The sequence below is a fragment of the Enterobacter asburiae genome, from assembly GCF_024599655.1.
GTDB classification, from domain to species: domain Bacteria; phylum Pseudomonadota; class Gammaproteobacteria; order Enterobacterales; family Enterobacteriaceae; genus Enterobacter; species Enterobacter asburiae_D.
Map to the genome: position 1 here is coordinate 3,659,010 of NZ_CP102247.1, position 115,343 is coordinate 3,774,352.

Here is a 115,343-nt window from a genome sequence, read left to right on the forward strand (position 1 = left end):
GGGCGTGGGCGTCGAACGCTCGCGCCTGATGCTGATGCTGGTCGCCGTACTGCTGACCGCCGCCTCTACCGCTATCGCCGGGCCGATCTCGTTTATCGCCCTCGTGGCACCGCACATCGCCCGCCGCATTAGCGGGACGGCGCGCTGGGGCTTAACCCAGGCGGCGCTGTGCGGCGCGCTGCTGCTACTGGCCGCCGATCTCTGCGCCCAGCGGCTGTTTATGCCTTATCAACTGCCGGTGGGCGTGGTGACCGTCAGCCTCGGCGGGATTTACCTCATCGTCTTGCTCGTTCAGGAGTCACGCAGGAAATGACAGACACAACCACCCGCTTGCGCGGCGAAAACCTCACCCTCGGCTACGGCAAAAAAATCATTGCTCGTGACCTGTCCGTCGCCATTCCGGACGGCCACTTCACCGCAATTATTGGGCCAAACGGCTGCGGCAAATCGACCCTGCTGCGCACCCTGAGCCGCCTGATGACGCCGTCTGAAGGCAGCGTGTTCCTCGACGGGGAGCAGATCCAGCGCTTTGCCAGCAAAGAGGTAGCGCGGCGCATCGGGCTGCTGGCGCAGAACGCCACCACGCCGGGGGACATCACGGTGCAGGAGCTGGTCTCGCGCGGGCGCTATCCGCACCAGCCGCTGTTCACCCGCTGGCGCAAAGAGGACGACGAAGCGGTCAGCCGCGCGATGGTAGCAACGGGGATTACCGATCTGGCCCAGCAGAGCGTGGACACTCTTTCCGGCGGACAGCGTCAGCGCGCCTGGATCGCGATGGTGCTAGCGCAGGAGACCTCCATCATGCTGCTGGACGAGCCGACGACCTGGCTCGACATCAGCCATCAGATTGATCTGCTGGAGCTGCTGAGCGAGCTCAACCGCACGCAGGGGTATACCCTGGCGGCGGTGCTGCACGATTTAAACCAGGCGTGCCGCTACGCTACACACCTGATTGCCTTGCGAGACGGTGAGATTGTGGCGCAGGGCGCGCCGAAAGAGATTGTAACGCCGGAGCTGATCGAGCGGATCTACGGCATGCGCTGCATGATTATTGACGATCCGGTGGCGGGCACGCCGCTGGTTGTGCCGTTAGGTCGGCGGTAATTGCCGGGTGGCGGCTGCGCCTTACCCGGCCTACATTCTATTCTGCTCCCGTAGGCCGGGTAAGGCGCAGCCGCCACCCGGCGCTTTTGACGTTATCCCAATATCTCCCTCAACACCGGCCCGATCTTCTCAAACGCCTGCGGTGAAATGATATCCACGTGGGCGCAGTCCTGGCTGTACACCTCAAGCTCCGCCACCCACGGCGCCCACACAACCTGCGGATCCATCGTTCGCGTGCGCTCGGCGACGAACAGCGTCGCTTTGCCGTCAAACCGCGCGCTGTGCGCCGTGGTGAGCAGTCGTACCGCGTCGGCGTAGTTGCCTTCGATAGCGTTAAACAGCTCGCTGGAGCCCTGCCCCTGCTGGGCCGCGATAAACGCCTGACGCTCGCGCTCGATTTCCGCCAGCACTTCCGGGTCGAGGCCGTTGGCCTCTTTCTCCGCCCAGTTCTGGGTTTCCGGCGGCCAGGTATCCAGCAGGCCGAGGAAGGCCACCTCCTCACCCTGCTCGCGCAGACGGGCGGCAATGCCCTGCGCCAGCGTTCCGCCGAGGGAATAGCCGCACAGATAATACGGCCCCTGCGGCTGCTGCTTACGCAGCGTAGCCAGATGATACTCAATGACTCCATCCAGATCCGCACGCTGCTGCATCGGCCCGTCCGGGCGCGGCGACTGAATGCCGACGATAGACCAGCGCGGGCTGAGATAGCGCGCCAGCACGCTAAACTGCCAGGCAAAGCCGGACGCCGGATGGAAGCAGAACAGCGTCGGGCCGTCGCCTTCCCTCAGCGGGAGAAGGGTTTCATACCCCAGCCGCTGCGCCTGCTCGTCGCTCATCTGCGAGTCCAGCAGCGCGCTGAGCTTGCTCACCGTGGAGGCGACCATAATCTGCCCCGGCGTCACCCTGCGCTCGAACGCGCGGCTTAGCTGCGCCGCCAGGCGCATCGCCAGCAGCGAGTGGCCACCGAGGGCAAAGAAGTCGGCCTCAATGTCGTTGACCTCGCAGCCCAGTAGGACAGAAAACGCCTGCGCGACGGCGGCTTCGGTTTCCGTCTCCGGCGCGCGGCCGGAGATTTTACTCATCAGCTCCGGCAGCGGCAGCGCCTTGCGGTCGAGCTTGCCGTTCGCGCTGAGCGGCAGCGCGCTGATTTGCAGCAGCACCACCGGCACCATGTGCGGCGGCAGCTGCGCTTTGAGCAACTCCAGCAGCGCGTCGCGATCCAGCGGTAAGCCGGATTCAGAGACCACGTAGCCCACCAGCTGACGGGCATCGCCGCCGGTTGCCGCCGCCTGGTTGAACACGCAGGCGTGCGCCACGGCCTGGGCCACGTCCGGCAGCGACAGCATCGCCCGATCGATTTCACCCAGCTCGATGCGCTGGCCGCGAATTTTCAGCTGATCGTCGCTGCGGCCGAGATATTCCACCGCGCCGTTGCCCAGCCAGCGGGCAACGTCGCCGGTGCGGTACATCCGCTCGCCGGGGGCAAACGGGTCGGCAATAAAGCGGCTGGCGGTGAGATCCGGACGGCCCAGATACCCCTGCGCCAGCTGAATGCCGGTGAGATACAGATCCCCCGCCACGCCGAACGGCACCGGGCGCATCATCGCGTCCAGAATGCGCAGCCCCGTGTTCCACACCGGGAAGCCAATCGGCACGCTGTTGCCTTCCACCGCCGCCAGCTCGGGACCAAACGCCGGATACCAGCTCACGTCCACCGCCGCTTCGGTTGGGCCATAAAGGTTGTGCAGCGGCGCACGGGTGAGCTGCTCCCACTCGCGGCACAGCTCGGTCGGCAGCGCTTCGCCGCTGCAGAACACCTGCTTTAGGGTTTTGCAGCACGCCGCGTTTTCCGGCGTCAGCGAGGCGACAAAGGCCGCCAGCATCGACGGCACGAAGTGGGTGGTGGTCACGCCGTACTGGGCGAAGAAGCTCAGCATCGCCTGCGGATCGCGGTGCGCGTCCGGCTCGGCCATCACCAGCTTCGCCCCGGCGATAAACGGCCACCAGAACTCCCACACCGACACGTCAAAGCTGCACGGCGTTTTCTGCGCCACCACGTCCGTCGCGTCCAGCGGGTAATGGTCCTGCATCCACTTCAGGCGGTTAACGATGGCGGTATGGCCGACCATGACCCCTTTCGGGCGGCCCGTCGAACCGGAGGTAAAGATGATGTACGCCGTCTGCTCCGGCGTCGCCAGGCGCAGCGGTTCCGCATCCGTGGTCGGTAACAGTGTGTTGTAACTAAACGAACTAATCGGCAGATTGCTAAAGCGCGAACGCTGTTCGTCGGTGGTAATGAGCAACGAAGGTTTGGCATCTTCCAGCATCATCCGCAGACGGTCATCCGGGTAGCCGGTGTCGAGCGGCAGCCACGCGGCACCGGCCTCAACGATGCCGTGCAGCGCCAGCGTCAGGAACACCGAGCGCGGCAGTGCCACCGCCACGCTGTCGCCCGGCTTCACGCCGCGCGCGCGCAGCAGGTTTGCCAGCGCGACCACCTGCTCGCGCATCTGACGATAGCTGAGCTCGACGTTTGCATCCGCCAGCGCGAGGGCGTCCGGCGTTTTGCTCGCCTGCTCCGCCACCAGCTCCGCCAGCGTGGTGGACGGCAGCGCCAGCCCGGTATCGTTGATGCGCGCCAGCTGCTGGTATTCCTGCTCTGAAACGGTTTCCACTTCGCCGCAGCGCAGGTCAGGGTTGGCCGCAAACTGCATCAGCATCGCGTTCAGACGCGCGACGTGACGGGTGAGCGTCCCTTCATCGTAACGCTGTTTATTGGCGAGGATCTCAATGCTCAAGCCGCCCTGCTCGTCCGGGAACAGCGCCAGCTCCAGATCGTTCACCGGGCCGGTTGCCAGCGTGTGGGTGATGGCCTCCACGCCGTCGATATCCAGCTGATAGTCGAACACCTTGACGTTCAGCACCGGGCCAAACAGCGCTTCGTCGCCTGCGGCACGCCCGCCGTCGCGCACGATCTGCTCGGCGTCGTAGCGCTGGTGGCGGCGCATTTTTTTCAGCTGGTTCGCCAGGCGCAGCGCCAGCGCCGGCAGGCTCTCCTGCGGGTTAATATTCACCGCCAGCGGCAGGACGTTGAGCACCGGCCCGGTCGCGGTCAGCGCGGCGGAGCCCATGCGGCGCATAAAGATAAACCCGGCGGCGTAGTCGAGCCGCCCGGTCAGGCGGCCCAGCCACAGCGCTACCAGCGCAAGGGCCAAATCGGTGCGCTGCGCCTGCCCTGCCGCCTGTGCAAGCTGGCTGAAGGCGCGACCGTCGGCGGCAATTTTCAGGCGCAGGATATCGGTTGTCGCCGCGCGGCCCGGTAAAGGAGCAGCAGAAAGCGACACCGGAGAAGGAAGCTGCCTGCGCTGCTCCGCCCAGAAGACACCGTCGCGTGCGTACGCCTCGCTGTCGCGATAGCGCTGATACTCGTCCACCACCTCGGCAAACGACGTAAACGGGGATGCGGGCGTCGGTTCACCCTTTTTCCACGCGGCGTAAATAGCGGCGATCTGGCGGGTAATGGCCGGGAAGCTGAAGCCATCCACCACCAGATGGTGATAGCGCTGATACCAGTACCAGTGGCTTTCTCCCACCTGAATCAGCTGGTGAAACGCCAGCGGCTGACCGCTGTCGACGCGCAGGTTCTGGTTAAGATCGGCCTCCATTAGCGCCACGGCGGCGTCGTGAGAGGTAACGCGAACGATGGACGGTTCCGGCAGAATGAAGGTGTCATCCACCCACTGCCACACCTCGCCGTTCTCCTCGGCAAAACGCATCCGCAGGGTATCGGCCTGCATCATGCCTTCAGCGATGGCTTTTGCCAGCAACGGCGCGTCGATATCGCCTTTCAGCTCGGTGTAGTGCGCCACGCTCCAGGCGTTTGGCAGGGAGGACAGCTGTTCCGCCATCCAGATACCCGGCTGGGCGGCGACGAGAGGAAGACGGTTCATGCGCTTCCCTCCGCAAAATGGGAAGGGACAAGCGTGTGCCAGTGCCCGGCCAGCCACTGCTGGCACGCCTCCTGAGACTGCGCTTCGCACACCACGCGCCACCCCGCAGGCAGTTCGCACTGCTGCGGCCACAGGCTGTACTGCCCCTGGTCGTTTTGCAAAATGGCGAACTGTCCCTGCGGATTATCGAAAGGATTGCTGAATTCCATACAGACTCCGTTAGTGAATGAGCGGCTGCCAGAGGGTCATCAGCCCCTGCGTCAGCCCACCGCGCCAGCAAAGCGCATCATGCCCGCCGTCAACCTGACGCCAGAAAATCGGCTGCTGCGTATGTAGTTCGGCGAAAATCGCCTGATTCGCGCGGAAGATAAGCGGCTCGTTGCGCCCGGCCTCAAGGACGATACGCAGCCCGCTCGCGGTTAGCTCACCCGCTCTGAGCTGTTCGATGAGGCACCCTTCCAGCTGCCCGCCGCGGTGCGGCCACCAGTACGAGCCGGACTGGCTCAGCACGCAGCCAAAACGCTGCGGCCAGTTGAGGCCAGCATAAAGCGAAGAGAGTCCGCCAAAGCTCTGGCCCGCCACCACGGTACGGTCGGCGCGGTCGCTAAATGGCGCGAGATTGTTGACTTGAGGGAGAAGTTCTTCCTGCACCGCCAGCCAGAAATCGCGGTAACAGGGCAGTTCCCGGCTGCGATGTTCTGTATCGATCGCATCAATTAAGACGTAGACCGCAGGCGGCAGTTTGCGCTCGGTGGTGAGCGACGCCAGCGCGGGCCAGACGGGCATGCTTTCGGCCCAGAACTGCCCGTCAAGCAGCACCGCCAGCGGGCGTTGGGGGTTCTCGTCACCGGTGGTATAAATCCACACGCGGCGGCGGTTGTTCAAACGCGCGCTGTTCCACTCAATGCAGACCGGCGGCTGATACGGCGTATCGGGACGACTCCAGCCGGGCTGAACGGGGGCGTCTGGCATCTCCAGCGCCGAGACGGCGTGGCCGCGCCCGCCGCGCCAGCTCTGCGGATTCAGCGGGTCGGAAACCGCGTGCGGCAGCAGCCTGCGCCAGCCTTCGCGCAGCGCCATGCGGTCCGGCTGCGCGCCTTCAAACACTGCGCTGGCAAAATCATTTTCATTCACAGAAGGGATAAAACAGTAGCTCCCGCGCCACTCGGGGCTGAACTCGCCCTGCCACTGCCAGACGTCGGTATCCGGGATGCGTTCGAGGGACTGCGGGCGGGCATGTTGATGGTGATCGGTCACGCCGGTGATGTAGAGCCAGACGCGTTTAACTGCTGACGTTTTCTGCGTTCCTGCCGGGTCTCGCCACCAGAAGGTGACGCGATAGCTCGCCCTCAGACGTTCCCATTCTGGCCCGTTTTTCGACTGCCACCAGGCTTCACTTCCCGTTGTTAACGCCGTCACCCTTATAACCTCATGTTTAACAGACTTTTTTGTTTCAGGACAAATTTTATTGATAATATTATTGATAACTATTTGCATTTGCAATAGCGTAATGCCCGCGCTGTGGGAAGCGCGCTCATTAAATAACCATAAAAGCGGGACGTACAATGAATAAGAAGATTCACTCTCTGGCCTTGCTGGTCAATTTAGGGATTTATGGTGTCGCGCTGCCCGCCATGGCAGACGACAACACCGCCACCGCGCAGCACGAAGATACGATGGTGATCACCGCCGCCGAACAGAATTTACAGGCGCCGGGGGTGTCAACCATCACCGCCGATGAGATCCGTAAAAACCCGCCCGCGCGGGACGTGGCTGAAATCATCCGCACCATGCCGGGCGTTAACCTGACCGGAAACTCCACCAGCGGCCAGCGCGGGAATAACCGTCAGATTGATATCCGCGGCATGGGGCCTGAAAACACGCTGATCCTGATCGACGGCAAGCCGGTGACCAGCCGCAACTCCATCCGTCTGGGCTGGCGCGGCGAGCGCGACACCCGCGGGGACACCGGCTGGGTGCCGCCAGAGATGATCGAACGCATCGAAGTGATCCGCGGCCCGGCCGCCGCGCGCTACGGCAACGGTGCGGCAGGCGGCGTGGTAAACATCATCACCAAAAAATTCGACGACCAGTGGCACGGCTCCTGGAACACCTACCTGAACGCGCCAGAACACAAGGACGAAGGTTCCACCAAACGCACCAACTTCAGCCTGAGCGGGCCGCTGGGCGGCGACTTCAGCTTCCGCATGTTCGGTAACCTGGACAAAACCCAGGCCGACGCGTGGGACATTAACCAGGGTCACCAGTCTGACCGTACCGGTGCCTACGCCGACACGCTGCCGGCGGGCCGTGAGGGTGTGGAAAATAAAGACATCAACGGCGTGGTGCGCTGGGACTTTGCGCCAATGCAGTCCCTGGAGTTTGAGGCGGGCTACAGCCGCCAGAACAACCTCTACGCGGGCGATACCCAGAACACCAACAACGACAACAGCTCCAGCGGGCTGGTGAAGAAAAACTACGGTAAAGAAACTAACCGTATTTATCGTCAGAACTTCGCGGTCACCTGGAACGGCGGCTGGGACAACGGCATCACCACCAGCAGCTGGGCGCAGTACGAACACACCCGCAACTCCCGCCTGGGCGAAGGGCTGGCGGGCGGGCTGGAAGGGCTGTTCAACAGCAATAAATTCACCGACACCGACCTGGCCGACATGATGCTGCACAGCGAAATCAACCTGCCGATCGATTTCCTCGTCAACCAGAACCTGACCCTGGGCACCGAGTGGAACCAGCAGCGCATGAAGGACTCGACCTCCTTTACGCAAACCCAGCAGGGCGGCACCATCCCGGGCATGAGCGACGACCGCAGCCCGTACACCTCAGCGGAGATCTTCTCCCTGTTCGCGGAAAACAACATGGAGCTGACCGACAGCACCATGCTGACCCCTGCCCTGCGCTTCGATCACCACACCATCGTCGGCAACAACTGGAGCCCGTCGCTGAACCTGTCGCAGGGTCTTGGCGATGACTTCACGCTGAAGATGGGGATCGCGCGCGCCTACAAAGCGCCTAGCCTGTACCAGACCAACCCGAACTACCTGCTCTACAGCAAGGGCCAGGGCTGCTACGCGAGCTCCGACGGCGTGGGCTGCTACATGATGGGTAACGACGACCTGAAAGCGGAAACCAGCATCAACAAAGAGATTGGCCTGGAGTGGAAACGCGACGGCTGGCTGGCGGGCGTGACCTGGTTCCGCAACGACTATCGCAACAAGATCGAAGCGGGCTACGCGCCGATTGGTCACACCTCTTCCGGTAAAGTGCAGACGGATATCTACCAGTGGGAAAACGTACCGAAAGCGGTGGTCGAAGGGCTGGAAGGCTCCCTGAACGTGCCGGTCAGCGACACGATCAACTGGACCAACAACATCACCTACATGCTGCAGAGCAAAAACAAGGAGACCGGCGACCGTCTGTCGATCATTCCGGAGTACACGCTGAACTCAACCCTGAGCTGGCAGGTGCATCAGGACGTGTCGCTCCAGTCGACCTTCACCTGGTACGGCAAGCAGCAGCCGAAGAAGTACAACTACAAAGGCCAGCCTGTGACCGGGTCTGAGAAAGACGAAGTCAGCCCGTACAGCATCGTTGGCCTGAGCGCGACGTGGGACATGACCAAAAACGTCAGCCTGACCGGCGGCGTGGACAACGTCTTCGACAAACGCCAGTGGCGCGCGGGTAATGCCCAGACAACCGGAAACACCACCACCGGTGCGTATATGTACGGTGCGGGTGCGTACACGTATAATGAACCGGGCCGCACCTGGTACATGAGCGTGAATACGCGATTCTAGATAAAAGCAAAACGGCAACCCCGTTGCCGTTTTTAGTGTTTGCTCCCTCTCCCTGTGGGAGAGGGCCGGGGTGAGGGCGAGGTAAAAGCAAAACGGCAACCTCGTTGCCGTTTTTAGTGTTTGCTCCCTCTCCCTGTGGGAGAGGGCCGGGGTGAGGGCATCAGGCCGCACAATTCAAAAGGAAAAACATGCACACCACCCATACCACGTTCATTCTCGCCGGCCACACCGTCCACCACGTCACCTTCGACCCAACCACCTTCACCGACACCGATCTCCTCTGGCTCCCCCACCACGCTGAGCTTTCAAACGCCGGGCGCAAACGCAAAGCCGAGCATCTTGCCGGACGCATCGCCGCCGCGCATGCCTTACCCGATCGCACCGTTCCCGGCATCGGCCCCAGCGGAGAACCGCTCTGGCCGGAAGGGGTTTCGGGAAGCATCACCCACAGCGGCACGCAGGCGATGGCGGTTGTCGTCCGTCATCCAGATGCGCTGGTGGGTATTGATTGCGAAGCCATTCTTCCAGACCGGGAAGCCCGCGAAATCAAGGACGGCATCGTTGATGCGCAGGAGGCGATATGCCTGACGCACTCGGGCTACCCTTTTGCGCTGGCATTGACGCTCGCTTTTAGCGCCAAAGAGAGTTTGTTTAAAGCCCTCTTCCCGCAGATGAAGATTTACATGGGTTTTGAGTGGGCGAGAGTCACAGAGATAACGGAAAAAACAATCACACTGGCGCTTTCGCGCCCGGCTGGAGAATATCCTGAGGGTAAACGCTTCACCCTCGTCTGGCAGAATAATGATGGGAACGTGTGGACGCTGCTAAAAGCCTGATGGCGCTGCGCTTATCAGGCCTACGGTAAAGCGGTTTTGTAGGCCGGGTAAGCGCAGCGCCACCCGGCGCTCACTGCCCCGCAAGCGCTCTGTAAAACGCGGGATTATCTCTAATCACATTCAGCACTTTCGCCGCTAATCCCGTTGGGTTTCGCCGTTTCGACTCCCAGCTTTTAATCGTGTCAATGCTTGTACCCAGAGCCTTCGCCATTTCGCTTTGAGTGACATTTAACTGCTCTCTTATCGCCCGAACGTCCGCAACCTCATAGCGAGTTACTCGTGATGGCGTTTTCTTACCACGTTGGATTTCGGCTGCCTCTTCAAGCGAAGCCTTCAGTTCATCGAAGATACTCATTGTCTGCCTCTTTTGCCTGACGGAGTACATAGTACACCTTTAGTTAACGGAACTGGAAGCGGTATTTGTGAGAACAGACGTGAGTTTTTTGAGTTCGGCTTTCTCTAGATCGGTCAGGCTGTCCTTAATGCTTTTTGGGTAGGCCATGATGAAATAAATCACCTCCTCCGTGGCCAAAAAGTAGATCACTCTGGCACCGCCTCTCTTTCCCTTTGAGCCTGCGGCCATCCTGATTTTCCGTAGCCCACCCGTGTGTTGGATCAGGTCGCCTTTATCAGGCCAGGCAATGAGTTCCTTTTGCAGATCCTTTAATTCATCATCCGTAGCAATGCTTTTAATCTGCCGGGTAAAGAGTGATGTTTCGATAAACTCTATCGCGTGACTCATCCATAGTTCCTTCCCTGGGCGCAGCAAAAGCCTGAATGCTTCAGCACCAGGCTTTTGCTGCATGGTTACTCTTCCTTGAGTAATATTGCGCCATAAAACTGTATTTATATACAGGTCAGAGGTATTTTAAGAATCCGTTTAGACATCCGGGAACATCACGCTATTCCCCGGCGCTTCCCTGTGCAGATGGATAAAGTTCAGGTGCCGTTCATACTGGTCCAGAATGTCCGTAATCACCTGCTCCTTACTGTAGTCCATCAAATCATTCCCCTGGCTGCCTTCCAGCAGGAAGGTCTCAAGCCGGTAGTAGGTCGATTTCCCGCTGCGCGCCCGGTAGGTAAAACCGGGAACCGAATACTGCTGCGGCCAGATCTGATAGACAAAGTTCTGCTCGTCGCCCATGTGCACCAGCAGGTCCAGGTGCCCCAGGGTCTCGCCCTCCTCCGGCGGCAGGTTTTTCAGCTCCACGTACGCGCCGCGCAGCTTCAGCTCCTGCGCCACCTCTTCCATCGCCGGGAAGCAGACCGTCTCCATCATCTGTTTGGTGTAGCGCGTGCCCGGGTAGTTCATCAGGCGCGAGAGGCGTTTCTTCCAGCTCAGCCTGTCCTGCGCACCCATCGGCCGCGGCGCGGTGTCGCGGCTGGCGCTGACGCGGCGGTAGTCTTCCACCTTGAGCGATTTATACAGCCCGGCCATCACGAAGAAGATGACGAAGCTGAACGGCAGTCCCATGATTACCGTGGTGTTCTGCAGCGCAGAGATACCGTTAGTCATCAGCATGCCGAGCGTCAGCAGGCCGATGGCGACGGACCAGAAGATGCGCAGCCAGTTCGGCGCGTCGCTGTTGATGTCCTTCAGCTTCGAGGTGAAGTTGCCCAGCACCAGCGCGCCGGAGTCCGCCGATGTGACGTAAAACAGCAGGCCTGTGATGGTCGCCACGGAGGCGCTAAAGGTGAACGCCGGGTACTGCGCCAGCAGGCTGTAGAAGCCGCGCTCCGGGTGCGCCATCGCTTCCTGCGCGAAGGTTGCATTGCCGTGGATGATCTCGTGCAGCGCGCTGTTGCCGAACACCGACAGCCACAGCAGGGTAAAGGTGAACGGGATAATCAGCGTGCCCATCACAAACTGGCGGATGGTGCGGCCACGTGAAATACGCGCCAGGAACAGGCCGACAAACGGCGACCACGCCACCCACCACGCCCAGAAGAACAGCGTCCAGTTGTTCATCCACTCTACCGGGCGGTCAAAGGCGAAGCTGTTCAGCGTCATGCCCATAAAGCGGTTGACGTAGTCGCCCACGTTGAGCACCAAGGCATTGAGCAGGAACGAGGTATCGCCCATAAACAGCACGAACAGGATCAGCCCCAGCGCCAGCGCCACGTTCAGCTCGGACAGCACGCGGATGCCTTTATCCACGCCCGACGTCACCGAGATGGTGGCGATAATGACGGAGAGCGCAATCAGCGCCGCTTTGGCCGCCATCGAATCCGGGATATCAAACAGCACGCTCAGCCCGTAGTTGAGCTGCACCACGCCAATCCCGAGCGTCGTCGCGATACCAAAGATGGTGCCAATGACCGCCGCAATGTCGACGCTGTGTCCAATCGGGCCGTTAATTTTTTTACCAAAAATCGGATACAGTGCGGAGCGGATGGTGAGAGGCAAATTATAACGATAGCTAAAGTATCCGAGCGCCATGCCCATCAGGGCGTACATCGACCAGCCCGTCAGGCCGTAGTGGAACAGCGTCCAGACCATCGCCTGGCGCGCGGCCTCCATCGTCTGACCTGCCCCTTCCGGCGGCTGCATATACTGCGTGACCGGTTCCGCCACGGAGAAGAACATCAGGTCGATGCCGATGCCCGCGGCAAACAGCATCGCGGCCCAGCTCAGCAGGCTGAACTCGGGCTTGGACTGCTCTGGCCCGAGCTTCACCGACCCGAAGCGCGAGCAGGCGATGCAGACCACGAAGACGATATAGAGCGTCGCTGCCAGCAGATAGTACCAGCCGAAGGTCTTCGACACCCAGTTCAGGGTGCGCCCAATCCACTCGGCAGAAAAATCACGAAAGAAGATGGTCGTCAGGGAAAACAACAAAATCAGCCCGGCGGAAGTATAAAAAACGACCGGGTTGATTTTGTCTTTTTCTCTGTCTTGTGAAAGGTCTGTCATCCAGTATCCCCACTGTTTTTGTAACTATTGAAATCCAAATCCGCAACAATTAAGACACATTTTATATTGAACGTCCAATCAAAAACCGCTTTAATGTATTACCAACGCTGATGAATGGAGTGGCAAAAATGCCCAAAGTGGGGATGCAGCCGATCCGGCGCAGGCAGCTTATCGACGCCACGCTGGAAGCAATAAATGAAGTGGGAATGCATGACGCGACGATCGCGCAGATCGCCCGTCGGGCGGGCGTTTCCACGGGGATCATCAGTCACTACTTCAAAGACAAAAACGGTCTGCTGGAAGCGACCATGCGCGACATCACCGGCCAGCTGCGCGACGCGGTATTAAGCCGCTTACGCGCCCTGCCTAACGGCAGCGCGGAGCAGCGCCTGCAGGCAATTGTCGGCGGCAATTTTGATGAAACCCAGACCAGCGGAGCGGCCATGAAGGCCTGGCTGGCCTTCTGGGCGAGCAGCATGCACCAGCCGATGCTCTACCGTCTGCAGCAGGTGAGCAGCCGTCGCTTGTTGTCAAACCTGGTGTACGAGTTCCGCCGTGAGCTGCCGCGCGACCAGGCCGAAGAGGCGGGCTACGGCCTGGCGGCGCTGATCGACGGGCTGTGGCTACGCGCCGCGCTGAGCGGCAAGCCGCTTGATAAAACCCTGGCGCAATCGCTCACCAGCCACTTTATCAGCCAGCATTTACCGACCGAATAACCGAGGAGAATTTATGTCCCGAATGGCAGAACAGCAGCTTTATATCAATGGTGGTTATACATCCGCCACCAGCGGTCGCACCTTCGAGACCATCAACCCGGCCAACGGTGAAGTTCTGGCGACCGTACAGGCCGCCGGGAGAGAAGACGTCGATCGCGCCGTGGAAAGCGCACAACGCGGGCAAAAAATCTGGGCGGCGATGACCGCCATGGAGCGCTCGCGCATCTTGCGTCGCGCCGTCGATATCCTGCGCGAGCGCAACGACGAACTGGCGAAGCTTGAAACCCTCGACACCGGTAAAGCATATTCCGAAACCTCAACCGTCGACATCGTCACCGGCGCGGACGTGCTGGAGTACTACGCGGGGCTGATCCCGGCGCTGGAAGGCAGCCAGATCCCGCTGCGCGACACCTCGTTCGTGTACACCCGCCGCGAGCCGCTGGGCGTGGTGGCGGGCATCGGCGCGTGGAACTACCCGATCCAGATCGCCCTGTGGAAATCGGCCCCGGCGCTGGCGGCGGGCAACGCGATGATCTTCAAGCCGAGCGAGGTCACCCCGCTCACCGCCCTCAAGCTTGCCGAGATCTACACCGAAGCGGGCGTACCGGACGGCGTGTTTAACGTCCTGCCTGGCGTGGGTGCAGAGACCGGCCAGTACCTGACCGAGCATCCGGGCATCGCGAAAGTCTCCTTCACCGGCGGCGTCGCCAGCGGCAAAAAGGTGATGGCCAACTCGGCGGCCTCCTCCCTGAAAGAGGTGACGATGGAGCTGGGCGGCAAATCCCCGCTGATCATTTTTGACGACGCGGATCTGGATCTCGCGGCAGACATCGCCATGATGGCGAACTTCTTCAGCTCCGGCCAGGTGTGCACCAACGGCACCCGCGTGTTCGTGCCCGCGAAATTGAAAGCCGCGTTTGAGCAGAAAATCGTCGAGCGCGTGGGCCGCATCCGCGCGGGCGATCTGTTCGATGAACGCACCAACTTTGGCCCGATGGTCAGCTTCCCGCACCGCGACAGCGTGCTGCGCTACATCGCCAAAGGCAAAGAGGAAGGCGCGCGCGTGCTGTGCGGCGGCGACGCGCTGAGGGGCGAAGGCTTTGACAACGGCGCGTGGGTCGCCCCGACCGTGTTCACCGACTGCACCGACGAGATGACCATCGTTCGCGAAGAGATATTCGGCCCGGTGATGTCCATCCTCACCTATGAATCCGATGAAGAAGCCATTCGCCGCGCCAACGACACCGACTACGGCCTGGCGGCGGGCATCGTGACTGCCGACCTGAACCGCGCGCACGGCGCCATTCATCAGCTCGAAGCGGGCATCTGCTGGATCAACACCTGGGGTGAATCCGCCGCAGAGATGCCGGTCGGCGGCTACAAACACTCCGGCATTGGCCGCGAGAACGGCGTGATGACGCTGCAGAGCTACACCCAGGTGAAGTCCATCCAGGTTGAGATGGGTAAATTCCAGTCCATATTTTAACCGGGAGGTTTATTTGCAATTTGACTACATCATTATCGGGGCCGGCTCTGCCGGCAACGTGCTGGCAACGCGACTGACTGAAGATCCGAACACCACCGTCCTACTGCTGGAGGCGGGCGGGCCGGACTACCGCTTTGACTTCCGCACCCAGATGCCCGCCGCGCTGGCTTTCCCGCTGCAGGGCAAGCGCTACAACTGGGCGTATGAAACCGAGCCAGAGCCGTACATGAACAACCGCCGCATGGAGTGCGGACGCGGAAAAGGGCTGGGCGGCTCGTCGCTGATCAACGGCATGTGCTACATCCGCGGTAACGCAATGGATCTTGACCACTGGGCCAAAGAGCCGGGTCTGGAGCACTGGAGCTACCTCAACTGCCTGCCCTACTACCGCAAGGCAGAGACGCGCGACGTGGGGCCGAACGACTATCACGGCGGCGACGGTCCGGTGAGCGTCACAACCTCCAAACCGGGCGTGAACCCGCTGTTTGAAGCGATGGTAGAAGCGGGCGTGCAGGCGGGCTATCCGCGCACCGAGGATCTCAACGGCTACCAGCAGGAAGGCTTCGGCCCGATGGACCGCACGGTCACGCCGCAGGGCCGACGCGCCAGCACCGCGCGCGGCTATCTTGACCAGGCGAAGCCGCGCCCGAACCTGACCATCCGCACCCACGCCACGACCGATCGCATTATCTTTGACGGCAAGCGCGCGGCGGGCGTCGAGTGGCTGGAAGGGGAAAGCACTATCCCGTCCAGAGCGACGGCGAACAAAGAGGTGCTGCTGTGTGCGGGCGCGATTGCCTCCCCGCAGATCCTCCAGCGCTCCGGCGTGGGCAGCGCGGACCTGCTCGCCGAGTTCGATATTCCGCTGGTGCACGACCTGCCAGGCGTGGGCGAAAACCTGCAGGATCACCTGGAGATGTACCTCCAGTACGAGTGCAAAGAGCCAGTCTCCCTCTACCCTGCCCTGCAGTGGTGGAACCAGCCGAAGATTGGCGCCGAGTGGCTGTTTGGCGGCACCGGCGTAGGCGCGAGTAACCACTTCGAAGCGGGCGGGTTTATCCGCAGCCGCGAGGAGTTCGAGTGGCCGAACATTCAGTACCACTTCCTGCCGGTAGCGATTAACTACAACGGTTCGAACGCGGTAAAAGAGCACGGCTTCCAGTGCCACGTCGGCTCCATGCGCTCGCCGAGCCGCGGCCACGTGCGGATTAAGTCGCGCGATCCGCACCAGCATCCGGCGATCCTGTTCAACTATATGTCCCACGAGCAGGACTGGCAGGAGTTCCGGGACGCGATTCGCATCACCCGCGAGATCATGCACCAGCCCGCGCTGGACAAATATCGCGGTCGCGAAATCAGCCCGGGCGTCGAGTGCCAGACCGACGAACAGCTGGACGAGTTCGTGCGTAACCACGCTGAAACCGCCTTCCACCCATGCGGCACCTGCAAGATGGGTTACGACGAGATGGCGGTGGTCGATGGCGAAGGCCGCGTTCACGGACTGGAAGGGCTGCGCGTGGTGGATGCGTCGATCATGCCGCAGATCATCACTGGTAACCTGAACGCCACCACTATTATGATTGGCGAGAAGATTGCCGACGCCATTCGCGGGCGCGAGCCGCTGGCGAAGAGCACGGCGGCGTATTATGTGGCGAACGGTGCACCGGTAAGACGCTGAGTGCGTTTATCCCCTCATCCTAACCCTCACCCCAAAGGGGAGAGGGAACGATTACACCCTCTCCCCTTTGGGGTGAGGGGTAAGTCTTTTACTTCCGAAATTCCTCTAACCGCCTAATCTGCCGCCCTTCCCCGTCAAAATTCTCTGCCGCCAGCCAGGCGCGCAGTTCGGCGTCTCTTTGCGGCCATTCGCCGTCAATAATAGAAAGCATATCGCTGTCGCGGTTGCGCCCTTTGCGCACCAGCTTCTGGCGCAGGCGTCCTTCCCAGACAAACCCCAGCCGCTCCGCCGCGCTGCGTGACGCAATGTTCATGGAATCGCACTTCCACTCGAGGCGCCGGTAGCCGTGCTCAAACGCATTTTTCAGCAGCAGCCACACCGTTTCGGTGCCTATCCGGGTCCCTTTCATCCTGCGCGACCAGGTCACGTGACCAATTTCCACCGACCCCAGCAGCCGCTCGTTAGCCATATAGCTCACCAGCCCCACCGCCCGCTCGGTGCGTAAATCAATGACGGCAAACGGCACCAGCTCATCGTCTATGACCTTAGCCATGATCCAGTGCGCGGTGGCTTCCACGCTCGCTGGCTGCGTGCTGGCAAGCCACGTCCAGTCGCTGTCGTCGCCCAGCGCGTAGGCCTCATAGAGATCGGCCGCGTGACGATCGGCATCCAGCGGCTCCAGGCGGCAATACTGGCCGAACAGCGGCGTGCGGGTTAATACGCGCGCGCCTTTCCAGTCGGGAACGATATCGTTAACGGTTTGACCATGTTGATTGATTTCGGGCACGGCGGTGACTCCCTGAAAGGTAAGGAGTTTGTTATAGCAGGTTAAAAAGCGGGCGAAAAGCAGCGTATTCTAATAGCCCGAGCGCATGCGATATTCCCGGAAGATATAAGCAAAGCTGAATTTCGACTTTGCGGAATTTAAGAGTCGACCTAACGTAGCGGAGCATAAAACAATCACAATATATTCTTCTCAGGGATCGCTATGACGAAAAAACTGTTGCCGTTACTGGTGCTGGCTGCGCTCTCAAGCGCTGCCCACGCCGCTACTCCGCCCAACACGCTGGTAGTTGCCCAGGGGCTTGATGACATCGTAAGCCTCGACCCGGCCGAAGCCAACGAGCTCTCCAGCATCCAGACCGTGCCGAGCCTATATCAGCGCCTGGTACAGCCGGACCGCGATAACCCGGAAAAAATCACCCCGATTCTGGCAGAAAGCTGGGAAGCGGACGCGGCAGCAAAAACGCTGACGATCAAACTTAAGCCCGATGCCAAATTCGCCTCCGGCAACCCGCTGCGCCCGGAAGACGTGATTTTCTCGTACACCCGCGCCGTAACGCTGAACAAATCTCCGGCATTCATCCTGAACGTGCTGGGCTGGGACGCGAGCAACATCGCCAGCCAGCTGAAAAAGGTGGACGACCATACCCTCCAGCTTCACTGGACGGCGGACGTTAGCCCGTCGGTGGCGCTGAATATTCTCTCCACGCCGATTGCCTCCATCGTCGATGAAAAGCAGGTTGCGGCAAACGTGAAGGATAATGACTTCGGTAACGCCTGGCTGAAAATGCACTCGGCGGGCAGCGGCGCGTTCAAAATGCGTGTCTACCAGCCGCATCAGGCCATCGTGCTGGAAGCCAACGAGTCAGCGCCCGGCGGCGCGCCGAAGCTCAAAAGCATCATCATTAAAAACGTCCCGGACCCGGCTTCGCGCCGCCTGCTGATCCAGCAGGGTGATGCGGACGTGGCGCGCGATCTGGGTGCAGACCAGATAAGCGCCCTGGACGGCAAGCCGGGCGTGAAGGTGCTGAGCATTCCGTCCGCGGAGCAGAATTACCTGGTGTTCAACACCGGCAACAGCGCCAACCCGCTGCTGAACAACCCGGCGTTCTGGGAAGCCTCGCGCTGGCTGGTGGATTATGAAGGCATCACTAAAAATCTGCTGAAAGGCCAGTACTTTGTTCACCAAAGCTTCCTGCCGGTCGGTCTGCCGGGCGCGCTGGAAGACAATCCATTTACGTTTGACCCGGCAAAAGCGAAAGCCATCCTCGCCAAGGCGGGCATTAAAGACGCGCACTTCACGCTGGACGTGGAGAACAAGCCGCCGTTTATCACCATCGCCCAGTCGATGCAGGCGAGCTTTGCCCAGGGCGGCGTGAAGGTCGATCTGCTGCCTGCCGCCGGGAGCCAGGTCTATGCCCGCGTGCGCGCAAAGCAGCATCAGGCGGCGATTCGTCTGTGGATCCCGGACTATTTTGACGCGCACTCTAACGCCAGCGCCTTTGCGTGGAACGACGGCAAATCCAGCACCGTGGCCGGGCTGAACGGCTGGAAAATTCCAGAGCTGAACAAAGCTACGCTGGCGGCGGTAGCCGAGCCGGATCCGGCGAAGCGTCTGGATCTGTATAAGAAGATGCAGAAACAGCTGCAGCAGAATTCGCCGTACGTATTTGTCGATCAGGGCAAAACCCAGATCGTGGTGCGCGATAACGTGAAGGGGTATCAGCAGGGGCTGAACGCGGATATGGTCTGGTACGATCGCGTCACGAAGTAGCCCTTGTTGCCGGGTGGCGCTGCGCTTACCCGGCCTACGTTCTCGGTTTTTGTAGGCCGGGTAAGGCGAAGCCGCCACCCGGCATGAAGAGATTTCCCATGCCACATCTTTCCACCCGCGTGCTCCAGGGTCTGCTGACCCTGCTGCTCACGCTCTTCGGGCTGCTGCTCGTCACGTTTGCGCTCTCGGCGTTTTCACCGGTCGATCGCGTGCTGCAGATCGTGGGCGATCACCCAGCCAGTCAACCTACGATCAGGTTCGCCACCAGCTTGGGCTGGATCGTCCCCTGCCCGTGCAGTTCTGGCACTACCTGCAAAATCTTGCCCACGGTGATTTAGGCACGGCCAGCGCCACCGGGCAGCCGGTGCTGCAGGACCTGCTGCACGCCTTCCCCGCCACGCTGGAGCTGGCGACGCTGGCGTTAATCATCGGCGCCGTACTCGGCGTGATTGCCGGAGTGCTGTGCGCCCGGTACGCCGGTTCACCGCTCGATCTCGCCATCAGAACCCTCACCCTGCTCGGCAACTCGGTGCCCATTTTCTGGCTCGGCCTGCTGATGCTGGCCCTGTTCTACGCGAAGCTGCAGTGGAGCGCGGGCCCCGGCAGGCTGGACGATATCTGGCAGTTCACCGTCGAGCCGCGCACCGGCTTTGCGCTGGTGGATACCTGGCTTTCCGGCGACCGCGAGGCGTTTCGCAACGCCCTCAGCCACCTGGTGCTGCCGGTGCTGCTGCTGGCCTATTACTCGCTGGCAAGCATCACCCGCCTGACGCGCTCCGCCTGCCTGAGCGAGATGAACAAAGAGTACATTCTGCTTGCCCGCGCCAAGGGTGCCGGGGAGATGACTATTCTGCTGCGCCACGTGCTGCCGAACATGCGCGGCACCCTGCTGACGGTGATTGCGCTGGCCTACACCAGCATGCTGGAAGGCGCGGTACTGACCGAAACCGTCTTCTCCTGGCCGGGGATCGGGCGCTACCTCACCACCGCCCTGTTCGCCGGAGACACCACCGCCGTCATGGGCGGCACGCTGCTGATTGGCGTCTGCTTTGTGCTGATCAATAACCTTACCGACCTGCTCGTGCGGGCGACCGATCCCAGGGTGCGCTGATGCCGTTTTATCTTTTCTTACGCCGCCTGCGCCGCTCCCCCGCCGCGTTTTGCGTGCTGATTGCCATCGCGCTGCTGGTGCTTATCGCCCTGTTCGCGCCGTGGCTTGCGCCGCTTGACCCGAACTGGCAGGATGCCGCCGCGCGCCTGCAGGCACCGAATACTCAGCACTGGCTGGGCACCGACAGCTACGGGCGGGACCTGCTTTCGCGCCTGATTTACGGCACCCGTCCGGCGCTCGGGCTGGTGGCGCTGGTCACCGTCATCACCCTGCCCGCCGGGCTGCTGGTGGGGATTTTGTCCGGCTACTACGGCGGCTGGATGGAGCGCATCCTGATGCGCTTTACCGACGTGGTGATGTCGATGCCGCGCCTGATCCTCGCCTTCGCGTTTGTGGCGATGCTTGGCCCGGGACTGGTCAACGGCGCGCTGGCGCTGGCCCTAACCACCTGGCCGGCCTACGCGCGGCAGGCGCGGAGCGAGATCCAGCGTCTGCGCCACAGCGACTATCTCGCCGCCGCCGAGATGATGGGCATTCGCGGGCTGCGCCTGCTGGTCGGCCATATTCTGCCCCTGTGCCTGCCGTCCGCGATTGTGCGGCTGGCGCTGGATCTGGCGGGGATTATTCTGGCGGCTGCCGGTCTGGGCTTCCTCGGCCTTGGCGCACGCCCTCCAATGGCCGAATGGGGCGCGATGATTGCCGACGGCATGCAGGTGATTTTCGATCAGTGGTGGATTGCCGCCATTCCGGGCGGCGCGATTCTGTTTGCCAGCCTGGCCTTTAACCTACTGGGCGACGGCCTGCGCGACGTACTGGAGCCACAGCATGACTGAACAACGCGTCATCGTCGATGCGCTGAATATCGACTACCCCGCCGCGCGCGTGGTCAACAGCCTGAGCTTCACGCTGGGCAACGAGCGGCTGGCGCTGGTGGGGGAATCCGGCTCGGGCAAATCGATGTCCGCCCGCGCCCTGATGGGGCTGGTGCGCAAGCCCGGCATCGTGAGCGCGGACCGGCTTAACGTGCTCGGCAACGACCTGCTGACCCTGAGCACCCGCCGCTGGCAGGCGCTGCGCGGCAACGGGATTGCAATGGTCCTGCAGGACCCGCGCTACGCGCTGAATCCGGCGAAAAACGTCGCTGCTCAGCTTGATGAGGCGCTGACCCTGCATCAGCGCCTGCCCCGCGCCGAGCGCCGGGCGCGTATTCACGACATCATCCGCGCCGTCGGACTCAACGAACATGTCCTCACGCGCTACCCCGGCGAACTCTCCGGCGGCATGGGCCAGCGGGTGATGATTGCCATTGCGCTGATCAACAACCCGCAGGTGCTGATTGCCGACGAACCCACCTCCGCGCTGGACGCCCGCCTGCGCAACCAGATCCTCGAGCTGCTGGTGCAGCAGTGTGAAGAACGCCAGATGGCGATGCTGTTAATTAGCCACGATCTGCCGCTGGTGGCGGAACACTGCGACCGCGTGCTGGTGATGTATCAGGGCGAGAAGGTCGATGAGATGGCGGCGAACCGGCTTGCGCAAGCGACGCACCCGTATACGCGCACCCTGTGGACCTGCCGTCCAAACGCCAACACCTTCGGCCAGATACTGCCAACGCTGGACCGTTCGCAACCGTGGAGGGAGACCGATAATGATGCTCGTTGACGTTAAGGACCTCCAGGTGAGCTTCGGGGAGAAAACGGCGGTGTTCGCCGCTAGCTTTACCATCGAGAAAGGCGAAACCTTCAGCCTGATTGGCGAATCCGGCTGCGGGAAATCGACTATTCTGCGCGTGCTGGCGGGATTGCAGCGCGAGTGGAACGGCCGCATTTCGATACTGGGAGACGCGCTACGGCCAGGACGGCGTTTTGAAGGCGAGCTTCGCCGCAACGTGCAGATGGTGTTTCAGGATCCGTGGGCGTCGCTGCACCCAAACCACACCGTTGCACGCACCCTGTCGGAGCCGTTAAACATCCACGGCGAAACGCAGGTTGCTGAAAAGGTGGCGGATGCGCTGCAGCAGGTGGGGCTTTCCGCCGACGCGGGCAAGCGTTATCCGCATCAGCTTTCCGGCGGCCAGCGCCAGCGCGTGGCGATTGCCCGGGCGCTGCTGCTGCGCCCGCAGCTACTGCTGCTGGACGAGCCGACTTCGGCACTGGATATGTCGGTGCAGGCAGAAATTCTCAATCTTTTGAACCGCCTGAAGGCCGAGCACGGCATGACCTACTTGCTGGTGAGCCACGATGCGGACGTGATTGCGCATATGTCCGACCGGGCAGCGTTTATGGCGCACGGGGAGATCCAGAAGGTGTTTGACCGGGAGGCAATGTTAAGGGGCGAGCACAGGATGGGGTAAGTGCGCGCGGCGGTGCCCGGTGGCGCTGCGCTTACCGGGCCTACGTTTCGTGCCGCGTTGATGGTTTTTCGTAGGCCGGGTAAGGCGTAGCCGCCACCCGGCAAAAAAATCACTTCAGCAGCTTCACCGTGGCATCAATGTCGATCTCGTCTTCGGTGAAGATCAGCGTCGTATTCTGGAAGGTGGTGATCGCCAGCTTCTTCACCGTGCGCATCTCGCCCGGCTTTTTCTCGGATTTCGGCTTGATGCTGTTCATCAGCAGCCCAACCGACAGTACCGCGTTATCTTTGTCGATTTTGGTATCAACCGGCTCCTCTTCGTTAAACACCACGAAGGATTTGATGGAGGTGAGCTTCACGCGCTCGCCGGCAATAAAGAGATGTTTGCTTTCGGGGATCACCTTCACCGCATAGGCGGAAAGGCCTTTGTTGTTGGTGGTTGGCTCAAAGGTCACCGCGGCATCTTTCTTAATCAGATCGGGGTTCGCGACCTTAATCACATGAAAATAGCGGTTGTCGCCGTTTTCATCTTTGATAAATCCAAAGCCTTTATCTTTAAACCACGTTGTGATTGTACCGTTCATCGCTGTTACCGCCTGTCAGATCGTAATGACTAAAGTTTTGCAGCGCGCAGTGTAATGCACAATGACGGAGGAGACAAAAAAAAGCCCCTGCACGGGTGCAGGGGAAAACTCATGTCAGAGCTTATTAGAATTTAATTAAACACCATTCCACCATCAATTAAGAGCGACTGGCCGGTCATGTAGTCGGAATCCGGGCCTGCCAGGTATGAGACGCAGGCGGCGACATCTTCCGGCTCGGACAGGCGGCCAAGCGTAATGCGTTTGGCAAAGGTTTCGGTCCCGTAGCCGAGCGGTTTACCCGCCGCCTCGGAGACCTGACGGTCGATTTCCGCCCACATCGGCGTTTTGACGATGCCCGGGCAGTAAGCGTTAACGGTGATCCCCAGCGGTGCGAGATCCCGTGCCGCGGTCTGGGTTAAGCCACGAACCGCGAACTTGCTGGAGCTGTAGACCGCCAGTTCAGGATTGCCGGTGTGGCCCGCCTGGGAGCAGGCGTTGATGATCTTGCCGCCATGCCCCTCTTTGCGGAAGGCGTCAATCGCGGCCTGGATCCCCCAGATCACCCCTTTCACGTTGATGTTGTAGACCTTGTCGACAATGTCCGGCGTGATGGATTCGATGGGGGTAGACGGCGCAATCCCGGCGTTATTCACGATAACGTTAAAGCCGCCCAGCGCGGTGCGCGCTTTCTCCACCGCCGCAAATACCTGCTCGCGGTCAGAGACATCGACCTTCACGGCAACGGCGTTGCCGCCGTTACGGATGATTTCATCGGCGACGGCTCTTGCCGTCTCAACGTTATAGTCGGCGATGGCGACGGCAAAGCCGTCTTTCACCAGGCGAAGCGCGATCGCTTTACCAATCCCCTGGCCTGAGCCTGTTACGAGAGCAACTTTTTGCATTTCTCTGTCCTTATCGTGAGTCACAAAATCTGGCTGAGATGGAGCTGGCCCATCAGCAGCGGGTTATCGCTGTAGTCGACGGGAATGGCCACCACGGCAGGGCCATCCACATCCATCGCCGCGCGCAGCGTGGGTTCCAGCGCCTCGGCGCTCTCCACGGCAAAGCCTTTTGCACCGAAGGCGTCGGCATAGACTTTGAAATCAACCGGGCCGAACTCGACGCCGGAAAGCCGCTGGTATTTTTTCTCTTCCTGAATGGCCACCATGTTGTAGGCGTTATCCACCCAGATGATGTGCAGCACGTTGGCGTTGAGGCGCACCGCGGTTTCCAGCTCCATGCTGGACTGCAGGAAGCCACCGTCACCGGAGACCGATACCACCTTGCGGCCCGGATTCACCAGCCACGCGCCAATCGCCCACGGCAGGGCAACGCCCATGGTCTGCTGACCGTTGGAGATCATCACCTGACGCGCGCGGAAGCTGTAGAGATAGCGGGCGATCCAGATGTGGAAGCTGCCCATGTCGACGGTGAGCGTCACGTCGTTATTTACAATGTCCTGCATGGCGCGCACGATGCGCAGCGGGTGCAGAGCAAACTGGTTAAGCGAGGCGCCGCGGCGATCGAGCAGATCCCGCTGATGCTGGCGATCGACCAGAATTTCGGAGGCCCGCTGGCTCAGCTCGAGCTTATGGTCGATGCGGTTAGCAAGCAGGTTCAGCGTTTCGGCGATATCCCCCACCAGCTCCAGATCCGGCACGTAGTTACGTTCTTCATAGGCAGGCAGCACGTCAATGTGCACCAGCGTCGCGTCGCCGCTGTTCCACATGGACGGCTCGTACTCCACCGGGCTGTAGCCAACGCAGATAATCAGATCCGCCAGATGCAGCAGCCGGTCGCCCGCCTGGTTGTTAAAGAGGCCGACGCGTCCGGCGAAGCGGGTGAAGTGCTCCTGATTTACCGCCCCGGCGGCCTGATAGGTGCTGGTCACCGGAATACGGCTTTTCTCCAGCAGCTTGCGCAGCGCGGCGCTGTTCGCGGGCTGGCTGGCCATCAGGCCGAGTAAGATGACCGGGTTTTTGGCGTTTTCGATAAGCTTCGCCACGTCGTTAATCGCCGACTCCGGTGCCGGGCCCATCAGCGCCGGGCCGCTGGCGGGTAAAATCGCGCCCGTCGCGGGCTGGTCGACAATATCCTGCGGCAGGCTGACGAACGCGCCCCCCGGTCTGCCGTGCTCGGCAGCGCGAAACGCGTTCGATACCACCTCGGCAATCGCGTCCGGTGAGCTGACCTCCACGGCGTATTTAGTGACAGGGCTGAACATGGCAACGGTGTCCATGCTCTGGTGCACCAGCTTGGCTTTATCCGCCCGCTTCACCGCCCCGCCCAGCGCGACTACCGGGTCGCCTTCGCTGTTGGCGGTAGCAATACCGGTGATCAGGTTAGAGCAGCCCGGCCCGGAGGTGACCAGCGCCACTCCGGCCTTGCCGGTTAGACGCCCTACCGCCGCCGCCATAAACGCGGCGTTGGCCTCGTGGCGCACCGGGATAATCTCGATGGAGGAGTCCAGCAGGGAGTCGAAAACCTTGTCAATTTTTGCGCCCGGGATCCCGAACACCTGCTTCACGCCCTGCGCTTCCAGCTGGCCGACAACCATATCGGCGCCGTGCGCCCACTGACGTGACTGTTTCTCACTGTTCACGGTAGTTCTCCTGTTAGTTTTCGACGGAACGGATCGCTGCATCAAGATTGCTGGGGTGAAGGTTGGCCTGTAAGAACGCGCTGTCGGCGGGCAGGTCAATCATCAGCTTGTGAATTTCACCGAAGGTGAGCACGCCGCTCTCCAGCTGGTAGTCGAGCAGATGGCCCCCGCCCTGGCGGTCGTCGGTGATGAAATGCTCGTGATAGCCCGCCACGTTGATGCCCTGCATGTGCTGCGGCGTGCGGAACCCGACCAGCACCCCTTCGCGCTGGTTAAAGCGGAACACCGGCTGGTCGTCCAGCACGTCGGTCATCGCGCGGTACGGTGGCTTCTGACGCGGTACGGTGCGGGTGTGGGCGTGGCGGAAGTTGCCGTCAATGCGCAGCGCGCAGAACAGGTTGTCTGAGGGGATCTGCTGGTCGATTGCGTCGTGGATCTGCTGGCGGCTGACCGGCGCATCGAAGGTGATACGGTACTGCGGCTGGAACCAGGTCATCACCGCGAACGGCGTTTTCTGCTCTGGCTTCGCGGCCCTGGCGCTGCCGTCGGCGCGCAGCTGGTACACCTGACTGCTGAAGGCAATCATTTCACCGTCCAGCTCGTTGAAGGTCCCCAAACCAAAATCACCGTGTGCCAGCAGATCGGCGATGGTGGTCTCTCCTTCGTACACGCCGCTTAACAGGGCGCTCATTAGCGATGTCTGATAGATCACGCTGTCAGGATGCTGGGCGGAGAACCCGCGCAGGGTCTCGCACAGGCTGGCCTCACAGTCGCAGGCAGATGAATGCATCATCGTGCTCGTCCTCTTCAACTTTATTTAGAAAGGTTAAATAAATGTTGACCCGATTCAGCAGAGAGTTCCAATATAGAAACTATGCTGGTTTGAGACGTTTTAGATATGGAACTTCGTTATCTGCGGTATTTTGTCGCGGTTGCACGCGAGCGACACTTCACCAGGGCGGCCGAAGCGCTGGGTATTTCACAGCCACCTCTGAGTCAGCAGATCAAACGGCTCGAAGAGGAAGTGGGCACGCCGCTGTTCAGACGCCTGACGCGGGGCGTGGAGCTGACCGAGGCGGGAGAAGCCTTCTATGAGGACGCCTGCAAGATCCTTGCGCTGAGCGATGCCGCGCTGGAAAAGGCCCGCGGTATCGCACGCGGGCTGAACGGCAACCTGTCGATTGGCATCACCAGCTCCGACGCTTTTCATCCCAAAATTTTCGCGCTGATTCGCCAGTTTCAGGTGCAGAACATGGCGGTGCAGGTTCACCAGGTGGAAGCCAATATGTCGTCGCTGACGACGATGCTGGCGGAGGGTGAGCTGGATATTGCCTTCGTGCGCCTGCCGTGCGAGAGCAGCAAGGCGTTCGAGTTAAAAGTCCTCGACCGGGAGCCGATGGTGGTAGCGTTGCATCGCGACCATCCGCTGGCGGCGTGCGATTCGCTGGCGCTTGAGCAGCTTCGGGATACGCCGGTGGTGCTGTTCCCGCAGGAGGTCGCGCCGGGGTTGTACGATCGGGTTCACGGCTGCTGCGAGCGGGCCGGTATTAACGTGCAGCGCGCGCTGCAGTCGTCGCAGCTTTCGTCGTCCCTGAGCATGGTTTCCGCGGGCGGCGGGTTCGCGCTGGTGCCAAAATCCATGGCGGCTATTTCACCGCCGAATGTGACCTATCATACGCTGAGCTCACCGGAGCTTTATACCGATATCGCGCTGTGCTGGCGGCGTTTTGAACGCTCGCGGACGGTGAAGCGGTTTTTGACGATGATGAGTGAAGGGTGACGGTGCAGCACTGCTGGTTTGTAGGTCGGGTAAGGCGTAGCCGCCACCCGGCAAGTCAGCCTTTGTTGTCAAATCACGGGCTCCTGGAACGGTAAAGGTCTTACTGATGCACGCTTCGGTACTACGTTTTCCTGGTAATTGTCTGCCGCAAACCATCTGATACTCTGGCAGGACTCAAAGGATGACAAGGAAGAGGAATGCTGAACCCCGGATTCGTTACCCGCAAAGCGCTTGCTCAGTGGCAGGATGTTCCCGCTTTTCTCCCCCAGTTCCAGTTCCATGAAAAACACCGAGCGGTCATTCATACCGCGCATCCTGAAAATATTCTGCCGTTGATTGCAAACTTTGACGTCCGGCAAGATGCCGTGATTCGTCGACTGATGGCTTTACGGCAATTACCGCAAAAATTACTACCTAATCAGCAGGCTGACTCAATCAGCAACTTTGGCCTGCACAGTTTTACCCTGTTGAAAAACTCTGCATCTGAGCTCTGCTATGGCTTAAAAGGACAATTCTGGCGGACTAATTTCGGTCTGGAAAACGCACCGGACACCATGGCTTTTCAGTCGCCAGCCGCGCCGGGTAGCGCGACGTTGCTGCTGCGCTACCAGGTAACGGAACTGGCCCCAGGTCAACATGAACTCTGTACGGAAACCTTCGTCTATTGTCCGGACAAACGTACTCAACTCAAAATGGCAGCCTACTGGCTGGCAATACGGGCCGGGAGCGGCTGGATCCGTAAAAGGACGCTGAAAGCGGTTAAGTCGAATATTGAAGGGCTGGAATGAGCGAGGAGCGAAGCTATGCTGCATAGAAAACCCTATCAGGTTTCAGAGAAATATGAATGCTATAAGAATAACTATCTGGTGAGTACAGACAGAGAAAAGCTTGATGTACAGGCTATTCATCAATATCTGACGAGGTCAACCTGGGCAAAAGGCATTCACCTGGACATTGTTTCTGCCTCAATAGAAAACAGTCTTAACTTTGGCCTTTATCATAATGAACACCAGATTGGTTTCGCGCGTCTGATAACAGATTATGCGACCTTCGCCTACCTTTGCGATGTCTATATCCTTGAAGAACATCAGGGAAAAGGGCTTGGAAGATGGGTTATGGAATGCATACATCATCACCCTGTGTTTGAGCAGCTTCGCAGGATCATGTTATTTACCACGACTGCACCCTGGCTCTATGAAAAATTTGGCTACGAGCCCGTAAACAGAAAAAACTATGCATGGACGATTACGCGGCCTGATATCTATTTGAATGAAAAATAGCCTGGCTGATAATCCCTGTTCAGCTCCCCGTTGACTTATTGACTCTGTGTTTTCATCATCCGTTTCCGGGACAACGCGAACCCGTTCGGTCTGTGAAGATCGAACGTACGCTAACGACAGCAGCGCTAACCTTAAAGAGCGGGACTATTTGCTATGAATCCAAGGGAAAATATTGTCAGTACATTCAGCGAGTTGTCTGCAGAATTACAGCGTGCTGCCGAGTTCTCGCTACAGAATACCAATCAACTGGTTGTGCTATCAATGCGTGCCTTCGCCAGTGAAGCCGGTGTAAAACCCGCCACGTTGCTGCGGTTGGCGCAGCGATTGGGCTACAACGGCTGGGGTGAACTCAAGGACGCTTTCATTGATGAACTCGGGCTGCGCAATGATACATATGTCTCCAAAGCTGAGAAGCTTATCGCCAAAGGCACTCAGCCGCAGCTGTATGAAGAGGTATTTCAGGCACATCAGAGAAATTTGGCTTTTACACAGCATGAAAACCATCAGGCCATGGAGCAGGCTGTATCGCTGTTGGACGCGGCCGAGAATGTCTATATTTGCGGCTTCCGGGCCAGTTTCCCTATCGCCTGGTCGCTGTTTTATGTCTATCGACTGTTCAATCGGCAAGTCTCGCTCATTGATGGGCTGGCGAGCAATATCGAGGTGTTCACCCGCGAATTAACTGCACACGATTGTCTGTTACTCACCAGCTTTGCGCCCTATTCACGTGAGTCGCTCGATGTCCTGCGCGCGGCTCAGCAGGCGGGCGTGACAATCGTCGCCATCACGGATTCTCCCGTCTCGCCATTAGCACAGGCCGCCGACTGCACGCTACTTTTCTCTATCGACAGCCCGTCGTTTTTCCCTTCCGTGGTGTCTGGCATGGGGCTCGCCGAGTGTTTACTGGCGATGCTGGTCGCGCGCCATGGTCGGGACGCAGTGAATAAAATCGAAAATGCTGAACGCTATCTTAATGACTCTGGCGCCTATGTGGTGCCCGGAAAATCCTGAAAAATGATTCATATGCATCAGGCATAAGAAAAAAGAATGCATTTGCATCAAAGATGAAATTGACGTGATACAAATGGATCCTGCAAGATGCGCTTCATTAGCACAGCGTATTCAGGAGCAGGACCAGCATGAGCCATATTATTCACCGCAGTCTACGCAACACGCCCGCCGTGGCGGTACGCGCCCAGGGGGCGTACATTTTCGATGCACAGGGAAAACAGTATCTGGATGCCTGCGGTGGCGCCGCCGTGTCCTGTTTAGGTCACGCACATCCTGACGTGCTGGCTGCGATGCATCGCCAGATCGATCAACTGGCCTATGCCCATACCAGTTTTTTTACCAGTGACACCGTTGAACAGCTTGCTGAACAGTTGACGCGTACGGCGCCAGGCAATCTTAACTATGCTTATTTCGTTTCGGGCGGTTCGGAAGCGGTCGAAACCGCGCTCAAGCTGGCGCGTCAGTATTTTGTTGAGATCGGCCAGCCGTCGCGCACCAAATTTATCGCCCGTAAACAGAGCTATCATGGCAATACCCTTGGGGCGCTCGCGGTGGGAGGCAACGAATGGCGCCGCCGCCAGTTTGCTCCCTTGTTGATCGACGTGATCCGCGTTTCGGCCTGCAATGAGTATCGCGACCGCCGCGCAGACGAAACCCAGCAGCAATACACCACGCGTCTGCTCAACGAGTTGGAGCAGGCCATTATTGAGGCCGGTCCCGACACCATTATTGGTTTCTGTGCAGAAACCGTGGTGGGGGCCACCACTGGCGCCACCCCGCCTACCCCGGGCTATCTTAAAGGTGTACGTAACCTGTGTGATAAATACGGCATCCTCTATATCGCGGATGAAGTCATGTGTGGCATGGGACGCACCGGCACATTGCATGCGTTTGAACAGGATGATGTGGTGCCGGATTTGGTGACCATCGCGAAGGGGCTGGGAGGCGGCTATCAGCCGATTGGCGCAGTATTAGCGAGCGAAAAGATTGTCTCAGCCCTGCAGGCCGGTAGCGGTCTGTTCCAGCACGGGCACACCTACATTTGTCACGCGACCGCCGCTTCCGCAGCCCTGGCAGTGCAGCAGGTGATTGCGCGCGATAATTTGCTGCAGGCGGTTAAGCAACAGGGGGCTTACCTGCACAACGCATTGCGTGAGGTACTGGGGGAATTACCGCACGTCGGTGATACGCGTGGACGCGGCTTGTTTGCCGGCGTTGAGCTGGTACGCGATAAAGCCAGCAAAACCCCCTTCGATCCTGCCCTGAAGCTGCATGCAGCAATCAAAGCAAACTGTATGTCACGTGGGCTGATGGTCTATCCAATGGGTGGAACAATTGACGGGCAATATGGCGACCATATCCTGATCGCGCCACCGTTTATTGTCACGCCTGACCAGCTCGACTTTGTGGTGGATACGCTGAACACCGTGATTCGCGAAGAGACGAGCAGATTATGATCAATCGTTTACCGCCGCTGGCGGAGCATGAGTGGGACGACCAACAGCGTACTTTGGCCGAAGAGATAATCAACGGGCCCCGCGGTGCGTTGCTGCCCCCTTTCGAGCCGCTGCTGCGCAGCCCAGAGCTGATGGCCCATGCACAACGCATGGGAGAATACCTGCGTTATCGCAGCGCGCTGGGACAGCGCCTGTCGGAACTGGCGATTTTGATGACCGCGCGGCACTGGTCGCAGCCTGTAGAGTGGGCGATTCATGCACCGATAGCGCGCGAAAAGGGTATTTCTGCTGCGGCGGTGCAGGCGATTAATGAAAAACGTCTTCCAGAGGATCTGCAGCCGGATGAATGGGTGGTTTATCACTTTTGTAAGGAGTTACATGAACAGCAGAAGGTCAGCGATACCACCTGGCAGCATGCTATCGCGCTGTGGGGCGAGAAAGGCGTGGTGGATCTGATCGGAATCAATGGTTATTACAGTTTTCTCTCAATGATTATGAACGGCGCACAGACGCCGGTACCCGACACCTGGGATGAGATTATTCCCGCATAAGTTTTCGCTTTAAATTTGGCGCATGAAAGTGCGCCCTGCATATCAACGTTTTATTTTCCCACCCCGCCGATGCATTTCGCCGGGTGACATTCATGCACGCTACTTCACTGACGCCGAGGGTTATTATGTCCGGATTATTGACTAAATTAAAAGTTACGTTAGCGCTGGTCGCTTGCTCCGCCAGTTTTGTGGCACAAGCGCAGGATAAATTAACGGTTGGCGTAGATACCGCATTTGTCCCCTTTGAATTTAAACAAGGCGATAAATACGTCGGCTTTGATATTGATTTGTGGGATGCCATCGCTAAAAAAATGAATGTCAGCTACGAATTACGCCCGATGGACTTCGGCGGGCTAATTCCGGGGTTGCAATCACGGAATCTGGATGTCGCCATGGCGGGCATTACGATAACCGACGCGCGTAAACAGGTCGTCGATTTCAGCGACGGTTATTATGATGCTGATTTATTAATGGCGGTTAAAAGCAGCGACAATACCATTACTAAATTCAGCGATTTAGCAGGAAAGAAAGTGGGATTAAAGCAGGGAACGGCGGCGGCCAGCTTTATGAAAAGCAAATATAAAGCGAATTATGTCGAATTCCCGAATATTGATAACGCCTATCTTGATTTGCAGGCAGGTAACCTTGACGCCGTGGTGCATGATTCCCCCAACGTGCTCTATTACGTAAAAACGGCAGGTGATGGAAAAGTGAAATCAACCGGTGAAACTGACAGCATTCTGCCGCAGCACTACGGCTTTGCGATGCAGAAAAACAGCAGTCTGACGCCGAAGATCAACGCAGCGCTGCAGGCGTTACGTACAGACGGAACTTACAGCAAGATTTACGTGAAGTGGTTTGCTAAACAGCCAAAATAATCCCGCAGGTCGGAGCGATCCGACCTCGTTGCATCTTAACGGGTAACATGATGAATTTCGACAGTAAATATATTTGGGAGTCCCTGCCGCTGTTGTTGCAAGGACTACAGCTGACGCTGGTTATTTCACTATCAGGTTTATTGGGTGGTTTTGTTATTGGCCTGCTGGCGGGAACCTGCCGGGCGCTTGGAGGGAAAATATCAAAGACAGTCTCGTTAGTCTTTGTCGAGTTAATCCGCGGAACGCCTATTATGGTGCAAGTGATGTTTATTTACTTCGCACTCCCCATGGTGCTACCGATTCATATCGACCCGGTAACCGCGGCCATTACGACCATTGTGATTAACTCGGGTGCCTATATTGCAGAAATCACCCGAGGGGCGATCCTCTCAATTAATAAAGGATTTAGAGAGGCCAGCCTGGCAATGGGATTATCCCAACGCAGCACGCTATGGCATGTCATTATGCCGCTGGCATTGCGCCGTATGATCCCGGCGTTAGGTAATCAGTGGATTATCAGTATTAAAGACACCTCGCTGTTTATTGTGATTGGTGTAGCGGAATTGACTCGTCAGGGGCAAGAAATTATTGCCGGTAATTTTCGCGCGCTGGAAGTCTGGACCGCCGTGGCAATGATCTACCTGCTGGTGACGCTGTGCCTGAGTTTCCTGCTGAAGCAACTGGAGAAAAGGATCCATATTTTATGAGCATGGTTGAGTTTAGCGCAGTGTCGAAAAATTTCGGCGCCACTCAGGTGCTGCACGACATCAATTTAAAAATTGACGCCGGCGAAGTGGTGGTGATCATCGGTCCTTCCGGATCGGGTAAGTCGACGCTGCTGCGCTGCATTAATAAGCTGGAGGAAATTTCCTCCGGCACGCTGCTGGTAGCGGGAATGCATCTTACCGATCCTCACGCTAACGAGTGTGATATCCGCCGTGAAGCCGGGATGGTGTTTCAGCAGTTCCATCTGTTTCCCCATCTGACGGCGCTGGAGAATGTGATGTTTGGTCCGGTTCGCGTACGCAAACAGAGCAAAGCCGCCGCGCGGGAACAGGCACTCGCGTTACTGGACCGCGTTGGCTTACGCGAACGCGCCAGCCACTACCCATCAGAGCTCTCTGGCGGTCAGCAGCAACGCGTGGCCATTGCCAGAGCCCTGGCGGTGAAACCGAAAATGATGCTGTTCGATGAGCCGACCTCAGCGCTGGACCCCGAATTACGGCATGAGGTACTGAAAGTCATGCGCTCGCTGGCCGAAGAAGGCATGACCATGGTGATTGTGACCCATGAAATCGGCTTCGCCCGCGATGTGGCATCGCGGCTAATCTTTATTGATGGCGGCACCATTGCCGAAGATGGTCCACCTGATATGCTGCTGAATAGCAGTCGCAATCCACGGCTGAAAGAATTTTTGCAACACGTATCCTGAACAGAAGTGAATGATAACACTATGAAAAAAATCGACATTCGTGGTTCCGCTTTTGCAGTAGGTCAGGCGCTTGGCGCGTTCGGCCGCGAAGCCTGGCATGCAAAACTGACGCAAACGGCGTTGTGGCAAACCGTTACCGCCATGAAAGACGCAGAACAGACCCGGAGCATGCGCTCGCTGGTTCAGTCTCAGTATCCCCTTATCTGGCAGGAACTGGAGGGATTAGCCGAGGGTCTGGAAGCACCGTTTGATGAGGTGTTTGCCTGGAACTGCCGCGGCGATCTGGTGCGCTCGACCTCTGACGGCTGTACCACGGTAGCGGGAAGCACCGCTGAGGGAGAGCTGATTATTGCGCATAATGAAGACGGTTTCCCACAGCTTCGGCATGACTGCGCCATCGTCAGCATTACCCCGGATGACGGCCTGGCGTTTACCAGTTTTGCCTACCCGGGGTCGATTTGCGGACATACCTTCGCCGTAAACGAAAAGGGCGTGGTGAACACGGTGAATAACATACGCGCTTTGCACCGTCCACGCGGCGTACCGCGTCAGGTATTAGCCCGCGCCGCGCTGAATGCCGCCACGCTGGATGAAGCCATCTCCATACTGACTACCGAGCCACGCGCCGGTGCATTTCACCATACGGTGGGACAAATGGGAGACAGCCGACTGTTTAGCGTGGAGGCTACGGGAACAGGCTGTTCCGTTATGCCGCTGCGGGAGGTTTTCGCCCATGCTAATCACCTTATCCACCCTCAGCTTGATGCGGTTGAGCAGGTGATCACTGACAGCTCCCGGTCACGCCAGCAGCGGCTAAACGCCTGGCTGGAGACGCAATCTCACCTCGATGGTGCGGCAGCACTGGGTATTCTTTCAGACCAGCATGATCCCGCGCTCCCGATTTATCGTCTCTCGCCACAGGACCCGGATGAAGAGAACACGCTGGCCACTGCCGTCTTTACACTGAGCACGTCGGACATAAAATGGCAGATATTCACTCACGATCGGCAAAAACCCGCTTTAGAGTCTTACTGAGTCGATTCCGCACCTAATGCGGCCTGCACCGCTGGACGGGCACTGATTTTTTCCCTGTACGCCAGCAACGCAGGCCAGGGGCTCAGCTCAATGGCGAAGAACCTGGCCCACCCCAGCACGGTGAAAAGATAGGCATCTGCCACGCTGAATGCCGATCCCGTCAGATAAGCGCTTGTGGAGAGCGTTTCCTGAAGAAAATCGAACCACCTGAACAGCTTCTCGCGAAAAATAGATTTGGCCTCTTCGGGCAGCTCGCGGTTAAAAAGAGGCGCCGATCCCGCGTGTATTTCGCTGGTGATAAAGTTTAGCCATTCCTGAAGCCGCACTCGCTCCCAGCCGTCTGCACGCGGTGCCAGCCCACTTTCTGGCTTGAGGTCTGCCAGGTACTGCAAAATGGCTGGCCCCTCGGTCAGGATTTTCCCGTCATCCAGCTCAAGCGCTGCGACATAACCTTTAGGGTTAATGGTCAGGAAGTCGCGCCCGTCAGCGGTAAGCTTGCTCCTGTTGTCCACTTTAACCAGTTCAAACTCAATCGCCAGTTCGCGAAGCACGATATGGGGTGAGAGTGAGCAGGTGTCCGGGGCGTAATAGAGTTTCATAATCTCTCCGTTAAAGCTGTTGAGTGGTGACGATTCAGTTTGAATACACTGTGCTTAAAACCAATCACCCTGTAAAATTAATGACTCATAAATTAGCTATTAGCTGAGCTACTGATACCCATGATGAATCTTTTACACTGGCGCTTGCTGGTTGCAGTAGCCGATGCCAGTAATATTTCGCGTGCCGCTGAAGAGGTAGGCATGACGCAGTCTGGTGCCAGCCAGGCGATCGCTCAGTTAGAGGCTTCATTAGGATTTGCTGTATTCACGCGAGAGCGGCGCCACATCGGCGTAACAGCCCTGGGCGAGCAGGTGGTCAAAGAGGCAAGGAGCATGCTGGCGCGACTGGACGCCATCCGCGTACTGGCGGATGAGAGCCGGGGGTTAAGTGGGGGGCGCATTCGTCTTGCCAGTTTCCCTTCAGTGACATCCACGTTTTTGCCCGGACTGCTGCGCGACTTTAAGCGCCTGCATCCTGAAATCGAGGTTATCGTACTCGAAGGGACGGACCAGGAGGTCGAAGAGTGGCTGGCGGCAGATACGGTTGATCTGGGCGTGGTCATGAACCCTGTTCCTGAGCGTGCTGAAGCGGTCTTAGGGCAGGATGCATGGGTCGCGGTGTTGCCAGCCAGCCACCGTCAGGCTCGTTATACACGTACGCGCGGCATCCCCCTTGAGGAACTGGCAGACCAGCCCTTCGTGCTCGCAACGGGCGGTTGTGCCGTCAATGGAAAAAGCCTGATGGAACAGGCTGGCTTGCAGCTGTCTGACGTGCGGGTGACCGTCCGCGACTGGATCAGCGCCTGCCTGCTGGTGCGCGAAGGCATGGGCGTCGCGCTGATACCTGAATCCGCCCTGCCGGATGAATTACGCGGCTTGTGCGTCGTGCCCGTAGCACCTTCGCTGTGCCGGGCGTTTGGACTGGTTTGTTCGCAGGCGGGCAAATCCTCCCGCGCGACGCAGGCGTTATTAGAAGGATTGCTCAAAATGAAAAGGTCTGCGTGAAGGAGTAACCGCGGTGCAAACTGTGCCCGGCGGCGCTGCGCTTGCGCGGGCCTACGATTCGTGTCGCGGATAGGTTGGTTGGCTGTTTTGTAGGCCGGGTAAGGCGTAGCCGCCACCCGGCAATGCCCTTCTGGAAGCCGCCTCGCAAACCTGCAAGCAACCTTATGTAATTCAGGGGGATCCCTTTCCTTCCCTTTTTCGCCGCCGTAAAGTGCCTGCGTTGCGGCACATCCGTAACCGGGCGTAGGAACCCGTTAGCATAACATGACGTTTTTTTAGACAAAGAGGATGCTAAATGGCGACTACTCCTGGATTTTCTTACGCGCTCTCTGAGGAAAGCGCAGTTCATCACCTCATCAACACTTCAATTTCCGATTCTGCGGATCTCTTCGAACTGGCCGATGCCTGTACTGCGTATGTCAGCGTGCTGGTGGAAACTGACGACGCAGTGACGTTTGCTACGCTCTGTAAGCGATTGCTGGCTGCGCTTAAGCGACTGCGGGAGTGCTGTGATGCCGAACTTCCTTCGTACCTGGTTGAACAGTTGATTGCGGGGGAAAAGATTACCTCCTGCGTACCGGACTGCTGGCAGGAGACGACGCTGCAGGTAGACTATGCCGTGGCGTTAACGCTGGCAGTGATGGGTGGGACATTGCCTGTGAGCGTGGCGAAAGATCTCACCGGGCTGCTGCATGATATGGTTTGGTTATTGGCGGAGTTTGTGAAGGAGCCGTATATCACGGCGCACTGAGGCGGGTGATGGGAGCCGGAATCTAGCTGGGTAGAAGCATGGTTCCGGCCTTACGCTAACGTTGAATGTCTGCTAAGAGCGAAAAGCGGACATCTTAAGTCGGTTGTTTTTATTTATACTATTACCTCTATGTAGCCATGTTATATGGCTACATTTATACAGCAGTAAGGATTAGTCTTTTCCTGGACCATAATTGAATTTTGTACCTTTACCAATGGCGTAAAACTGTCCGCCAGCTACGTAATGGACAGTACGTAATTCATCAGGCGCATCATCAAAAATCCAGTGCCCATTTCTGAAAACGCGGTCATCACTCCATGCTCCGACAATTTCCCCCATGAACAAGTTGTGCTGTTTTTGATTTTCTACATTAGGTATGACCTTACAGACTAGCCAGCCAGCGCAACCTTCAACTAAAGGAAGATCAAACTCTTTCTGATAAAATAGTGGAATTTTACTGTTTTTATCGGGTGTGTCAGAATAACTGTGGCCTCCAGCATATAAAACCATTTCCATCTGTTTTACTACTGGAATCTGGACAACGTAATATCCACTTTTTTCTACAAGTCCGCGAGTAAATGCTTGTGGACCTATAAAAGCCATCACTTTGTTATTACCTACTAACCCCACCCAGGCAGCTGCCATGACATTTTCAATGCCATCATTTTTAGCCGATATCATCGTCGTTGGCCCGACCTGCAATAAACGATAGGCTTTGTTTAACTCTACTGGTTGAATTGACATAATTTTCTCTTTTGAGTTCTGATAAAAAAGTAATACAGATTACTTATTTGATTGTTCGATTATATGACTGGAATAGTTGCAGATTAATTGCTATTATCAAAATACATTATTGCAATTTCCACAACAATCATGAACAAACTTGATGCTCTAAAGTTTTTTATCATCGCCTCTGAAACCCTGAACTTCCGCGAAGCAGCCATAAAGCTGTCGGTTTCACCATCAGTAGTAACCCGAACAGTCGCTGAGTTGGAGAAACAGCTTGGTGAACCTCTTTTCAAACGCAATACTCGGTCGATCTTTCTCACCAGTTTCGGTGAGTTATTTTTACCCCAAGCGAAGCGACTGCTGGAAGATTCTGAAAAGTTATTTCTGATGGCGAAAGATGATAATGAAATGAAAGGTATTGTTCGTATCACATTACTTCGATTTCCAAATCATGAGCAAATCTTGTATGAACTGTTGACTGCACTGCGTCCATATCCTGAGTTATTTATCGACTGGCGTTTAGATATGATGAAACTTGATACTATCGAGCATCGTATCGATATAGGCATACGCGTAGGGCGAGAGCCTAATCCAAACTTCATCATTAAAAATATCGGGCAAGTTGAACATATTTTGGTTGCATCCCCTGAACTCATTGCGCGCCTGGGAGCACCAACTGATTTAGAAGATCTTCGACAGCGTTATCCATTTAGTGGTTTAATTAATCCTGAAACGGGGAAGTCATTTGAGTTTATGAGTGACGCTGTGAATACTTTTGTCCCTCGTCATATTGAGTTTTATACTACAGACCCATACGCCGAAATTCAGGCTGCATTGGCCGGAAAAACGGTTGTACAATCCAGCGATTTTATCTGTAGGGAGTACTTAGCAAGCGGCCAACTTGTTCCCCCACTGCCAGAACTGCGACAGGAGAAATGGCAATTTTATTTATATCGACCTTATCAGCTGATTACTCCCAAAAGGGTCACGGTCGTTTTCTCGCTATTAGAAAAAATATTACGCAAATATTTCACATCTAAATAATACTTTCCTCAACGTCTGCTTCTGGCACAACACAGACATTCATACTCACATCTATCACCTTCCCTCCCTATCCCCCCACCGCCACGCTCGCCGACAGCCCCGCCACCAGCTCAACCCCCTCCGGCAACCTGTCGATATGAATGCGCACCGGTACGCGCTGCGCCAGCCGAACCCAGCTAAACGTCGGCTCGACGTCGGGCAGGCCCAGCCCGCCCGTCTCATCGTTGCTGTCCCCGATCCCATGTCCGATGCTCTCCACGTGCCCCGTGATGACAGGCTCGTATCCCATCAGCACCACCTGCGCGGCATCCCCGACGCGAATATGGCGCAGCTTGGTCTCCTCAAAGTACCCCACCACCCAGAAGCTGTGGGCATCGACGATGGCGACCTTTGTCTCCCCCGCCGTCGCGTAGTCTCCGGGCCGCAGCCGCAGGTGCGTGACGTACCCCGAGACCGGCGCACGGACGGTGGCGTGCGCCAGATTAAGCTCTGCCAGATCCAGCGCGGCCAGCGCGCCGTGATAATTGGCCGCCGCGACGTTCGCCGCGCTGCCGGTTTGCTGCAAATCCTCGCTCGAAATGGCGTTTTTAATCAGCGTGCGGCGATGGGCCGCATCCTGGCGCATCAGCATCTCATGGCGTTTCGACTCGACGTCCGCCTGCGCGCTGACCACCGCCAGCTTAAGCCAGCGCGGATCGATAGCGTAAAGCACATCGCCCCGGTTCACCCACTGATTGTCCCGCACGGCCACGCTGATGACCGGCCCGGAGACGTCCGGCGCAATCTGCACCACGTCCGCCCGCACGCGGCCGTCGCGGGTCCACGGCGTTTGTGCGTAGTGTTTCCACATCATAAATGCCAGAAGCGTAGCCCCCGCGACGACGCTCAGCGTCAGCGCATAGCGAGCCAGTAAAGAGAGAAGTGATTTCATGACAATAACCCCAACGCGGTCAGACCCTGCATCAGCAGGAAAAAGGTGACAATCCAGGTTGAAACATCCATCAGCGGGCGAAACGGCAAGCGCCGGTAGAGCCTGCTGAGAGAGAAAAGCGCGACGAGGCTCAGCGTGCATACCAGCGCCGCGAGGTCGACCGTCAGCAGCCCCGGAATAAAAACGCCGCCGATATTGAGATCGTTAACCATGGTCTGGCCCCCGTAATGCGCAGTGCAGATCCACCAGCCTGAAGACCAACTGGCGCGTATGTTCATCTGCCGCAGGCAGATGGCGTTCGATAAGGGTAACGATGCGTTCGCGTAAGGCGTGGCGGTCTGCGGCGTTTATCCGATGAAAAAGCGCGTCAACCTCCCTGCCGGGCGGTGCGTCACTGCGGCGTAAATGCATGACCGAAAGCCCCAGACGCAGCGCGTGTAGCAGCCGATCGAGCGCCTGCTCTGGTGCGCTCTCGCTGCGCTGCAGGCGCGGCAGCAACAGGGCGGTTCGGTCCATCATCAGGTTGATCCAGTACGTTTCATCAACCCGCAGCGTGCCCTTCACGCTGCGGCGAATGTCGCGCTGACACAGGTTCAGCAGACGCGTGATGGCACCATCCGCCTGCACGGTTTGCAGCAGGCTCATGCTGACGACGGCAAAGCCGGTGGCGGCAAAGAGCGCGATGGCGGTGTTGGCCGCAACGGCGAAATCTCCGCTGTAGTGCGCCCCCAGCTCGCAAAGAATGGGCAGCGTCAGGGTAATCCCCATCGCCATAAACGTGGTGGGCGGACGCGCCTGAAGCGACCCGGCCAGCAGATACGCCGGGGCAAGCACCGCCACCAGCACCGGAAAATCGCTCACCAGCGGCAGCAGCGCAAAGCTGTAGAACAGGCTAATGAGCACGCCCCAGAACGAGCCAATGATGTATTTCACGATGTGCGGTGCCGGGGTATCGAAGCTGCCAAACAGCGTGCAGCAGACCCCCAGGATAGACACCGCCGTGCCGCCATCCGGCCACGCTGAGAAGATCCAGACCAGACAGCCGCTCAGGATGATGGCGAAAGCCCCCAGCGCCGTGCGGGCCGCGGTAAGAGGATCGCGGTGGAAAACGTAGCCTTTCGCCGCGCGGGTTTGCATCTCCCCAAAGACGGGTTTGGCATGGAGGATGGCCCCGGAAAGACGTTCGCACTGCTGCAACAGCGCGATAGCCTCCGAGAGGTAGCGAATAAAACTGACCTGCAGCGCGTCGTCAAACGTCTGCGCCTGCGCGGCATACCGATCGATAAAAAGCGCACAGCGGAGCAGCAGCGCCTCTGCCGTGCTGCTGGCCCCCGCGCCTTCAGCGGCAAGCCAGGCCTGAACGTCCTCCAGCAATGCCTGCACGTCGGCGGGCAGGGCTCCGATCGCTGGCAGGCGATCGTGTAGTTCACAGTTGACGATAACCAGCCGCGCCAGCCGGTCGTGGATCGCTTTTCTGGCCTGCCGCACCGGGGCTGAAAGGGCAAAATCGTACGGAATATGGTGGCTTATTCCCTGCAGGAACTGCAGCGCGAGGGCCAGATGCAGCGGGCCGGAAGCCGCATCGGGTTTACCGGCTATGGTATCCGCCACCCGCCCGCGCGCGGCCTGTAGCGTCTGGGATAATTTCGCGTTGAACAGCCCTGATACGCGCGCGGGCAGCACGTAACGGTGAATCAGCGCCGCGCAGAAAATCCCAATCGAAATCTCCTGCACGCGGACGATGGCGACGTTAAAGATGCCGCCGGGATCGGACACTGCGGGAAAACCAATCAGGCTCGCGGTGTAGCCCGCCAGCACGAAGGCATAGGCTCGGGGCGTGCGTTCCAGCAGGGAGAGCCACAGGCAGAACGTTATCCAGCCTGTCAGCACCGCGCTGCACAGGACTGGCGTATTCGCGAAGGTGGGCACAATCAGAACGGTCGCGTTGGCCCCGACAACGGTACCTGCCAGCCGGTAGAGGCTTCGGCTCAGCGATGCCCCGACCGACGTCTGCGACACGATGTATACCGTAATAATGGCCCACGAGGGACGCTCAAGGCCTATCGACAGCGCGAGGTAATAAGCCAGCATCGCCGCGGCAAAACTCTTCGCAGAGTAGATCAGCGCGCCCGCATCGTTTCGCAGCGCGGCGGGGATGTGCACGGGATGAGAGAAAATGTTTTTCATGCCGGGATTATTACCGGCTTGCAGACCCGCTTAAATACTCTATTCTGTCAAAAAATACCTAAATGTTGCCAGAATCGTGAAGCCTCAACCCGCTACTACGCTGTATGACCCTGACTCTACCGCCTCTCCTGCCGTGGCGCGTCATCTGGACTTCGTGGATTACGCCGCGGAAGTGCCGGTACATACCCACCGCAAGGGGCAGCTGATCATTGCCCGATACGGTGCGGTCAGCTGTTACGCGGAGAATGACATCTGGATCGTGCCGCCGGACTGCGCCGTCTGGATCCCCGGCGGGATCCCGCACAGCGCCAAAGCGACCTGGAACGCGCATCTCAACTATCTGTTTATTGAGCCCGGCGCGGCGGCGCTGCCGGAGAGATGCTGCACGCTGGCGATCTCGCCGCTGATTAAGGAGCTGGTCGATCGTCTGACGCGCGAAGGCGTGGATTATCCCGCCGACGGCCACGTCGCCAGGCTGACCCGGGTGACGCTGGACGAGCTCGCCAGCATGCCGCAGCAGAAGCTGAGCCTGCCGGTCTCAACCGACCCAAAAATTCGCGCCATGGCTGACGCGCTGGTTACCCGCCCTGAGGACAGAAGCACCCTTAAGGAATGGGCGAAAAGGCTCGCCCTCAGCGAGCGTTCGTTTGCCCGCCTGATGCAGCGCGAGACCGGGCTGAGTTTCGGGCGATGGCGCCAGCAGCTGCATTTGATTATTGCCCTGCGGGAGCTGGCAAGCGGCGTGCCCGTCCAGAACGTGGCGACAACGCTCGGGTACGAATCCGTGAATGCGTTTATCACCATGTTCCGAAAAGCGATGGGCAGCACGCCCGCCCACTACTTTGCCGAACGGAAAAACAGCGGCCGTTAGCCCGGCCCCTCGCTCCCCGCCGCCAGCAGCGGCACCACCACGTCGCTGATGGGCACCGCAATCCCGTGCTTGCGGCCGTAGCGCTGGATCACGCCGTTGCGGATATCCCACTCCATCGGGCGATCCGCCTGACGGTCGGCAAGGATCGACGTGCCCAGGTCCTCAGGCGCACGCTGGAAGTTCGCCAGAATCTCCTGGGCCACCGCATCGTCCAGCTTCGCCCCTTCGGCGCGGGCGACGGCAAGCCCCTCGCGCAGGTAGGCCAGCGAAAGTTCGCTGATATCCTCCCGCCTGAACATCCCGGCGCGGCGGTTGGCCAGCACCATCAGCCCGGCGACCGCGTTTTGCAGCAGCTTGCGCCAGGCGACGGTAGGGAAATCTGCCGATAGCTCAACTTCACAGCGCGTACCGCGAAGCGCCTGCACCACCCGCTGCGCCTGCGGCACGTCCGGCAGCGTCAGGCGCGGTTTGGCGCGCAGCCACACGGAGGCATCCGGCTCGCGCTGCGCCGGGAACCACACTACCGACGGCAGCACCGTCGCGCCGTTAACCCACGCCTCAAGCTGGGCTTTTTGCTCCACGCCGTTTTGCAGCGCGCAGACTACGGTGTGTTCATCGCACAGGGCCCGCAGCCATCCGGCGCTGTCGCCATTTTGCGTCGTTTTTACCGCCACGAAAACGAGATCGACGGGGCGCGTGATGACGACCGGATCGGTCAATACCGGGCCGGGCACCACGGTTTCACCCTCGTCGTGGCGCAGGCGTAGTTCAGGATGCGCGGTGCGTCCGCACAATAGCGGCGTACGGCCCGCGTCATGCAGCACCGCGGCGATGGTGGTCCCAATTGCGCCAGGCCCAATCAGCGCAATCACTGGATTGTCAGACATGGTTAACTCCCCTTTTCGCTAAGCCTGCTAACAGTTATACCACCCTGAAAAGTGAGCGCCACGTCGTTGTCTATACTCAACACACAACAGACAACGGAGTGCGCCATGCCTTTACCCGATTTTAAGTCCTCTGAACCTTTCACCCTCGGCATCGAACTCGAACTGCAGGTGGTTAACCCGCCGGGCTACGATCTGAGCCAGGACTCCTCCGCGCTCATCGCCGCCGTCAAAGACGACATCAAAGGCGGCGAGGTCAAACACGACATCACCGAAAGCATGCTCGAAATCGCCACCGGCGTATGCCAGAACATCGACCAGGCGGCGGCGCAGTTCTCGGTGATGCAGCAGAGCATCCTGCGCGCGGCGGCGGAGCAGCATATCCAGATCTGCGGCGGCGGGACGCACCCGTTCCAGAAGTGGCAGCGTCAGGAGGTCTGCGACGACGAGCGCTATAACGTCACGCTGGAGCGCTTTGGCTATCTGATTTTGCAGGCAACGGTGTTCGGCCAGCACGTGCATGTGGGGTGTCGAACCGGGGACGACGCGATTTACCTGCTGCACGGCCTGTCGCGCTTCGTGCCGCACTTTATCGCCCTGGCGGCCGCCTCGCCGTACATGCAGGGCACGGACACGAAGTTCTCCTCGTCGCGACTCAACATCTTCTCCGGGTTCCCGGATAACGGCCAAATGCCGTGGGTCAACAGCTGGCAGGAGTTCGAAGGGCTGTTCCGCCGCCTGAGTTCGACCAGCATGATCGACAGCATTAAGGATCTGCACTGGGACATCCGCCCCAGCCCGCACTTCGGCACCGTGGAGGTGCGGGTGATGGATACGCCGCTGACGCTCGGCCACGCGATTAACATCGCCGGGCTTATTCAGGCGACGTCCCACTGGCTGCTGACCGCGCGGCCCTATAAGCATCAGGAAAAAGATTTTCTGCTGTACCGCTTTAACCGTTTTCAGGCCTGTCGCTACGGGCTGGAGGGGATCCTGACGGATGTGCACACCGGCGAGCACAAAACCGTGGCGGAAGACATTGCGTGGCTGCTGGAGCAGGTTGCGCCGTCGGCCGAGAAGCTCGGCGCTGCGAGCGCAATCAATGAAATTGCCCTGCTGTTAAAGCAGGGCAAGAGCGAGGCGCAGCGCATGCGGGAGTTTATCGCCGACGGCGGCTCGCTGATCTCTCTGGTGCAGAAGCACTGCGAGCTGTGGGCGACGAGTCCGTAAGGCCGTGGCCCCACTCGCGCAGGCGCTGGAACAGCACGAACAGCGCTGGGATAAACAGGATCCCCACCACGGTCGCCACCAGCATGCCGCTGAACACCGTGGTGCCGATAATGCGGCGGCTCTGGGCACCCGCCCCGGTCGCCAGCATCATGGGCAGGACGCCGATAATGAACGACACGGCGGTCATCATCACCGCGCGGAAGCGGCGCGAGGCCCCTTCACGTGCGGCATCGACAATCGCCATCCCGTCCATGCGCCGCGCGCGGGCAAACTCCACGATAAGAATCGCGTTTTTAGCCGCTAGCGCGATCAGCAACACCAGGCCTATCTGCACGTACACGTCGTTGGCGTAGCCCGCCAGCCAAAGCCAGACCAGCGCCCCGCCGATGGCGAACAGCACCGAGAGCATCACGCTCGCCGGGAGCGTCCAGCTCTCGTACTGGGCAACGAGGAACAGCCACGCCATCACCACCGCCGCCAGCACGATCCATATCGCCTGATTGCCGGTCTGCTGCTCCTGATACGACATGCCGCTCCAGGCGAAGTCGTACCCGGCTGGCAAATTCTCCGCCAGAATCTCGCCCATCGCCGCCATCGCGGTGCTGCTGCTCACCCCAGCCGCCGCCGAGCCGCTCACCGACACAGACGGGAACTGGTTGTACTGCTGCAGGAACGGCGCGCCGACGGTCGGCGTAATGGTGACGAGGTTGCTCAGACGCACCCGCTCGCCGCTGTTGCTGCGCACGAACAGCTCGCTGATCTGCCCGGCGCGCTCGCGCCACTGCATCTCGTTTTGCATCACCACGTGGTAGACGCGGTTGTTGACGCTGAAATCCCCGGCGCGCGTACCGCCAAAGGCGGTTTGCAGGCTGCTGAAGATGCGCGACACCGGCACGTCGAGGCGCGCGGCGCGCTCGCGGTCAACGGTCAGCGTCAGCTGCGGCACGTTGCTGCTCCAGGTGGTGAACACGCGGCTCAGCTGTGGATGCTGGTTAGCTTTCGCCAGCACCTCACGCGTGACGCGCTCCAGCTCCGCCGGGCTCTGCCCCGCCTGCGCCTGGATGCGCAGGTCGAAGCCGGAGGCGTTGCCCAGGCCCGGCAGCGTCGGCGGCGCGAAGGTCATAATGGTCGCTTCCGGCAGGGCCAGCAGCTGGCGCTGCAGGCTCCCCATCACCTCGTCCAGCGGCGGCCGCTCGCTCCAGTCTTTGAGCATGATGGAGATAAACCCGCCGTTGGAGGCGCTGGTGCCGTTGAGGATGTTAAACCCGGAGACCTGAATCACGTCTTCCACCGCCGGGTTTTTGGCGATCAGTTCACGCGCCGTGGTCATCACCGCCTCGGTGCGCTCCAGCGAGGCCGCTTCCGGCAGCTGGACGCTGGCGAAGAAGTAGCCCTGATCTTCCTGCGGCAGAAAGCCCTTTGGCATCGACGTAAAGCTGAACGCTACCACGGCCGCCGCGCCCGCGGTAGCCAGCAGCGCCAGCCACGGACGCTGGTTTAAGACATGCACGATGCGGGTGTAGAAACCGCGCGTGGCGTCCAGCCCGCGGTTAAAGGCGCGATAAACCGCCGCAGGTTTCTCCGGGCGCGGACGCAGCAGCATCGCGCACAGGGCGGGCGTCAGGGTCAGCGCCACGAGGCTTGAGAGCGTGACGGCGGTGGAGAGCGTCACCGCGAACTGGCGGTACAGCTCGCCGACAATCCCCGGCAGGAGCGCCACCGGCACAAACACCGCCAGCAGCACCAGCGTCGTTGCGATGACCGGCCCGGCAATCTGGCGCAGCGCCAGCGCGGTCGCCGCCGTGCGGCTCTGCCCTTCCGCCATCAGGGTTTCGACGCTCTCCACCACCACGATGGCGTCATCCACCACCATGGTCAGCGCCAGAATGATGGCAAACAGGCTAAGGGTGTTGGCGGAGTAGCCGAGCGTGTAGAGCACCGCGAAGGTGCCCACCAGCGACACCGGAATGGCGAGCGCGACAATCAGCGTTGCGCGCCAGCTTTGCAGGAACAGGGAAACGACCACCACAACCGCCAGCATGGTGAGCGCCAGCGAGACGCCGATCTCCTTAATGGTGGCGGCAACAAAGGAGGTGGTGTCGAATTTCACCTCGTAGACCAGGTCGTCCGGGAAGCGCGTCGAGAGGCGCTCCAGCTCCGCGCGCACCGCATCGGCCACGCGCAGGGCGTTGGCGGACGGCGTCGGGTAGATGCCGAGGTAGGCGGAGTCGTGCCCGTTCAGCTGCGCGCCGGAGCTGTAGCTGCGCGAGCCGAGCTCGATGGTGGCGACGTCCTTCAGGCGCACCAGCTGGCCCATCTCGCCCGCGCGGATAATGATGTCGGCAAAGTCTTCGGCCTGATTCAGGCGCCCCAGCCCGTTGATGGTCAGGGTCTGCTGCTGACCGTTAAACACCGGCGGCGTGCCGACCTGGCCTGCCGCCCCCTGCACGTTCTGCTCGCGCAGCGCCTGCGCCACGTCGTCGGTGGTGACGTTCAGGGCGTTCATGCGGTCCGGACGCAGCCAGATGCGCATGCTGTAGTCGCGCGCGCCAAACATCTGCACCTGCCCGACGCCCGGCAGGCGGGACAGCGCCTCGCGCACCTGGGTGCTGGCGTAGTTGCTGACGAACAGCGGCGTGTGGGTGTTGTTCGGTGAGTAAAGACTTACCCCCATCATCAGGTTGGTGGCGCGCTTGCGCACCTGCACGCCGTTTTGCTGCGCCTCGGTCGGGAGCTGCGCCACGGCCTGCGCCACGCGGTTCTGCACGTCGATTGCGGCGAGGTCCGGATCGGTGCCCGCCGCAAAGGTAATGTTCAGGCTGTAGGTGCCTTCGTCCGAACTGGTCGACTCCATATAGAGCATGTGATCCACGCCGTTCAGCTGGGTCTCCAGCGGCGTGGCGATGGCCTCCGCCACGTCAGCCGAGCTGGCGCCGGGCCAGCTGGCAGACACATTCACCACCGGCGGCGTGATCTGAGGATACTGCTCCACCGGGATAATCCTCAGCGCGATGGCCCCCAGCAGGGTAATGACCAGCGCAATCACCATCGCGAAGCGCGGGCGTTTGATGAAAAACGTCAGCATGATGGCTCCTTAATTCAGTATCTGGACGGCGGTGCCGGGCTGCACGCGCTGCGCGCCGTCAGTAATCACTCGCTCACCGGGCTTCATGCCGGAGGTAATCTGGAACTGCTGGCCAATCTGACCGGCAATTTTCAGCGGGCGCATTTCGGTCTTACCGTCGGCGTTAACTACCCAGGCGAAGAACCCGTCGCCGTTCTGCTGGACCGCGGCGGCGGGCAGGGTCAGGACCGGCTGTTCGCTTGCTGGGCGCAAATACACGTTCACGTTGCCGCCGGGCAGGAGCTGATGGCGCGGATTGGCAAACTCGGCGCGCAGCATCACGCTGGCGGTGCGCGGGTCGATGCGATTGTCCACTGAGGTCAGCTCACCGCTGACGCGCTGGCCGTTGCTGTCAATTAACGCCTGCCAGGCCTGCTTCATGGCGCTGATATCCGCATGCTGTCCGGCTTTGGTGGCAAACGCCCCCTCTTCCAGCGCAAAGGCGATGCGAATGGGGTCGAGCTGCACAACCTCCACCAGCACGCCGCTGGCAGGGTTGACCAGGCTGCCGACGTGGAACTGGCTGTGCCCCACGCGACCATCAATCGGCGAGGCGATGCGGGTGTAGTTCAGGGTGACGCTGCGGGTGTCGAGACGGGCTTTGGCCTGCTCCAGCGCGGCGCTCGCCACGTCCCGCTGCATGCGGGCATTGTCCACGTCGTGACGGCTGATGGCGTTGCTGCTGCCCAGGCTTTCAAAACGGGAAAGCTGCTGCTGCGCCTGACGCAGCGTGGCTTCGGCGCTTCTTACCTCGGCCTGCGCCAGGCGCAGGGCGGCGCGCGGTTCGGCGTCGTCCAGCTCGAACAGCACGTCGCCTTTTTTCACGTACTGCCCGTCGCGGAAGTGGATTTTGGTGATCACGCCTTCCGTGCGGGCGCGCAGCTCTACGGTGTGGATTGCTTCGATGCGGCCCGGGATCTGGCGCTCGGCGGCGTGGGCGGTCTGCTCCACGGCGGCGACGCGAACGGGGAGGACGGCGGCGAATGCGGGTTGCAGGGTACTGACAAGAAGTGCTAACAGAACCGGGAATTTCATGGGAGTACCTCAGCGTTGTCTCCCCTCACCCCGGCCCTCTCCCCAAAGGGGCGAGGGAGAAAACCGAGCCCAAAGGAGAGTACCTGACTGTCCCCTCTCCCCTATGGGGAGAGGGTTAGGGTGAGGGGTAAGGTTTTAAGGTTTTCGTTATGCAGCCTTACGGAACCTGCGGGTCAGTCGCTTCTCGATTTCGACGACGAAGAACATCACGCCCGCCACCGCCAGGGTCACAAACCAGTAGCGCAGCGGCAGGGCTTCGGTGCCGAACAGCATCTGCATAAACGGCAGATAGATAATCGCCGCCTGGAGCAGGAACAGCACGCCCGTCACCAGCCAGATCCCTTTGTTCGCCAGCAGGCCGCGGTTCAGGGAGAACCCTTCGGTGTTGCGGCAGTTAATCATGTACACCCACTGGGCGCAGACCAGCATCTGTAGCAGCACGGTGCGGATGAACTCCGCGCTGTGGCCGCGCGGGGCCAGCCAGGCTTCCAGCGCAAAGGCGGCGATAGCAATCATGGTGCCGACGAAGGCCACGCGCCACACGGCGTAGGCGTCCATGACGTGCTGCCCGGTCTGACGCGGCGGACGGCGCATGATGTTGCGCTCGGCGGCCTCAAAGGCCAGGCCGAAGGAGAGCGTGGCGGAGGTGGCCATGTTCATCCACAGAATCAGCACCGGCGTCAGCGGAATGATGTTCCCCGCCAGCAGCGCAATCACAATCAGCAGACCCTGCGCGAGGTTGGTCGGCATGATGAACAGAATGGTCTTCTTCAGGTTGTCGTAAACGCGACGCCCCTCTTTCACCGCGTTGGCGATGGTGGCGAAGTTATCGTCCGTCAGGACCATGTCCGCCGCCTCTTTGGTCACTTCCGTGCCCTTGATGCCCATCGCGATGCCCACGTCAGCCTGACGCAGCGCCGGGGCATCGTTCACGCCGTCACCGGTCATGCCGACGATTTCACCTTTGTCCTGCAGCGCTTTCACCAGGCGCAGCTTATGCTCCGGGCTGGTACGGGCGAAGATGTCATACTTCACTGCGGCTTCCGCCAGCGCGGCGTCGTCCATCTTCTCCAGCTCGTAGCCGGTAACCGCCTGCTCGCTGTTGGTGATCCCCAGCATCTGGCCGATGCTCATCGCCGTCTGCGGGTGATCCCCGGTGATCATCTTCACGCGGATCCCCGCCTGCTGGCAGGCGTTAATCGCATCAATCGCTTCCGGACGCGGCGGATCCATCATCCCGGCGATGCCGAGGAAGATCAGGCCGTGGCTCAGGTCGTCGTGGGTCAGTTCCTGCTCGCCGTTCGCCGGCTTGAACGCCGCGGCGACCATGCGCAGCCCCTGACGCGCATAGCGCTCCATCTCGGTTTCCCAGTACGCACGGTTGAAGGCTTCCGCACCGTTGCGGGTCTGCTGCTCGGCGCACAGGGCGAAAATCACGTCCGGCGCGCCGGTGATCAGGATCTGCTCCTCACCGCCAATCTGGTAGTGGGTACTCATGTACTTATACTGCGAGTCGAACGGGATCTTGTTAACCAGTGTCGTCATCACCGGCTCAAGGCTGGCCTTCGCCGCCAGCACCTTCAGCGCGCCCTCGGTCGGCCCACCGGTGATGCCCCACAGGCCGCGCTCGTCCTGAATCAGCTGGCTGTCGTTACACAGGTCGATGGTGCGCAGGTACTGCTCCAGCACGGTGCCCGGCTGGATCTGCACCGGCTCGTCGCTGCCTTCCAGGTAGATGTTGCCCACCGGCTCGTAGCTGTTGCCGTCCACGCGATAGCAGGCGTCGGCGGTGATGATGGCTTTCACCGTCATCTCGTTCATGGTCAGAGTGCCGGTTTTATCCGAGCAGACCACGGTCATCGCGCCCAGGGTTTCAACCGTCGGCAGCTTGCGGATAATCGCCCGCTTGCGCGCCATCGCCTGTACGCCCAGCGAGAGGATGATGGAGATAATCGCTGGCAGACCTTCCGGCACGGAGGCCACCGCCAGGCTAATCAGGGAGAGCAGCAGCTCGCCCATTGGGATCTCGCGGAACACCAGGCTGAAGACGAACAGCGCGGCCATCATTGCCAGGATAATGGCGAAGATCGCTTTACCCAGCTTGTCCATCTGCACCAGCAGCGGCGTGCGGTGCTTTTCGATGCCCGCCATCATCTGGTTGATGTGGCCGAGCTCCGTATCCTTACCGGTCGCGGTGACCACGCCGACGCCGCCGCCCGCGCTGACGGTCGTCCCGGAGAAGACCATATTGGTGCGGTCGCCCAGCGGCAGTTCGCCGCTCAGCGGATTAATGTGCTTATCCACCACGGTAGATTCACCGGTCAGAATCGCCTCTTCCACGCGTAAATTATGCGCTTCGATTAAACGCATATCCGCCGGAATACGATCCCCCGCGCGTAATACAATAATATCGCCCGGGACTATTTCAGTTGTGGGTATCGTTTCGTGATTGCCGTTACGAATAACGCGCGCCTCGCTGGAGAGCATATTGCGAATACTCTTCAGGGATTTTTCCGCGTTGCTTTCCTGAATATGGCCAATTAAGGCATTGATTACCGCGACGCCCAGAATAACCAGCGTATCCACCCAGTGGCCCATTACTGCCGTTAATACGGCGGCGGCCAGCAGGACATAAATCAGCACATCATTAAAATGGGCTAAAAAACGCAGCCAGGCGGGTTTACCTTTTTTCTCCGGCAGCGCGTTCGGACCTGATTTTTGCAGACGTGCCTGCGCCTCTGCACGATCCAGACCGCTGGCCTGGCTCTGCGTGTGAGCAAGCACCTGCGCTGCGGTCTGCTGGTATGCCAGCCCGCCGGAAGGCGGCACGTTTGGGGACAATTTTTTTTCGGTCATCGTATTTTTCCTTCAATATCCGGTGAACAGAAGCCTGAATTCCTTTCTGGCTAAATAAATTCATTTTTAAGTCTTGCGGGTAAAATTGATCTACCGCAATATAATGACTTCTCGGTTATTCAAAACTGATTAAAACTATTTCGATGACCTGATTTTTACAAAATATTTCTAAACCAACACTAAACGAGGGGGAACCATGTTTGGTATTTATCGCGGACGACGCCTGGCTTTATACATTGTCGCAGCCATTGTTATTGCCACGTTAATTGGATACAGCACTTATATGTTTGTAAAATTATTTGCCTGAAACGGACGTTTATTTACATAACGCGATATTAATATAAATACCGGGTCATATATTGTTGTTTATTCGCAGTAATAATGTCGTTGTCTTATTCAAAAAGGCCAGCGGGGCTGATATTGCTTTACGTTACAGAATGCCGGACAATGACATTTTTAACTGACGATTAACATTACGATGAAACACCCGTTAGAATCGCTGCTTACGGCGGGGGGCATTTTATTGCTGGCCCTGATCTCCTGCCTGCTGTTACCCGCGCCTTCGCTGGGCCTGGTGCTGGCGCAGAAGCTGATGACGACCTTTCACATGGTCGATCTTAACCAGCTCTACACCATTCTGTTCTGCCTGTGGTTTTTAGCGCTCGGCGCCATCGAATTCTTCATCCTGCGTTTCGTCTGGCGCCGCTGGTTTTCACTGGCGTCGTAGGCCGGTGAAATCGCGCATGCCGTGGATCAGCGCTTCACACCAGGCCGCGTAGTCGTGGCCGCTGGATGAGGGATGGAAGCTGACGCGATACCCTTTCTCCCTCAACGCCTGTTCGAAATCCTGCGTGGTGCGATAAATGCCTCCGCCCGGCCCCGTGGTTTCAAACTTTCCGGCCTGCAGCCAGAAGCGCACCGGATACGGCGGCGACTGCTGATACTGCCGCGTCAGCCAGCCAGGCGCTTCGCCTTTCGGCGCCCACCAGTACGAACCTGAAAGGCTCAGCACGTTACCAAACAGGCGCGGATAGCGCAGCGCCACCCACGATGAGGCAATGCCGCCGTAGCTCGACCCCGCCAGCACCGTTTTCTGCCGCTGCGTCGCGATGCCCTGCCCGCGCAGCCATGGCAGCAGCTCGTGTGCCATAAAGTCGGCGAAGTCCGGGTTCGGCGGCAGCTCGTTGCCGCGTCGGGCGTGATCGAGGCTGTCGATAAACACCACGTTAATCGGCGGAAGATGATGGCGGGCAATAAGACCGTCCAGCACGTTAGCGAAATGGTATTCGTCCTGATAAATCTGCCCGTCGAAGAGGATGAGCGTCCAGCGTGCAGGCTGCGCGCCGCGCGGTTTATAGATCATCACCTCGCGGGAATTACCGAGGATTTTACTGGAGATGCTCTGGCGGCTTAACGATCCGTGGACCAGCGGCTGGGCCGTGGCCTGCGCGGAGCAATAGCGTGCCGGACTGAGATCCAGCAACGAAAAGCGGTTCCAGCGATCCGCCTTCTGTTCACCAAAGGTGTTCGGGTTGAGCGGATCGGCCTGGGCGCTCACCAGGATCGCGCGGCGCTGGTCGCGTGAGGAACCCTCGACGATCGGCACATCGGGCGCGAGCTTGTACTGCATCACCGTGTCGGCGGGCACTATATAGCTTCGAAACCAGACGTCGCTATTGCCCAGGCGAAACAGCGGGTCGTGATCCCCCGCCGGTGAGCCGAGAATAAAGACGTTATCCCGTGCGCCGCGCCACAGGAAGGTGACGCGCTTATGTTCTGCGTCAACCGGCTCCACCATCGGTGTTCCCTGCCGAATCTGCGTCTCCCAGAACGCGTCGGTACGCCCTCCGGCAGCTATCTCTTTTGCCAGCGCCTGAAGCGTCGGGCTTTCAGGCGCCAGCATCTGCACGCGCGGTAGCGCAGATGTCTCTTTCATCCGCCACTGAAAACGCCAGGGTTTACCCGCTTCACCGCGCAGCATCAGAGTGGTGCCCTGCTTTACCGGCAGAGCAAACAGCAGCGTGTGTTCGCCATCGGCTGGCCCGCTTTCGATCAGCGTGCGGATATTCCGGTTTTGCCCGTCCAGCAGGCGGGCATCCGTCACGCCATGCAGCGTGGCCGAGACATAATTTTCAGCAAGCTCTGGCAGCATAAAACAGACTTCACCGCTGGCATCAAACTTCCCCTGGACGTCTCCCTGCCGGGAGGAGTGTTCGCAGGTTGCCTCAACCGCAGGCAGTACACCTATCCCGAGTAATAATCCGCTCCATACCCTCTTCATTACCGCTTGTTCCCTGACGAAATTTGTTATCAACGCTAATGCAAATGGTAATAATTTGCAATATCATCTAACGCGTTTTAACGGTGTATTTATGGCGATAGCAAACAAGGATGAGTAGAAAAAATGTTTAAGAATAATAAGATAATGCAGCTGTGGCTGCTGAGTCTGGCGACGACCAGCGTGGCGGCTCAGGCTGAAAATAGAGAAGAAACCATAACGGTGACGCAGAGCGTGAGTGAAGACCCCACCGCCCCGGTAAAAGGGATTGTGGCAACCCAGACGCTCTCCGCAACCAAGACCCGCGCGGAGATCGTGAAAACGCCGCAGTCGGTATCGGTGATCACCCGCGATCAGATGAACATGCAGGACGTCACCTCCGTCTCGCAGGCGCTGCGCTACTCGGCGGGCGTGTTTACCGAGTATCGCGGCTCGTCGAACCGTAACGACGAGGTGTTCGTGCGCGGCTTTAGCTATGTGCCGAAATTCCTCGACGGCCTGAGCTTCGGCGCGACGGCCTCGTCCCAGACGGGCGCGATTGACCCGTGGCTGCTGGAGCGCGTGGAGCTGGTGCGTGGCCCGGCGTCGGTCCTGTTTGGTCAGGTCAATCCTGGCGGGTTAATCAGCATGACCAGCAAACGGCCGACCGCGGAACCCATCCATAACGTGCAGTTCCGCACCGGCAATAACGATCTGGCCGAAGGCGCGTTTGATTTCGGCGGCAGGCTGAGCGACGACGGCCGCGTGCTGTATCGCGTCAACGGTATCGCCCGTACTCAGCATAATCAGGTGGACGATTATAAAGAGACCCGGATGGCGATTGCGCCTGCCATCACCTGGTACCCGAACGACCAGACCCGCTTTACGCTGCTGACCAGCTACCAGAAGGATCCGGACGCGGGCTACCGCAACTTCCTGCCCGCCTACGGCACGGTCAAAAGCGTCGACGGAAAATACATCCCGCGCGACTTTAACGTCAGCGATCCGAATTACAATCAGTCCTGGCGCGAGCAGACGACGATCGGCTACGAGCTGGAACATCAGTTCGCCGAAGACCTCACCTTCCGCCAGAACGCGCGTTACGCCGCCATCAAACAAAAATACCGTTACCTCGTCTACGCCAGCAGCGCGGCCAACAGCACGGTATTAACGCGACGCGCGCAGCATGAAGAGCGCACCACCAATGAATTTGGCCTGGATAATCAGCTTGAGTATCTGCTGGGGACCGGCAGCGTCAGCCACACCCTGCTCGGCGGGATCGACTACAAGACCAGCAAAGATAAGCAGCTGCTGGCACGCGGGAGCGGTTCACAGTATGACCTTGACTGGACGAGCCCGGTGTACGGCGTGAACGTGGATGAAAGCACCTTCAAAACCGCCTCCGCCGAGCAGCAAAATCTCGACCAGATGGGGCTGTATTTGCAGGATCAGATGAGCTGGAACAGCTGGGAATGGCTGGTCTCCGGGCGCTACGACTGGAGCGAAGTGCGAACCAACGACTTCACCGACGGCAGCGTTACCCAGCAGAACGACAGCAAGTTCACCTGGCGAACCGGACTGCTGTACGCGTTTGATTCTGGCCTGTCGCCGTACGTCAGCTACAGCACCTCGTTTGAACCGAACCTGCAAACCAACCGCGCGCCGGGCGTTGCCCCCTTCAAGCCAACCACCGGGGAGCAGACCGAGATTGGCCTGAAGTATCAGCCGGTCGACAGCACGCTGATGACCCTCGCGCTGTACGATTTAACCCAGGACAACGTGGCGACCTATAACAGCGCCGAAGGCTGGTTCGAGAACGCGGGCAAGGTGCGTTCGAAAGGCGTTGAGGCGGAAATCCACTCCACGCTGATGGACAACATCAACCTGATTGGCTCGTATACCTACACCGATGCGAAAACCAAAAGCACGACGGTGGCGGGAACAGAAGGCAAAACGCCTGCGCGCATTCCGGCGCATATGGCATCGGCGTTTGCCAGCTATACCGTTCCGGGCGGCGCGCTGAAGAGTCTGACCGCAGGCGTGGGGATGCGCTACATCGGCACCAGCTACGGCGATGCGAAGAACACCTTCAAGGTGCCGTCGGTGGATCTGTATGACGCGATGCTGAGCTACGATCTGGGCGAGATGAACCGCAGCCTGAAGGGGGCGAGCGTGCAGTTCAACGTCAATAACGTGGCGGACACCAAGTATGTGGCGTCGTGCGCAAGCGATACGGCGTGCTTCTACGGGATTGGCCGGACGGTGACGGCAACGGTGAATTACCGCTGGTAAGCTATCTGTAGGCCCGGTAAGCGTAGCGCCACCGGGCAATTTACGGGCACCGTGCCCACAAAAAAAGCCGGGTGGCGGCTACGCCTTACTCGGCCTACGTCGCACTGTCTGTAGGCACGGTAAGCGCAACGCCACCGGGCTATTTACGGGCATTGTGCCCACAAAAAAGCCGGGTGGCGGCTACGCCTTACCCGGCCTACGTTCGCACTGTCTGTAGGCCCGGTAAGCGCAGCGCCACCGGGCAATTTACGGGCACCGTGCCGACAAAAAAGCCGGGTGGCGGCTACGCCTTACCCGGCCTACACGTGACATGTTAATGTGTCTGGCTATGGTTCTCTTTGCGGTACGCTCCCGGCGGCTGGTTGAACGTACGGGTGAAGATGCGGGTAAACGTCTGCTGCGAATCAAACCCATAGTCTGTAGGCCCGGTAAGCGCAGCGCCACCGGGCAATTACGGGCACCGTGCCCACAAAAAAAGCCGGGTGGCGGCTACGCCTTACCCGGCCTACACGCGACATGTTAATGTGTCTGGCTATGGTTCTCTTTGCGGTACGCTCCCGGCGGCTGGTTGAACGTACGGGTGAAGATGCGGGTAAACGTCTGCTGCGAATCAAACCCGTAGCGCAGGCAGATGTCGTACACGCGCGCGTCGGATTCACGCAGGTCGCGCGCCGCCAGCAGCAGCTTGCGTTCACGGATATAGCGCCCCAGGCTCTCCCCTTTGTACTGCATAAACAACCGCTGCAGGTGCCACTTCGAGTAACCCGCGTGGCGGGCAATCTCTTCTATGCGTAATGGCTGGTGCAGATTGTCGTCGATCCATTCGACGATAGTGTCGATGACTTGAGCGGAAATGGTCATGCTGCTCTCCCCCTCTGCTTCTCGCTTAAACATTATTCCCACCACTCGCGAAATGCCTGAGTGGTATCACTCACCCACACGGGCTCACCCAGTTCCGGCGTCAGCAGCCGATAATTTTTGTCCTTGCTGGCTTTTGCCAGCTGGATCAGCGGGTCGTTCCACGCATGTTTCGCCAGCACGAAACGCCCGTTGTGCCCCGGCACCACGGCTTTGGCGTTGAGATCCGCCGAGGCCTGCGCCGTTTCCTCCGGCAGCATGTGGATGTACTTCCAGTCCTGGTCGTACTGGCCGTTTTCCATAATGGCTAAATCCACCTCGCCAAACTGCTCGCCGATGGCCTTAAAGTGCGGGCCGTAGCCGGAATCCCCGCTGTAATAAACCTTCTGCTCTGGCGTGACGAACATAAAGCTGCCCCACAGGGTCCGATCGCGTTTGATGCCGCGCCCGGAGAAGTGACGCGCCGGCAGAACATGCACCGTTAATTCATCGCTGATGCGCACCGACTGGTTCCAGTCGCGCTCGTCAATAATCTCAGGCTTCATTCCCCAGTAGCGCAGGTGGGATCCCACGCCCAGCGGCGTCACCACGCGCTTCACCTTCGGCAGTAGCGCCCTGATGGTGGCGTAATCCAGATGATCGTAGTGATCGTGCGAGATAATCAGCAGGTCGATTTCCGGCATGCTTTCAGCGCGCCACGGATACTCGCCGGCAAAGGCCTTATTGAGGAACGAGAACGGCGCGGCATAGTTGCCGAGCACCGGATCAATCAGGATGCGTTTACCCGCGAGCTGCAGGTACCACGAGGAGTGGCCCAGCCACACCAGGGTGTCCCGCTCCAGCGGCAGGCTTGCAAGATCGGTTTTCACCAGCGGCAGCGGCTGGGCCGGGCGCGCGTTTTCGGTTTTTTTGGTCAGAAAATCCCACGTCGCGACCAGCATATTTTTGTCGCCGTTATAACCCGGCGTCGGCAGCGTATTGTGGAATTTTCCCTCGCGATACTGGGGGGAGGCCTCCACTTCGGTGAGCTGCTCACCCTGCGGTGGCTGGCCGAATCCGGCATTCAGAACAAACGGTAAACTCGCAGCTGAAGCAATAATCATGATTAACACCACGCAGATGAAGAGAGGTTTTTTCATATCCAGACCCGAAAACGCGCCCCATCCGATAGTTTGCGCGGGGTAAACTTGATTATGAGTGAGTAAGCACTCATTATAGATATGATGATAAAGTCGTCAAGACGTTTTCGATCTTTGACATTCCGCGTTGCAGCGTGTCAAAGCACGTGTTTCAATCAGGTTTTTTACAATTGACAGGGGGAAAAATTTAGTGGCACGTCCGAAGAGTGAAGATAAAAAACAGGCCTTACTGGAAGCCGCAACGGCGGCATTTGCACAGTCAGGTATCGCCGCCTCAACGGCGTTAATCGCCCGTAACGCGGGCGTCGCCGAAGGTACCCTGTTTCGCTACTTTCCCACTAAAGACGATCTGCTGAATGCCCTCTACCTGCACCTGAAGCAGGATCTCTGCCAGGCCATGCTGGCAAACCTCGATCGCACCATCACGCTTCCCAAAGAGCATACCCGCAATATCTGGAACAGCTACGTGGACTGGGGTATTCGTAACCCCGTTTCTCATGCGGCTATCCGCCAGATTGGCGTCAGTGAAAAGCTGAGCACCGAAACGGAACTGGCGGTAAAGGAGATGTTCCCGGAACTCCATGAGCTATGCCGCCGCTCGGTGCGCCCGGTGTTTATGTCAGATGAATTTAAAACGTTTGGCGATGCGCTTTTCTTATCGCTGGCGGAAACCACCATGGAGTTTGCCACCCGCGACCCTTCACGCGCCGTCGATTTTAAAGCGCTGGGTTTTGAGGCCATGTGGCGCGGGCTGGCTCAGGAGGATAGCGATGGACAGTAAATCCCTGCAGGAGCACGCAATGCGCGTGGCCCTCGAGTTGCCCTTCACCGAGCACTGCTGGCCGTTTGGGCCGGAGTTTGACGTGTTTAAAGTGGGCGGAAAGATTTTCATGATCGTCGCGGTCGCACACGGACGGCCGCACGTCAGCCTGAAGTCAGACCCGGAGAAATCACTGCTCAATCAGCAGATCTATCGCGGGATAGAGCCGGGCTATCACCTGAACAAAAAGCACTGGATTTCCCTTTACGGCACCGACGACGTAACGCCGGAACTGGTGACCGACCTCATCAATGATTCCTGGAATCTGGTGGTGGATAAGCTGCCGAAAAAAGACCAGAAGTGGATCCGGCCGGTCTGATTGTTCGTCTGAGACGAACAGAGTAAGCGCTCGAATTGCACTTATCTTTTGCCGCTTCGCGCGGTAATCTGCTTTCCTTTCGCGCCCGCGAGCGGGCGAATTTCATCACCAGGAGTTGTTATGGATATCATTTCTGTCGCCCTGAAACGCCACTCTACCAAGGCGTTCGACGCAAGCAAAAAACTGACCGCGGAAGAAGCGGAAAAAATCAAAACCCTGCTGCAGTACAGCCCGTCCAGCACCAACTCCCAGCCGTGGCACTTCATTGTAGCCAGCACCGAAGAAGGTAAAGCGCGCGTGGCGAAATCTGCCGCGGGCACCTACGTGTTCAACGAACGCAAAATGCTGGATGCTTCTCACGTGGTGGTGTTCTGCGCGAAAACCGCGATGGACGATGCCTGGCTGGAGCGCGTTGTGGATCAGGAAGAAGCCGATGGCCGTTTCAATACGCCGGAAGCCAAAGCAGCAAACCACAAGGGCCGTACCTACTTCGCCGACATGCACCGTGTGGATCTGAAAGATGACGACCAGTGGATGGCGAAGCAGGTTTACCTGAACGTCGGCAACTTCCTGCTGGGCGTTGGCGCACTGGGTCTGGACGCGGTACCGATTGAAGGTTTCGATGCCGCTATTCTCGACGAAGAGTTTGGTCTGAAAGAGAAAGGCTTCACCAGCCTGGTGGTGGTACCGGTTGGGCACCACAGCGTGGAAGATTTCAACGCCACGCTACCGAAGTCACGCCTGCCGCTGAGCACGATTGTGACTGAGTGCTAATGGCTGTTGGCACGCTGGGTTCCGGCGTGCCTGTTTTCAATAAAGCGTAATCTGCGGGTGTTTAACCCCGCACACCAGTGCATAACGCGTTAAGGTATCAAGGCTCGCCCGGGTTATATTCGCTTCCATTCTTGATACGGTAGGTGCGCTGACGCCCATTCGCTCCGCCACCTGTGCGCGCGTCAGACCAGCATGGTCGCGCCATTGCGCTAGCATCTCCCGCAGGCGCTCCTTGCGCTCTTCTGCATCAAAAGAAGCCTGTACCTCTGAATTGCTTAACAGCTCCGCTCTGAGTTCATCCCAGTCAATAATCTTTTTGCTCATCCAACATCTCCTGTTGTCGTTTCAATGCCACACGGAGTTCAGCAGAGGGCGTTTTTTGCGTTTTCTTGATAAACACCCGCAGCAGAAAAATTGTCTTTTCCCGCTGATATACGTAGATCCCACGAGTGTGAATCAGCCCGACGGTTCTTATTTCAAACAAACCATAGGGTAAGGGTTTGCTGTTGGGTTCTCGTAGTGCTGTCGGGTTACTACGTAATTTATCAAGCTGGCGAATCAGCTTTGCCTGGACCCCAGCAGGCAGTGAGAGAATCTCTTCCCTGACCGCCTGATGAACGATAAGTCTGAACACGGTATTTCATCCCTGATGATATTAGCATATAAGGCAATTTTCATTAAAGGCTAATTTAGCTTTTCGTGTCCCACCTTACCCGTTTTTAACAGGCTGAACCGGATCCGCTTTGATTCCCTGAAAGCGTCTCGCAAAAAACTTATTTCCCCTGCTCCGCCAGCCACGCCATCGCCCGCTCCCCAGCCTCATCTACCGGCAGATACACCAGCAGCCGCGAGCCGTTTCGCGGCGCGGAGTACCAGTACATCTGCTGCAGCGTAAAATCCCCCAGCTCGGGATGGGTAAACAGCTTGAGCTGGTTCTCCACGCCTCGCACGTCGTTGCGCTGGTGCCACAGGGTTTTAAACTCTTCGGACACCGCAAAGAAGCGCGCCAGTTTAGCCTCCCACAGCGGGTCGCCCCGGTGCTCGGCCATCGCCGCGCGGAAATAGGAGACAAATATAGGCAGCACGTCGTCGCGCCTGCCGAGACGCGCGCGCCACGCCGGATGGGTGAGGAACAGGTAAATACAGTTGCGGTCTTCCGGCGGGATTTCATTGAAATCCACCCCCATCAGATGACCGAAGCTGTCGTTCCACGCCACGATGTCGAAGTTGGGCTTCTGGATGCTGGCCGGTTTTGGCAGCAGGGTATCGAGCAGGCGGCGCGTGCCTTCGCTGATGCCCTCGCAGCAGACGGCCTGCGGGGCTTCACCCGGCGGCAACCCGGCGAGCACGAAAAGATGTCGGGCCTCGGTCGGCGTGCACTGCAAGGCTTTTGCCACGGCGGCCATCACCGCGCTCGACGGGTTGACGTCCCTGCCCTGCTCCAGCCAGGTGTACCATGTCACGCCCACGTCGGCGAGCATCGCCACCTCTTCCCGGCGCAGGCCCGGCGTGCGGCGGCGACCGCTGCGCGGCAGGCCAAGACGCTGCGGATCGAGGCTTTCGCGCCGCGCGCGTAAAAATGCCCCCAGCTGTTTTCGCGTGTCATCCTGAAGTGAGACGACGGGTTCAGACATCAAGGCCATAACTCCCCCTGCATGGTAGTGCCAGTACCAGTATAAGCAAGAACTGGTACCCGTTTATCAGATGGTTGATGCTACGACCATCTGATGAATGACGCAATGGAGATCCCATGAATACGTCAGTTGTTTCACCGGGCCGCGCTGGCCTGATATTGTTGTTAACCGGCCAGATGCTGCCGATGATTGATACCTCAATCACCAACGTGGCGCTGGACGCCATCACCCACTCGCTGCACGCCACCGCCACCGAGCTGGAGCTGATTGTCGCCCTCTACGGCGTGGCCTTCGCCGTCTGCCTGGCGCTCGGCAGCAAGCTGGGGGATAACTTTGGCCGTCGACGCCTGTTTATGTGGGGCGTCGCGAGCTTTGGCCTGGCCTCGCTGCTGTGCGGCATGGCGGGGAACATTGAACAGCTGCTGGCCGCGCGCATCGTTCAGGGAGCAGGTGCGGCACTGATCATGCCGCAAATTCTTGCCACGCTGCACGTCACGCTGAAAGGTACCGCCCACGCAAAAGCCATCAGCCTGTTTGGCGGCATCGGTGGGATTGCGTTTATCGTCGGGCAAATGGGCGGCGGCTGGCTGGTATCGGCGGATATTGCCGGGCTGGGCTGGCGCAACGCCTTCTTTATCAACGTGCCGATCTGTCTGGTGGTGCTGGCGCTGAGTCGCCATTTCGTACCCGAAACCCGCCGCGATACGCCGTCACGCATAGACTGGCCGGGCACCGTGCTGCTGGCGATCGTGCTTTGCTGCCTGCTGTTCCCGATGGCGCTCGGCCCCCAGTGGCACTGGTCGTGGCCGCTGAAGGTGATGCTGCTCGCCATTATTCCACTGGCCTGGCTGATGGCGCTGAATGCGCGCAAAAAGGAGCGTGAGAATGCCCACCCGCTGATCCCGCCGCGCCTGCTGCAGCTTCGCAGCATTCGCTTTGGCATACTGATTGCGATGCTCTTTTTCAGCGTCTGGTCCGGTTTTATGTTCTGTATGGCGCTGACCATGCAAACCGGTCTGGGGATGGCGCCGTGGCAGTCGGGGAATAGTTTCATCGCCCTTGGGGTGACTTATTTTATCTCCGCGTGGTTCGCGCCGCGGCTGATTGCTCGCTACAGCACCAGTACCATTCTGCTGACCGGTCTGGCGATCCAGATTGTCGGCCTGCTGGCGCTGATCGCCACGTTCCGCGTCTGGGGAATGGAGAATACCGCGCTGACGCTGGCGCCCGCGACCGGGCTGGTCGGCTACGGGCAGGCGCTCATCGTGAACAGCTTCTACCGCATCGGGATGCGCGATATCCAGCCTGACGACGCCGGGGCCGCGAGCGCCATTCTCAGCACGCTGCAGCAGGCTGCGCTGGGGCTTGGCCCGGCCATTTTTGGCGCGATTTTGCTCCACGCGCTGCAGAACCACCACGGAGATTACACCCAGGCGGCGAACGTCTTCCTGATGGTGGAAACGGCGATGATGGTGGTGCTTGCTCTGGCGACACTGCGCATCCGCCATCGCCTGTGCCTGCCGGTGGTGAAGGTCTGCCAGGCCACCAAATAAGCCCGTGAATTTGCATAATAGATCCGCAGCCGCCATTATGGGGCTGCATCAATACAGGAGACGTTATGCAGGAATTAATTGCTCAGGTTGAAGAGTTAGGCATTGAAATTAATCACACCACCTCTTTAGTGATTATCTTTGGTATTATTTTTCTTACCGCCATCATCGTTCATTTTATTCTGCACAAAGTGGTGCTTCGCGCGTTCGAAAAACGCGCGCAGGCCAGTAGCCATTTGTGGCTGCAGATCATTACCCAGAATAAATTATTTCACCGTCTGGCCTTCACCCTTCAGGGGATAATCGTCAACGTTCAGGCGGTACTGTGGCTGCAAAAAGGCAGCGAAGCGGCGGAAATTCTCACGACATGCGCAAAGCTGTGGGTGATGGTGTATGCCCTGCTCTCCTTCTTCTCACTGCTGGACGTGATTTTTAATCTGTCGCAGAAAATGGCCACCGCATCACAGCTGCCGCTGAAAGGGATTTTCCAGGGCATCAAGCTGGTAAGCGCCATCCTTGTGGGGATTCTGATTATCTCCCTGCTGATCGGTCAGTCCCCGGCGATTCTGATAAGCGGTCTGGGCGCCATGGCCGCCGTGCTGATGCTGGTGTTTAAAGACCCGATACTCGGACTTGTGGCGGGGATTCAGCTTTCCGCCAACGATATGCTCAAGCTCGGCGACTGGCTGGAGATGCCGAAATACGGTGCCAACGGCACGGTGACGGACATCGGTCTGACCACCGTTAAAGTACGCAACTTCGATAATACGATTACAACCATTCCGACGTGGGCCCTGGTCTCTGACGCCTTTATTAACTGGAGCGGCATGTCGGCCTCCGGCGGGCGACGCATTAAGCGCAGCCTGAATATTGATACCACCAGTATTCATTTTCTCGACGAGCAGGAGCAGCAGAAACTCATTCAGGCGAAACTGCTGAAGCCCTATCTGGCCGCGCGCCACGAGGAAATTAACCTGTGGAATCAGAAGAACGGCGAAGGGGAGTCGGTATTAAACCTGCGTAAGATGACCAATATTGGCACCTTCCGCGCCTACCTGAATGAATATCTGCGCAACCATCCCCGTATTCGCAAAGATATGACGCTGATGGTGCGCCAGCTCGCGCCTGATGCGAATGGTTTGCCGATTGAAATCTATGCCTTCACCAACACGGTGGTCTGGGCAGAATATGAGGAGATTCAGGCGGATATTTTTGACCATATTTACGCGGTGGTGGATGAATTTGGGCTGCGTATTCACCAGTCGCCAACCGGGAACGATATTCGATCCCTGGCGGGCGTTATCGCCAATTAATCCGTTTGTAGGCCCGGTAAGCGAAGCGCCACCGGGCGTGAAGGCAGGTGCGGTCTGGTGCCCTCACCCCGGCCCTCTCCCACAGGGAGAGGGAGAAAACCGCGCTACTTTTTGCGCGAGAGCTTAAAAGCAATAAACAGGAACACCACCCACACCGGCAGCAGCATCGCCGAAAGGCGCATCTCATCCATAGTGCACATCAGCACCAGAATCAGCCCCAGGAAGGCGATACAGATGTAGTTCCCCGCCGGATAAAGCAGCGCCTTAAACTGCGTCTCGCGTCCCTTGCGGCGCATCGCGGCGCGAAAGCGCAGGTGCGCGAGGCAAATCATGATCCAGTTCAGCAGCAGCGTGGCGACAACCAGCGCCATCAGCAGGCCAAAGGCCTCTTTCGGCAGCAGATAGTTAATCAACACCACCAGCGAGGTGATAGCGCCTGAAAGGAACAAGGAATTCACCGGTACGCCGCGACGGCTGACGCGGGTGAGGAACTTCGGCGCGTTGCCCTGCACGGAGAGGCCGAACAGCATGCGGCTGTTGGAGTAAACGCCGCTGTTATAGACCGACAGAGACGCCACCAGAATAACGAAGTTCAGCGCCGAGGCCACCAGGTTGCTGTTCATGTCATGGAAAATCATCACGAACGGGCTGCTGTCGGACTTCACTTCCACCCACGGATAGAGCGCCAGCAGCACCACCAGCGAGCCGATGTAGAACAGCAGAATCCGGTACACCACCTGGTTGACCGCTTTTGGAATGCTTTTATGCGGGTCGCGCGCTTCCGCGGCGGTAATGCCAATCAGCTCTAGTCCACCGAAGGAGAACATGATCACCGCCAGGGAGAGAATCAGCCCTTTCCAGCCGGTCGCCAGGAAGCCGCCGTGCTGCCACAGGTTGTCGATAGTCGCCCGCTCGCCGCCGTGGCCGGAGAACAGCAGCCACAGGCCAAAGCCGATCATCCCGATAATCGCCAGCACCTTGATCAGCGCAAACCAGAACTCGGTTTCGCCATACAGGCGCACGTTGACGAGGTTAACGGCGTTAATAATGATGAAGAAGGCCGCCGCCCAGATCCACGTCGGGACATCCGGCAGCCAGTACTGCATGTAAATGCCTGCGGCAGTCAGCTCCGCCATCCCCACCAGCACGAACATGACCCAGTAGTTCCAGCCGGACAGGAAGCCTGCAAACGGGCCCCAGTATTTATAAGCAAAGTGCGCGAAGGAGCCTGAAACCGGCTCTTCAACGACCATCTCGCCAAGCTGGCGCATGATCAGGAAGGCAATAATCCCGGCGATACCGTAACCCAGCAGAACCGCCGGGCCAGCCATCTGAATAGCGGGGCCGATGCCGAGAAACAGCCCGGTACCGATCGCGCCGCCAAGGGCAATGAGTTGAATATGTCGATTTTGCAAACCACGTTGCAGCGTCGGATTCTGATCCGACGAGGCTTCAGCGCAACCATGGCCTGAAGCGGATGACGCGTCTTTCACGTCCTACCCCTGTCTCTTTTTTAGAAGGGGCACGTTTTAACACTTCATGCTGGAGGTAGCAAGGGATTGGGGCATCCCTGCCCCGGATAACGAGATGGAACGCTTAAAACGCGTAGCCCACCGAGACCTTAAAGGTCCGCGGTTCGCCCTGCGTAATATAGGTACCGGAATCGTCCACGCTGGCCCAGTAGTTCTCGTTGGTCACGTTATCGATGCCTGCACGAACCGTCATCTGGTTTTCATTGTGATTCACCGCGAAGCGATAGCGCATCCCCAGATCCAGCGTGGTGTAGCTGTCCAGCTTTTTGGTGTTTGCCAGATCAGCGTACTGCGCGCCGGAGTGGTTCACGCGGGCGGTGGCGGTCAGGCCATCAATCGGCTTGATGTCGTACTCTGCGCCCAGCACGGCGTAAAAGTTCGGAATACCGATCGCATCGTTACCCTGATTCACGCCATTTTTGGTTTTGGTCAGCTCGGCCTGCAGCCAGGTGGCGCTGGCGTTCAGACGCATCCCCAGCATTGGCTCACCGAAGACGTTCAGCTCCACGCCACGGTTACGCTGTTCAGCGTCAAGGCCGTAGTGACCGCTGTCGTCGAGGATCGCCGACGGCATTTTGATTTCGAACAGCGCAAGCGATCCGCCCACGCGGCCAAAGTCCGCCTTCACGCCCACTTCGTTCTGCTTAGAGTGAACGATTCCGGTGCTCTGGCCGTAGTTGGTGGCGGTGTTAGGCGCGGTTTTGCCAGGCTGCAGCGCTTCGGTGTGGTTAGCATAGAGGGAGATCGCCTCCCACGGCTTGTAGACCACGCCGTAGGTGGGCATCCAGCGGCTGCCGTCGAAGCCGTCCGCCGCGTTTTCCGCACCAGTGACTTTGTTATACCCGCGAATGACCACCTTCTGATGGCGCGCGCCGGCGGTAAACAGCAGCTTATCGTCCAGCACGCCCAGCGTATCGCTCAGCAGCCAGCCCTGCGTACGGGTGCGCCCGCTGGTCAGCGGATCGCTGTACTTCCCGCCAGAGCCGTTGAAGTTGGTGCTGTCCGGCATATCGACGCCGGTATTGTGATAGATGTTGGTGGTCGGGTTATCCTTCGCCGCCGACATTTTCCACGCGATTTTTTCGTTTTTGGTCATCGCCGAATAGCCAACGTTGACCTTGTGCGATACGAAGCCCGTAGTGAAGTTACCGCGAACGCCCGCCATGCCGCTGACGGAATCGCTGATGCGGTTGGTATCCAGACGGCTGACCGTTGCCTTGCCGCTTTTATCCACCAGCTTCGGCGCGCTGTAGATGCCTTCCTCATGCGCGTGCTGCGCGCCCAGACCGGTATAGGCGGTCCAGCCGTCGGCGATGTCGTACTCGCTGCGCCACATCCCAAATTCGTTTTCGATGTTGCTGTAGGCCCACTTCTGCGAGAAGTTGCGATCGTTTTTCGGCGGCTCGGGCACGAAATCCACCGCGGAAATATTGACGCTGGTCGGGCTGCCGTGGAAGGTTTTCTTCTGATAGCCGAGATCCAGCGAGGTGCGGAAGCGGTCGCCCGTGTAATCGAGACCGGTAGAGAGCAGCGTGGTGCGGCGGCGATCGTTCGCAATACCGGTTTCCCCTTCGCGATGGACCAGGTTAACCCGCGCGCCAAACTGGTCGCTGTCGCCGTAGCGACGGCCCGCGTCGAGCGTGGTGCCAAACTGGGAATCCGAGGTGTAGTCCACGCCGACCTTCGCCTGCGGGAGCTCGCCCGCGTGTTTTGGCTCAAGGTTGATCATCCCGCCCACGCCGGAGCTTGCCGCGCCGTTCATCAGCGAGTTGGCCCCTTTGAAGATCTCTATGCGGTCAACCATCTGGGTATCCACCACCTGGCGCGGCAGCACGCCGGACAGGCCACCGAAGGTCATGTCGTCGCCGTCAAACTTAAGGCCACGGATGCGGTAGGTCTCTGCGCTGTTGCCGTACCCCTGAACGAACTGCACGCCCGCGTCGTTCGCGACGACATCGGCAATAGTTTTCGCCTGCTGATCTTCCACCAGCTTCGAGGTGTAGCTGATGATGTTGAACGGCACGTCCATGGCGTTTTGCTGGCCCAGCATCCCCATGCGCCCGCCGTTCGCCACCTGTCCGTCAAGAAAGGCCGGTACCAGCTGGTCGCCGCCGGGTTTGAAATCGCTGGCTGGTGCAGCCTGGACAACGAGGGTGTCCTCTTTTTGATCGTCCGCCGCGAAGGCGGAATGTGTCACCGCGCCAACGGCGAGCGCCAGCAGCGTTTTGTGCATGATGGTGTTGTTCATAGTTAACTCATTTTAAAGTGCGCGCAAAAATGACCCGTTGTCGGGCCTTAGAATGTATTGGGTGCAATGCAAATGAGAACTATACGCATTATCTATGTGTTAGCAAGTGTAACCGCGTACATAAGGGGGCGTGACGGGAAAAAAAGGGGGAACAACCGCCCCGCTGCGGGGCGGTGACTATCACAAAACGCGCGCGATACCTGCAACATCAATACGCACCGCCGTGCCCGGGTTCCAGCCAGGCTGACTGACGGTCTTGAGGATAACGGGCTGCGCATACCCAGCTAACCCAAGGGTGAGGGTCGACAGCTGGCCGGTGAAGTCCACATCAAGAATCGAGATCGGGCTTTCATGCGCTGCACATGCCGTCACGCGTAATTGTTCAGGGCGCATCATTACCCTGCCCTCTCCTGTCGCCTGCGCGTTGTCCGTCGGCACTTCGCCCAGCGCGCACACCGCATACCCGGCAGCGAGCCGAGCAGGCAGGATCACGGCATCACCCAGAAACAGCGCCGTCTCTTCGTCAACGGGACGGGTGTAGACGTCATAAGGCGTGCCGACCTGGGTGAAGCGTCCGGCGCGCATCACGGCAACCTGCGTGGCAAAGGACAACGCTTCGTTCTGATCGTGGGTGACCAGAATCGAGGCTACGCCCGCTTCGGCCAGCAGATCGGCCGTTGCCTTACGCGTCATGGCGCGCAGGCCGGTATCCAGCGCCGAGAACGGTTCATCCAGCAGCATCAGGGAAGGACGCTGGGCCAGCGCGCGGGCAAGCGCCACGCGCTGCTGCTGTCCGCCGGAAATCTCGTGGGGCCAGTGCGTTGCGAGCTGCCTGTCCAGAGAAACCATCTCCATCAGCGCCTCAACGCGCTGGCGCTTCTCGTGGCGGGTGCCGTCCAGCCCCCAGGCGATGTTGTCTGCCACGTTGAGGTGCGGGAACAGCGCGCCCTCCTGAGGCACGAAACCGATTCGGCGCAGGTGGGCGGGAACAAAACTGTTTTCATCAAACAGCGCTCTCCCCTGCATGACAATGCGCCCGGTGTCAGGCGTTTCGAACCCGGCAAGAATACGCAGCAGCGTGGTTTTCCCCGACCCGGACGGCCCGACAATCGCCGTCCTGCTGCCCGGCGCAACGCTCAGGTTTAAGCTGTCGAGCACCTGCACATCAGAAAACGATTTAGAAATGGCGGTTAATTCAAGCATGTCATAGCCCTGCAATTTTTTTCGACTGCATATAGAGAATGGCGGTCAGCGGGAGTGAAATCAGGATCATCAGCATCGCGTAAGGCGCGGCGGCCACATAGTCAATCTCGCTGGTCAGCGCCCAGAATCCGGTGGAAAGCGTGCGCGTGCCCAGCGGAGAGAGCAGCAGCGTGGCGGTCAACTCGTTGCTGACGCCGAGGAAAACCAGCGCGGCACCCGCCGCCGCACCCGGTGCGGCCAGCCGCATCGTGACGCTCCATAGCGCCTTCGCGGGCGTGCTGCCCAGGCTGCGCGCCACGTTTTCCAGCTCGACCGGCGCCTGCGCAATCCCCGCCCGCAGGTTGATGAGCGCACGGGGCATAAACATCAGCAGGTAGGCCAGGAACAGGGTGATTTCCGTCTGGTAAATGGGGCGGGCGTAATGAATGGTGACGGTGACCAGCGCCAGGGCAGTGACGATTCCCGGCAGTGAACTGGTGATATAGATGCACCCTTCCAGCATCCGGAAGATACGGTGCGGATAGCGGATACCGAGCCACGCGATGGGGATCACGCACGCCGTCGTCAGGAGCGCACCGCCCACGCCGAGCATCAGCGTCTGGCGCAGAGAGTGCCAGAGATCGGCGCTCATCCAGTTTTGCACGCCGCCGAGCCAAATCCAGCGGCACAGGACAATTAGCGGCACGCCCAGCGCCAGCACGATCAGCACGATGAAAAACAGCTGGCCCAGCGCGGCAGCCGCAGGCTTCAGCGGCCAGCGTTTCTGTTCACGTGCGGCCCCGGCGCCAATGCGCGCGTAGCGTGCTTTGCCGCGCGTTACGCCTTCCAGCATCAGGATAGCCAGACAGCACAAGGCCAGCACGCCCGCCAGCATGTTCGCCGCCGGGCCGCTGAAGGTAGACTGGAACTGGTCATAAATTGCCGTGGTGAAGGTATCAAAGCGGATCATCACGTACAGGCCATATTCCGCCAGCAGGTGCAGCGCCACCAGCAGCGCGCCGCCGCAGATAGCCAGCTTGAGCTGGGGTAGCACCACGCGGAAAAAGACCCGCCACGGCGGCGTGCCCAGCGAAGCGGCGACATCTTCAAGCGTCGGATCAAGACGACGCAGCACCGCCGCAACCGGCATATAGATAAACGGATAGTAGGCAAGAACGGAGAGGAACACGCCCGCGGAGAGCCCGTGCATGGACGGGACAACGCTCACCCAGGCATAGCTTTGCACAAACGCGGGGATTGCCAGCGGGGCGACCGCCAGCGCAGACCAGATCCCCCGCCCGGCAAGCTGCGTGCGCTCTGTGAGCCAGGCGATTGCCACGCCCGTCACGATACACAGCGGAACCGCTAAAGCCGTCAGCCACAGCGTGTTGCTGAGCAGCTCAGCCACGCGCGGGCGAAACACCAGCGCCTTAATGGTTTCCCAGCCGGTCTCAATGCCAATGGCAATGATAAAACCCAAAGGCAGAAGCGCCATTAATGAAAACAATACAGCTAACGCAACCATCGGCAGTGCAGGACGCCTGCGGGCAGGCTCCTGCACTCTGTTTTTTCCGATGTCGAGACTCAGACCAGACATAAGACGTTCACTTCATTCTCAGGATCACAGCAGACCGGCTTGCGTCATCAGCTCGATAACTTTTTTACTGTTGAGCGTTGAAGGTTCAACTTTCGGCGCATCAAGATCTTTCAGCGGAACCAGTTTCGGGTTTGAGGCCGCGTTCACGCCCACCGCATACTCAAAGGCGTTGTTGGTACGCAGGCTTTCCTGACCTTCTTTACCGGTAATGTATTTGATGAAGGCCTGCGCCTGCGCTTTGTGCTTGCTGGATGCCAGCACGCCGCCGCCAGAGAGGCTTACAAACGCGCCCGGATCCTGATGTTTGAAGTAGTAGAGCTGGGTGTTTTTGCTGTTTTCACCGGTTTTGGACTGATCGACAAAGCGGTAGTAGTGATAAATCACGCCGCCATCAATCTGACCGGCATTGACCGCTTTCATCACGGTGCTATTGCCTTTATAGGCAACGAAATTGGCTTTCATCGCCTTGAGCCATTCCAGGGTGGCCTTCTCGCCTTTCAGCGCCAGCATCGCGCTCACGATGGCCTGGAAATCTGCGCCTGACGGGGATGCCGCCCAGCGCCCTTTCCACTCGGGTTTTGCCAGATCCATCAGCGATTTAGGCAGCTGCTGTTCGTTCAGCTTCTCCGGGTTATACACAAACACCGTGCTGCGGGCGGCAATGCCGATCCAGCGGCCGTGCGCCGGACGATATTCCGCCGGTACCTGCTTCAGGGTATCTGCATCCAGCGACGCAAACAGGTTGGCATTATCCACCAGCACCATTGACGGTGAGTTTTCCGTCAGGAATACGTCGGCCGGTGACGCACTGCCTTCCTGAACCAGCTGGTTACCCAGCTCGCTGTCATCACCATTACGCAGAGTGACTTTAATGCCGGTTTCTTTAGTAAAACCGTCAACCCACGACTTCACCAGGTTTTCGTGCTGGGCGTTATAAACAACGATACCTTCGTTGTTATCGGCGGCAACCGCTTGTGTGGAAAGGAAAAGGGATGAAGACAACAAGGCAAGCGAGAAGCAGGACAGCAGGCGAGAATTCATGAACATATCCTTTATAGACCAACGGGATTAACGACTCATAGCTTTGTGGGACAGGATTAAAGCATACAACAACGCTAATGATAATTAGTATCAATCCAGTTTACGCGTAAAAGTGTAAAATTTCATTATTGCGGGGTTTGGAATGATAAAAATCCAGATGGGAAAGACAGTTCAATTCAAAATTAAGAAAACCTTAAGACTAGCCGGAAGAAAAATTCCTTAGCCTTCTATTTATTATTGCGACATTTAATGCACAGGTTAACAACTCTCCCGCCAGAGAAGCGGGAGAATGTAATGCAGTATGTTATTTATCGATTAAATTAAAATCACCTTGGTTATATCTTTCCCCCTGGATATTTTCAGGCGTAAAGATATGCTCAACGAACTTAATATCAGAATCGGAAAGATTCAGGCTGACCGCCCCCGCATTGTCCTGTAAATGCGCTATTTTTCGAGCCCCCGGAATGGGAACAATGTCCTCTCCTTTGCTCATCACCCACGCGAGAGCCAGCTGCGCGAGGGAACAGCGGTATTTATCCGCGACATCCTGCAGCTGTCCGAGCAGTTGTTGGTTTTTCTGCATCGCTGCTTGCTGGAAGCGAGGCAGGTTTCGCCGAAAATCATCCTCGCCGAAGCCGGAACCGTCTGTGATTTTCCCGGTTAAAAACCCGCGTCCCAACGGGCTATAGGGCACAAACCCAACGCCTAGCTCGCGGCAAGCGTTAAGAATGCTTTCCTCCGGCTCGCGAGTCCAGAGCGAATATTCAGTTTGAACGGCGGTAATCGGATAAATTTTGCAGGCCCGGCGTAACGTATCGGCTGACACCTCTGAAAGCCCGATGTGGCGAATTTTTCCTTCCTTGATTAAATCAGCCATTGTTCCCACAACGTCTTCAACAGGTACAGACGGGTCGACGCGATGCTGATAAAGCAGATCGATAGTCTCGATATTGAGACGTTTAAGAGAACCTTCTACCGCTTCACGAATATGTTCAGGGCGGCTGTCAACGCCTGCCATACGCTCCAGCCCCTGCCCGGAGGGAAGGATGCGAAAACCAAATTTAGTCGCAATCTGTACCTTATCGCGCATGCCTTTAATCGCTTTTCCGACCAGGACTTCATTATCATAGGGACCATAGACTTCCGCGGAATCAAGGAAGGTGACGCCCAAATCCACCGCAGCATGAATGGTTTTGATCGCCTCCGATTCTTCGGCGCCACCATAGGCAAAACTCATCCCCATACAGCCCAATCCCAATGCTGACACCTGGAATTTATCTTTTCCCAGATAACGTGTTTTCATCTTATATTCCTCTTTTTATAAATCGCAGGAAATATATACTTCCATTCCTAACGGATAACAATTAGTATATTTTTAATGCAGTATTTTATGAGAATTAACAATGAAAAACGCACCAGAGTTGCAACATATAGAAATATTACTTCTTATTGTAAAACATGGAAGTTTTCGTAAAGCCGCAAAAGAATTAAATGTTTCAGCGCCAACGTTAACGGTCACCATAAATAATCTTGAAGAAAAGCTTGGGGTTAGACTTTTAAATCGCTCCACGCGAAGCTTGTCTTTGACTGCCGTCGGTAAAGCGTTTCTTGACGATGTGATGCCTGTCCTGAATGACTACAGGCGCGTCATTGATAATCTTAATGATTACAAAGAAAAACCAGAAGGCGTCATCAGAATCAACTTACCCCGGATCGTGGTTGATCTTTTTTTTCAAAGCCACTTCGTTAAATTCAAAAATGATTACCCGGATATTAACCTGGCGTTATTCACCACTGACAGAAAAATAAGCATCATAGATTCAGGTTTCGATGCCGGAATACGTTATACACAAGATGTCCCTAAAGATATGGTTGCCATTCCATTTGGAGGCAAGATGTCTCTTATTCCCGTTGCCAGCCCTGATTTTCTGGAGAAATCAGGCAAGCCTGACTCACCAAAAGATCTGGTAAAATTCAGGTGCATAAATCGCTGTTTTCCTGATGGACAGCTGTATCGCTGGGAGTTTATGGATCCACAAGGGGAAACAATGGAAGTATCTGTTCATGGCGATCTGGTTGTAGATTCAGACGCGGCAATGATCCAGGCTGCTGAATATGGGTTAGGAATTGCGTTTGTTTATGAGAATCTGGTTGAGGATAAAATAAGCGAAAACAAACTTGTCCGTTTGCTACCAGATTATACCTATCCCGCTGATAATTTTTGCGTTTATTACCCGAGCCGAAAACATCTGCCAGCATCGCTGAGAACCTTCATAGCGTGGGTGATGTCGATGAATAGAGACGTGCGTTGAGATGAAATGGCACGCCCTGTAGGATTCGAACCTACGACCTACGGCTTAGAAGGCCGTTGCTCTATCCAACTGAGCTAAGGGCGCACTGAGAAGCGTGAACTTCGCGGTGGTGAAACGCGAAGAATTATACGGTCAATGGCAGGTGAGTCAATGCCTTTTCCGTTTTCCACGGCAATTACCGCTAGCCGGTTGTAAATACGGCTATTTTCTCAACATTCCCCCCTGTTTCACCGTAAAATTTAGCGCTGCGAAAAGGCTTAGTTGCATTTAAGTAACGCCTGCTGTTTTCCTGAACGTCAGCTCGTCACACTAGAGCCAGGTATCCCGGCCGCCTGGAGGCTGACAGACAACAGGACAATGGAGTGACAGCGCAAAACCCGATCGATACGCCCCCCCGGTTACAGTACATTTCTCAGGACATCGTCGGCATTAAGCTTGAGCCCATCGTCGCCCTTTCCTCCTTGCGCCAGGTTGGCGTGGAGGTACTTAGCGTTCTGTCCGACAGGCGGCACAGCGAGGACTTTTTTTGCGAGCGGTCCGCTGACTGGTCGATAACGCTGCTGGAAGCACAGCTCGCCGCGTTAAAAAATACACCACACGGTCATAACCTTTTTATTAATCTGCCGATAACCGTCCTGACAGAGCCTGCGTCTTTTCATCGACTTATCCGGTTGCCTGACGTGCCGCTCAATATTGAGATTGTCGACCTCGCGTCCTTTTTAGCGCTGCCCGTCGCGCAAAAGCAGCATGTGGTTCAGAATCTGCAGCAGCTTCGCAGACAGGGACACGCTATCTGGCTGGATGACGTGGATGATGTCTTAGTGCAGTCGTTTTTATCCTGCCGACTCCCGTTAAGCGGCATCAAAATAGATAAGGAAGCATTCTGGCGTTTACGCGACACCCCTGCGCTGAGGCAACTGGTTTCCCTTTGCTTTCAGCTGGCCGGGAAAGTGCTTATCGAAGGTATTGAGACTGAACGCGATCGTACCTGGGCACTGCAGGCAGGCGCAGATCTCGGCCAGGGGTATTACTGGCCGTCCTGGACATGGCCGGAGGATTAAAAAGCCATTTCCAGGAGGGAGACCATGCGAATGACAGTGCGCCGTTACCGGCGGCGGCGTACAGGAAGTGATGCACTGGGATTTACGCGCTCACCTTTTGCTCCCCCCTTTTTCGACCGGCTCGAATTTTTGAGCCAGTCCATCAGCCAGCCCCGCAAAACAGACGCCCCGTTTATCCTTCTGGTGACGGAGGATCACTACCTGCGTACCGGTTTTCTCAACGGGCAGTTTCCCCTGAGCAGCTGCTGCGACTACGCCACGCTGGACGATGCCCTTATCGCTCAGACCCAGTGGCCCTCAGCCCGTCTGGTCGTGGATATAGAAAGCCGGTCCACGGGGCTGCTGGAGAGACTGGATCAGCTGAGACGGCATAGCCTGTTTCCTCCGTTCCTGACGCCCTGGCTGTTAGTCCGGGCCGATAATTACGACACCCGCCTCTTCTGCAAAGCGGCAGGTCCCTTTCATGTGCTCGAACGTCAGCTGAACGCCGCCGCGCTCCAGCACAGCCTGCTGGATCCCCTCCCTCCGCCGGGTACCGAGAAAGACTGGTTCTCTCGCAATGAATGGCCCATCCTGCAGGAACTCTCACGGGGCAAGACGCTGCGTCAGATTGCCCTGATGCAGAATCGCCCCTATAGCCGCATTATCTATCGTCTCAGCTGCATCCTGCTGAAGCTGGGGCTAAGCCATCGCCAGGAATTGCTGCATCTTCTTAATAACCTCTCAGACTGCACGTTTTAACTCACGTCCTAACCCCTTATTTCCTAAAGCGGTTTAGGAATTTACTTACCAATCGCGTTGCATAAATGTTAATTTTTAACAATAAAATCGAATTTATAACTATTCCTAATTTATGGGCGTAAACCTTGTGAAATGCCATAAATTGAATGAACGGCAGCACTTTCCTCCATCCGTTAAGCGAATGCAGAAGGCGTTAACAAGATGATAATGATGTAAAAACAAGCAGCTTAGCGACAACTGCCAGGAGTAAAAAGCGAAGCGGGTAGCATGTTCTCCTGTACGACAGACGCCGTTATCCGGATCAGCGTTAGCACTTTCAGATGAAGGTTTGACGGCCTGCGAGGGCAATTTTTAACCTCACTTTTGTAGGTTAGACCCCTTAAAAGAGGTGTATTTTTGTTAACAATTAATCAACATACAGAGATATCTGTTATTTTTTGTTATTACATAAAGATGAAAATATGCGGTAAATGAGATAATAGGATATTTCCGCTAATTTTAAAAAAATAGCGATTCAGATCCAGAAGATAATACAAACTAATACCCTCATATTAATTTACAGGGTTTTCGGAAAAAACTTACCCTGTATAATAAGATGCGTATCAAATATGAATAAGAAAAACCTTTTTGCCAACACCAGCCTAATGAGATGACCGCGCTGAGGCATAGTTCTTTTCATTACGTAAACAAGGATGCTTTCGCTCTTTCCAGGGAAATACTACGGTATAGGGATCTGCACTTTATATCCTTCCGGCATTTCGAGAGTTTTACCAAACTCTGCATAACGCTTTTAACAATCTGAGGCATTAAAAATGAAACCGGCATCCGTTATCATTATGGACGAACATCCTATCGTCAGAATGTCGATAGAAGTCCTGCTACAGAAAAATAAGAATATCATAGTCAAGCTCAAGTCTGGCGATAGCCATGAAGTCCTTGACTGTATCCGCAATCACCCTATCGATCTGGTGATCCTTGACATTGAACTCACGGGCACGGATGCTTTCGCTTTACTTAAGAGAATCAGAAACTTAAACAAAGACATTAAGGTTCTGTTCCTCTCGTCTAAATCTGAGTTATTTTACGCGGGTCGCGCTATTCGCGCCGGGGCAAATGGCTTCGTCAGTAAACGAAAAGATTTAGGGGAGATCTACAACGCCGTAGAAATGATCCTGATGGGCTATTCTTTTTTCCCATCGGAAACGCTGAACTTTATAAACCATTTGGGTTCAGGGAAAGGGATGGCAGTGGATATGCCATTATCGAATCGCGAGGTTACGGTATTACGGTATCTGGCGAATGGATTATCCAACAAGGAAATTGCTGAACAGCTGCTATTAAGCAACAAGACCATTAGCGCGCATAAATCCAATATTTATTCCAAGCTGGGCGTGCAAAGCATCGTGGAATTAATTGATTACGCCAAAGCTCACGAACTGCTATAACCTGAATTCACTCCCTGCAGTTTATCTGAGCTGCAGGGAGTGCGGTCAGTGCTAATTATAGTTAATCATGAAGGTGGCATCCGCATCGGCACGGCCAGGCTGAGGGTTATCGGCAGTGGCAATATAATTGGCATAAAACGACAGAATCGCATTCCCCTGCGCATCAACCGAGACCGGCTGGCTGGCCTGCTGTAGAGCCAGACGCGTTTTATCCGCATCCCTGATCTCGACGGCGACGTGAGTTGCTGTACTGGCGTCATTCAGCGCCAGCAAGCCGCTATTGCTCCCGTCGGCTTTCCCCGAAAACGTAATGGACGCCGCGCCCGGCGGACAGCCGGTCAGCTTCAGCGTAAACGGCATGGGCTGAGTGCGGCTCCCGGTGGTGCTGAGCTGTTTCGTGGGCCAGGTGCCAAGAGGGACGGTCTTGTCGCTGTCGCTGCCCTCGGCAACGCAGGTAAAGTCGACGATATTCCCGTAGAGCCGAATGTTAATCTCGCCCAACGCGGTGTCCGCCTGAGCCTGCGTGCAAAGCGCAAGGAGCGCCACGGTGATTAAACGGATCCCGTTTCGCATATTGGCTCCTTAGTCGTAATCCACGCGCAGATACCCGCGCGAGGTGAAGCGCCCTTCCGCTGGCTTATTGCCCGTCACGCTTACCGGCCAGACGCGGATCCCCACCTGCGCCTGCGCGCTGTCGTCGAGGCGGAACGGAATTTTGCTCGTCAGGTTGTTGGGCGTGAGCGGCGCCCCGCTTTCGTTGGCAATGATGAACCCCACGTCCGGGTTATCCGACACCAGCACATTATCAGAGACTTTTTCCGCCTCGACGCGCATCGTCAGCATGGCGTTCGCCTCCACGTTGGTGCATTTGATCGCAATGGTTTTGCTTTGCGATGAGACCCCCTCCGGCTTGTTACCCACGCCCGCCTTGCTGAACAAGGAGGCGCCAATGTCACCGAAATCAAACTCCACCACGTTACCGGCATTAATGGCGCAGCTTTGCGGCACCTGGATGGTTCCGCTGTAGCTGATGGTATAGACCGGCGTGGTTAACGGATCGGATGAAGTTGTGGTGACGTAGACGCGGAACATGGTGGCACGCGGGATCACCACCATGTTGATAAAACGCCGGGTCACCTTAAGACGGAAGACAAGGCTGGAGTCCTGAACGCCAAACGGTTTGTTTTTGGAGACGTTAGGATGGCTCCCCATCTGGATATAGCTTTTTGGCGGGTAAAACACACCAGCATAGCTGTCCGTGATTTTCATCGCCCCGTCCAGATAGTCGTTAAGCTTCAGATATTGATAGCCATCGCTCGTTCCCGTTACCGGGTAGTCGGTCACATAGCTACGCTTGGTGGTATTCCCGACGGTGCCCTTCGGGCAGACGGCATTCACCCCTACCCACTGCGACTTCTCGCTGAGCGTCACGACCTGCCCAATCTGGTTATTCGAGCTGTTGAATTTATCCGTCAGGTCGTAATGCACCTCCGTCGGCACGCCTTTTTCATTGACGCACACCGTCGCTAATGCGTTTGTCGCGGGCAGTAACGCCAGCAGCGACAGGGCAAAGATTTGGGTTTTAATCACAGCCGATCCCCTTAAGTGTGATTGCCTGTTGCAGGCTCTGTTCAGACAAGCTGTAAGGTGCGCGACACTGGGACTGCGCCCCGTCGCCCCACTGGATCAGCAGTTCGCCTTCCAGCGGCAGCCCACTCAGGTATATTTGTCCGTCATCCCCCACCATGCTCGTGACGCCGCTTTTGGTCTCACGCACCACCGCGCCGAACGGCACCGGCTGGTTGCCGCGCATTACCGTCAGCAGGGCGCGCACGCCAATGCGGGTATCGAAGCTGGCGCGCACCAGCGCGCCTTTGGTCGGCACCACGCTGCTCACGTTGTTTTCGATATCGGTGTTGTTGCTCATGGTGTTGGTATCCAGCGCCACGCGGTTGTAGCGGTAGACGGTGGCATACGGCATCACCGCGTAGCCTCGCCAGTCGGTTTTCACGCCGGTCTGGTTTTCAATACTGACGCCTGATGCCCCCGGCGCTTTGATCAGCACGTTGGTGTCGCCCAGCGGCTGGCTGAAGGTCACGCCGTCGGCGTGGCCGACCACCCCGCCGGAGAGCTGCCAGTTGAGATCGTGCTGGTCGCGGGAGTAGTTGTAGCCCACGCCCAGCGTGCCGTAGGTCGCCTGCCAGTTGGCGCTGGCGCTTCCGCTTGAGCCGTTGGTGCTGGCGTGCCCCTGGGTCACGCTGTAGTTCAGGTTGCGGTCCTCCAGCAGCGTTCCGCTGACGCCGGTTTGCCAGCTTGTGTCGCCATCGCTGTTTCGACTGGCGGATGCCGTCGCGTAGGCGCGGTCAATCGCGCTGTCCCGGCGATAGCCCTGACGGGTAAAGAGGCTGAACGGCACGGAGACGTTAAACGACGCGATCCGATCGGTGCCGTCTATCCCAACGGACTTGTTCCACGACCACGAGACGGAGTAGTTGATCCCCTTCACGCCGCCCGCGTAGCCCAGCTGGTACCAGAGGTTCGTCTCGTCTGTTCCCCAGTAGGTCTGCTCGCTACCGGAGATATAGACCGAGCCGTAGTCCCCCAGCGACTGAGAGACGTTGAGCTGGAAGCGGCCTTTTTTATTCCACGTCAGGTTGTGATAGCTCTGCACGTCCGGCACATCGTTATCGTTCTGGCTATCGGCATACTGATAGCCTTCCATTGAGCGCCAGGCCACATCGTCGAGGGTGTAAAACCCTTTTGTGGAGTAGCGATAGCCCAGCAGCTGGAAGTTGGTGCCGAAGCCGTTAAGGGATTTTGCGTAGAGGAAGCGCAGAGACTGCCCTTCATGCTTGCTGTCGTCCGCGAGCTGGCTGCGGGCGTGGGTGATATCGAGCGAGACCGCGCCCCAGTCACCCAGGTTTTTCCCGGCCCCGACGGCCACCGCTGTATAGCGTGACGCCAGCTGCGTGCCGCCGTAGAGCGTGTAGCCGTTGGCAAGACCGGTAACCAGGGTGCCCTGGGTGAAGAACGGCGTATCCTGATCGCTGTTCCCGCTGCGGTAATCCCCCGCGACGAGGTCGTACTTCCAGCGCCCTTCACGCTGCAGGAGCGGCACGGTGGAGTACGGCACGGTATAACGCTGCTGGGTGCCGTCTTTCTCTTCGACCGTGACTTCCAGGTCACCGCTTGAGGAGGTCGGGTTAAGATCGGTAATGGCAAATGCGCCCGGCTGGACGTAGCTTTGATAGATAACGTAGCCATTCTGGCGAACCACCACTTTGGCGGGCGTACGGGCGATCCCGCGCACGGTCGGTGCGTAGCCCTGCAGGCTGTCCGGGTACATGCTGTCAGACGAGAAGAGTCGCCCGCCGCGAAAACCCATGCTGTCGAAAACGTCATTCCCGGTATTGCTGTCGCCCAGCACCAGTTCGCTTTTAAGCGGGATAACGGTGCGCTGCGCCCAGGTGCCAATATTCTGCCACTCGCTGTGCCGCTGCCCGTTATTCTGCGTGTACCGCCATGCGCCGTTGTTACGTAAACGCCAGGCGCCATAGTTCAACCCGCTCTGCAGGTTGAGGTAATAGCTGTCGTCTTCGCTTCCCCGGTTACCGGTGAAGCTGTAGTTCACCAGCGCGGCGGGAATACCTTCATCCCACTGTTCGGGCGGAATATAGCCCCGGGCGCTGTTTTGCAACGCCACCTGCGGCAAGCTGACGTCCAGACGCTGGGAGGCAAAGTTGAATACCGTTTCGCTGCCGGGTATAGCCGTGGTCAGCGGAACGCAGGTCTCGCCCTGCACCTTAGCCAGCTCGGGAAACGCCGCGACGTTAACGCCAAAGCGATCGAGCATCGCGCGCGTAATGCAGGCCGATAAACCGCCCGCCACCGGCGGCGTGTTTTCGGCCTGCTCAAAACGCACGTCCTGGGTACCGATAAACTCATCGTTACGCCAGATATCCACGCGATAAACGCCGGGTGCCTGCTGGTGTCCTTGTTCAAAACGCGACAAATCCGCCACGCTGGCGGCGTCGTCGGACAAAAAGGCCGGGTTGAAATAACTTTCGCTCCAGCCAGCCTGCGGCCAGAGCGCAGCCATCAGCGCCAGTGCAACCGGGCAGTAACGTCTCTGGTGGTTTTTCATCGCCCTGACTCTGCTCACAGGTTGACGCTACGCGCCGGAGTAATGGCACCGTAGTCATTCACGCTCTGCCAGGAAAGCGTACCGCTGGCACCGGCTGGCAGCACCTGCTGAGCCGAGCTTTTCGGCGCAACCATCAGGTTATCCAGCTGCTGCCCGCCCAGCTTCAGATTGACGAGGGTGATGTAATACGGAGAGGCGTTGCTGACTTTGAGATGGGTGCCCGCGCGCTCAAACCGCAGCTGGGAAAGCGCCTCTTCCGGCTGCATCGCCAGGTTGTTCGGGCGCACAAACAGCTTGATGCGTGAGAGGATCGCCAGCTGCAGCACGTTATTGTTTTCCGTTTTCGCTTTGTTCACTGACGGGATCGCCTTCACGTTCATGTAAAAGAGCGATTCGCGATCGGCAGGCAGCGCCGGCCCGGCGTAAATAATACGCAGCGTGTTTTCACTGTTCGGCTCGCTAACAAACAGGGGCGGAGTAACGGCAAAGGTTTTTTCTTTTTGCCCGCTCGCATTTTCGATCCACGCGTTAATTAAATAGCGTTCCTGTTTGTTGCTGTTGGTGATCGCCAGCGACGTTTGTTTCGCCTCTGCCGGATAAATAACGCGCGTGGCCCCCAGCGCAATACCGCCGGAAGCATTTGCGCAGGCAGAAACCATCATCAAAATAAACGATAAAAAAAGTCCTGGTTTAATTAGGGCATTCATCACAACCGTACCTTTAATAATGTGTTCGCAGGTGTTATGGATAAATCAACGTAAACCAGACATCCGACTGAATTTTGCCTGGCTCGAGGTGTTCGGAAATAGCCCGATAGCGGGCGCTAAAATGGAACGCGAGCTCGCGGGTCTCGATCGGCAGCCAGCTGACGGCCGTGGCGTTTGGGATAATTTGACGCTGCTGTTCGTCAAAGAGCGCCAGCCCCACGCCGCTGCTGACAGGCGTTTCACCCGGCCGCGATGTCGCCAGAAAGACCTGAGGATCTTCTGCGGGCGTCACGCCCTGAAACTGGATCCCCACGGTGCGCGAAACATCAACGCTACAGTCCAGCAGCCGCACGGTGAAAGGCACATTCACCGTGGAAAAACTGCCCACACCGGAAAATGAATTGGTTCGGTACTGCCCCATGTCGATGCGCATATTCTGGCTGTCGGGCGCCACGGCGCAGCCGCCGTTCACCAGTTCACCCCGGAGATGAACCTTGCCACCCTCGATCACCACGGTATGCGCCGATGCCGGACAAGCCATCGCAAGGGTTAACAGCAGTAGTGTTCCAGTCCTTGTCATCCTTCGTTCCTGGCATTTGCGTATGACGGGCCTCGTCCCTGAGGCCTGAACATCCCTGTGCGGAGGAATTACTCGTATTTCATTACGAAGGTGGCGTCAGCGTTCGCCTGGCCCGGCTCGGTGGTGGCAGCCGTTGATTTATAACGCGCGGTGAACTTCAGGGTGTTAGTCCCTTCGATCAGCGTCTGCGCAGCAGAGAAGGTCGCGCCGTCTGGGGTCAGAACGCTGGATTTGCTGTCGAGGATCTCGATACCCACGCCTTTCGCGGTGTTGTCGTTGTTACCGGAGGTAACGGCCAGCAGGGTTTTATCGGTTGGGTCGATCTGACCGGTGAACGCAACAGCGGCAGTTTTGGCAACCAGCGGATCGCAATCATTCAGTTCAATGTTGAATGGAATATTAGAGGTGGTGTCGCCCACTTTGGTAAATTTCGCGGTGCGATACTGACCCAGATTAACGGTCTGCTCGGAAGAATCAGTATTTACTGAACAAGCCGCATTAACCAGCTCACCTTTAAAATGTACGGTACCGCCATTTACGGAAACCGGCGCAGCAGGATCTGCTGCATTTGCGGCACCCGCAACCAGGGCCAAAGTTGCAATAACAGTAGAAGCAATGTTGCTGAGTTTCATGTCTATTCCTTTAAAATGTAAATAACCCTTCCCGCGAATAATCGGGAATAAGAAATACGTTCAATTGAGTAATTGAAAGCTTATTTCGGAGGAGACAAAGTAGCTCAGGAAGCGATTTTTAAATATGTCAAAACGCTGCCATTTCGCCAGGTCACATCCTAATCCCGCCTAAGAAATTGACCATCCCCTAAGAAGGGTTTTTGCGTCTCGCTGATAAAAACGCGTAAAGGGTGACTGACAGCGACGCTCGCTTCTGACAAAATACACGCCATCCCCCCTTTCAAACGTTACAGACGGAATCTTCTCTCTGATGGCAGCAAAGATTATTGACGGTAAAACGATTGCGCAGCAGGTGCGCTCTGAGGTCGCGGAAAAAGTGAAGGCGCGTAAAGCTGCCGGAAAACGCGCCCCCGGGCTGGCCGTTGTGCTGGTTGGTAGCAACCCGGCATCGCAGATTTATGTCGGCAGCAAGCGCAAAGCGTGTGAAGAGGTGGGCTTCGTCTCCCGCTCTTACGATTTGCCGGAAACCACCAGCGAAGCAGAACTGCTGGAACTTATTGACACCCTGAATGCCGATAAAGAAATCGACGGTATTCTGGTTCAGCTGCCGCTGCCGGCGGGTATCGACAACGTGAAGGTGCTGGAGCGTATCGCACCGGATAAAGACGTGGACGGTTTCCATCCGTACAACGTTGGCCGCCTGTGCCAGCGCGCGCCGCGTCTGCGCCCGTGCACGCCGCGCGGGATTGTGACGCTGCTGGAGCGTTATAACATCGACACCTACGGTCTGAACGCCGTGGTTATCGGTGCGTCCAACATCGTGGGCCGCCCGATGAGCATGGAGCTGCTTCTGGCTGGCTGCACCACCACCGTGACCCATCGCTTCACCAAAAACCTGCGTCACCACGTCGAGAACGCCGATCTGCTGATCGTCGCGGTCGGCAAGCCGGGCTTTATTCCGGGCGAGTGGATTAAAGAGGGTGCGATCGTCGTGGACGTCGGGATTAACCGTCTGGAAAACGGCAAAGTGGTCGGCGACGTGGTGTATGAAGATGCCGCGGCTCGCGCCTCTTACATTACCCCAGTCCCGGGCGGCGTAGGCCCGATGACCGTTGCAACACTGATTCAGAATACGCTGCAGGCTTGCGAAGAATATCACGACGTAGAGGACGCGTAAGATGGCGACTTTTTCATTAGGAAAACACCCGCACGTTGAGCTGTGCGATCTGCTGAAGCTGGAAGGCTGGAGCGAAAGCGGCGCGCAGGCGAAAATCGTTATCGCCGACGGGCTGGTGAAAGTCGACGGCGTAGTAGAAACGCGCAAGCGCTGCAAGATTGTCGCGGGGCAGACTGTGAGCTTTGAAGGACAGAGCGTAACCGTTACGGCCTGAGCCGTCTGATGCCCGGTGGCGCTGCGCTTACCGGGCCTACGTACTGTCTCCGTTTGTAGGCCGGGTAAGGCGAAGCCGCCACCCGGCAATTTCTCTCACAATCCCCTCACACCCATCGCGGTTATTTATCGATCCACTTCAAATAATCACTATTTCATCTGTTGAAACGTGAAAATTCAGTTGCGCGTTTTTCACTCTTTGCCCACGATAAGTAGAACGTTCTACTAAAACGTTCTACTTACAATAACAGCGCCAAAAAAAGCGCTACTCGGGGGAAATCAGCATGGGTCTGATATCAGGGTTTGTTAAATCGCTGTCAAAGTTATCGATGATTGGTCGCGCCTTAATGCTGCCAATTTCACTGCTTCCCGCTGCGGGCCTGCTGCTGGCCTTCGGCGATAAGTTCCATCTGCCGCTGATGATGAACGCGGGCGGGGTTATCTTTGATAACCTGCCGATGCTGTTTGCCATTGGCTCCGCCGTGGGTCTGGCGTCTGAATCCGGTATTGCGGCGCTGTCTGCGGCGGTCTCGGTGTTTGTCACCAATATCACCATCAGCACCGTGCTAAGCATCACGCCGGAAATGGCCTCCCAGGGCGGGAAATACGCCATGGTGGTCGGTATCCCGACGCTGCAGATGGGCGTCTTCGGCGGCCTGATCTGCGGTATTCTCGCGGCCTGGTGCTATAACCGCTTCCACACCATGCAGCTGCCGGAGTTCCTGGGCTTCTTCTCCGGTAAGCGCTTCGTGGCCATTGCAACGGCGTTCCTCTCGTTCCTGATGGGGCTGCTGCTGCCGTACGTGTGGCAGCATATCCAGGCCGGTATCGACGCGCTCTCCGTGGTGGTTAACGGCGATAATCAGGCGGCGTCGACCTTTATCTTCGGTCTGGTGGAGCGCGCGCTGATCCCGCTCGGCCTGCACCACATCTGGTATCCGTCCTTCTGGTATTCGTTCGGGGATTACACCACCCAGGCAGGCCAGGTGATCCACGGCGACCAGACCATCTGGTTCAAGATGCTGGAAGAAGGGGTGAAATCCTTCAGCAGCGATACCTACCAGAACGCCGGTAAGTTCATGCAGGGTGAATTCCCGCTGATGCTGTTCGCACTGCCTGCGGCGTGCCTGGCGATGTACCACGAAGCGCATACGAAGAATAAGAAAATCGCGGCCGGTATTCTGTTCTCTGCGGCGCTGACCTGCTTCCTGACGGGGATCACCGAACCGGTTGAGTTTACCTTTATCTTCGTGGCGCCAATCCTGTACGTCTTTAACGCCATCATGGCGGGTCTGGCCTACATGACCATGTATCTGCTGCATGCGCATATCGCCAAGTCGTTCTCGGCGGGCTTTATCGACTACCTGTCGTTCGGGATCCTGCCGTCCTTTAACGGCTACCAGACCAACTTCCTGAATGCCATTATCATCGGTATCCCAATGGCGCTGATTTACTACTTTACCTTCCGCTTTGTGATCCGTCGCTTCGACGTGAAGACGCCGGGCCGTACGGAAGTGACCGCCAGTGCGAATGACAAATCCGATTCCGAACTTGCAACCGAAATCATCGGCCTGCTGGGCGGCGCGCAGAACATTGATTCCGTCGGCTCCTGCATCACCCGCCTGCGTCTGGAAGTGGCGAAGAGCGATGCGGTGGACAGAGACGGGCTAAACGGGCTCGGCGCGCGCGGCGTGGTCTTCGTCGGCGACAACGGGATTCAGGTGATTTTCGGTGCCAGAGCACAGTTTATCGCCCAGACCATGTCCACCATGATCGGCAAATAATAAGATGCCTGAACGACACGTCTCCTGTACGCTGGGAGACGTGTTTTATCTGGCTGATAATCGGCAAATTTCAGGGAGCGGTTTTGAAGAAAGTCAGCATTATTGATGTCGCAAAGCACGCGGGCGTGTCGGTCTCAACCGTCTCGCTGGTTTTGCGCCAGAAAGGGAAAATCTCAGAGGCAACGATCGGGAAGGTCAACGCTGCCATCAATACGCTGGGCTATGTTCATAACGTCGCCGCTGCCAACCTCCGCGCTAACACCTCCAACCTGATTGGCCTGATCCTCCGCGACTTCAGCGACAGCTTTTCCATCAAGGTGATGGCGAGCATCGTTCAGGAGCTGGAGAAGCAGGGATATATGGTTTTTCTCGGCCAGCCGCTGAACGATCGGGAACATCTGGAACGTACCCTGCTGTCGTTTAAGCAGCAGGGTGTCGCGGGCGTTATTTATCTCGCGTCTGACACCCGTACCTCTGCTCTGCCGGAGCAGATCCGCCAGTGTCCGCTGCCGCTGGTAGTGGTCTCGCAGTCTCTGCTCGATGAAAAATGCAATCTGGTGATGCGCGACAACCGCCAGGCGGCGAACCTGGCCGCGCGCTATCTTATCGAGCGTGGACACCGCACGATCGCCTATATTGGTGGACGCGAGGGCTGCCTTATCCGCGAGCAGCGCCTGCTCGGTTTTCGCAGCGCCATGACACAGAACGGACTGGTCTGGCGCGATGACTATTCACCGGCCTGCAGCGACGACACGCAGGCCGCCGCGATGGCGACTCGCCAGCTGCTGGAAAAAAATAACGCCATCACTGCCCTGCTCTGCCATTCGCCGGATGCCATGATCGGTTCAATTTCCGGCATTCATCAGGTGGGTCGCACCGTAGGGAAAGATGTGTTTTTAACTCAGCAGGTGGCGCTGATCGGTTTTGAAGATATGCTGCACGTTAACCTCACGTCACCTTCATTCACCTACGTCTCCTCGGCCAGTGACGAAACCGGGCGCCAGGCGGCGGGGCTGATTATCCGCAAGCTGAAAGAGCCTGATCTGCAAACCCAGCGCATTACCCTCTCCGGGCAGCTTATCGCGCGCGAATCGGCGTAAAATCAGAATTTAGCACAGGTTTGTAAAAGCGAATTCGCTGCTATATTTCCATGATTTACCATGGATAATCGTAATGCCTACCGTTATTACCCACGCTGCCGTTCCGCTTTGTCTGGGCTTAGGCCTGGGAACCAAAGTGATTCCTCCCCGCCTGCTGTTTGCCGGAATTGTCCTCGCCATGCTGCCGGATGCCGACGTGCTGGCGTTTAAATTCGGCGTCGCGTACGGCAATGTTTTCGGCCATCGCGGCTTTACCCACTCCCTGCTGTTCGCCTTTGTGGTGCCGATACTGTGTGTGCTGATCGGCCGACGATGGTTCCGGGCCAGCCTGACGCGGTGCTGGCTGTTTTTAACGGTGTCATTGCTGTCGCACAGCCTGCTGGATTCGATTACTACGGGCGGGAAAGGCGTCGGCTGGCTGTGGCCATGGTCAGATGAACGCTTCTTTGCGCCGTGGCAGGTCATTAAGGTCGCGCCGTTTGCGCTGTCGCGCTATACCACGCCGTACGGGCATCAGGTGATCGTGTCAGAACTGCTGTGGGTGTGGCTGCCGGGGGCAGTGCTGATGGGGTTGCTGTGGTGGAGGCGGAGGTAAAAGCAAAACGGCAACTCAAGTTGCCGTTTTTAGTGTTTGCACCCTCTCCCTGTGGGCTGAGGGTTCCCCAGAAAAATGAAAAGCACGATGAAGTGTGATCTACTGGTTGCGCTAACAAATCAGAAGAGACCTCATCGTGCCTTTACAGACAGTCTGCCAGAAATTTTTCTCCGCGTCTTTACCTGACATTCACAGCTTCCGGGTCAATGTCCTTGTTTCCATGGCCGTCGCCCTCACGCACGGGGCCAACCTGACCCTGACCAGCCTTGGACGTACCCTTCCCGGCAGGGCGCACGTCAAAAATAAAATTAAACGTGTCGACCGTGCCCTGGGTAATACCGCCCTTCACCGTGATATTCCCCGTATTCAGCACCTGCTCACACATACCATCACCTCCCTGATGCCCTTCTGCATGATTGCTGTCGACTGGACAGGCTGGCATGACAGGAACTGGCATCTTCTGCGGGCAAGCCTGGTCTGTAATGGGCGTTCACTTCCGCTTATGAGTGAGGTTGTTCCCGCAGAGCTGGCACAGAACAGTGATGTCCAGTGCCGCTTCCTTGACCGCCTGCATGATGCCATCCCGAAAGATAAAGCCGTCACCATCATTACGGATGCAGGCTTCCGGACAGACTGGTTCCGGCATGTGAGCCTGCTGGGCTGGCGCTTCACCGGCAGGGTCAGGGGCTGTATCAGCTTCCGGCTGGAGGATGAGAAAAAGTGGATGAAAATCAGTGAGCTTGAGGCTACCGGACAACCGGTCTGCGTGGGTTACGGTGTCCTGTCCCGTAAACCACGAACGCCCTGTTACGGCCGGTTTTATCTGCACAGGCGCCCGGAAGCAGGGCGTCACGGAAAGGGAGGAATGCCAAAAACACAGCGGGAACACCGCAGCAGCGCCCGTGAGCCCTGGCTGCTGTTCAGTAATGCAGAGGGACTGGAGCCACACCAGATAATGGCGCTGTACAGCCGCCGAATGCAGATAGAACAGAACTTCCGGGACGACAAAAGTCCCCGCTTCGGGTTCGGTCTGAGGCTGAGCCGGAGTCAGGGAAAAGGGCGGCTGGAAGTGCTGAATATGGTCGCGGCAATGGCAAGTCTGGTGATGTGGCTGGCAGGTTACAGGGCAGAAAGACAGTGTTTACACTGGCACTATCAGGCAAGCAGCATCAGGCACAGGCGGGTGCTGTCATACCTGAGTCTGGCAGAAGAAGTCATCCGGCATGAGCCTGGAAAAGTGAGACGGCTAAATATAGGTAACGAGATGAAAAAGCTGGGAAAAGAGTACAGTAATATGGTCATGGTGGCATGACCATATTACTGGGGATCCCTCAGCCCTGTGGGAGAGGGCTGGGGTGAGGGCATCAGCGCGCACTGGACTTACTTACGGCGCCAGGTCGTTCCCTGTGGGCCATCTTCCAGAATGATGCCCATCTCGGTCAGACGGTTACGCGCCGCATCTGCTGCCGCCCAGTCTTTCGCCTGACGCGCTTCCAGACGCGCGTTGATCAACGCTTCAATTTCCGCCACTTCACCGTCGTCCGCCTGCGCACCACTCTGCAGGAACACGTCCGGCTCCTGCTCCAGCAGGCCAAGCACGGAGGAGATCTTACGCAGATGGGACGCCAGCGCATTCGCCGCGGCCATATCTTCTGACTTCAGGCGGTTCACTTCGCGCGCCATGTCGAACAGCACGGAGTAGGCTTCCGGGGTGTTGAAGTCGTCGTTCATAACCTCAACAAAGCGTGCTTCGAACGCTTCGCCGCCCGCAGCAGGAACAGACCTGTCGGTCCCGCGCAGCGCGGTGTACAGACGCTCCAACGCCGAGCGCGCCTGTTTCAGGTTCTCTTCGCTGTAGTTCAGCTGGCTGCGATAGTGGCCGGACATCAGGAAGTAGCGCACGGTTTCCGCGTCGTAATACTTCAGCACGTCGCGCACGGTGAAGAAGTTACCCAGCGATTTAGACATCTTCTCGCGGTCAACCATTACCATCCCGGAGTGCATCCAGTAGTTAACGTACTCGCCGCCGTGGGCGCAGGTGGACTGCGCGATTTCGTTTTCGTGGTGCGGGAACATCAGGTCCGAACCGCCGCCGTGAATGTCGAAGTGCTGGCCAAGCTGCTTGCAGTTCATCGCGGAACATTCAATGTGCCAACCCGGGCGGCCTTCGCCCCACGGGGATGGCCAGCTTGGTTCGCCCTCTTTGGACATTTTCCACAGCACGAAGTCCATCGGGTTACGCTTCACGTCAACCACGTCAACGCGCGCGCCGGCCTGGAGCTGGTCCAGATCCTGACGGGAAAGCGAACCGTAGGTTGGGTCCGTCGGCACCGAGAACATCACGTCACCGTTGTCGGCAACGTAGGCGTGACCGCGTGCGATCAGCTTTTCGGTGATCTCGATGATTTCGTGAATATGGTGGGTCGCGCGCGGCTCGCTGTCCGGGCGCTGAATATTCAGGGCGTCGAAATCTTTGTGCATTTCGACGATCATGCGATCGACCAGCGCAACGAAGCTTTCGCCGTTCTCATTAGCGCGCTTGATGATTTTGTCGTCGATGTCGGTGATATTACGCACGTATTTCAGGGTATAGCCCAGAAAACGCAGGTAGCGGGACACCACGTCAAAAGCGACAAAGGTACGGCCATGGCCAATGTGACAGAGATCGTAAACCGTAATACCACACACGTACATGCCGACTTCCCCGGCATGGATAGGTTTAAATTCCTCTTTTTGGCGCGTCATTGTATTAAAGATTTTTAACATCGAAGATTCCATGTAAACACGTGTGTGGTTGAAAACCGGCTATTCTACCCGTAATTCAAACCCGAAGCAGCACACAATGCAAGGTGATCGCATCCTGTGGTTATGCTATAACAAGCCCCTATAGATGACCCGAACGCGGGTCGACGTACCACAATAACGGAACAGGATGCAAAAATGGTTACTTTCCACACTAATCATGGCGATATCGTAATCAAAACCTTTGATGACAAAGCGCCTGAAACAGTTAAAAACTTCCTGGACTACTGCCGCGAAGGTTTCTACAACAACACCATTTTCCACCGCGTGATCAACGGTTTTATGATCCAGGGCGGCGGTTTCGAACCTGGCATGAACCAGAAAGCCACCAAAGAAGCGATCAAAAACGAAGCGAACAACGGCCTGAAAAACACCCGCGGCACGCTGGCGATGGCGCGTACTCAGGCACCTCACTCTGCAACCGCGCAGTTCTTCATCAACGTGGCTGACAATGACTTCCTGAACTTCTCCGGTGAAAGCCTGCAGGGTTGGGGCTACTGCGTATTCGCAGAAGTGGTTGAAGGTATGGACGTGGTTGACAAGATCAAAGCCGTCTCTACTGGCCGCAGCGGTATGCACCAGGACGTTCCTAAAGAAGACGTTGTGATTACAAGCGTGACCGTCAGCGAGTAATTGGTGGCGACACTCTTTATTGCGGATCTGCATCTGCAAACAGAAGAACCGGCGATAACCGCCGGTTTTCTGCGTTTTTTACGCGGTGAAGCGAAAAGCGCCGATGCGCTGTACATCCTGGGCGACCTCTTTGAAGCCTGGATTGGCGACGACGACCCTAATCCGCTGCACCGTGAAATGGCCGCCGCCATTCACGCGCTGGTCGATGCCGGCGTCCCCTGCTACTTCATTCACGGCAACCGTGATTTCCTGATCGGCAAGCGCTACGCCCGCGAAAGCGGCATGACGCTGCTGCCGGAAGAGCAGGTGCTCGACCTCTATGGCCGCAAGGTCCTGATCATGCACGGCGACACGCTCTGCACCGACGATACCGGCTACCTGGCGTTTCGCGCCAAAGTCCACACCCCGTGGATCCAAAAGGCGTTCCTTGCACTGCCGCTGTTTATCCGCAACCGCATCGCCGCCAGAATGCGCGCGGGCAGTAAAGCCGCCAACAGCAGCAAATCCATGACCATCATGGACGTGAACCCGCAGGCCGTGGTGAGCGTGATGGAGAAGCATGGCGTCCAGTGGTTGATCCACGGTCATACCCATCGTCCCGATGTCCATACGCTGGTGGCCAACGGTGAGCCCGCCCATCGCGTGGTATTGGGTGCCTGGCACACTGAGGGATCGATGGTCAAAGTCACCCCAGAAGGTGTCGAACTGATCGCGTTTCCGTTTTAACCTTTTCTCGTCGTTTCGCTTATTTCTCAGCCACGCAACCGTTTTCCTTGCCCGTATTACATGCTATTCTCTGTGCCCTCGAAAGCAGTGTGTTTCGCACCACAGGAGTTTTAAGACGCATGTCTTCCCGCAATAATCCGGCGCGTGTCGCCATCGTGATGGGGTCCAAAAGCGACTGGGCTACCATGCAGTTCGCCGCCGAAATCTTTGAAATCCTGAATGTTCCGCACCACGTTGAAGTGGTCTCCGCGCACCGTACACCGGACAAACTGTTCAGCTTCGCCGAAAGCGCCGAAGAGAACGGTTATGAGGTGATCGTTGCCGGCGCGGGGGGCGCAGCACATCTGCCGGGCATGATTGCCGCCAAAACCCTGGTGCCGGTTCTGGGCGTCCCGGTACAAAGCGCCGCGTTAAGCGGTGTGGATAGCCTCTACTCCATCGTCCAGATGCCGCGCGGTATTCCTGTCGGCACGCTGGCGATTGGTAAAGCGGGTGCGGCAAACGCAGCCCTGCTGGCGGCGCAAATTCTTGCGACGCACGATAAAGCATTGCACCAGCGCCTGGCGGACTGGCGTAAAGCCCAGACCGACGAAGTGCTGGACAATCCGGACCCGCGGGGTGCGGCATGAAGCAGGTTTGCGTCCTCGGTAACGGCCAGCTAGGCCGCATGCTGCGTCAGGCCGGTGAGCCGCTGGGTATTGCCGTCTGGCCCGTCGGGCTGGATGCTGAACCTGAAGCCGTACCGTTCCACCAGAGCGTGATCACCGCCGAGATCGAACGCTGGCCGGAAACCGCGCTGACCCGCGAGCTGGCGCGTCATAACGCCTTCGTTAACCGCGACGTGTTCCCGATCATCGCCGACCGTCTGACGCAAAAGCAGCTGTTCGACAAGCTCGGTCTGCCGACCGCGCCGTGGCAGCTCCTGTCCGATAAAAGCGAGTGGAGTGATGTGTTCGCGATGCTGGGCGAGCTGGCAATCGTGAAGCGCCGCGTGGGCGGTTACGACGGCCGCGGCCAGTGGCGTCTGCGCGCGAACGATACCGCCGAGCTGCCGGACGACTGCTACGGCGAGTGCATCGTTGAGCAGGGCATCAACTTTAGCGGTGAAGTATCGCTGGTTGGCGCGCGCGGGCACGACGGGCATACCGTCTTTTATCCGCTGACGCATAACCTGCACCAGGACGGCATTCTGCGCACCAGCGTCGCCTTCCCGCACGCCAATGCTGACCAGCAGGCGCAGGCGGAAGAGATGCTCTCTGCCATCATGCATGAACTGGGCTATGTGGGCGTCATGGCGATGGAGTGCTTTATCACCCCGTCCGGCCTGCTGATCAACGAACTTGCGCCGCGCGTGCACAACAGCGGCCACTGGACGCAAAACGGCGCGTCCATCAGCCAGTTCGAGCTGCATCTGCGCGCGATCACCGACCTGCCGCTGCCGCAGCCGGTGGTGGACAGCCCGTCGGTGATGATCAACCTGATCGGTACCGATCTGAACTACGACTGGCTGAAGCTGCCGCTGGTGCATCTGCACTGGTATGACAAAGAGGTTCGCGCGGGTCGTAAAGTCGGTCACCTGAACCTGAACGACAGTGATACCGATCGCCTGAGCGCCACCCTGGAAGCCATAATCCCTCTCCTGCCGCCGGAATACGCGAGCGGTATTGTCTGGGCACAGTCAAAGCTCAAGTAAGACATCTGCGCCGGGGAGTTGACCTTCCCCTTCCCCGGCGTACAATCCCCGCCCATTGCTGCTGAGTTTTCTTCTGGAATAACCATGAACGATGGAACGGACTATCGCGCGATCCTCGCGTCTGATACCCCTTTAATCGACGTTCGCGCGCCGATCGAATTTGCCCAGGGCGCGATGCCTGCGGCTGTTAACCTGCCCTTAATGAACGACGACGAACGTGCCGCTATTGGTACCTGCTATAAACGCCAGGGGCCCGACGCGGCGCTGGCGCTCGGCCACAGACTGGTGAGCGGCGAGACGCGTGAGGCACGCCTCAACGCCTGGCGCGAAGCGAGCCTTGCGCACCCGGAGGGCTATCTTTGCTGCGCGCGCGGCGGCCAGCGCTCGCATATCTCGCAGGCCTGGCTGAAAGAGGCGGGCATCGACTACCCGCTGATCCGCGGCGGCTATAAGGCCCTGCGTCAGACGGCGATTCAGGTGACGATTGAGCAGTCGAAAAAGCCGATGGTGCTTATCGGCGGCTGTACCGGGAACGGTAAAACGCTGCTGGTGAAGCAGCACGCGCAGGGTATCGATCTGGAAGGGCTGGCGCACCACCGCGGTTCGTCGTTTGGCCGCACGCTGACGCCGCAGCTTTCCCAGGCCAGCTTTGAAAATCACCTTGCGGTTGAGCTATTGAAAAAAGACGCCGCGCGCTGGGTGCTGGAAGACGAGGGCCGGATGATTGGCTCCAACCACCTGCCGGAGTGCCTGCGCGACCGCATGGTTGAAGCCCCTATCGTTGTCGTCGAAGACCCGTTTGACGTCCGCCTTGAGCGCCTGCGCGAAGAGTATTTCGACCATATGTGGGCGGACTTTTCTGCTGCCTACGGCGAGGAAGCGGGCTGGAAAGAGTACAGCAAGTACCTGCATCACGGCCTGTTCGCCATTCGCCGCCGTCTGGGGCTGCAGCGATATGCAGAATTCACCGCGCTGTTAGATTCCGCGCTGCTGGAACAGCAACGCTCTGGCAGCACTGACGCGCACTTTAGCTGGCTTGCACCGCTGCTGAAGGACTATTACGACCCGATGTACGGCTATCAGCTGGAGAAAAAGGCGGAGAAGATTGTGTATCGCGGAACGTTCGCAGACATTGCCGAGTGGCTTGATCGCTGAAAAAAAGCCGGGTGGCGGCTGCGCCTTACCCGGCCTACGCGTGCTTTTGTAGCCCCGGTAAGCGCAGCGCCACCGGGGAACAGACGGCTTAGAAGTCGTAACGCAGACGCACCAGGTTCATGTCGCCCAGGTTGTCGGTGCTGGAAGTGAACACGTGTTCGTAATCCACGCGGAAACCGTAATCCAGCTGGAAGCTGATACCCACGCCGTTGTCGATGCGCTGGTAGTTACGGCCGTTCACGTACTCAATGCGGTCGCCCATGAAGTAAGGCTGGATGGATTTAACCGCATACTGACCGATTGGGAACTTATAGCCCGCAAAGTATTCAATACCCCATGCATCACCAGCGAAGTAGTCGTTAACCGACACTTTTTTGGTGGTCAGGAAGTTCTGGTACCAGCCGCCGCCTGCGGAGAAGGTCCAGTTGTCCGGGGTCCAGCTCAGCGCGGTACCGAGAATGTTCTGGTCATAGGTTTTGCTGTCGCCGTTGTCCGGGTTACGCATGTCCGCACGGGTGTAGTTCCACGCTGCGCCCCAGGTCAGATCGGTGGTCAGGTGGTAATCCAGACCCAGTGAACCGCCGCCTTTACGCTTGTAGCGCAGGCCGTTGCCCGGCAGGTATTCGCTGTCTTCAAACAGGTAAGATGCGTAGATGTCAGCATCGCCCACGGTTTTCTTATATTTCAGCATCTGGCGTGAACGGTAAGAACCGTCGTAATCGCCGTTGATCCCGTTACCCGGAGCCTGACCAATCATGTCGTAGTCCCAGATATCGGTTTTCGCGCCCACCACATCATAGTAAACGCTGTTCTGTTGACCGAAGGTCAGCGTACCCCAGGTATCGCTCTTCAAACCGGTGTAGAGCATACGACGCGTGGTGTCGTGTGCGCCGTCGGCGTAGTGGTGATCCCAGTTAAACTGCGCAGGAATATTGACACCCAGCTCGTAGTAGCTGATCCAGCTGATGTCATCAAACAGGTAGTAATCAGCCGCGAAACGGAAACGGGTGCCGCCGTCAAAGCCGTTACGCTTGTAGCTGTTTTTACCGTCGTCGCCGGTCATGTTCTGGAATTGAGGACGAATACTGCCGCCAACGGTGAAGTTCAGGCGGCTCAGCGGGTTACCCGCCTGAGGATCCTGCTTAAGAACGGTGATTTCCGCCTGAGAAGCGAAGGTAGTCAATGCCACTGCCGCGCCGATCGTTGCCGCCAGCGCTGATTTTTTTATAGTCATTATTTTTCCTTAATAGACACGCTGCTAAATATTTAGCGGGTGAATATTAACTGGAAATAATCGGGCTGTGTGGTCGGGTTTTTAATGTTTTGTGCTACTAAATGAGTGGGTATTATCACTTTGTGCTATTTAAACACTGCGCACCGGCATTAAAACCCGGCGCGCAACTATCACTGTACTAAATCAACTCGCAAACTGACGGAACAGGGCTTTACCCTTTAACAGCCGCGTGCCGAGCCAGCCTCCGCAGAGAGAAAGCAGCACCGCGCCACAGAGAGGCAGGATCAACCAGAGGCGCCAGTCAGGCTCCCACGGGAAGTCAAAGACCTTTGTCTGCAGCACTGCCAGCGCCGTCTCTGCGCCAATGGCCGCCACCAGACCCGCCACCAGCCCCAGCAGCGCAAACTCGCTCCAGAGCGTCATCCGCAGCAGCCGCTTTCCGGCCCCCAGCGTACGGTAGACCACCAGCTCCTGATGGCGCTGGCGCATGCCCACCTGCACCTGGGCCAGCAGCAACAGCACGCCGCAGATCGTCACCAGCACCACCATCACCTCCAGCGCGCGGCTCACCTGCTCCAGCACCTGCCCCACCTGCTTCAGGATCGCCCCAATATCCAGCAGGCTAACCGTTGGAAACTCCCGGTTTAGCTGGGTCAGCATACCGTTTCCGTTTTCCCAGCGGAAGCTGGTCAGCCAGCTCTGCGGCTGCCCGTCCAGCGCACCCGGCGGGAAGATAAAGAAGAAGTTTGGCCGCAGGCTTTCCCAGTCCACTTTACGCAGGCTGGTGACTTTCGCGGTGAAATCCTGGGTATCGCCGGTAAAGGTCACGCTGTCCCCGAGCTTCACGTTCAGGCGCGTCGCTAGCCCCTCCTCCATCGACACTTCCCCCGCTTTTGGCGGCCAGGTGCCGGCGGTTATCGGGTTGTGGTCAGGGCGTTTCTCCTGCCAGGTCAGGTTCAGCTCGCGGTTCAGCGACTCGTCCTTGTTCCCCTCCGTTGGCTGACCGTTGATCTGCGTCAGACGCGCGCGAACGATGGGATAGAACGACTCAGGGATAATGTGATGCTCCGACAGGAAGCCCTTCAGCGGCGTGACCTGCTCAGGCGCGATATTGATCAGGAAATAGTTCGGGCTTTCCGGGGGAAGCTGCTGCTGCCAGCGATCGAGCAGATCGCCGCGCAGCACTAAAAGCAGCGCCAGCAGCATAAACGACAGCGAGAAAGCCGACAGCTGGCTGAGCGTTGACCACGGCTGATGCAGCAGGCGGTTGACCGCCAGACGCACGGGCAGGGATTTTACCGTCAGCCTCTTCAGGACGTTGAGCAGTATCCAGCCCAGCACACCGCACAGCAGCGCCAGCACCACCGCCCCGGCCAGTACCGCCCACAGCAGCGTGCTGCCCCCCATCAGCCACGCCAGAAGCCCCACCGCCACCGCAATAATCACCGGAAGGTAGAACTTCAGCGGCCAGACGTTCGCCACTACATCGTTGCGGAGCACGCGCAGCGGCTGCGTTGCGAGCAGCAGACGGTAGGGTCGTAGCCCCACCAGCACCGAAATCACCGTCATCGCGCCGATTGCCCACAGCCACGGCCAGAGGCTGGCCGGCGGCAATGCGGCCGGGAGCACAGGTTTGAGCATCACCATCAGCAGTTTTTCAAACAGCAGCCCGATTATTCCGCCAGTAATCGCGGAGAGGACCAGCAGCATCAGCCACTGGCCGACGATCAGCTTGCGCAGCTGCGCCCTGCCCGCCCCCAGGGTTTTGAGGATCGCCACCAGGTCGTAACGGCTGCGGCAGTAGTGCCCCATCGCCACGGCCACCGCCGCCACCGCCAGCAGCAGGGTCAACAATGCCGACAGCAGCAGGAACTGCTGAGAACGCTCGAGAGATTTACCGAGTGCCCCTTCATCCTGCTCCAGCCCGTACCAGCGGTGTTCCGGTTTTAGCTGCGGCAGAAGCCATTTTTCATACGCATCAAGCTGCGCAGGCGTGCCGCCAAACTTGTAGCGCCAGGTGACGCGGCTGCCCGGCTGTACCGCATGGGTTGCTGCTACGTCCGCGGTGTTCATCAGCAGGCGCGGCGCAAGCTGGAACGGGTTAAAGCCGGAGTCGGGCTCCTGCACCACTTCCCCGACGATTTTCAGCGTGGCGTCACCGACGTCGATACTGTCGCCGGGTTTAAGGTTCAGAAGCGCCATCAGACGTGATGCCAGCAGCACTGTACCAGGCGTCGGCTTTAACCCCGGCGGGCTGGTTTGTAAGTCACCGTACATCGGGTAGATGTCATCCACGGCCTTCACGCTGGCAAGCTGCGGCGTGTCGCCCGCAAAGGTCATGGTCTGGAAGGTTATCTGCTCCCCCAGCTTCAGCCCTTCTTTGCGCGCTTCGTCAATCCAGCCCGACGGTACCGGGCGGGAGCTTTGCAGCGTCCTGTCCCCCGCCATAAACTCCCGGCTCTGCTGGCTGAGCCCTTTTTCCATGCGGTCGCTGACGCTGCCGAGCGCCAGCACGCAGGCCACCGCCAGGCTGAGCGCCAGCCAGACAATCAGCAGCGAGGGGGAACGCCACTCGCGCCAGAACCAGCGGGTAATCATGCCTCCTCCTGAAGAATACCGTTGACCAGCCGCAGGCGACGGTCGCAGCGGGCGGCGAGCTGAGGATCGTGGGTCACGAGGATCAGCGTGGTGCCGTGCTCGCGGTTAAGCGAAAACAGCAGGTCGGCAATCCGATCGCCGGTTTTACGGTCAAGGTTACCGGTGGGCTCATCGGCAAACAGGACTTCGGGACGGCCGTTGAACGCCCGCGCCAGCGCCACGCGCTGCTGCTCGCCGCCGGAAAGCTGCGCGGGAAGATGGTCGAGACGTTTCCCCAGACCGAGCTGTTCCAGCAGCGCCTTCGCATGCGTGCGGCTTTCACGGCTGTTTTCACCGCGCAACAGCGCCGGGAGTTCGACGTTTTCCAGCGCGTTCAGGGTCGGGATCAGCATGAAGGACTGGAAGACAAAACCAACGTGACGCGCGCGCAGCGCGGCCCGCGCCTCTTCATCAAGCTGGTGCAGCGGCTGCCCGACAAGGTGGACCTCGCCGCTGCTGCCGTCGTCCAGACCGGCTAAAATCGCCAGCAGCGTGGACTTGCCGGAACCGGATTCGCCAATCAGCGCGATGGTTTCAGCGCGTTTGACAACGAGTTCAACTCCAGTAAGGATGGAAAGCTCGTGTTCCCCCTGACCGACGGACTTCTTAAGATGATGAACTTCAACACTGTTTTCCGCTGGCATTTGCCCTTCCTGTTTTTGATTCTGATGACCTTCCGCGCGGCGGCAGCGGACACGTTACTGGTTCTCGGCGACAGCCTGAGCGCAGGCTATCGCATGGCGGCCAGCGCGGCCTGGCCCGCCCTGCTCAATGACAAATGGCAGAGCAAAACCGCTGTAATCAACGCCAGCATCAGCGGTGATACCTCGCAGCAGGGCCTGTCGCGCCTGCCTGCGCTGCTCAAACAGCACCAGCCGCGCTGGGTGCTGGTGGAGCTTGGCGGTAATGATGGACTGCGCGGTTTCCAGCCTCAGCAAACCGAGCAAACGCTGCGCACCATTTTGCAGGACATCAAGGCGGCAAACGCTCAACCGCTGCTGATGCAAATTCGCCTGCCCGCCAACTACGGTCGTCGGTATAATGAGGCCTTTAGCGCGATCTACCCTAAGCTTGCCAAAGAGTTTGATATTCCGCTGCTGCCATTTTTCATGGAAGAGGTCTATCTCAAACCCCAGTGGATGCAAGACGACGGGATCCACCCCAATCGCGATGCGCAGCCGTTTATTGCCGACTGGATGGCAACGCGGCTGGCTCCTTTAGTTAAACATGACTCCTGATTAAGCGGAGATCCTGACAGGTAAAGTTATGCAAAAATCGGTCTTAATTACAGGATGTTCCAGTGGAATCGGTCTGGAAAGCGCGCTCGAACTGAAGCGCCAGGGGTTTCGGGTCCTGGCGGCCTGTCGTAAACCCGGCGATGTCGAACGCATGAACGGGCTGGGCTTTACCGGCGTACTGCTGGATATGGACTCGCCGGAGAGCGTTGAACGCGCCGCCGATGAAGTGATCGCGCTGACCGACAATCGTCTCTACGGGCTCTTTAACAATGCCGGCTACGGCGTGTATGGCCCGCTGGACACGCTCTCCCGCGAAACGCTGGAGAAACAGTTTTCGACCAATTTCTTCGGCGTGCATCAGCTCACCATGCGTCTGCTCCCCGCGATGCTGCCCCACGGTGAAGGGCGCATCGTGATGACATCGTCAGTGATGGGGCTGATTTCCACCCCGGGCCGCGGCGCCTACGCCGCCAGCAAATATGCGCTGGAGGCCTGGTCCGACGCCCTGCGCATGGAGCTATGCCACAGCGGCATTAAGGTCAGCCTGATTGAACCCGGCCCGATCCGCACCCGCTTTACCGAAAACGTGAACCAGACGCAGGCGGATAAACCGGTCGAGAACCCCGGCATTGCCGCACGTTTTACCCTCGGGCCAGAAGCGGTTGTGGCCAAAGTGCGCCATGCTTTTGAGAGCGAACATCCCAAAATGCGCTATCCGGTGACGCTGGTCACTCACGCCGTAGGCTGGTTAAAACGCCTGCTGCCGGGCCGGATGATGGACAAAATTTTACACGGCTGAGTTGAAGCGACGACGCGCATCCCCATGTAAAGAACAAACCGACAAAAGAGAAAGCCGCATGTCCGTACAGAATATCGTCAATATTACAGAAGCTAACCTGCAACAGACCCTTGAACAGTCGATGACCAAACCGGTGCTGTTCTACTTCTGGTCTGAACGCAGCCAACACTGCCTGCAGCTGACGCCGGTGCTGGAAAGCCTTGCCGCCCAGTACAACGGTCAGTTCATTCTCGCTAAGCTGGACTGCGACGCCGAGCCGATGGTGGCGTCCCAGTTTGGCCTGCGCGCCATTCCTACGGTCTATCTGTTCCAGAACGGTCAGCCTGTTGACGGCTTCCAGGGGCCGCAGCCGGAGGAGGCTATCCGCGCCCTGCTGGATAAAGTGCTGCCGCGCGAAGAAGAGCTGAAAGCGCAGGAAGGCATGGCGCTGATGCAGGAAGGCAAATACGACGAGGCGCTGCCGCTGCTCAAAGACGCGTGGCAGCTGTCGAATCAGAACAGCCAGATTGGCCTGCTGCTGGCGGAAACGCAGATCGCCCTGCACCGCTCAGAAGACGCGGAGGCCGTACTCAAAACGGTTCCGCTGCAGGATCAGGACACCCGCTATCAGGGGCTGGTCGCACAAATTGAGCTGCTGAAACAGGCCGCGGACACCCCGGAAATTCAGCAGCTGCAGCAGCAGGTCGCCGACAACCCGGCCGACGCCGCGCTGGCAAGCCAGCTGGCGCTGCAGCTGCACCAGGTGGGACGCAACGAAGAAGCGCTTGAGCTGCTGTTTAGCCATCTGCAAAAAGATCTGGCCGCCGCAGACGGTCAGGCGCGTAAGATGTTCCAGGAGATCCTGGCCGCGCTGGGCACCGGAGACGCGCTGGCGTCGAAGTATCGTCGCCAGCTGTACGCGTTGCTCTACTAACAAAAAAATGCCCGGTGGCGGCTTCGCCTTACCGGGCCTACAAAAGCCGATGTTATCCCGTCTTTTTCAACTGCGTCACCACCAGCTGGTGGCGCGCGTTGTAGAACTTCCGATAGGTCAGGTAGCAGGCAATGATGGTTGACAGGCTTGCCGTGGAGAGCAGCATAAACGTCACCATGATCTGATACTTAATCGCTTTTACCGGATCGATACCGGCAAAAATCAGCCCCGACATCATGCCCGGCAGGCTCACCAGCCCCACCGTTTTGGCTGAATCTACCGTTGGGATCAGCGATGAGCGAATGCTCTCACGAATCAGTCGCGCCGAGGCCACCTTAGGCGTCGCCCCCAGGCTTAATTTCTCCTGCAGCTGCTGCTGTTCACTGCTGAAGCGCTGGCCGAGATTGTTATAACACAGCCCAACGGCCACCATGGCGTTCCCCGCAATCATCCCCGAGATGGGGATAACCTGCATCGGCGTAAACGCAATCGAGCCGGAGAGCACCAGCACCGCCAGCGTGAGCGCCGTCCCGGTGGTAATGGCGATAAACGACGAGATAAAAGCCTTATCAATGTATTTACTGCGCTTTTTCGCATTCCACGCCGCGTTAAAACAGATAAAAAGCACCATCAGCAGCGTCAGCACCGCGTGGTTGACGTTGAAGATATACTTCAGCACATAGCCGACGATGATGAGCTGAATCACCGCGCGGCAGATACTCCACACAATATCTTTTTCCAGCCCCAGCTTTTCCCGGTAGCTGACCACAATCGCAATCAATACCAGCACCATCGAAAACGCCAGCGATTCATTGGTAATGTTATGCTCACCCACGGTTTGCCTCCTGCATTTTCCCGCCGTGCGGCTGAAGCGTAATCACGTCATCCGCATGGGTAATTTCGTTAGCGTCGTGCGTCACCCACAGCACGGCAATATTCTGCTCCCGGGCGTAGCGATGAATAATCTCGTTGACGTTGCGTTTGTTGGCGTCATCGAGCGCGCTGGTAATTTCGTCCAGCAACAGCACCTTCGGTAAAAACTGCAGATTACGCATCAGCGAGACGCGCTGCTTTTCTCCCCCCGACAGCGCATTGATGGATTTGGTTAACGTCTCCTGCGCCAGGCCAAAGCGGGCCAGATCGCTGATAAATTTTTCCGGCTCCGGCGTTTTATTGCGGATTTGCCACGGGAAAATCAGGTTGTCATAAACCGTATCGCCAAACAGCGCGGGGGTTTGCACGCAGTAGGAGACCTGCTGGCGATAACTTTCCGGGGAAAGCGACGCGATATCCTCTCCTTCAAACAGAATGGTTCCCTCCGTCGGGCTGAGGAGTGAGGCCACCATCTTCAGCAGCGTGCTTTTACCGCAGCCTGAGGGGCCTGTGATGAGTTTAAACTCGCCCGGCGACAGGCTAAATCCGACGTGCTGAAGAATAATGTTTTCCCCGACACGAAATCCGATATCCCTGAGTTCTAATCGTTTTTTGTTGTCGTTCATTGCGCTTCCGTTAACCGCTTATTGTAAGAAACGTCTGTAGCATAATCCTTTCGTCCGCACAGAGCGAATAGCCTCACGCTTAAGCAAGTGTTAAACTTTTTGTTTGTTATTTGTCACCACCATCACTACAGGAAGTATGCGACATGGCACATATCTTTTATGAGTTTCCTTCCCTGAAGCCTGGTGTTCCTGATGTCGAAACATTAATGGAAGTCATCAAATCGTCGGAACTCACGCGTTTTGTGATTGGTGCAGAGGTGGTGGATTTTGTTAAGAAGGCGCTCATCGTGAACACCACGATCGGCAGTTTCAAAAACTGCTATTTCGCCTTCGACAACGGGACACACTTCCTGGAATTTGACGGCAAGGGAAAATCAAAACGCTTCAATGAGGTACCCGACTGGTTCGTCTCTCCGGCTGAATTTTCTCGTACCCAGTGGCTTATCAACCACGATCTTGCGGATGTGAAAGCCACCCGATTCATTGACGTGCTGATGTCCTATCCGCTGAAAGAGCGCCGCGCGCACTGTAATTTGCTATTCGGGCTGGAGCTTGAAAAGGTGAATGCGGTTCCGGCCTCAGCGTCAGCCGCAGGTAAAATCGGCAATAAGAACGGTAAAACCACCAAACCGCGCGTGACCGATCTGGGATCGTTTGAATTGTTCAGCCAGTTCTTTGCACGCATGAAAACCGCCGTGCTGGCCGATGAGTTCCCTACCCTGCAGGTCCTGACGGGCATGGATAACCTGACAAAAGCGCCGCATAATTTAAAACAAGGCATCAGAACGTGGTTCAAAGCCATCGCGGGCGACCTTCCACCGAATAACAAACGCGTAGAAGCGGGGAATGCCGTTCTGTTCTGCGCCCCTATCCGCGAACAGATCCAGCGTATTGAAGCGCTGGGGCTGGAGAAGTACTACCAGGGATTATCCAAAGCCATTGCCGAAGCGGGTGATGGCTTCATCTCTGACTTTACCTATACTTACGAGCAATAAACACACACATCTCTCGTCACAGCATGCAAAACAGGAGGTTTTTATGCTTATCGTTGTTCCTGTCCTTATTTTTGTTGCGCTGGTTATTGTGGGCGCAGGCGTCAAAATTGTCCCTCAGGGTTATCAGTGGACCGTTGAGCGTTTCGGTCGATACACCAACACGCTCCAGCCGGGCTTAAGCCTGATTGTTCCGTTCATGGACAGAATCGGTCGCAAGATCAACATGATGGAACAGGTGCTGGACATTCCTTCTCAGGAGATCATCTCCAAGGATAACGCCAACGTCACCATCGACGCCGTCTGCTTTATTCAGGTGATTGATGCGCCGAAAGCGGCGTATGAGGTCAGCAACCTGGAGCTGGCGATCGTCAACCTGACGATGACCAACATCCGTACCGTGCTCGGCTCGATGGAGCTGGACGAGATGCTTTCCCAGCGCGACAGCATCAATACCCGCCTGCTGCATATTGTCGATGAGGCAACCAACCCGTGGGGCATCAAGGTCACCCGTATCGAGATCCGCGACGTGCGCCCACCGGCGGAGCTGATCGCCTCCATGAACGCCCAGATGAAGGCCGAGCGAACCAAGCGCGCCTATATTCTGGAGGCCGAAGGGGTGCGTCAGGCGGAGATCCTGAAAGCGGAAGGGGAAAAACAGTCGCAGATCCTGAAAGCGGAAGGCGATCGTCAATCCGCATTCTTACAGGCGGAAGCGCGTGAACGTTCGGCAGAAGCGGAAGCCCGTGCGACGCAGATGGTCTCCGAGGCGATTGCCGCCGGTGATATCCAGGCCGTGAACTACTTTGTCGCGCAAAAATATACCGATGCGCTGAAAGAGATCGGCTCCGCAAACAACAGCAAGGTGGTGATGATGCCGCTGGAGGCCAGCAGCCTGATGGGCTCTATCGCCGGTATTGCAGAGCTTATCAAAGACAGCGGAAACGAGCGTAAAAAATGATTGAGCTGATTGTTGCACATCCTCACGCCTTCTGGCTAAGCTTGGGTGGCTTATTGCTGGCGGCGGAGATGCTGGGCGGCAACGGCTACCTGCTCTGGAGCGGTGTTGCCGCCGTCATTACTGGCCTTCTGGTCTGGATCCTTCCGCTGGACTGGGCGTGGCAGGGCGCACTGTTTGCCGTGCTCACGCTGGTGGCCGCGTGGCTGTGGTGGCGCTGGCTTAACCGACGGGTTAGCGAGCAGAAGCCGCTGGACGCGCATCTCAACCAGCGCGGACAGCAGATTGTCGGCAAGCGTTTTACGCTCGACACCGCGCTGGTTAACGGGCGCGGGCATATGCGCGTGGGCGACAGCTCGTGGCCGGTGGTCGCCGACGACGACCTCAGCGCCGGCACGCGGGTTGAGGTCATTGCGGTGGAAGGCATTACCCTGCGGGTGAAAGCCTGCTAAGCAGAAGCCTTACGATGACAGCAGCCGGCAAGATTGTCGATAATCGGGCAGTCGGCGCTGTCATCCCCCGGACAGGATTCCGCGAGCTGTAGCAGCTGTTCGCGCATCGCCTGCAGCTCGATGATGTGGCGTTCTATCTCGGCCACTTTTTCCAGCGTGCGTTTTTTCACGTCGGCGCTGTGACGCTTCGGATCGTTAAACAGGTTAACCAGCTCGCCGCACTCTTCCAGATTAAAACCGACCTGCCTTGCCTGGCGCAGTAGCGTCAGCTCATCAATATGCAGTTTCGTATAGCTGCGGTAGCCGTTTTCGCTGCGCAGCGGCGGCGTCACCAGCCCCTTCTCTTCATAAAAGCGGATTGCCTTGCTGGTTAAGCCGGTTTTTTTTGCCACGTCACTGATATTCACATTTCCCCCTTGACCTTCCCCTTGATGGAAGGTTTAACCTTCATAACAGTTAGCGAAAAGCGTTACTCCGGTCAACTACTGACCAGTTCATTATACGGGAGTTTTGTTATGTCTCACACTATCGACCTGACGCTGGACGGCCTCTCCTGCGGCCACTGTGTCAAACGCGTTAAAGAAAGCCTGGAACAGCGCCCTGACGTTGAAAGCGCTGACGTGACTATCGATCATGCCGCCGTGACCGGCAGCGCCAGCGCGGATGCGCTGATCGATACCATCAAGCAGGCCGGTTACGGGGCGGAGTTAAGCCACCCAAAGGCTAAACCGCTGGCAGAGTCATCATCCCCGTCGGAAGCGCTGACAGCGGCCACTCCTGAGCTTCCGGCAGCGGATGATATTGACGACAGCCAACAGCTGCTGATCAACGGCATGAGCTGCGCCAGCTGCGTCTCCCGGGTACAAAACGCCTTGCAGGCCGTTCCGGGCGTCGCGCAGGCACGGGTCAATCTTGCGGAGCGTACTGCGCTGGTGTTGGGCAGTGCCTCCGCCGCAGATTTAGTGCAGGCCGTTGAGAAAGCGGGCTACGGGGCGGAGGCCATCGAAGATGATGCCGAGCGCCGCGAGCGCCAGCAGGAAACGGCTATCGCCACCATGAAACGCTTCCGCTGGCAGGCGATTGTCGCCCTGCTGGTGGGTATTCCGGTCATGGTGTGGGGGATGATCGGCGACAACATGATGGTCACCGACGGCAACCGTACGCTGTGGCTGGTGATTGGCCTGATTACCCTTGCGGTAATGGTGTTTGCAGGCGGACATTTCTATACCAGCGCCTGGAAGAGCCTGAAAAACCGCACCGCGACGATGGATACGCTGGTGGCGCTCGGTACCGGCGCGGCGTGGCTCTATTCGATGAGCGTGAACGTCTGGCCCCAGTGGTTCCCGATGGAGGCGCGGCATCTTTACTATGAAGCGAGCGCGATGATTATCGGCCTGATTAACCTGGGCCATATGCTGGAAGCCCGCGCCCGTCAGCGCTCCTCGAAAGCGCTGGAAAGATTGCTTGATTTAACCCCGCCGACGGCCCGCGTGGTCACGGACGAGGGGGAGAAAAGCGTCCCGCTGGCGGAAGTTCAGCCCGGCATGACGCTGCGCCTGACGACGGGCGATCGCGTTCCCGTTGACGGTAAGATAACCCAGGGCGAAGCTTGGCTTGATGAAGCGATGCTGACCGGCGAGCCTATCCCTCAGCAGAAATCAGACGGCGATGCCGTTCATGCCGGGACGGTGGTGCAGGACGGCAGCGTGCTGTTTACCGCCAGCGCCGTCGGCAGCCACACGACGCTGTCGCGTATTATCCGCATGGTACGCCAGGCGCAGAGCAGCAAGCCGGAAATTGGCCAGCTTGCCGACAGAATCTCGGCCATTTTTGTGCCGGTGGTGGTCGGCATTGCCCTGCTGAGCGCGGCTATCTGGTATTTCTTCGGCCCCGCACCGCAGATTGTTTACACCCTGGTGATCGCCACCACGGTGCTGATCATCGCCTGTCCGTGCGCTCTTGGCCTGGCGACCCCAATGTCGATTATCTCCGGCGTAGGCCGCGCGGCCGAATTTGGCGTACTGGTACGGGATGCCGACGCGCTGCAGCGGGCCAGCACCCTCGACACGCTGGTGTTTGATAAAACCGGCACGCTGACCGAAGGCAAACCGCAGGTGGTGGCCGTCACTACCGCAGGCATTGCGCAAGAGGACGCGCTGCGTCTCGCCGCCGCGCTGGAGCAAGGATCCAGCCATCCGCTGGCGCGCGCCATTCTCGATAAAGCAAATGCTTCTGACCTGCCGCAGGTGAGCAATTTCCGCACCCTGCGCGGGCTCGGCGTGAGCGGTGAAGCAGAAGGCCACGCGCTGCTGCTGGGCAACCAGGCATTGCTCAATGAAAACGGTATTGATACCGCCGCGCTGGAAAGCGAGCTGAAAGCGCAGGCGTCTCAGGGCGCCACGCCGGTTCTGCTGGCGGTGGATGGCAAAGCCGCCGCGCTGCTGGCCGTGCGCGATCCGCTTCGCCAGGACAGCGTGGACGCCCTGCAGCGCCTGCACCGTGCGGGCTATCGTCTGGTGATGCTGACCGGGGATAACCCGACCACCGCCAACGCCATCGCGAAAGAGGCCGGAATTGATGAGGTCATTGCAGGCGTACTGCCGGACGGTAAAGCGGACGCCATCAAGAAACTGCAAAGTCAGGGTCGTCAGGTGGCGATGGTCGGCGACGGCATCAACGATGCCCCGGCGCTGGCCCAGGCGGACGTGGGGATTGCCATGGGCGGCGGGAGCGATGTCGCCATTGAAACCGCTGCTATTACGCTGATGCGCCATAGCCTGATGGGGGTTGCCGACGCGCTGGCCATTTCAAAAGCCACGCTGCGCAACATGAAGCAGAACTTGCTGGGAGCGTTCGTCTATAACACCCTCGGTATTCCCATCGCGGCCGGGATTTTATGGCCGCTGACCGGCACGCTGCTTAACCCGGTGGTCGCGGGTGCGGCGATGGCGCTCTCCTCCATTACCGTGGTGAGCAACGCCAACCGGCTGCTGCGCTTTAAACCGAAGGATTGAACCTTGTACCCGTACGCGCTAGCATGAACCTTTCCATTCATGGAGCGCGTATGGGTCTGTTTAATCGTATAAAAGCATCGTTTCGCGCCCTCTTTCCTCGCCGTTACGCCTGGCCCGGTCTGGATATCTCTCTCCCCGGCGGGCAGCACCTGCACCTGGTCGGCAGCATCCATATGGGTACGCAGGATATGTCTCCCCTGCCACCCGGCCTGATAAAACTGCTGAAACGCGCCGACGCGCTGATCGTTGAGGCGGACATTTCGGGTCAGGAGTCACCGTTTGCCGGGCTCGAGAGCGATCTCACCCTGGCGGAACGTCTGGATGATGCCCAGCTTGCGGAACTGACGCGCGTCGCGGATGAAACCGGCGTGTCGCTCTCCATGATTGACACCCTGCCGCTCTGGCAAATTGCGATGGTGCTGCAGGCCACGCAGGCCCAGCGTCTGGGACTGCGCGGTGACTACGGCATTGATTACCAGCTGCTGAACGCGGCAAGGGCCCGCAGCCTGCCCGTCATCGAGCTGGAAGGGACGGACAGCCAGATTGCGCTTCTGCGCCAGCTTCCCGACGACGGCCTGATGCTGCTGGATGATACGTTGACCCACTGGCATACCAACGCGCGCCTGCTGCAGACCATGATTGGCTGGTGGCTGGATGCGCCGCCTGAGGACGGTAAGCTGGCGTTACCGTCGACGTTCAGCGAATCGCTGTATGACGTGCTGATGAACGCGCGCAACAAAGCCTGGCGGCAGACGCTGCATGCGTTACCTGCGGGGCATTACGTGGTGGCGGTTGGGGCGTTACATTTGTACGGAGAAGGGAATTTGCCGTCACTGTTAAAATAAAAAAATGGCCAATATTTCTATTGGCCCGTCAAAGAGGAATTTCATCGTTTTTATTATGCCGAAGGAGACCTTCGGTTGAGCCGATTGTCGCTCAAAGTGACCATCACTGCCAATACTATTGCGCAAGATGGTGCTATTTTTTAGACAAACGTCAGGCGTATGCTGTTGGCATGATTTGTCTGTCGTAAGAAGGATAGCTATGACTCCCGCCGTTAAATTACTCGAAAAAAACAACATTTCTTTCCGGATCCACACTTACGATCACGATCCGAATGAGACTAACTTTGGTAATGAAGTGGTGCGCAAGCTGGGCCTGAACGCGGACCAGGTTTACAAAACGCTGCTGGTTGCGGTAAACGGTGATATGAAACACCTCGCCGTCGCGGTTACCCCGGTGGCGGGACAGCTGGATCTGAAGAAAGTCGCCAAAGCGCTGGGGGCGAAGAAGGTGGATATGGCGGATCCGATGGTGGCGCAGCGCACCACGGGCTACCTGGTGGGCGGCATCAGTCCGCTTGGGCAGAAAAAACGCCTGCCGACGCTGATCGATGCGCCTTCCCAGGAGTTTGAAACCATCTTTATATCCGGCGGCAAACGCGGGCTGGATATCGAGCTGGCGGCGGGCGATCTGGCGAAAATGCTGGACGCGAAGTTTGCGGATATTGCGCGTCGGGAGTAAAAGAAAAAGCCGGGTGGCGGCTACGCCTTACCGGGCCTACATTTTTCACCCGTAGGCCCGGTAAGCGCAGCGCCGCCGGGCAACACAACCGCACTACTGCCAGCTCACCTCACCCTTCGGCTCATACGCATTCACGTCAATCGGCGAATTCTGCTCGATATACTGCTTCAGCACTTCCGCGTCGATAAAGCCGGTGTTCACATATCCCGGTTTGTTATCAATATGCGGATAGCCGTCGCCGCCGGTGGCGTTAAAGCTTAACGTCGCCAGACGGTACGTTTTAGCCGGGTCAACCGGTTCGCCTTTGATCTTCAGATCGTTAAGCTTGCCGTCTTTCGCGACGAAGCTGACGTTAGCAAACTGCGGATAGGCCCCGGAATCCGGCTTCATCTGCACCACAGCGGTCAGGTAGTCAATCACCTCTTTCCCGCTCATATCCGCATAGACCACCACGTTGCCGAACGGCTGCACCTTCAGGACGTCTTTATAGGTGATGTTTCCACCTTCGATGGAATCACGAATACCGCCGCCGCTCATCACGCCGAAGTCAGCACCGGTACGCGCCATTTGCGCCGCCAGCACCAGGTGGCCCATGTTGGTCTGCACGAAGCGAACTTTACTGCGGTCCCCCTCCAGACGACCGTTCAGCGTGCCGATTTTCACGTCCAGCTGCGCCTTGCCTTTGTTCTGGAACGGCGTCAGCAAGGAGAGCATCTGCTGGTTTTCTGGAATCTCTGGCGTGTAAAGTACGCGCTCACTTTTCCCGTCCGGGTAGGTGACTTTCTTCTTCAGGTTGACCGGAATGAGCTGGTAATGGACCAGCTTCATCTCACCGTTACGGAACTCGAAGTCCGCGCGGCCCACGTATTTGCCCCATTCGTGCGCCTGAACTATCCAGATACCGTTCTGACGGTCCGGCGCGCACGGCGTGCCCGGCACGTAGTCCACCTGCTTTTTGTTCTCCGAGGCCATACACACCGGGTCCTGTGAGTGACCACCCACAATCATCGCCAGCGAGCCCGCAGGCAGGCTGCGCGCCATCTCCACGTCGCCGGGAGCATTGGAGCCGTGCTCACCGTTGTCGTAGTGCCCCATGTGCGTGGTGGCGATAATCACGTCCGGCTTTTCGTTTTGCTGCAGCTCCTGAATCACCAGCTTCGCTTCGTCTGCCGGTTTACGGAATTCGATATCGGTAAAGAACTCGGGGTTACCAATTTTCGCCGTATCGTCGGTGGTTAAGCCGATGACCGCGATCTTCAGATCCTGACGCTTAAACAGCGCCCACGGCTTAAACAGGCGTTCGCCGGTACTTTTCTGGTAAATATTGGCGGAGAGGAAGGGGAATTTGGCCCATTTTTCCTGCTGACGCAGCACGGTCAGGGGATTATCAAACTCATGGTTACCCACGGCCATCGCGTCGTAGCCAATCAGGTTCATACCGCGAAAATCAGGTTCCGCGTCCTGTAAATCGGATTCCGGCACGCCGGTATTGATATCGCCCCCCGACAGCAGCAGCACGCTGCCACCCTGGGCCGCAACCTCTTTACGAATGCCGTCCACCAGCGTTTTTTGTGCCGACAGGCCATATTCGCCGTATTCACTGCGCCAGAAATGACCGTGGTGATCGTTGGTATGCAGAATGGTGATTTTATAGGTTTTGTCTTTTTCATACGCCTGCGCGGGCAGGCTTACCAGGCCCCATGCGGCGATGAGCGCCAGCGCGACGCCCCGCTTCATTAACTTCATCTTCTCTCTCCCTGACCAATAGACAAAGGCAAAAATTACAGTGACTAACAAGAATAGACAAATAAGTTTTCAGAATTGCGACTTTCTTCAAATGTCCCGGGCGGGTATGTTAGTCGGATAATAATTACACCCTGCATCTCTAATAACTAAAGACGTGGTACTTCTCTCTATGGCAATCAGTGAATCAACCCAGCCCGTTTCGGGCGCACCGGCGTCGCGCACCTCCTTTAAAGTCTTAGGCGCAATCAGTCTCTCGCACCTGCTCAACGACATGATCCAGTCGTTGATTCTGGCCATTTATCCGCTGCTGCAGTCCGAGTTTTCGTTAACTTTCGTGCAGATCGGGATGATCACCCTGACCTTCCAGCTGGCTTCCTCACTGCTGCAGCCGGTGGTGGGCTACTGGACGGATAAATACCCGATGCCGTGGTCGCTGCCGATCGGCATGTGCTTTACCTTAAGCGGGCTGGTGCTGCTGGCTATGGCGGGGAGTTTTGAAGCGGTGTTGGTTGCCGCCGCGCTGGTGGGCACCGGATCGTCCGTCTTCCATCCGGAATCCTCGCGCGTGGCGCGGATGGCTTCAGGGGGGCGCCACGGGCTGGCGCAGTCTCTCTTCCAGGTGGGCGGTAACTTTGGTAGCTCTCTCGGCCCGCTGCTGGCCGCGGTGATTATTGCCCCTTACGGTAAAGGCAACGTGGCATGGTTTGTACTGGCCGCGCTGCTGGCGATCATCGTGCTGGCGCAGATCAGCCGCTGGTATGCCGCTCAGCATCGCGTGAATAAAGGGAAACCTAAAGCGAAGGTTATCAATCCCCTGCCGCGCAATAAGGTTATCCTGGCCGTCTCTGTGCTGCTGGTGCTGATTTTCTCGAAATACTTCTATATGGCGAGCATCAGCAGCTATTACACCTTTTATCTGATGCAAAAATTCGGATTATCGGTACAGAATGCGCAGATCCACCTGTTTGCCTTCCTGTTCGCCGTTGCGGCCGGTACGGTCATTGGCGGGCCTGTGGGGGATAAGATTGGGCGTAAATATGTCATTTGGGGCTCTATCCTCGGTGTGGCGCCGTTTACCCTTATTTTGCCGTACGCCAGCCTTGAATGGACGGGGATTTTAACCGTGATTATTGGTTTTATCCTCGCTTCCGCCTTTTCCGCCATTCTGGTTTATGCCCAGGAGCTGCTGCCTGGCCGTATCGGTATGGTTTCCGGACTCTTTTTCGGTTTCGCCTTCGGCATGGGAGGGCTTGGCGCAGCGGTGTTAGGGATGGTCGCGGACCACACCAGTATCTTCCTGGTTTATAAAATCTGCGCTTTCCTGCCGCTTCTTGGGATGTTAACCATATTCCTGCCTGATAACCGTCATAAAGCCTGAATTACGGGTAGCCAAAGTTTTACTTTGGCTACCTGATACCCTGATACCATAAGGGTTTCTTCTTCATCCCCTCGCTGAATTTATCAAAATGCGCTTTTTTACGTGCATATTGCTGTTTTATTCAAACTTCAACAATTATTCATAAACATAAGGGTAAAAATTGTCATAAACTATTACTCGGTTTTTTGGTTTTCGCCAAAAAGGAACACCCACAACGAAAGGAGACGGAATGCACCACGCCACACCGCTTATCACCACCATTGTTGGTGGACTTGTGCTCGCTTTTATCCTCGGCATGATTGCCAATAAACTGCGTATTTCTCCTCTTGTCGGCTATCTGTTAGCGGGTGTACTGGCGGGACCGTTTACGCCCGGCTTCGTGGCGGATACCAAACTGGCCCCTGAGCTGGCGGAATTGGGCGTGATTCTGCTGATGTTTGGCGTCGGCCTGCACTTCTCCCTGAAGGATTTGATGGCGGTAAAGTCGATTGCCATACCGGGAGCGATCGCCCAGATAGGGGTGGCGAC

105 protein-coding genes, 1 tRNA gene and 2 pseudogenes (2 of these 108 cut by a window edge) are annotated in these 115,343 nt (G+C 58.0%); 60 read left to right on the top strand and 48 right to left on the bottom strand.

The features are described from left to right. Both fepG and fepC read left to right on the top strand, forming a co-directional pair. Positions 1–313 carry the final stretch of an iron-enterobactin ABC transporter permease gene (gene fepG / locus NQ230_RS17490; RefSeq protein WP_257258431.1) on the top strand. The gene continues 680 nt to the left of window position 1, outside the view, so only the last 313 of its 993 coding nucleotides appear in the window; its start codon lies beyond the left edge, outside the window; the stop codon is at positions 311–313. Then, positions 310–1,104: an iron-enterobactin ABC transporter ATP-binding protein gene (gene fepC, locus NQ230_RS17495; protein WP_257258432.1), complete on the top strand. Its 795-nt coding sequence runs from the start codon at positions 310–312 to the stop codon at positions 1,102–1,104. The genes fepG and fepC overlap by 4 nt, the downstream gene beginning before the upstream one ends. A 92-nt stretch (positions 1,105–1,196) precedes the next feature. Here fepC and entF read toward each other — a convergent pair whose 3' ends face one another. Genes entF through fes form a run of 3 tightly spaced genes read right to left on the bottom strand, consistent with a single transcriptional unit; the run spans position 1,197 to position 6,473 of the window. After that, positions 1,197–5,054, bottom strand: a complete 3,858-nt coding sequence (gene entF, locus NQ230_RS17500) for an enterobactin non-ribosomal peptide synthetase EntF (protein ID WP_257258433.1) — start codon at positions 5,052–5,054, stop codon at positions 1,197–1,199. Continuing rightward, positions 5,051–5,263 carry an MbtH family protein gene (locus tag NQ230_RS17505; RefSeq protein ID WP_213821238.1) on the bottom strand — a complete coding sequence of 71 codons (213 nt, stop codon included), beginning with the start codon at positions 5,261–5,263 and terminating at the stop codon, positions 5,051–5,053. The genes entF and NQ230_RS17505 overlap by 4 nt, the downstream gene beginning before the upstream one ends. Positions 5,264–5,273: 10 nt before the next feature. Continuing rightward, positions 5,274–6,473 carry an enterochelin esterase gene (gene fes / locus NQ230_RS17510; protein WP_257258435.1) on the bottom strand — a complete coding sequence of 400 codons (1,200 nt, stop codon included), beginning with the start codon at positions 6,471–6,473 and terminating at the stop codon, positions 5,274–5,276. Positions 6,474–6,619: 146 nt separating this feature from the next. On the opposite strand from fes, the gene NQ230_RS17515 reads away from it, so the two are divergent. Both NQ230_RS17515 and entD read left to right on the top strand, forming a co-directional pair. After that, entirely contained in the window at positions 6,620–8,869 is a 2,250-nt protein-coding gene (locus NQ230_RS17515) for a TonB-dependent siderophore receptor (RefSeq protein ID WP_257258437.1), read from the top strand. A 188-nt stretch (positions 8,870–9,057) separates the two neighbouring features. Further along, entirely contained in the window at positions 9,058–9,705 is a 648-nt protein-coding gene (gene entD / locus NQ230_RS17520; protein ID WP_121425498.1) for an enterobactin synthase subunit EntD, read from the top strand. 70 nt (positions 9,706–9,775) lie between these two features. Here entD and nadS read toward each other — a convergent pair whose 3' ends face one another. The 3 genes from nadS to betT form a co-directional block, all read right to left on the bottom strand. Beyond that, the gene (gene nadS / locus NQ230_RS17525; protein ID WP_121425658.1) at positions 9,776–10,060 is read right to left on the bottom strand and encodes a NadS family protein; all 285 of its coding nucleotides are present in this window, start codon (positions 10,058–10,060) and stop codon (positions 9,776–9,778) included. Between the two features lie 39 nt (positions 10,061–10,099). Then, positions 10,100–10,447, bottom strand: a complete 348-nt coding sequence (locus NQ230_RS17530) for a type II toxin-antitoxin system RelE/ParE family toxin (RefSeq protein WP_159515604.1) — start codon at positions 10,445–10,447, stop codon at positions 10,100–10,102. A gap of 138 nt (positions 10,448–10,585) precedes the next feature. Further along, positions 10,586–12,619 carry a choline BCCT transporter BetT gene (betT, locus tag NQ230_RS17535; protein WP_024906970.1) on the bottom strand — a complete coding sequence of 678 codons (2,034 nt, stop codon included), beginning with the start codon at positions 12,617–12,619 and terminating at the stop codon, positions 10,586–10,588. 128 nt (positions 12,620–12,747) lie between these two features. Between betT and betI the strand changes: the two genes are divergently transcribed. From betI to betA, 3 genes are read left to right on the top strand one after another with little or no spacing between them, the layout of a single operon-like run. Beyond that, positions 12,748–13,335: a transcriptional regulator BetI gene (gene betI / locus NQ230_RS17540; protein WP_213821361.1), complete on the top strand. Its 588-nt coding sequence runs from the start codon at positions 12,748–12,750 to the stop codon at positions 13,333–13,335. A gap of 13 nt (positions 13,336–13,348) precedes the next feature. Continuing rightward, positions 13,349–14,821, top strand: a complete 1,473-nt coding sequence (gene betB / locus NQ230_RS17545; protein WP_257258438.1) for a betaine-aldehyde dehydrogenase — start codon at positions 13,349–13,351, stop codon at positions 14,819–14,821. Between the two features lie 13 nt (positions 14,822–14,834). Continuing rightward, entirely contained in the window at positions 14,835–16,499 is a 1,665-nt protein-coding gene (gene betA / locus NQ230_RS17550; RefSeq protein ID WP_257258439.1) for a choline dehydrogenase, read from the top strand. Positions 16,500–16,587: 88 nt separating this feature from the next. Here the strand turns inward: betA and NQ230_RS17555 are convergent, their stop codons facing one another. Then, entirely contained in the window at positions 16,588–17,286 is a 699-nt protein-coding gene (locus tag NQ230_RS17555) for a GNAT family N-acetyltransferase (protein ID WP_257258440.1), read from the bottom strand. A gap of 201 nt (positions 17,287–17,487) precedes the next feature. Between NQ230_RS17555 and NQ230_RS17560 the strand changes: the two genes are divergently transcribed. The 5 genes and pseudogenes from NQ230_RS17560 to NQ230_RS17580 all read left to right on the top strand — a co-directional run bounded on the left by NQ230_RS17560 (position 17,488) and on the right by NQ230_RS17580 (position 22,520). Next, positions 17,488–19,056, top strand: a complete 1,569-nt coding sequence (locus tag NQ230_RS17560) for an ABC transporter substrate-binding protein (RefSeq protein ID WP_213821222.1) — start codon at positions 17,488–17,490, stop codon at positions 19,054–19,056. A 98-nt stretch (positions 19,057–19,154) separates the two neighbouring features. Beyond that, positions 19,155–20,167: pseudogene (locus NQ230_RS17565) on the top strand (ABC transporter permease). Next, positions 20,167–21,000, top strand: coding sequence for an ABC transporter permease (locus NQ230_RS17570; RefSeq protein WP_257258442.1), 834 nt, complete (start codon positions 20,167–20,169; stop codon positions 20,998–21,000). Before NQ230_RS17565 ends, NQ230_RS17570 begins: the two are co-directional and overlap by 1 nt. After that, positions 20,993–21,829, top strand: a complete 837-nt coding sequence (locus NQ230_RS17575; RefSeq protein ID WP_257258443.1) for an ABC transporter ATP-binding protein — start codon at positions 20,993–20,995, stop codon at positions 21,827–21,829. Before NQ230_RS17570 ends, NQ230_RS17575 begins: the two co-directional genes overlap by 8 nt. Further along, a complete protein-coding gene (locus NQ230_RS17580; RefSeq protein ID WP_257258444.1) occupies positions 21,816–22,520 on the top strand; it encodes an ABC transporter ATP-binding protein in 705 nt (234 codons plus the stop codon). Before NQ230_RS17575 ends, NQ230_RS17580 begins: the two co-directional genes overlap by 14 nt. A 109-nt stretch (positions 22,521–22,629) precedes the next feature. On the opposite strand, the gene NQ230_RS17585 is transcribed toward NQ230_RS17580, so the two are convergent. From NQ230_RS17585 to budA, 4 genes are all read right to left on the bottom strand, one after another. Next, entirely contained in the window at positions 22,630–23,103 is a 474-nt protein-coding gene (locus NQ230_RS17585) for a cold-shock protein (protein WP_257258445.1), read from the bottom strand. Between the two features lie 131 nt (positions 23,104–23,234). After that, positions 23,235–24,005, bottom strand: a complete 771-nt coding sequence (locus tag NQ230_RS17590; RefSeq protein ID WP_024906954.1) for a (S)-acetoin forming diacetyl reductase — start codon at positions 24,003–24,005, stop codon at positions 23,235–23,237. A gap of 20 nt (positions 24,006–24,025) precedes the next feature. After that, complete coding sequence (gene alsS / locus NQ230_RS17595) at positions 24,026–25,660, bottom strand: acetolactate synthase AlsS (protein ID WP_233470103.1); 1,635 nt, start codon at positions 25,658–25,660, stop codon at positions 24,026–24,028. Positions 25,661–25,718: 58 nt separating this feature from the next. Further along, entirely contained in the window at positions 25,719–26,498 is a 780-nt protein-coding gene (gene budA, locus NQ230_RS17600; RefSeq protein WP_121425509.1) for an acetolactate decarboxylase, read from the bottom strand. A gap of 105 nt (positions 26,499–26,603) precedes the next feature. On the opposite strand from budA, the gene NQ230_RS17605 reads away from it, so the two are divergent. From NQ230_RS17605 to NQ230_RS17650, 10 genes are all read left to right on the top strand, one after another. Next, positions 26,604–27,485: a LysR family transcriptional regulator gene (locus NQ230_RS17605; RefSeq protein WP_121425510.1), complete on the top strand. Its 882-nt coding sequence runs from the start codon at positions 26,604–26,606 to the stop codon at positions 27,483–27,485. A 197-nt stretch (positions 27,486–27,682) separates the two neighbouring features. Next, entirely contained in the window at positions 27,683–28,273 is a 591-nt protein-coding gene (locus NQ230_RS17610) for a hypothetical protein (protein ID WP_257258448.1), read from the top strand. A gap of 15 nt (positions 28,274–28,288) precedes the next feature. Beyond that, positions 28,289–28,765: a GNAT family N-acetyltransferase gene (locus NQ230_RS17615; protein ID WP_116341321.1), complete on the top strand. Its 477-nt coding sequence runs from the start codon at positions 28,289–28,291 to the stop codon at positions 28,763–28,765. A 153-nt stretch (positions 28,766–28,918) separates the two neighbouring features. Next, positions 28,919–29,776, top strand: a complete 858-nt coding sequence (locus NQ230_RS17620) for a MurR/RpiR family transcriptional regulator (protein ID WP_121425513.1) — start codon at positions 28,919–28,921, stop codon at positions 29,774–29,776. A 128-nt stretch (positions 29,777–29,904) separates the two neighbouring features. Continuing rightward, the gene (locus NQ230_RS17625; protein ID WP_121425514.1) at positions 29,905–31,233 is read left to right on the top strand and encodes an aspartate aminotransferase family protein; all 1,329 of its coding nucleotides are present in this window, start codon (positions 29,905–29,907) and stop codon (positions 31,231–31,233) included. Beyond that, positions 31,230–31,784, top strand: a complete 555-nt coding sequence (locus NQ230_RS17630; protein ID WP_183078932.1) for a carboxymuconolactone decarboxylase family protein — start codon at positions 31,230–31,232, stop codon at positions 31,782–31,784. Before NQ230_RS17625 ends, NQ230_RS17630 begins: the two co-directional genes overlap by 4 nt. 125 nt (positions 31,785–31,909) lie before the next feature. Then, positions 31,910–32,662, top strand: a complete 753-nt coding sequence (glnH, locus tag NQ230_RS17635) for a glutamine ABC transporter substrate-binding protein GlnH (RefSeq protein WP_121425515.1) — start codon at positions 31,910–31,912, stop codon at positions 32,660–32,662. A gap of 50 nt (positions 32,663–32,712) precedes the next feature. Next, complete coding sequence (gene glnP, locus NQ230_RS17640) at positions 32,713–33,369, top strand: glutamine ABC transporter permease GlnP (protein ID WP_116341329.1); 657 nt, start codon at positions 32,713–32,715, stop codon at positions 33,367–33,369. Positions 33,370–33,371: 2 nt separating this feature from the next. Beyond that, positions 33,372–34,094 carry a glutamine ABC transporter ATP-binding protein GlnQ gene (gene glnQ / locus NQ230_RS17645; protein ID WP_126797013.1) on the top strand — a complete coding sequence of 241 codons (723 nt, stop codon included), beginning with the start codon at positions 33,372–33,374 and terminating at the stop codon, positions 34,092–34,094. Between the two features lie 21 nt (positions 34,095–34,115). After that, complete coding sequence (locus NQ230_RS17650) at positions 34,116–35,129, top strand: C45 family autoproteolytic acyltransferase/hydrolase (RefSeq protein ID WP_121425516.1); 1,014 nt, start codon at positions 34,116–34,118, stop codon at positions 35,127–35,129. Here NQ230_RS17650 and gstA read toward each other — a convergent pair. After that, the gene (gstA, locus tag NQ230_RS17655; protein WP_213821202.1) at positions 35,123–35,728 is read right to left on the bottom strand and encodes a glutathione transferase GstA; all 606 of its coding nucleotides are present in this window, start codon (positions 35,726–35,728) and stop codon (positions 35,123–35,125) included. The genes NQ230_RS17650 and gstA overlap by 7 nt on opposite strands. Positions 35,729–35,848: 120 nt before the next feature. On the opposite strand from gstA, the gene NQ230_RS17660 reads away from it, so the two are divergent. Both NQ230_RS17660 and NQ230_RS17665 read left to right on the top strand, forming a co-directional pair. Continuing rightward, on the top strand, positions 35,849–36,733 hold the full coding sequence (locus tag NQ230_RS17660) for a LysR family transcriptional regulator (RefSeq protein WP_121425518.1): 885 nt from the start codon (positions 35,849–35,851) through the stop codon (positions 36,731–36,733). 295 nt (positions 36,734–37,028) lie between these two features. Then, positions 37,029–37,484, top strand: a complete 456-nt coding sequence (locus NQ230_RS17665; RefSeq protein WP_121425519.1) for a hypothetical protein — start codon at positions 37,029–37,031, stop codon at positions 37,482–37,484. A 171-nt stretch (positions 37,485–37,655) separates the two neighbouring features. On the opposite strand, the gene NQ230_RS17670 is transcribed toward NQ230_RS17665, so the two are convergent. After that, positions 37,656–38,228 (bottom strand): flavin reductase family protein, encoded by a 573-nt coding sequence (locus NQ230_RS17670; RefSeq protein WP_121425520.1) that lies wholly within the window; start codon positions 38,226–38,228, stop codon positions 37,656–37,658. Positions 38,229–38,357: 129 nt separating this feature from the next. Between NQ230_RS17670 and NQ230_RS17675 the strand changes: the two genes are divergently transcribed. Beyond that, a complete protein-coding gene (locus NQ230_RS17675; RefSeq protein WP_159513610.1) occupies positions 38,358–39,257 on the top strand; it encodes a LysR family transcriptional regulator in 900 nt (299 codons plus the stop codon). Between the two features lie 67 nt (positions 39,258–39,324). On the opposite strand, the gene NQ230_RS17680 is transcribed toward NQ230_RS17675, so the two are convergent. The 3 genes from NQ230_RS17680 to NQ230_RS17690 are packed head-to-tail and all read right to left on the bottom strand — an operon-like array spanning position 39,325 to position 42,375. After that, entirely contained in the window at positions 39,325–40,188 is an 864-nt protein-coding gene (locus NQ230_RS17680; RefSeq protein ID WP_257258454.1) for an efflux RND transporter periplasmic adaptor subunit, read from the bottom strand. After that, complete coding sequence (locus NQ230_RS17685) at positions 40,185–40,400, bottom strand: DUF1656 domain-containing protein (protein ID WP_257258456.1); 216 nt, start codon at positions 40,398–40,400, stop codon at positions 40,185–40,187. The genes NQ230_RS17680 and NQ230_RS17685 overlap by 4 nt, the downstream gene beginning before the upstream one ends. Beyond that, positions 40,393–42,375 (bottom strand): FUSC family protein, encoded by a 1,983-nt coding sequence (locus NQ230_RS17690; RefSeq protein ID WP_257258458.1) that lies wholly within the window; start codon positions 42,373–42,375, stop codon positions 40,393–40,395. Before NQ230_RS17690 ends, NQ230_RS17685 begins: the two co-directional genes overlap by 8 nt. 76 nt (positions 42,376–42,451) lie before the next feature. On the opposite strand from NQ230_RS17690, the gene NQ230_RS17695 reads away from it, so the two are divergent. After that, on the top strand, positions 42,452–43,246 hold the full coding sequence (locus NQ230_RS17695; RefSeq protein WP_257258459.1) for an AraC family transcriptional regulator: 795 nt from the start codon (positions 42,452–42,454) through the stop codon (positions 43,244–43,246). On the opposite strand, the gene NQ230_RS17700 is transcribed toward NQ230_RS17695, so the two are convergent. Further along, on the bottom strand, positions 43,243–44,133 hold the full coding sequence (locus tag NQ230_RS17700; protein ID WP_257258460.1) for an oxidoreductase: 891 nt from the start codon (positions 44,131–44,133) through the stop codon (positions 43,243–43,245). The two genes, NQ230_RS17695 and NQ230_RS17700, sit on opposite strands and share 4 nt — an antisense overlap. 105 nt (positions 44,134–44,238) lie before the next feature. Here NQ230_RS17700 and NQ230_RS17705 point away from each other — a divergent pair, with 105 nt between their 5' ends. Then, positions 44,239–45,360, top strand: coding sequence for a YbdK family carboxylate-amine ligase (locus tag NQ230_RS17705; protein ID WP_248237519.1), 1,122 nt, complete (start codon positions 44,239–44,241; stop codon positions 45,358–45,360). Here NQ230_RS17705 and NQ230_RS17710 read toward each other — a convergent pair. The 3 genes from NQ230_RS17710 to NQ230_RS17720 all read right to left on the bottom strand — a co-directional run bounded on the left by NQ230_RS17710 (position 45,290) and on the right by NQ230_RS17720 (position 52,375). Continuing rightward, positions 45,290–48,445 (bottom strand): efflux RND transporter permease subunit, encoded by a 3,156-nt coding sequence (locus NQ230_RS17710; RefSeq protein WP_257258464.1) that lies wholly within the window; start codon positions 48,443–48,445, stop codon positions 45,290–45,292. The genes NQ230_RS17705 and NQ230_RS17710 overlap by 71 nt on opposite strands. A 9-nt stretch (positions 48,446–48,454) precedes the next feature. Then, on the bottom strand, positions 48,455–49,519 hold the full coding sequence (locus NQ230_RS17715; RefSeq protein WP_121425527.1) for an efflux RND transporter periplasmic adaptor subunit: 1,065 nt from the start codon (positions 49,517–49,519) through the stop codon (positions 48,455–48,457). A gap of 147 nt (positions 49,520–49,666) precedes the next feature. Then, complete coding sequence (locus tag NQ230_RS17720; RefSeq protein ID WP_257258465.1) at positions 49,667–52,375, bottom strand: cation-transporting P-type ATPase; 2,709 nt, start codon at positions 52,373–52,375, stop codon at positions 49,667–49,669. A 478-nt stretch (positions 52,376–52,853) separates the two neighbouring features. Here NQ230_RS17720 and NQ230_RS17725 point away from each other — a divergent pair, with 478 nt between their 5' ends. After that, positions 52,854–53,102: a DUF1158 domain-containing protein gene (locus NQ230_RS17725; protein ID WP_010428319.1), complete on the top strand. Its 249-nt coding sequence runs from the start codon at positions 52,854–52,856 to the stop codon at positions 53,100–53,102. On the opposite strand, the gene NQ230_RS17730 is transcribed toward NQ230_RS17725, so the two are convergent. After that, the gene (locus tag NQ230_RS17730; RefSeq protein ID WP_257258466.1) at positions 53,088–54,656 is read right to left on the bottom strand and encodes an alpha/beta hydrolase-fold protein; all 1,569 of its coding nucleotides are present in this window, start codon (positions 54,654–54,656) and stop codon (positions 53,088–53,090) included. The two genes, NQ230_RS17725 and NQ230_RS17730, sit on opposite strands and share 15 nt — an antisense overlap. A gap of 123 nt (positions 54,657–54,779) precedes the next feature. On the opposite strand from NQ230_RS17730, the gene NQ230_RS17735 reads away from it, so the two are divergent. Beyond that, positions 54,780–56,924, top strand: a complete 2,145-nt coding sequence (locus tag NQ230_RS17735) for a TonB-dependent siderophore receptor (RefSeq protein ID WP_257258468.1) — start codon at positions 54,780–54,782, stop codon at positions 56,922–56,924. A 313-nt stretch (positions 56,925–57,237) separates the two neighbouring features. On the opposite strand, the pseudogene NQ230_RS17740 reads toward NQ230_RS17735, so the two are convergent. The 3 genes and pseudogenes from NQ230_RS17740 to NQ230_RS17750 all read right to left on the bottom strand — a co-directional run. Then, positions 57,238–57,339 (bottom strand): annotated as a pseudogene (locus NQ230_RS17740) (DNA-binding transcriptional regulator RamA); the annotation flags it as partial. Between the two features lie 104 nt (positions 57,340–57,443). Then, positions 57,444–57,785 carry a RamA family antibiotic efflux transcriptional regulator gene (locus NQ230_RS17745; protein ID WP_010428317.1) on the bottom strand — a complete coding sequence of 114 codons (342 nt, stop codon included), beginning with the start codon at positions 57,783–57,785 and terminating at the stop codon, positions 57,444–57,446. A gap of 32 nt (positions 57,786–57,817) precedes the next feature. Then, the gene (locus NQ230_RS17750; RefSeq protein ID WP_257258470.1) at positions 57,818–58,921 is read right to left on the bottom strand and encodes an MBL fold metallo-hydrolase; all 1,104 of its coding nucleotides are present in this window, start codon (positions 58,919–58,921) and stop codon (positions 57,818–57,820) included. Positions 58,922–59,111: 190 nt separating this feature from the next. Between NQ230_RS17750 and NQ230_RS17755 the strand changes: the two genes are divergently transcribed. The 3 genes from NQ230_RS17755 to nfsB all read left to right on the top strand — a co-directional run bounded on the left by NQ230_RS17755 (position 59,112) and on the right by nfsB (position 60,834). Then, positions 59,112–59,702, top strand: coding sequence for a TetR/AcrR family transcriptional regulator (locus NQ230_RS17755; protein WP_213821183.1), 591 nt, complete (start codon positions 59,112–59,114; stop codon positions 59,700–59,702). After that, positions 59,692–60,060 carry an MmcQ/YjbR family DNA-binding protein gene (locus NQ230_RS17760; RefSeq protein ID WP_121425533.1) on the top strand — a complete coding sequence of 123 codons (369 nt, stop codon included), beginning with the start codon at positions 59,692–59,694 and terminating at the stop codon, positions 60,058–60,060. Before NQ230_RS17755 ends, NQ230_RS17760 begins: the two co-directional genes overlap by 11 nt. Before the next feature lie 120 nt (positions 60,061–60,180). Beyond that, positions 60,181–60,834 (top strand): oxygen-insensitive NAD(P)H nitroreductase, encoded by a 654-nt coding sequence (gene nfsB / locus NQ230_RS17765; RefSeq protein ID WP_219323476.1) that lies wholly within the window; start codon positions 60,181–60,183, stop codon positions 60,832–60,834. A gap of 36 nt (positions 60,835–60,870) precedes the next feature. Here nfsB and NQ230_RS17770 read toward each other — a convergent pair whose 3' ends face one another. The 3 genes from NQ230_RS17770 to NQ230_RS17780 form a co-directional block, all read right to left on the bottom strand. Next, positions 60,871–61,158 (bottom strand): helix-turn-helix domain-containing protein, encoded by a 288-nt coding sequence (locus tag NQ230_RS17770; protein WP_121425535.1) that lies wholly within the window; start codon positions 61,156–61,158, stop codon positions 60,871–60,873. Further along, a complete protein-coding gene (locus NQ230_RS17775; protein WP_121425536.1) occupies positions 61,139–61,468 on the bottom strand; it encodes a type II toxin-antitoxin system RelE/ParE family toxin in 330 nt (109 codons plus the stop codon). Before NQ230_RS17775 ends, NQ230_RS17770 begins: the two co-directional genes overlap by 20 nt. Positions 61,469–61,607: 139 nt before the next feature. Then, the gene (locus tag NQ230_RS17780) at positions 61,608–62,477 is read right to left on the bottom strand and encodes a helix-turn-helix transcriptional regulator (RefSeq protein ID WP_148400345.1); all 870 of its coding nucleotides are present in this window, start codon (positions 62,475–62,477) and stop codon (positions 61,608–61,610) included. Between the two features lie 107 nt (positions 62,478–62,584). On the opposite strand from NQ230_RS17780, the gene NQ230_RS17785 reads away from it, so the two are divergent. Together NQ230_RS17785 and NQ230_RS17790 are read left to right on the top strand one after the other, a co-directional pair. Continuing rightward, positions 62,585–64,021, top strand: coding sequence for an MFS transporter (locus NQ230_RS17785; protein WP_257258475.1), 1,437 nt, complete (start codon positions 62,585–62,587; stop codon positions 64,019–64,021). A 65-nt stretch (positions 64,022–64,086) separates the two neighbouring features. After that, positions 64,087–65,331, top strand: a complete 1,245-nt coding sequence (locus tag NQ230_RS17790) for a mechanosensitive ion channel family protein (protein ID WP_257258477.1) — start codon at positions 64,087–64,089, stop codon at positions 65,329–65,331. Between the two features lie 104 nt (positions 65,332–65,435). Here NQ230_RS17790 and pheP read toward each other — a convergent pair whose 3' ends face one another. The 6 genes from pheP to NQ230_RS17820 all read right to left on the bottom strand — a co-directional run bounded on the left by pheP (position 65,436) and on the right by NQ230_RS17820 (position 74,234). Further along, complete coding sequence (gene pheP / locus NQ230_RS17795; RefSeq protein ID WP_257258479.1) at positions 65,436–66,824, bottom strand: phenylalanine transporter; 1,389 nt, start codon at positions 66,822–66,824, stop codon at positions 65,436–65,438. A gap of 103 nt (positions 66,825–66,927) precedes the next feature. Next, positions 66,928–69,111: a TonB-dependent receptor gene (locus NQ230_RS17800; RefSeq protein WP_257258480.1), complete on the bottom strand. Its 2,184-nt coding sequence runs from the start codon at positions 69,109–69,111 to the stop codon at positions 66,928–66,930. Between the two features lie 180 nt (positions 69,112–69,291). Next, a complete protein-coding gene (locus tag NQ230_RS17805; RefSeq protein ID WP_159513594.1) occupies positions 69,292–70,314 on the bottom strand; it encodes an ABC transporter ATP-binding protein in 1,023 nt (340 codons plus the stop codon). 1 nt (position 70,315) lies between these two features. Further along, a complete protein-coding gene (locus NQ230_RS17810; protein WP_213328782.1) occupies positions 70,316–71,890 on the bottom strand; it encodes an ABC transporter permease in 1,575 nt (524 codons plus the stop codon). A 24-nt stretch (positions 71,891–71,914) separates the two neighbouring features. Next, complete coding sequence (locus NQ230_RS17815; protein WP_257258482.1) at positions 71,915–72,931, bottom strand: iron ABC transporter substrate-binding protein; 1,017 nt, start codon at positions 72,929–72,931, stop codon at positions 71,915–71,917. Positions 72,932–73,235: 304 nt separating this feature from the next. Continuing rightward, positions 73,236–74,234, bottom strand: a complete 999-nt coding sequence (locus NQ230_RS17820) for an aldo/keto reductase (RefSeq protein ID WP_257258483.1) — start codon at positions 74,232–74,234, stop codon at positions 73,236–73,238. 100 nt (positions 74,235–74,334) lie between these two features. Here NQ230_RS17820 and NQ230_RS17825 point away from each other — a divergent pair, with 100 nt between their 5' ends. Further along, entirely contained in the window at positions 74,335–75,243 is a 909-nt protein-coding gene (locus tag NQ230_RS17825) for a LysR family transcriptional regulator (RefSeq protein WP_257258485.1), read from the top strand. 7 nt (positions 75,244–75,250) lie between these two features. Here the strand turns inward: NQ230_RS17825 and NQ230_RS17830 are convergent. Beyond that, positions 75,251–75,327: transfer RNA gene (locus NQ230_RS17830), tRNA-Arg, on the bottom strand. A 278-nt stretch (positions 75,328–75,605) separates the two neighbouring features. Between NQ230_RS17830 and NQ230_RS17835 the strand changes: the two genes are divergently transcribed. From NQ230_RS17835 to fimZ, 3 genes are all read left to right on the top strand, one after another. After that, positions 75,606–76,304 carry an EAL domain-containing protein gene (locus NQ230_RS17835; protein ID WP_257258487.1) on the top strand — a complete coding sequence of 233 codons (699 nt, stop codon included), beginning with the start codon at positions 75,606–75,608 and terminating at the stop codon, positions 76,302–76,304. Positions 76,305–76,328: 24 nt separating this feature from the next. Then, positions 76,329–77,045, top strand: a complete 717-nt coding sequence (locus NQ230_RS17840; RefSeq protein WP_121425545.1) for a helix-turn-helix transcriptional regulator — start codon at positions 76,329–76,331, stop codon at positions 77,043–77,045. A gap of 812 nt (positions 77,046–77,857) precedes the next feature. Next, positions 77,858–78,490 carry a fimbria biosynthesis transcriptional regulator FimZ gene (fimZ, locus tag NQ230_RS17845; RefSeq protein WP_023334775.1) on the top strand — a complete coding sequence of 211 codons (633 nt, stop codon included), beginning with the start codon at positions 77,858–77,860 and terminating at the stop codon, positions 78,488–78,490. A gap of 51 nt (positions 78,491–78,541) precedes the next feature. Here the strand turns inward: fimZ and sfmF are convergent, their stop codons facing one another. From sfmF to fimA, 6 genes are all read right to left on the bottom strand, one after another. Continuing rightward, complete coding sequence (gene sfmF, locus NQ230_RS17850) at positions 78,542–79,063, bottom strand: fimbria assembly protein (protein ID WP_121425546.1); 522 nt, start codon at positions 79,061–79,063, stop codon at positions 78,542–78,544. 9 nt (positions 79,064–79,072) lie between these two features. Then, complete coding sequence (fimH, locus tag NQ230_RS17855) at positions 79,073–80,080, bottom strand: type 1 fimbria D-mannose specific adhesin FimH (RefSeq protein ID WP_121425547.1); 1,008 nt, start codon at positions 80,078–80,080, stop codon at positions 79,073–79,075. Continuing rightward, positions 80,073–82,634, bottom strand: coding sequence for a fimbrial biogenesis usher protein (locus NQ230_RS17860; RefSeq protein ID WP_159513593.1), 2,562 nt, complete (start codon positions 82,632–82,634; stop codon positions 80,073–80,075). Before NQ230_RS17860 ends, fimH begins: the two co-directional genes overlap by 8 nt. A 14-nt stretch (positions 82,635–82,648) precedes the next feature. Then, the gene (gene fimC, locus NQ230_RS17865; RefSeq protein ID WP_257261352.1) at positions 82,649–83,341 is read right to left on the bottom strand and encodes a type 1 fimbria chaperone FimC; all 693 of its coding nucleotides are present in this window, start codon (positions 83,339–83,341) and stop codon (positions 82,649–82,651) included. 34 nt (positions 83,342–83,375) lie between these two features. Further along, positions 83,376–83,921: a type 1 fimbrial protein subunit FimI gene (gene fimI / locus NQ230_RS17870; protein WP_024906881.1), complete on the bottom strand. Its 546-nt coding sequence runs from the start codon at positions 83,919–83,921 to the stop codon at positions 83,376–83,378. A 68-nt stretch (positions 83,922–83,989) separates the two neighbouring features. Next, positions 83,990–84,553, bottom strand: a complete 564-nt coding sequence (fimA, locus tag NQ230_RS17875; RefSeq protein WP_023310641.1) for a type 1 fimbrial major subunit FimA — start codon at positions 84,551–84,553, stop codon at positions 83,990–83,992. Positions 84,554–84,863: 310 nt separating this feature from the next. Between fimA and folD the strand changes: the two genes are divergently transcribed. From folD to NQ230_RS17905, 6 genes are all read left to right on the top strand, one after another. Continuing rightward, a complete protein-coding gene (folD, locus tag NQ230_RS17880; RefSeq protein ID WP_008499332.1) occupies positions 84,864–85,730 on the top strand; it encodes a bifunctional methylenetetrahydrofolate dehydrogenase/methenyltetrahydrofolate cyclohydrolase FolD in 867 nt (288 codons plus the stop codon). Position 85,731: 1 nt separating this feature from the next. After that, the gene (ybcJ, locus tag NQ230_RS17885; RefSeq protein ID WP_023334767.1) at positions 85,732–85,944 is read left to right on the top strand and encodes a ribosome-associated protein YbcJ; all 213 of its coding nucleotides are present in this window, start codon (positions 85,732–85,734) and stop codon (positions 85,942–85,944) included. Positions 85,945–86,227: 283 nt separating this feature from the next. Further along, positions 86,228–87,727 (top strand): PTS transporter subunit EIIC, encoded by a 1,500-nt coding sequence (locus NQ230_RS17890; protein WP_257258495.1) that lies wholly within the window; start codon positions 86,228–86,230, stop codon positions 87,725–87,727. 83 nt (positions 87,728–87,810) lie between these two features. Beyond that, a complete protein-coding gene (malI, locus tag NQ230_RS17895) occupies positions 87,811–88,827 on the top strand; it encodes a Mal regulon transcriptional regulator MalI (RefSeq protein ID WP_121425551.1) in 1,017 nt (338 codons plus the stop codon). Between the two features lie 73 nt (positions 88,828–88,900). Further along, positions 88,901–89,422 (top strand): metal-dependent hydrolase, encoded by a 522-nt coding sequence (locus NQ230_RS17900; protein ID WP_213821158.1) that lies wholly within the window; start codon positions 88,901–88,903, stop codon positions 89,420–89,422. 136 nt (positions 89,423–89,558) lie between these two features. Further along, positions 89,559–90,734, top strand: a complete 1,176-nt coding sequence (locus NQ230_RS17905; protein ID WP_257258083.1) for an IS4 family transposase — start codon at positions 89,559–89,561, stop codon at positions 90,732–90,734. Positions 90,735–90,802: 68 nt separating this feature from the next. Here the strand turns inward: NQ230_RS17905 and cysS are convergent, their stop codons facing one another. Further along, complete coding sequence (gene cysS / locus NQ230_RS17910; protein WP_257258498.1) at positions 90,803–92,188, bottom strand: cysteine--tRNA ligase; 1,386 nt, start codon at positions 92,186–92,188, stop codon at positions 90,803–90,805. Between the two features lie 174 nt (positions 92,189–92,362). Between cysS and ppiB the strand changes: the two genes are divergently transcribed. The 5 genes from ppiB (at position 92,363) to mnmH (ending at position 96,431) form a co-directional block, all read left to right on the top strand. Continuing rightward, entirely contained in the window at positions 92,363–92,857 is a 495-nt protein-coding gene (gene ppiB / locus NQ230_RS17915; protein WP_023334762.1) for a peptidylprolyl isomerase B, read from the top strand. A gap of 3 nt (positions 92,858–92,860) precedes the next feature. Further along, positions 92,861–93,583 carry a UDP-2,3-diacylglucosamine diphosphatase gene (gene lpxH, locus NQ230_RS17920; protein WP_257258501.1) on the top strand — a complete coding sequence of 241 codons (723 nt, stop codon included), beginning with the start codon at positions 92,861–92,863 and terminating at the stop codon, positions 93,581–93,583. A 119-nt stretch (positions 93,584–93,702) separates the two neighbouring features. Next, positions 93,703–94,212, top strand: coding sequence for a 5-(carboxyamino)imidazole ribonucleotide mutase (gene purE, locus NQ230_RS17925; RefSeq protein WP_045328437.1), 510 nt, complete (start codon positions 93,703–93,705; stop codon positions 94,210–94,212). Further along, complete coding sequence (gene purK, locus NQ230_RS17930; RefSeq protein ID WP_121425553.1) at positions 94,209–95,276, top strand: 5-(carboxyamino)imidazole ribonucleotide synthase; 1,068 nt, start codon at positions 94,209–94,211, stop codon at positions 95,274–95,276. Before purE ends, purK begins: the two co-directional genes overlap by 4 nt. An 84-nt stretch (positions 95,277–95,360) precedes the next feature. Next, entirely contained in the window at positions 95,361–96,431 is a 1,071-nt protein-coding gene (gene mnmH, locus NQ230_RS17935) for a tRNA 2-selenouridine(34) synthase MnmH (RefSeq protein ID WP_257258504.1), read from the top strand. Positions 96,432–96,519: 88 nt separating this feature from the next. On the opposite strand, the gene NQ230_RS17940 is transcribed toward mnmH, so the two are convergent. From NQ230_RS17940 to ybbA, 3 genes are all read right to left on the bottom strand, one after another. Further along, entirely contained in the window at positions 96,520–97,665 is a 1,146-nt protein-coding gene (locus NQ230_RS17940) for a porin (protein ID WP_023310628.1), read from the bottom strand. Between the two features lie 183 nt (positions 97,666–97,848). Beyond that, entirely contained in the window at positions 97,849–100,263 is a 2,415-nt protein-coding gene (gene ybbP, locus NQ230_RS17945) for a putative ABC transporter permease subunit YbbP (RefSeq protein ID WP_257258506.1), read from the bottom strand. After that, positions 100,260–100,946: a putative ABC transporter ATP-binding protein YbbA gene (gene ybbA, locus NQ230_RS17950; protein ID WP_032642011.1), complete on the bottom strand. Its 687-nt coding sequence runs from the start codon at positions 100,944–100,946 to the stop codon at positions 100,260–100,262. The genes ybbP and ybbA overlap by 4 nt, the downstream gene beginning before the upstream one ends. Between ybbA and tesA the strand changes: the two genes are divergently transcribed. Genes tesA through NQ230_RS17965 form a run of 3 tightly spaced genes read left to right on the top strand, consistent with a single transcriptional unit; the run spans position 100,917 to position 103,252 of the window. Beyond that, positions 100,917–101,540, top strand: a complete 624-nt coding sequence (gene tesA / locus NQ230_RS17955; RefSeq protein ID WP_047650472.1) for a multifunctional acyl-CoA thioesterase I/protease I/lysophospholipase L1 — start codon at positions 100,917–100,919, stop codon at positions 101,538–101,540. The genes ybbA and tesA overlap by 30 nt on opposite strands. A 28-nt stretch (positions 101,541–101,568) precedes the next feature. Further along, on the top strand, positions 101,569–102,339 hold the full coding sequence (locus NQ230_RS17960) for an SDR family oxidoreductase (RefSeq protein WP_257258509.1): 771 nt from the start codon (positions 101,569–101,571) through the stop codon (positions 102,337–102,339). A gap of 58 nt (positions 102,340–102,397) precedes the next feature. Continuing rightward, positions 102,398–103,252 carry a co-chaperone YbbN gene (locus tag NQ230_RS17965; RefSeq protein ID WP_024906867.1) on the top strand — a complete coding sequence of 285 codons (855 nt, stop codon included), beginning with the start codon at positions 102,398–102,400 and terminating at the stop codon, positions 103,250–103,252. A gap of 52 nt (positions 103,253–103,304) precedes the next feature. Here NQ230_RS17965 and fetB read toward each other — a convergent pair whose 3' ends face one another. Both fetB and fetA read right to left on the bottom strand, forming a co-directional pair. Beyond that, complete coding sequence (fetB, locus tag NQ230_RS17970) at positions 103,305–104,045, bottom strand: iron efflux ABC transporter permease subunit FetB (protein WP_233470038.1); 741 nt, start codon at positions 104,043–104,045, stop codon at positions 103,305–103,307. A 34-nt stretch (positions 104,046–104,079) separates the two neighbouring features. Beyond that, entirely contained in the window at positions 104,080–104,751 is a 672-nt protein-coding gene (gene fetA, locus NQ230_RS17975) for an iron efflux ABC transporter ATP-binding subunit FetA (RefSeq protein ID WP_257258512.1), read from the bottom strand. Between the two features lie 143 nt (positions 104,752–104,894). On the opposite strand from fetA, the gene NQ230_RS17980 reads away from it, so the two are divergent. Genes NQ230_RS17980 through NQ230_RS17990 form a run of 3 tightly spaced genes read left to right on the top strand, consistent with a single transcriptional unit; the run spans position 104,895 to position 107,153 of the window. Continuing rightward, positions 104,895–105,746 carry a hypothetical protein gene (locus NQ230_RS17980; protein WP_121425560.1) on the top strand — a complete coding sequence of 284 codons (852 nt, stop codon included), beginning with the start codon at positions 104,895–104,897 and terminating at the stop codon, positions 105,744–105,746. A 43-nt stretch (positions 105,747–105,789) separates the two neighbouring features. Beyond that, positions 105,790–106,704 (top strand): SPFH domain-containing protein, encoded by a 915-nt coding sequence (locus NQ230_RS17985; RefSeq protein ID WP_032661456.1) that lies wholly within the window; start codon positions 105,790–105,792, stop codon positions 106,702–106,704. Then, positions 106,701–107,153 (top strand): NfeD family protein, encoded by a 453-nt coding sequence (locus NQ230_RS17990; RefSeq protein WP_193940320.1) that lies wholly within the window; start codon positions 106,701–106,703, stop codon positions 107,151–107,153. Before NQ230_RS17985 ends, NQ230_RS17990 begins: the two co-directional genes overlap by 4 nt. Here the strand turns inward: NQ230_RS17990 and cueR are convergent. After that, positions 107,150–107,560 carry a Cu(I)-responsive transcriptional regulator gene (gene cueR / locus NQ230_RS17995; protein WP_032661458.1) on the bottom strand — a complete coding sequence of 137 codons (411 nt, stop codon included), beginning with the start codon at positions 107,558–107,560 and terminating at the stop codon, positions 107,150–107,152. The two genes, NQ230_RS17990 and cueR, sit on opposite strands and share 4 nt — an antisense overlap. Before the next feature lie 108 nt (positions 107,561–107,668). Here cueR and copA point away from each other — a divergent pair, with 108 nt between their 5' ends. From copA to ybaK, 3 genes are all read left to right on the top strand, one after another. Then, positions 107,669–110,167 (top strand): copper-exporting P-type ATPase CopA, encoded by a 2,499-nt coding sequence (gene copA / locus NQ230_RS18000; RefSeq protein ID WP_257258516.1) that lies wholly within the window; start codon positions 107,669–107,671, stop codon positions 110,165–110,167. A 50-nt stretch (positions 110,168–110,217) separates the two neighbouring features. Further along, positions 110,218–111,012: a TraB/GumN family protein gene (locus NQ230_RS18005; RefSeq protein ID WP_257258517.1), complete on the top strand. Its 795-nt coding sequence runs from the start codon at positions 110,218–110,220 to the stop codon at positions 111,010–111,012. Positions 111,013–111,211: 199 nt separating this feature from the next. Beyond that, entirely contained in the window at positions 111,212–111,691 is a 480-nt protein-coding gene (ybaK, locus tag NQ230_RS18010; RefSeq protein WP_257258518.1) for a Cys-tRNA(Pro)/Cys-tRNA(Cys) deacylase YbaK, read from the top strand. 93 nt (positions 111,692–111,784) lie between these two features. Here the strand turns inward: ybaK and ushA are convergent, their stop codons facing one another. Then, positions 111,785–113,437: a bifunctional UDP-sugar hydrolase/5'-nucleotidase UshA gene (gene ushA / locus NQ230_RS18015; RefSeq protein WP_257258519.1), complete on the bottom strand. Its 1,653-nt coding sequence runs from the start codon at positions 113,435–113,437 to the stop codon at positions 111,785–111,787. A gap of 169 nt (positions 113,438–113,606) precedes the next feature. On the opposite strand from ushA, the gene NQ230_RS18020 reads away from it, so the two are divergent. Both NQ230_RS18020 and ybaL read left to right on the top strand, forming a co-directional pair. Then, on the top strand, positions 113,607–114,815 hold the full coding sequence (locus tag NQ230_RS18020) for an MFS transporter (protein WP_219323537.1): 1,209 nt from the start codon (positions 113,607–113,609) through the stop codon (positions 114,813–114,815). A gap of 229 nt (positions 114,816–115,044) precedes the next feature. After that, positions 115,045–115,343, top strand: partial view of a YbaL family putative K(+) efflux transporter gene (gene ybaL / locus NQ230_RS18025; protein ID WP_121425566.1) — the beginning only. 1,378 nt of this gene lie beyond the right edge of the window; only the first 299 of its 1,677 coding nucleotides appear in the window; the start codon lies at positions 115,045–115,047; its stop codon lies off the right edge, out of view.

Bases quoted from the DNA above. Each gene is read 5' to 3' on its own strand.
- fepC (WP_257258432.1), top strand. From the start codon at position 310: ATGACAGACACAACCACCCGCTTGCGCGGCGAAAACCTCACCCTCGGC.
- entF (WP_257258433.1), bottom strand. From the start codon at position 5,054: ATGAACCGTCTTCCTCTCGTCGCCGCCCAGCCGGGTATCTGGATGGCG.
- NQ230_RS17505 (WP_213821238.1), bottom strand. From the start codon at position 5,263: ATGGAATTCAGCAATCCTTTCGATAATCCGCAGGGACAGTTCGCCATT.
- NQ230_RS17515 (WP_257258437.1), top strand. From the start codon at position 6,620: ATGAATAAGAAGATTCACTCTCTGGCCTTGCTGGTCAATTTAGGGATT.
- entD (WP_121425498.1), top strand. From the start codon at position 9,058: ATGCACACCACCCATACCACGTTCATTCTCGCCGGCCACACCGTCCAC.
- nadS (WP_121425658.1), bottom strand. From the start codon at position 10,060: ATGAGTATCTTCGATGAACTGAAGGCTTCGCTTGAAGAGGCAGCCGAA.
- NQ230_RS17530 (WP_159515604.1), bottom strand. From the start codon at position 10,447: ATGAGTCACGCGATAGAGTTTATCGAAACATCACTCTTTACCCGGCAG.
- betT (WP_024906970.1), bottom strand. From the start codon at position 12,619: ATGACAGACCTTTCACAAGACAGAGAAAAAGACAAAATCAACCCGGTC.
- betI (WP_213821361.1), top strand. From the start codon at position 12,748: ATGCCCAAAGTGGGGATGCAGCCGATCCGGCGCAGGCAGCTTATCGAC.
- betB (WP_257258438.1), top strand. From the start codon at position 13,349: ATGTCCCGAATGGCAGAACAGCAGCTTTATATCAATGGTGGTTATACA.
- NQ230_RS17560 (WP_213821222.1), top strand. From the start codon at position 17,488: ATGACGAAAAAACTGTTGCCGTTACTGGTGCTGGCTGCGCTCTCAAGC.
- NQ230_RS17570 (WP_257258442.1), top strand. From the start codon at position 20,167: ATGCCGTTTTATCTTTTCTTACGCCGCCTGCGCCGCTCCCCCGCCGCG.
- NQ230_RS17575 (WP_257258443.1), top strand. From the start codon at position 20,993: ATGACTGAACAACGCGTCATCGTCGATGCGCTGAATATCGACTACCCC.
- NQ230_RS17580 (WP_257258444.1), top strand. From the start codon at position 21,816: ATGATGCTCGTTGACGTTAAGGACCTCCAGGTGAGCTTCGGGGAGAAA.
- NQ230_RS17585 (WP_257258445.1), bottom strand. From the start codon at position 23,103: ATGAACGGTACAATCACAACGTGGTTTAAAGATAAAGGCTTTGGATTT.
- NQ230_RS17590 (WP_024906954.1), bottom strand. From the start codon at position 24,005: ATGCAAAAAGTTGCTCTCGTAACAGGCTCAGGCCAGGGGATTGGTAAA.
- alsS (WP_233470103.1), bottom strand. From the start codon at position 25,660: ATGGTTGTCGGCCAGCTGGAAGCGCAGGGCGTGAAGCAGGTGTTCGGG.
- budA (WP_121425509.1), bottom strand. From the start codon at position 26,498: ATGATGCATTCATCTGCCTGCGACTGTGAGGCCAGCCTGTGCGAGACC.
- NQ230_RS17605 (WP_121425510.1), top strand. From the start codon at position 26,604: ATGGAACTTCGTTATCTGCGGTATTTTGTCGCGGTTGCACGCGAGCGA.
- NQ230_RS17610 (WP_257258448.1), top strand. From the start codon at position 27,683: ATGCTGAACCCCGGATTCGTTACCCGCAAAGCGCTTGCTCAGTGGCAG.
- NQ230_RS17615 (WP_116341321.1), top strand. From the start codon at position 28,289: ATGCTGCATAGAAAACCCTATCAGGTTTCAGAGAAATATGAATGCTAT.
- NQ230_RS17620 (WP_121425513.1), top strand. From the start codon at position 28,919: ATGAATCCAAGGGAAAATATTGTCAGTACATTCAGCGAGTTGTCTGCA.
- NQ230_RS17625 (WP_121425514.1), top strand. From the start codon at position 29,905: ATGAGCCATATTATTCACCGCAGTCTACGCAACACGCCCGCCGTGGCG.
- NQ230_RS17630 (WP_183078932.1), top strand. From the start codon at position 31,230: ATGATCAATCGTTTACCGCCGCTGGCGGAGCATGAGTGGGACGACCAA.
- glnH (WP_121425515.1), top strand. From the start codon at position 31,910: ATGTCCGGATTATTGACTAAATTAAAAGTTACGTTAGCGCTGGTCGCT.
- glnP (WP_116341329.1), top strand. From the start codon at position 32,713: ATGAATTTCGACAGTAAATATATTTGGGAGTCCCTGCCGCTGTTGTTG.
- glnQ (WP_126797013.1), top strand. From the start codon at position 33,372: ATGGTTGAGTTTAGCGCAGTGTCGAAAAATTTCGGCGCCACTCAGGTG.
- NQ230_RS17650 (WP_121425516.1), top strand. From the start codon at position 34,116: ATGAAAAAAATCGACATTCGTGGTTCCGCTTTTGCAGTAGGTCAGGCG.
- gstA (WP_213821202.1), bottom strand. From the start codon at position 35,728: ATGAAACTCTATTACGCCCCGGACACCTGCTCACTCTCACCCCATATC.
- NQ230_RS17660 (WP_121425518.1), top strand. From the start codon at position 35,849: ATGATGAATCTTTTACACTGGCGCTTGCTGGTTGCAGTAGCCGATGCC.
- NQ230_RS17665 (WP_121425519.1), top strand. From the start codon at position 37,029: ATGGCGACTACTCCTGGATTTTCTTACGCGCTCTCTGAGGAAAGCGCA.
- NQ230_RS17670 (WP_121425520.1), bottom strand. From the start codon at position 38,228: ATGTCAATTCAACCAGTAGAGTTAAACAAAGCCTATCGTTTATTGCAG.
- NQ230_RS17675 (WP_159513610.1), top strand. From the start codon at position 38,358: ATGAACAAACTTGATGCTCTAAAGTTTTTTATCATCGCCTCTGAAACC.
- NQ230_RS17680 (WP_257258454.1), bottom strand. From the start codon at position 40,188: ATGAAATCACTTCTCTCTTTACTGGCTCGCTATGCGCTGACGCTGAGC.
- NQ230_RS17685 (WP_257258456.1), bottom strand. From the start codon at position 40,400: ATGGTTAACGATCTCAATATCGGCGGCGTTTTTATTCCGGGGCTGCTG.
- NQ230_RS17690 (WP_257258458.1), bottom strand. From the start codon at position 42,375: ATGAAAAACATTTTCTCTCATCCCGTGCACATCCCCGCCGCGCTGCGA.
- NQ230_RS17700 (WP_257258460.1), bottom strand. From the start codon at position 44,133: ATGTCTGACAATCCAGTGATTGCGCTGATTGGGCCTGGCGCAATTGGG.
- NQ230_RS17705 (WP_248237519.1), top strand. From the start codon at position 44,239: ATGCCTTTACCCGATTTTAAGTCCTCTGAACCTTTCACCCTCGGCATC.
- NQ230_RS17710 (WP_257258464.1), bottom strand. From the start codon at position 48,445: ATGCTGACGTTTTTCATCAAACGCCCGCGCTTCGCGATGGTGATTGCG.
- NQ230_RS17715 (WP_121425527.1), bottom strand. From the start codon at position 49,519: ATGAAATTCCCGGTTCTGTTAGCACTTCTTGTCAGTACCCTGCAACCC.
- NQ230_RS17720 (WP_257258465.1), bottom strand. From the start codon at position 52,375: ATGACCGAAAAAAAATTGTCCCCAAACGTGCCGCCTTCCGGCGGGCTG.
- NQ230_RS17725 (WP_010428319.1), top strand. From the start codon at position 52,854: ATGAAACACCCGTTAGAATCGCTGCTTACGGCGGGGGGCATTTTATTG.
- NQ230_RS17730 (WP_257258466.1), bottom strand. From the start codon at position 54,656: ATGAAGAGGGTATGGAGCGGATTATTACTCGGGATAGGTGTACTGCCT.
- NQ230_RS17735 (WP_257258468.1), top strand. From the start codon at position 54,780: ATGTTTAAGAATAATAAGATAATGCAGCTGTGGCTGCTGAGTCTGGCG.
- NQ230_RS17745 (WP_010428317.1), bottom strand. From the start codon at position 57,785: ATGACCATTTCCGCTCAAGTCATCGACACTATCGTCGAATGGATCGAC.
- NQ230_RS17750 (WP_257258470.1), bottom strand. From the start codon at position 58,921: ATGAAAAAACCTCTCTTCATCTGCGTGGTGTTAATCATGATTATTGCT.
- NQ230_RS17760 (WP_121425533.1), top strand. From the start codon at position 59,692: ATGGACAGTAAATCCCTGCAGGAGCACGCAATGCGCGTGGCCCTCGAG.
- nfsB (WP_219323476.1), top strand. From the start codon at position 60,181: ATGGATATCATTTCTGTCGCCCTGAAACGCCACTCTACCAAGGCGTTC.
- NQ230_RS17770 (WP_121425535.1), bottom strand. From the start codon at position 61,158: ATGAGCAAAAAGATTATTGACTGGGATGAACTCAGAGCGGAGCTGTTA.
- NQ230_RS17780 (WP_148400345.1), bottom strand. From the start codon at position 62,477: ATGGCCTTGATGTCTGAACCCGTCGTCTCACTTCAGGATGACACGCGA.
- NQ230_RS17785 (WP_257258475.1), top strand. From the start codon at position 62,585: ATGAATACGTCAGTTGTTTCACCGGGCCGCGCTGGCCTGATATTGTTG.
- NQ230_RS17790 (WP_257258477.1), top strand. From the start codon at position 64,087: ATGCAGGAATTAATTGCTCAGGTTGAAGAGTTAGGCATTGAAATTAAT.
- NQ230_RS17800 (WP_257258480.1), bottom strand. From the start codon at position 69,111: ATGAACAACACCATCATGCACAAAACGCTGCTGGCGCTCGCCGTTGGC.
- NQ230_RS17805 (WP_159513594.1), bottom strand. From the start codon at position 70,314: ATGCTTGAATTAACCGCCATTTCTAAATCGTTTTCTGATGTGCAGGTG.
- NQ230_RS17810 (WP_213328782.1), bottom strand. From the start codon at position 71,890: ATGTCTGGTCTGAGTCTCGACATCGGAAAAAACAGAGTGCAGGAGCCT.
- NQ230_RS17815 (WP_257258482.1), bottom strand. From the start codon at position 72,931: ATGAATTCTCGCCTGCTGTCCTGCTTCTCGCTTGCCTTGTTGTCTTCA.
- NQ230_RS17820 (WP_257258483.1), bottom strand. From the start codon at position 74,234: ATGAAAACACGTTATCTGGGAAAAGATAAATTCCAGGTGTCAGCATTG.
- NQ230_RS17825 (WP_257258485.1), top strand. From the start codon at position 74,335: ATGAAAAACGCACCAGAGTTGCAACATATAGAAATATTACTTCTTATT.
- NQ230_RS17840 (WP_121425545.1), top strand. From the start codon at position 76,329: ATGCGAATGACAGTGCGCCGTTACCGGCGGCGGCGTACAGGAAGTGAT.
- fimZ (WP_023334775.1), top strand. From the start codon at position 77,858: ATGAAACCGGCATCCGTTATCATTATGGACGAACATCCTATCGTCAGA.
- sfmF (WP_121425546.1), bottom strand. From the start codon at position 79,063: ATGCGAAACGGGATCCGTTTAATCACCGTGGCGCTCCTTGCGCTTTGC.
- NQ230_RS17860 (WP_159513593.1), bottom strand. From the start codon at position 82,634: ATGAAAAACCACCAGAGACGTTACTGCCCGGTTGCACTGGCGCTGATG.
- fimC (WP_257261352.1), bottom strand. From the start codon at position 83,341: ATGAATGCCCTAATTAAACCAGGACTTTTTTTATCGTTTATTTTGATG.
- fimI (WP_024906881.1), bottom strand. From the start codon at position 83,921: ATGACAAGGACTGGAACACTACTGCTGTTAACCCTTGCGATGGCTTGT.
- fimA (WP_023310641.1), bottom strand. From the start codon at position 84,553: ATGAAACTCAGCAACATTGCTTCTACTGTTATTGCAACTTTGGCCCTG.
- folD (WP_008499332.1), top strand. From the start codon at position 84,864: ATGGCAGCAAAGATTATTGACGGTAAAACGATTGCGCAGCAGGTGCGC.
- ybcJ (WP_023334767.1), top strand. From the start codon at position 85,732: ATGGCGACTTTTTCATTAGGAAAACACCCGCACGTTGAGCTGTGCGAT.
- NQ230_RS17890 (WP_257258495.1), top strand. From the start codon at position 86,228: ATGGGTCTGATATCAGGGTTTGTTAAATCGCTGTCAAAGTTATCGATG.
- NQ230_RS17900 (WP_213821158.1), top strand. From the start codon at position 88,901: ATGCCTACCGTTATTACCCACGCTGCCGTTCCGCTTTGTCTGGGCTTA.
- cysS (WP_257258498.1), bottom strand. From the start codon at position 92,188: ATGTTAAAAATCTTTAATACAATGACGCGCCAAAAAGAGGAATTTAAA.
- ppiB (WP_023334762.1), top strand. From the start codon at position 92,363: ATGGTTACTTTCCACACTAATCATGGCGATATCGTAATCAAAACCTTT.
- purE (WP_045328437.1), top strand. From the start codon at position 93,703: ATGTCTTCCCGCAATAATCCGGCGCGTGTCGCCATCGTGATGGGGTCC.
- purK (WP_121425553.1), top strand. From the start codon at position 94,209: ATGAAGCAGGTTTGCGTCCTCGGTAACGGCCAGCTAGGCCGCATGCTG.
- mnmH (WP_257258504.1), top strand. From the start codon at position 95,361: ATGAACGATGGAACGGACTATCGCGCGATCCTCGCGTCTGATACCCCT.
- NQ230_RS17940 (WP_023310628.1), bottom strand. From the start codon at position 97,665: ATGACTATAAAAAAATCAGCGCTGGCGGCAACGATCGGCGCGGCAGTG.
- ybbP (WP_257258506.1), bottom strand. From the start codon at position 100,263: ATGATTACCCGCTGGTTCTGGCGCGAGTGGCGTTCCCCCTCGCTGCTG.
- tesA (WP_047650472.1), top strand. From the start codon at position 100,917: ATGAACTTCAACACTGTTTTCCGCTGGCATTTGCCCTTCCTGTTTTTG.
- ybbA (WP_032642011.1), bottom strand. From the start codon at position 100,946: ATGCCAGCGGAAAACAGTGTTGAAGTTCATCATCTTAAGAAGTCCGTC.
- NQ230_RS17960 (WP_257258509.1), top strand. From the start codon at position 101,569: ATGCAAAAATCGGTCTTAATTACAGGATGTTCCAGTGGAATCGGTCTG.
- NQ230_RS17965 (WP_024906867.1), top strand. From the start codon at position 102,398: ATGTCCGTACAGAATATCGTCAATATTACAGAAGCTAACCTGCAACAG.
- fetB (WP_233470038.1), bottom strand. From the start codon at position 104,045: ATGGTGCTGGTATTGATTGCGATTGTGGTCAGCTACCGGGAAAAGCTG.
- fetA (WP_257258512.1), bottom strand. From the start codon at position 104,751: ATGAACGACAACAAAAAACGATTAGAACTCAGGGATATCGGATTTCGT.
- NQ230_RS17980 (WP_121425560.1), top strand. From the start codon at position 104,895: ATGGCACATATCTTTTATGAGTTTCCTTCCCTGAAGCCTGGTGTTCCT.
- NQ230_RS17985 (WP_032661456.1), top strand. From the start codon at position 105,790: ATGCTTATCGTTGTTCCTGTCCTTATTTTTGTTGCGCTGGTTATTGTG.
- NQ230_RS17990 (WP_193940320.1), top strand. From the start codon at position 106,701: ATGATTGAGCTGATTGTTGCACATCCTCACGCCTTCTGGCTAAGCTTG.
- copA (WP_257258516.1), top strand. From the start codon at position 107,669: ATGTCTCACACTATCGACCTGACGCTGGACGGCCTCTCCTGCGGCCAC.
- NQ230_RS18005 (WP_257258517.1), top strand. From the start codon at position 110,218: ATGGGTCTGTTTAATCGTATAAAAGCATCGTTTCGCGCCCTCTTTCCT.
- ybaK (WP_257258518.1), top strand. From the start codon at position 111,212: ATGACTCCCGCCGTTAAATTACTCGAAAAAAACAACATTTCTTTCCGG.
- ushA (WP_257258519.1), bottom strand. From the start codon at position 113,437: ATGAAGTTAATGAAGCGGGGCGTCGCGCTGGCGCTCATCGCCGCATGG.
- NQ230_RS18020 (WP_219323537.1), top strand. From the start codon at position 113,607: ATGGCAATCAGTGAATCAACCCAGCCCGTTTCGGGCGCACCGGCGTCG.